The 114,090-nt window shown below is 60.4% G+C and carries 103 protein-coding genes, 9 pseudogenes and 1 other annotated feature (2 of these 113 only partly in view); of the genes and pseudogenes, 60 read left to right on the top strand and 52 right to left on the bottom strand.

The genetic code is table 11. The features are described 5' to 3' along the window. On the bottom strand, positions 1-152 hold the beginning of the coding sequence (locus tag OVA00_RS34380; RefSeq protein ID WP_268090636.1) for a mobile mystery protein A. The gene continues 313 nt to the left of window position 1, outside the view; 152 of the gene's 465 nt are visible here — the first part of the coding sequence; it begins with the start codon at positions 150-152; the stop codon falls past the left edge of the window. Between the two features lie 485 nt (positions 153-637). Here OVA00_RS34380 and OVA00_RS34385 point away from each other — a divergent pair, with 485 nt between their 5' ends. From OVA00_RS34385 to OVA00_RS34400, 4 genes and pseudogenes are all read left to right on the top strand, one after another. Then, entirely contained in the window at positions 638-967 is a 330-nt protein-coding gene (locus OVA00_RS34385) for a hypothetical protein (RefSeq protein WP_268090637.1), read from the top strand. A 421-nt stretch (positions 968-1,388) separates the two neighbouring features. Then, positions 1,389-1,815, top strand: a pseudogene (locus tag OVA00_RS34390) (IS6 family transposase); the annotation flags it as partial. Between the two features lie 714 nt (positions 1,816-2,529). Then, positions 2,530-2,685: a hypothetical protein gene (locus tag OVA00_RS34395; protein ID WP_268090639.1), complete on the top strand. Its 156-nt coding sequence runs from the start codon at positions 2,530-2,532 to the stop codon at positions 2,683-2,685. Positions 2,686-2,704: 19 nt separating this feature from the next. Further along, positions 2,705-2,853: pseudogene (locus tag OVA00_RS34400) on the top strand (ABC transporter substrate-binding protein); the annotation flags it as partial. A 235-nt stretch (positions 2,854-3,088) separates the two neighbouring features. Here OVA00_RS34400 and OVA00_RS34405 read toward each other — a convergent pair. The 3 genes from OVA00_RS34405 to OVA00_RS34415 are packed head-to-tail and all read right to left on the bottom strand — an operon-like array spanning position 3,089 to position 5,292. After that, on the bottom strand, positions 3,089-4,144 hold the full coding sequence (locus OVA00_RS34405) for a LacI family DNA-binding transcriptional regulator (RefSeq protein WP_268090640.1): 1,056 nt from the start codon (positions 4,142-4,144) through the stop codon (positions 3,089-3,091). After that, positions 4,141-4,365, bottom strand: a complete 225-nt coding sequence (locus OVA00_RS34410; protein ID WP_034798561.1) for a tautomerase family protein — start codon at positions 4,363-4,365, stop codon at positions 4,141-4,143. The genes OVA00_RS34405 and OVA00_RS34410 overlap by 4 nt, the downstream gene beginning before the upstream one ends. A 15-nt stretch (positions 4,366-4,380) precedes the next feature. After that, positions 4,381-5,292, bottom strand: a complete 912-nt coding sequence (locus tag OVA00_RS34415) for an SMP-30/gluconolactonase/LRE family protein (protein ID WP_060644216.1) — start codon at positions 5,290-5,292, stop codon at positions 4,381-4,383. A gap of 350 nt (positions 5,293-5,642) precedes the next feature. Here OVA00_RS34415 and OVA00_RS34420 point away from each other — a divergent pair, with 350 nt between their 5' ends. The 7 genes and pseudogenes from OVA00_RS34420 (at position 5,643) to OVA00_RS34450 (ending at position 13,284) form a co-directional block, all read left to right on the top strand. Continuing rightward, on the top strand, positions 5,643-6,767 hold the full coding sequence (locus OVA00_RS34420) for a sugar ABC transporter substrate-binding protein (protein WP_034798635.1): 1,125 nt from the start codon (positions 5,643-5,645) through the stop codon (positions 6,765-6,767). A gap of 71 nt (positions 6,768-6,838) precedes the next feature. After that, positions 6,839-8,379, top strand: a pseudogene (locus OVA00_RS34425) (sugar ABC transporter ATP-binding protein). Beyond that, the gene (locus tag OVA00_RS34430) at positions 8,376-9,356 is read left to right on the top strand and encodes an ABC transporter permease (protein WP_090297744.1); all 981 of its coding nucleotides are present in this window, start codon (positions 8,376-8,378) and stop codon (positions 9,354-9,356) included. Before OVA00_RS34425 ends, OVA00_RS34430 begins: the two are co-directional and overlap by 4 nt. Before the next feature lie 11 nt (positions 9,357-9,367). After that, a complete protein-coding gene (locus tag OVA00_RS34435) occupies positions 9,368-10,339 on the top strand; it encodes an ABC transporter permease (protein ID WP_090297747.1) in 972 nt (323 codons plus the stop codon). 159 nt (positions 10,340-10,498) lie between these two features. Beyond that, on the top strand, positions 10,499-11,500 hold the full coding sequence (locus tag OVA00_RS34440; protein ID WP_090297750.1) for an alpha/beta fold hydrolase: 1,002 nt from the start codon (positions 10,499-10,501) through the stop codon (positions 11,498-11,500). Next, positions 11,487-11,918 carry a DoxX family protein gene (locus OVA00_RS34445; protein ID WP_268090641.1) on the top strand — a complete coding sequence of 144 codons (432 nt, stop codon included), beginning with the start codon at positions 11,487-11,489 and terminating at the stop codon, positions 11,916-11,918. The genes OVA00_RS34440 and OVA00_RS34445 overlap by 14 nt, the downstream gene beginning before the upstream one ends. A gap of 175 nt (positions 11,919-12,093) precedes the next feature. Continuing rightward, positions 12,094-13,284 carry an MFS transporter gene (locus OVA00_RS34450; protein ID WP_268090642.1) on the top strand — a complete coding sequence of 397 codons (1,191 nt, stop codon included), beginning with the start codon at positions 12,094-12,096 and terminating at the stop codon, positions 13,282-13,284. Positions 13,285-13,377: 93 nt separating this feature from the next. Here the strand turns inward: OVA00_RS34450 and OVA00_RS34455 are convergent, their stop codons facing one another. The 11 genes and pseudogenes from OVA00_RS34455 to OVA00_RS34505 all read right to left on the bottom strand — a co-directional run bounded on the left by OVA00_RS34455 (position 13,378) and on the right by OVA00_RS34505 (position 25,292). Beyond that, positions 13,378-14,661: an SGNH/GDSL hydrolase family protein gene (locus OVA00_RS34455; RefSeq protein WP_268090643.1), complete on the bottom strand. Its 1,284-nt coding sequence runs from the start codon at positions 14,659-14,661 to the stop codon at positions 13,378-13,380. 7 nt (positions 14,662-14,668) lie between these two features. Further along, complete coding sequence (locus tag OVA00_RS34460) at positions 14,669-15,418, bottom strand: SDR family NAD(P)-dependent oxidoreductase (RefSeq protein ID WP_192445468.1); 750 nt, start codon at positions 15,416-15,418, stop codon at positions 14,669-14,671. A gap of 16 nt (positions 15,419-15,434) precedes the next feature. Beyond that, entirely contained in the window at positions 15,435-17,759 is a 2,325-nt protein-coding gene (locus OVA00_RS34465) for a DUF4962 domain-containing protein (RefSeq protein ID WP_268090644.1), read from the bottom strand. A 64-nt stretch (positions 17,760-17,823) separates the two neighbouring features. Continuing rightward, positions 17,824-19,392, bottom strand: coding sequence for an extracellular solute-binding protein (locus OVA00_RS34470; RefSeq protein ID WP_268090647.1), 1,569 nt, complete (start codon positions 19,390-19,392; stop codon positions 17,824-17,826). Between the two features lie 39 nt (positions 19,393-19,431). Continuing rightward, complete coding sequence (locus OVA00_RS34475) at positions 19,432-20,313, bottom strand: carbohydrate ABC transporter permease (RefSeq protein WP_268090648.1); 882 nt, start codon at positions 20,311-20,313, stop codon at positions 19,432-19,434. A 5-nt stretch (positions 20,314-20,318) separates the two neighbouring features. Beyond that, a complete protein-coding gene (locus OVA00_RS34480; RefSeq protein ID WP_440658306.1) occupies positions 20,319-21,248 on the bottom strand; it encodes an ABC transporter permease in 930 nt (309 codons plus the stop codon). A 7-nt stretch (positions 21,249-21,255) separates the two neighbouring features. Next, positions 21,256-22,371, bottom strand: coding sequence for an ABC transporter ATP-binding protein (locus OVA00_RS34485; protein ID WP_113188088.1), 1,116 nt, complete (start codon positions 22,369-22,371; stop codon positions 21,256-21,258). A 28-nt stretch (positions 22,372-22,399) separates the two neighbouring features. After that, positions 22,400-23,182 (bottom strand): GntR family transcriptional regulator, encoded by a 783-nt coding sequence (locus OVA00_RS34490; RefSeq protein WP_060529962.1) that lies wholly within the window; start codon positions 23,180-23,182, stop codon positions 22,400-22,402. 1,118 nt (positions 23,183-24,300) lie between these two features. Continuing rightward, a pseudogene (locus tag OVA00_RS34495) lies at positions 24,301-24,450 on the bottom strand (integrase); the annotation flags it as partial. A 201-nt stretch (positions 24,451-24,651) separates the two neighbouring features. Next, complete coding sequence (locus OVA00_RS34500) at positions 24,652-25,038, bottom strand: type II toxin-antitoxin system VapC family toxin (RefSeq protein ID WP_268090649.1); 387 nt, start codon at positions 25,036-25,038, stop codon at positions 24,652-24,654. Next, entirely contained in the window at positions 25,038-25,292 is a 255-nt protein-coding gene (locus tag OVA00_RS34505; protein WP_113188083.1) for a type II toxin-antitoxin system VapB family antitoxin, read from the bottom strand. Before OVA00_RS34505 ends, OVA00_RS34500 begins: the two co-directional genes overlap by 1 nt. A 1,471-nt stretch (positions 25,293-26,763) precedes the next feature. Between OVA00_RS34505 and OVA00_RS34510 the strand changes: the two genes are divergently transcribed. Both OVA00_RS34510 and OVA00_RS34515 read left to right on the top strand, forming a co-directional pair. Next, on the top strand, positions 26,764-27,015 hold the full coding sequence (locus tag OVA00_RS34510; RefSeq protein WP_113188198.1) for a hypothetical protein: 252 nt from the start codon (positions 26,764-26,766) through the stop codon (positions 27,013-27,015). Positions 27,016-27,631: 616 nt separating this feature from the next. Then, complete coding sequence (locus OVA00_RS34515; RefSeq protein WP_113188079.1) at positions 27,632-27,976, top strand: hypothetical protein; 345 nt, start codon at positions 27,632-27,634, stop codon at positions 27,974-27,976. A 168-nt stretch (positions 27,977-28,144) separates the two neighbouring features. Here the strand turns inward: OVA00_RS34515 and OVA00_RS34520 are convergent, their stop codons facing one another. The 7 genes and pseudogenes from OVA00_RS34520 to gcvA form a co-directional block, all read right to left on the bottom strand. Then, positions 28,145-29,797 (bottom strand): bifunctional aspartate transaminase/aspartate 4-decarboxylase, encoded by a 1,653-nt coding sequence (locus OVA00_RS34520; RefSeq protein ID WP_268090650.1) that lies wholly within the window; start codon positions 29,795-29,797, stop codon positions 28,145-28,147. A gap of 281 nt (positions 29,798-30,078) precedes the next feature. After that, positions 30,079-31,307 (bottom strand): IS3 family transposase gene (locus tag OVA00_RS34525; protein ID WP_268088781.1). Its coding sequence is split into 2 segments (ribosomal slippage): positions 30,079-31,013 and positions 31,013-31,307, totalling 1,230 coding nucleotides; the frame shifts between segments, so codons are not numbered across the junction. Continuing rightward, positions 30,910-31,026, bottom strand: a sequence feature (AL1L pseudoknot). (Overlaps the previous gene by 117 nt.) A 395-nt stretch (positions 31,308-31,702) precedes the next feature. Beyond that, positions 31,703-32,086: a type II toxin-antitoxin system VapC family toxin gene (locus OVA00_RS34530; protein ID WP_268090651.1), complete on the bottom strand. Its 384-nt coding sequence runs from the start codon at positions 32,084-32,086 to the stop codon at positions 31,703-31,705. Further along, positions 32,083-32,283: a type II toxin-antitoxin system VapB family antitoxin gene (locus OVA00_RS34535; protein ID WP_112977447.1), complete on the bottom strand. Its 201-nt coding sequence runs from the start codon at positions 32,281-32,283 to the stop codon at positions 32,083-32,085. The genes OVA00_RS34530 and OVA00_RS34535 overlap by 4 nt, the downstream gene beginning before the upstream one ends. A gap of 241 nt (positions 32,284-32,524) precedes the next feature. Beyond that, positions 32,525-32,668 (bottom strand): annotated as a pseudogene (locus tag OVA00_RS40150) (helix-turn-helix domain-containing protein); the annotation flags it as partial. A 79-nt stretch (positions 32,669-32,747) separates the two neighbouring features. Then, positions 32,748-33,092: pseudogene (locus OVA00_RS34540) on the bottom strand (transposase); the annotation flags it as partial. Positions 33,093-33,351: 259 nt separating this feature from the next. Beyond that, positions 33,352-34,260: a transcriptional regulator GcvA gene (gcvA, locus tag OVA00_RS34545; RefSeq protein WP_268090652.1), complete on the bottom strand. Its 909-nt coding sequence runs from the start codon at positions 34,258-34,260 to the stop codon at positions 33,352-33,354. A gap of 136 nt (positions 34,261-34,396) precedes the next feature. Here gcvA and OVA00_RS34550 point away from each other — a divergent pair, with 136 nt between their 5' ends. From OVA00_RS34550 to OVA00_RS34615, 14 genes and pseudogenes are all read left to right on the top strand, one after another. Next, entirely contained in the window at positions 34,397-34,792 is a 396-nt protein-coding gene (locus tag OVA00_RS34550) for a VOC family protein (protein WP_244546793.1), read from the top strand. A gap of 83 nt (positions 34,793-34,875) precedes the next feature. After that, positions 34,876-36,027: a hypothetical protein gene (locus OVA00_RS34555; protein ID WP_268090653.1), complete on the top strand. Its 1,152-nt coding sequence runs from the start codon at positions 34,876-34,878 to the stop codon at positions 36,025-36,027. 3 nt (positions 36,028-36,030) lie between these two features. Next, complete coding sequence (locus tag OVA00_RS34560) at positions 36,031-37,113, top strand: ketopantoate reductase family protein (protein ID WP_268090654.1); 1,083 nt, start codon at positions 36,031-36,033, stop codon at positions 37,111-37,113. Continuing rightward, positions 37,110-38,225 carry a Gfo/Idh/MocA family protein gene (locus tag OVA00_RS34565; RefSeq protein ID WP_268090655.1) on the top strand — a complete coding sequence of 372 codons (1,116 nt, stop codon included), beginning with the start codon at positions 37,110-37,112 and terminating at the stop codon, positions 38,223-38,225. Before OVA00_RS34560 ends, OVA00_RS34565 begins: the two co-directional genes overlap by 4 nt. A gap of 23 nt (positions 38,226-38,248) precedes the next feature. Next, a complete protein-coding gene (locus tag OVA00_RS34570) occupies positions 38,249-39,844 on the top strand; it encodes a DUF885 family protein (RefSeq protein ID WP_268090656.1) in 1,596 nt (531 codons plus the stop codon). Further along, positions 39,841-40,857, top strand: coding sequence for an ABC transporter ATP-binding protein (locus OVA00_RS34575; RefSeq protein ID WP_268091148.1), 1,017 nt, complete (start codon positions 39,841-39,843; stop codon positions 40,855-40,857). Before OVA00_RS34570 ends, OVA00_RS34575 begins: the two co-directional genes overlap by 4 nt. Then, on the top strand, positions 40,850-41,833 hold the full coding sequence (locus OVA00_RS34580) for an ABC transporter ATP-binding protein (RefSeq protein ID WP_090297796.1): 984 nt from the start codon (positions 40,850-40,852) through the stop codon (positions 41,831-41,833). Before OVA00_RS34575 ends, OVA00_RS34580 begins: the two co-directional genes overlap by 8 nt. A 308-nt stretch (positions 41,834-42,141) precedes the next feature. After that, complete coding sequence (locus OVA00_RS34585; RefSeq protein ID WP_268090657.1) at positions 42,142-42,954, top strand: 2-hydroxyacid dehydrogenase; 813 nt, start codon at positions 42,142-42,144, stop codon at positions 42,952-42,954. 75 nt (positions 42,955-43,029) lie between these two features. Next, the gene (locus OVA00_RS34590) at positions 43,030-44,640 is read left to right on the top strand and encodes a peptide ABC transporter substrate-binding protein (protein ID WP_090297802.1); all 1,611 of its coding nucleotides are present in this window, start codon (positions 43,030-43,032) and stop codon (positions 44,638-44,640) included. A 62-nt stretch (positions 44,641-44,702) separates the two neighbouring features. After that, positions 44,703-45,656 carry an ABC transporter permease gene (locus OVA00_RS34595; protein WP_060529949.1) on the top strand — a complete coding sequence of 318 codons (954 nt, stop codon included), beginning with the start codon at positions 44,703-44,705 and terminating at the stop codon, positions 45,654-45,656. Beyond that, positions 45,649-46,530, top strand: coding sequence for an ABC transporter permease (locus tag OVA00_RS34600; protein ID WP_255382003.1), 882 nt, complete (start codon positions 45,649-45,651; stop codon positions 46,528-46,530). Before OVA00_RS34595 ends, OVA00_RS34600 begins: the two co-directional genes overlap by 8 nt. A 131-nt stretch (positions 46,531-46,661) precedes the next feature. Further along, positions 46,662-46,896, top strand: a pseudogene (locus OVA00_RS34605) (type II toxin-antitoxin system RelE/ParE family toxin). 64 nt (positions 46,897-46,960) lie between these two features. Continuing rightward, the gene (locus tag OVA00_RS34610) at positions 46,961-47,215 is read left to right on the top strand and encodes a FitA-like ribbon-helix-helix domain-containing protein (RefSeq protein ID WP_268090658.1); all 255 of its coding nucleotides are present in this window, start codon (positions 46,961-46,963) and stop codon (positions 47,213-47,215) included. Next, complete coding sequence (locus OVA00_RS34615) at positions 47,212-47,631, top strand: type II toxin-antitoxin system VapC family toxin (RefSeq protein ID WP_060529946.1); 420 nt, start codon at positions 47,212-47,214, stop codon at positions 47,629-47,631. Before OVA00_RS34610 ends, OVA00_RS34615 begins: the two co-directional genes overlap by 4 nt. Positions 47,632-47,674: 43 nt before the next feature. Here OVA00_RS34615 and OVA00_RS34620 read toward each other — a convergent pair whose 3' ends face one another. The 6 genes from OVA00_RS34620 to OVA00_RS34645 form a co-directional block, all read right to left on the bottom strand. After that, positions 47,675-48,727 carry an Ldh family oxidoreductase gene (locus tag OVA00_RS34620; protein WP_060581952.1) on the bottom strand — a complete coding sequence of 351 codons (1,053 nt, stop codon included), beginning with the start codon at positions 48,725-48,727 and terminating at the stop codon, positions 47,675-47,677. 21 nt (positions 48,728-48,748) lie between these two features. Further along, positions 48,749-50,254, bottom strand: a complete 1,506-nt coding sequence (locus OVA00_RS34625; RefSeq protein ID WP_060581951.1) for a tripartite tricarboxylate transporter permease — start codon at positions 50,252-50,254, stop codon at positions 48,749-48,751. Beyond that, complete coding sequence (locus OVA00_RS34630) at positions 50,254-50,736, bottom strand: tripartite tricarboxylate transporter TctB family protein (protein ID WP_060581950.1); 483 nt, start codon at positions 50,734-50,736, stop codon at positions 50,254-50,256. The genes OVA00_RS34625 and OVA00_RS34630 overlap by 1 nt, the downstream gene beginning before the upstream one ends. Further along, positions 50,733-51,713 carry a Bug family tripartite tricarboxylate transporter substrate binding protein gene (locus OVA00_RS34635; protein ID WP_268090659.1) on the bottom strand — a complete coding sequence of 327 codons (981 nt, stop codon included), beginning with the start codon at positions 51,711-51,713 and terminating at the stop codon, positions 50,733-50,735. The genes OVA00_RS34630 and OVA00_RS34635 overlap by 4 nt, the downstream gene beginning before the upstream one ends. Before the next feature lie 68 nt (positions 51,714-51,781). After that, positions 51,782-52,495, bottom strand: coding sequence for an RraA family protein (locus tag OVA00_RS34640; RefSeq protein ID WP_268090660.1), 714 nt, complete (start codon positions 52,493-52,495; stop codon positions 51,782-51,784). A 4-nt stretch (positions 52,496-52,499) separates the two neighbouring features. Further along, entirely contained in the window at positions 52,500-53,486 is a 987-nt protein-coding gene (locus OVA00_RS34645) for a hydroxyacid dehydrogenase (RefSeq protein WP_268090661.1), read from the bottom strand. Positions 53,487-53,581: 95 nt separating this feature from the next. Between OVA00_RS34645 and OVA00_RS34650 the strand changes: the two genes are divergently transcribed. Next, positions 53,582-54,499 (top strand): LysR family transcriptional regulator, encoded by a 918-nt coding sequence (locus OVA00_RS34650; protein ID WP_060581947.1) that lies wholly within the window; start codon positions 53,582-53,584, stop codon positions 54,497-54,499. On the opposite strand, the gene OVA00_RS34655 is transcribed toward OVA00_RS34650, so the two are convergent. Then, the gene (locus OVA00_RS34655; RefSeq protein WP_268090662.1) at positions 54,500-55,390 is read right to left on the bottom strand and encodes a LysR family transcriptional regulator; all 891 of its coding nucleotides are present in this window, start codon (positions 55,388-55,390) and stop codon (positions 54,500-54,502) included. Between the two features lie 203 nt (positions 55,391-55,593). Between OVA00_RS34655 and OVA00_RS34660 the strand changes: the two genes are divergently transcribed. The 6 genes from OVA00_RS34660 to OVA00_RS34685 are packed head-to-tail and all read left to right on the top strand — an operon-like array spanning position 55,594 to position 60,759. Further along, complete coding sequence (locus OVA00_RS34660) at positions 55,594-56,598, top strand: ABC transporter substrate-binding protein (protein ID WP_268090663.1); 1,005 nt, start codon at positions 55,594-55,596, stop codon at positions 56,596-56,598. Positions 56,599-56,634: 36 nt separating this feature from the next. After that, entirely contained in the window at positions 56,635-57,459 is an 825-nt protein-coding gene (locus tag OVA00_RS34665; RefSeq protein ID WP_268091149.1) for an ABC transporter ATP-binding protein, read from the top strand. Beyond that, entirely contained in the window at positions 57,452-58,336 is an 885-nt protein-coding gene (locus tag OVA00_RS34670; protein WP_268090664.1) for an ABC transporter permease, read from the top strand. Before OVA00_RS34665 ends, OVA00_RS34670 begins: the two co-directional genes overlap by 8 nt. Before the next feature lie 41 nt (positions 58,337-58,377). Then, a complete protein-coding gene (locus OVA00_RS34675; protein ID WP_268090665.1) occupies positions 58,378-59,262 on the top strand; it encodes a hypothetical protein in 885 nt (294 codons plus the stop codon). A gap of 23 nt (positions 59,263-59,285) precedes the next feature. Next, on the top strand, positions 59,286-59,771 hold the full coding sequence (locus OVA00_RS34680) for a PPC domain-containing DNA-binding protein (RefSeq protein WP_268090667.1): 486 nt from the start codon (positions 59,286-59,288) through the stop codon (positions 59,769-59,771). A gap of 10 nt (positions 59,772-59,781) precedes the next feature. Next, positions 59,782-60,759: a 2-hydroxyacid dehydrogenase gene (locus OVA00_RS34685; protein WP_060581941.1), complete on the top strand. Its 978-nt coding sequence runs from the start codon at positions 59,782-59,784 to the stop codon at positions 60,757-60,759. 418 nt (positions 60,760-61,177) lie between these two features. Here OVA00_RS34685 and OVA00_RS34690 read toward each other — a convergent pair whose 3' ends face one another. Together OVA00_RS34690 and OVA00_RS34695 are read right to left on the bottom strand one after the other, a co-directional pair. Continuing rightward, positions 61,178-62,056, bottom strand: a complete 879-nt coding sequence (locus OVA00_RS34690; RefSeq protein ID WP_113188420.1) for an amino acid ABC transporter substrate-binding protein — start codon at positions 62,054-62,056, stop codon at positions 61,178-61,180. Between the two features lie 306 nt (positions 62,057-62,362). Next, a complete protein-coding gene (locus OVA00_RS34695) occupies positions 62,363-63,049 on the bottom strand; it encodes a prolyl oligopeptidase family serine peptidase (protein WP_060582019.1) in 687 nt (228 codons plus the stop codon). Positions 63,050-63,309: 260 nt separating this feature from the next. Between OVA00_RS34695 and OVA00_RS34700 the strand changes: the two are divergent. Further along, positions 63,310-63,798 (top strand): annotated as a pseudogene (locus tag OVA00_RS34700) (MFS transporter); the annotation flags it as partial. 700 nt (positions 63,799-64,498) lie between these two features. Next, entirely contained in the window at positions 64,499-65,506 is a 1,008-nt protein-coding gene (locus OVA00_RS34705) for a septal ring lytic transglycosylase RlpA family protein (protein ID WP_268090668.1), read from the top strand. Positions 65,507-65,699: 193 nt separating this feature from the next. Here OVA00_RS34705 and OVA00_RS34710 read toward each other — a convergent pair whose 3' ends face one another. Continuing rightward, entirely contained in the window at positions 65,700-65,903 is a 204-nt protein-coding gene (locus tag OVA00_RS34710; RefSeq protein WP_034791723.1) for a cold-shock protein, read from the bottom strand. 235 nt (positions 65,904-66,138) lie between these two features. Continuing rightward, entirely contained in the window at positions 66,139-67,149 is a 1,011-nt protein-coding gene (locus OVA00_RS34715; RefSeq protein WP_034791724.1) for a substrate-binding domain-containing protein, read from the bottom strand. A 136-nt stretch (positions 67,150-67,285) separates the two neighbouring features. On the opposite strand from OVA00_RS34715, the gene OVA00_RS34720 reads away from it, so the two are divergent. The 3 genes from OVA00_RS34720 to OVA00_RS34730 are packed head-to-tail and all read left to right on the top strand — an operon-like array spanning position 67,286 to position 70,754. After that, positions 67,286-68,653 (top strand): uracil-xanthine permease family protein, encoded by a 1,368-nt coding sequence (locus tag OVA00_RS34720; protein WP_268090669.1) that lies wholly within the window; start codon positions 67,286-67,288, stop codon positions 68,651-68,653. Further along, on the top strand, positions 68,650-70,050 hold the full coding sequence (locus OVA00_RS34725; protein WP_162728687.1) for an amidohydrolase: 1,401 nt from the start codon (positions 68,650-68,652) through the stop codon (positions 70,048-70,050). The genes OVA00_RS34720 and OVA00_RS34725 overlap by 4 nt, the downstream gene beginning before the upstream one ends. Continuing rightward, positions 70,047-70,754 (top strand): sulfite exporter TauE/SafE family protein, encoded by a 708-nt coding sequence (locus tag OVA00_RS34730; protein ID WP_268090670.1) that lies wholly within the window; start codon positions 70,047-70,049, stop codon positions 70,752-70,754. Before OVA00_RS34725 ends, OVA00_RS34730 begins: the two co-directional genes overlap by 4 nt. Before the next feature lie 42 nt (positions 70,755-70,796). Here OVA00_RS34730 and OVA00_RS34735 read toward each other — a convergent pair whose 3' ends face one another. The 9 genes from OVA00_RS34735 to OVA00_RS34775 form a co-directional block, all read right to left on the bottom strand. Then, the gene (locus tag OVA00_RS34735) at positions 70,797-72,041 is read right to left on the bottom strand and encodes a DUF2325 domain-containing protein (RefSeq protein ID WP_268090671.1); all 1,245 of its coding nucleotides are present in this window, start codon (positions 72,039-72,041) and stop codon (positions 70,797-70,799) included. A gap of 333 nt (positions 72,042-72,374) precedes the next feature. Beyond that, positions 72,375-73,271 (bottom strand): LysR family transcriptional regulator, encoded by an 897-nt coding sequence (locus OVA00_RS34740; protein ID WP_060582834.1) that lies wholly within the window; start codon positions 73,269-73,271, stop codon positions 72,375-72,377. A gap of 57 nt (positions 73,272-73,328) precedes the next feature. Next, the gene (locus tag OVA00_RS34745; protein ID WP_268090672.1) at positions 73,329-74,861 is read right to left on the bottom strand and encodes an ABC transporter ATP-binding protein; all 1,533 of its coding nucleotides are present in this window, start codon (positions 74,859-74,861) and stop codon (positions 73,329-73,331) included. Between the two features lie 5 nt (positions 74,862-74,866). Further along, entirely contained in the window at positions 74,867-75,799 is a 933-nt protein-coding gene (locus tag OVA00_RS34750; protein ID WP_060521234.1) for an ABC transporter permease, read from the bottom strand. Between the two features lie 79 nt (positions 75,800-75,878). Then, positions 75,879-76,973 carry an ABC transporter permease gene (locus OVA00_RS34755; protein WP_051659225.1) on the bottom strand — a complete coding sequence of 365 codons (1,095 nt, stop codon included), beginning with the start codon at positions 76,971-76,973 and terminating at the stop codon, positions 75,879-75,881. Between the two features lie 67 nt (positions 76,974-77,040). Further along, positions 77,041-78,030, bottom strand: a complete 990-nt coding sequence (locus OVA00_RS34760; protein ID WP_162250988.1) for a BMP family protein — start codon at positions 78,028-78,030, stop codon at positions 77,041-77,043. 54 nt (positions 78,031-78,084) lie between these two features. Further along, positions 78,085-79,380 carry an amidohydrolase family protein gene (locus tag OVA00_RS34765; RefSeq protein ID WP_034791735.1) on the bottom strand — a complete coding sequence of 432 codons (1,296 nt, stop codon included), beginning with the start codon at positions 79,378-79,380 and terminating at the stop codon, positions 78,085-78,087. A 222-nt stretch (positions 79,381-79,602) separates the two neighbouring features. Then, positions 79,603-80,391: an aldolase gene (locus OVA00_RS34770; protein WP_268091150.1), complete on the bottom strand. Its 789-nt coding sequence runs from the start codon at positions 80,389-80,391 to the stop codon at positions 79,603-79,605. Positions 80,392-80,577: 186 nt separating this feature from the next. Continuing rightward, positions 80,578-81,474, bottom strand: a complete 897-nt coding sequence (locus tag OVA00_RS34775) for a LysR family transcriptional regulator (RefSeq protein ID WP_034791737.1) — start codon at positions 81,472-81,474, stop codon at positions 80,578-80,580. 164 nt (positions 81,475-81,638) lie between these two features. Here OVA00_RS34775 and OVA00_RS34780 point away from each other — a divergent pair, with 164 nt between their 5' ends. The 15 genes and pseudogenes from OVA00_RS34780 (at position 81,639) to OVA00_RS34850 (ending at position 97,255) form a co-directional block, all read left to right on the top strand. Beyond that, the gene (locus tag OVA00_RS34780; protein ID WP_060521231.1) at positions 81,639-83,030 is read left to right on the top strand and encodes a nucleobase:cation symporter-2 family protein; all 1,392 of its coding nucleotides are present in this window, start codon (positions 81,639-81,641) and stop codon (positions 83,028-83,030) included. A 61-nt stretch (positions 83,031-83,091) separates the two neighbouring features. After that, entirely contained in the window at positions 83,092-83,955 is an 864-nt protein-coding gene (locus OVA00_RS34785; protein ID WP_268090673.1) for an FAD binding domain-containing protein, read from the top strand. Then, entirely contained in the window at positions 83,952-84,434 is a 483-nt protein-coding gene (locus tag OVA00_RS34790) for a (2Fe-2S)-binding protein (protein WP_089045346.1), read from the top strand. The genes OVA00_RS34785 and OVA00_RS34790 overlap by 4 nt, the downstream gene beginning before the upstream one ends. Beyond that, complete coding sequence (locus OVA00_RS34795) at positions 84,431-86,737, top strand: xanthine dehydrogenase family protein molybdopterin-binding subunit (protein WP_442780583.1); 2,307 nt, start codon at positions 84,431-84,433, stop codon at positions 86,735-86,737. The genes OVA00_RS34790 and OVA00_RS34795 overlap by 4 nt, the downstream gene beginning before the upstream one ends. A gap of 2 nt (positions 86,738-86,739) precedes the next feature. Continuing rightward, the gene (locus OVA00_RS34800; RefSeq protein WP_060604847.1) at positions 86,740-87,870 is read left to right on the top strand and encodes a CobW family GTP-binding protein; all 1,131 of its coding nucleotides are present in this window, start codon (positions 86,740-86,742) and stop codon (positions 87,868-87,870) included. A 401-nt stretch (positions 87,871-88,271) separates the two neighbouring features. Next, positions 88,272-89,195, top strand: coding sequence for an amidohydrolase family protein (locus tag OVA00_RS34805; protein WP_268090675.1), 924 nt, complete (start codon positions 88,272-88,274; stop codon positions 89,193-89,195). Positions 89,196-89,213: 18 nt separating this feature from the next. Then, positions 89,214-90,158: an amidohydrolase family protein gene (locus OVA00_RS34810; protein ID WP_034791749.1), complete on the top strand. Its 945-nt coding sequence runs from the start codon at positions 89,214-89,216 to the stop codon at positions 90,156-90,158. A gap of 58 nt (positions 90,159-90,216) precedes the next feature. Then, complete coding sequence (locus OVA00_RS34815; protein ID WP_268090676.1) at positions 90,217-91,590, top strand: UbiD family decarboxylase; 1,374 nt, start codon at positions 90,217-90,219, stop codon at positions 91,588-91,590. A gap of 4 nt (positions 91,591-91,594) precedes the next feature. Continuing rightward, positions 91,595-92,176 carry a UbiX family flavin prenyltransferase gene (locus OVA00_RS34820; RefSeq protein WP_034791753.1) on the top strand — a complete coding sequence of 194 codons (582 nt, stop codon included), beginning with the start codon at positions 91,595-91,597 and terminating at the stop codon, positions 92,174-92,176. Between the two features lies 1 nt (position 92,177). Then, positions 92,178-93,116: an XdhC family protein gene (locus OVA00_RS34825; protein ID WP_268090677.1), complete on the top strand. Its 939-nt coding sequence runs from the start codon at positions 92,178-92,180 to the stop codon at positions 93,114-93,116. 290 nt (positions 93,117-93,406) lie between these two features. Next, positions 93,407-95,113: an adenylate/guanylate cyclase domain-containing protein gene (locus OVA00_RS34830; RefSeq protein WP_268090678.1), complete on the top strand. Its 1,707-nt coding sequence runs from the start codon at positions 93,407-93,409 to the stop codon at positions 95,111-95,113. Positions 95,114-95,403: 290 nt separating this feature from the next. Continuing rightward, positions 95,404-95,598, top strand: a pseudogene (locus OVA00_RS34835) (alpha/beta hydrolase); the annotation flags it as partial. 197 nt (positions 95,599-95,795) lie between these two features. Further along, positions 95,796-95,933: a hypothetical protein gene (locus OVA00_RS34840; RefSeq protein ID WP_162727226.1), complete on the top strand. Its 138-nt coding sequence runs from the start codon at positions 95,796-95,798 to the stop codon at positions 95,931-95,933. A gap of 368 nt (positions 95,934-96,301) precedes the next feature. Then, the gene (locus OVA00_RS34845) at positions 96,302-96,835 is read left to right on the top strand and encodes an NUDIX hydrolase (RefSeq protein WP_268090679.1); all 534 of its coding nucleotides are present in this window, start codon (positions 96,302-96,304) and stop codon (positions 96,833-96,835) included. A 195-nt stretch (positions 96,836-97,030) separates the two neighbouring features. Then, complete coding sequence (locus OVA00_RS34850; protein WP_060521203.1) at positions 97,031-97,255, top strand: hypothetical protein; 225 nt, start codon at positions 97,031-97,033, stop codon at positions 97,253-97,255. Positions 97,256-97,633: 378 nt separating this feature from the next. Here the strand turns inward: OVA00_RS34850 and OVA00_RS34855 are convergent, their stop codons facing one another. The 6 genes from OVA00_RS34855 to OVA00_RS34880 all read right to left on the bottom strand — a co-directional run bounded on the left by OVA00_RS34855 (position 97,634) and on the right by OVA00_RS34880 (position 103,624). Beyond that, a complete protein-coding gene (locus tag OVA00_RS34855) occupies positions 97,634-98,548 on the bottom strand; it encodes a sugar phosphate isomerase/epimerase family protein (RefSeq protein ID WP_268090680.1) in 915 nt (304 codons plus the stop codon). 27 nt (positions 98,549-98,575) lie between these two features. Continuing rightward, a complete protein-coding gene (locus tag OVA00_RS34860; RefSeq protein ID WP_060521201.1) occupies positions 98,576-99,697 on the bottom strand; it encodes a sn-glycerol-3-phosphate import ATP-binding protein UgpC in 1,122 nt (373 codons plus the stop codon). Positions 99,698-99,739: 42 nt separating this feature from the next. Further along, the gene (locus OVA00_RS34865) at positions 99,740-100,627 is read right to left on the bottom strand and encodes an ABC transporter permease subunit (protein ID WP_268090681.1); all 888 of its coding nucleotides are present in this window, start codon (positions 100,625-100,627) and stop codon (positions 99,740-99,742) included. 7 nt (positions 100,628-100,634) lie between these two features. Further along, on the bottom strand, positions 100,635-101,525 hold the full coding sequence (locus OVA00_RS34870) for a carbohydrate ABC transporter permease (RefSeq protein WP_268090682.1): 891 nt from the start codon (positions 101,523-101,525) through the stop codon (positions 100,635-100,637). A gap of 75 nt (positions 101,526-101,600) precedes the next feature. Then, positions 101,601-102,944, bottom strand: coding sequence for an extracellular solute-binding protein (locus OVA00_RS34875; RefSeq protein WP_442780584.1), 1,344 nt, complete (start codon positions 102,942-102,944; stop codon positions 101,601-101,603). Between the two features lie 431 nt (positions 102,945-103,375). After that, positions 103,376-103,624: a hypothetical protein gene (locus OVA00_RS34880; RefSeq protein ID WP_060521197.1), complete on the bottom strand. Its 249-nt coding sequence runs from the start codon at positions 103,622-103,624 to the stop codon at positions 103,376-103,378. On the opposite strand from OVA00_RS34880, the gene OVA00_RS34885 reads away from it, so the two are divergent. Further along, entirely contained in the window at positions 103,617-103,874 is a 258-nt protein-coding gene (locus tag OVA00_RS34885) for a hypothetical protein (RefSeq protein WP_268090683.1), read from the top strand. The genes OVA00_RS34880 and OVA00_RS34885 overlap by 8 nt on opposite strands. 293 nt (positions 103,875-104,167) lie before the next feature. Here OVA00_RS34885 and OVA00_RS34890 read toward each other — a convergent pair whose 3' ends face one another. Next, positions 104,168-104,359 (bottom strand): hypothetical protein, encoded by a 192-nt coding sequence (locus OVA00_RS34890; protein ID WP_143106271.1) that lies wholly within the window; start codon positions 104,357-104,359, stop codon positions 104,168-104,170. Positions 104,360-105,227: 868 nt separating this feature from the next. On the opposite strand from OVA00_RS34890, the gene OVA00_RS34895 reads away from it, so the two are divergent. The 5 genes from OVA00_RS34895 (at position 105,228) to OVA00_RS34915 (ending at position 111,680) form a co-directional block, all read left to right on the top strand. Continuing rightward, complete coding sequence (locus tag OVA00_RS34895; protein ID WP_112772699.1) at positions 105,228-107,192, top strand: AI-2E family transporter; 1,965 nt, start codon at positions 105,228-105,230, stop codon at positions 107,190-107,192. A gap of 687 nt (positions 107,193-107,879) precedes the next feature. Further along, positions 107,880-108,566 (top strand): caspase family protein, encoded by a 687-nt coding sequence (locus OVA00_RS34900; protein WP_268090685.1) that lies wholly within the window; start codon positions 107,880-107,882, stop codon positions 108,564-108,566. A gap of 97 nt (positions 108,567-108,663) precedes the next feature. Continuing rightward, entirely contained in the window at positions 108,664-109,482 is an 819-nt protein-coding gene (locus tag OVA00_RS34905; RefSeq protein ID WP_268090686.1) for a hypothetical protein, read from the top strand. 325 nt (positions 109,483-109,807) lie between these two features. Then, a complete protein-coding gene (locus tag OVA00_RS34910) occupies positions 109,808-110,419 on the top strand; it encodes a TetR/AcrR family transcriptional regulator (protein ID WP_060521193.1) in 612 nt (203 codons plus the stop codon). A 37-nt stretch (positions 110,420-110,456) separates the two neighbouring features. Then, positions 110,457-111,680, top strand: a complete 1,224-nt coding sequence (locus OVA00_RS34915) for an MFS transporter (protein ID WP_034791853.1) — start codon at positions 110,457-110,459, stop codon at positions 111,678-111,680. 160 nt (positions 111,681-111,840) lie between these two features. Here OVA00_RS34915 and OVA00_RS34920 read toward each other — a convergent pair whose 3' ends face one another. From OVA00_RS34920 to OVA00_RS34930, 3 genes are all read right to left on the bottom strand, one after another. Beyond that, entirely contained in the window at positions 111,841-112,458 is a 618-nt protein-coding gene (locus tag OVA00_RS34920) for a 2'-5' RNA ligase family protein (RefSeq protein ID WP_234852799.1), read from the bottom strand. A 65-nt stretch (positions 112,459-112,523) separates the two neighbouring features. Continuing rightward, positions 112,524-113,273 carry an exonuclease domain-containing protein gene (locus tag OVA00_RS34925; RefSeq protein ID WP_060521192.1) on the bottom strand — a complete coding sequence of 250 codons (750 nt, stop codon included), beginning with the start codon at positions 113,271-113,273 and terminating at the stop codon, positions 112,524-112,526. 287 nt (positions 113,274-113,560) lie between these two features. Further along, positions 113,561-114,090 carry the final stretch of an NAD-dependent succinate-semialdehyde dehydrogenase gene (locus OVA00_RS34930; RefSeq protein ID WP_034805416.1) on the bottom strand. Its footprint extends 910 nt past the window's final position, so the window shows 530 of its 1,440 coding nt (coding positions 911-1,440); its start codon lies beyond the right edge, outside the window; its stop codon occupies positions 113,561-113,563.

The raw sequence follows: 114,090 nt of genomic DNA on the forward strand, positions 1-114,090 counted from the left end.
ATGCGGTGGGCAAGTTGTCGGGTGGTCATACCAAGAGCCTCGCGGATGGCCTTCATCCAACCGCGAGGCGGCGAGATGATTTTGAGTTCTCGCACGGGCGCGAGACGTCTTTCCAATTGTTTTCGCGCGAGCGCGGCCTGCTTCTTGTTCATAAATTTATGTCCACAATGAAGACAATGATCACAAATAAATTAGCAACGTAAGCTTAATTGAACATATAAAGATAATCAGTATGCCCATCTTTGATCATATATCCATGAGCATTGGCGGCAATCTCAACGTGAACTCTCTAGTCGCAGCGAACGAGTGCAGGCTTTCAAACCCGACAACAGCTGCATAGCGCCTTTTACCGCTGATTACTTCTACGCTACGAGCTCCACCGCTCGGCCGGGTCGCGCAGGGATGGTCAGTATGGTTCAGTTTCAAGACTGGTGCGACTACAACGACGGGCTCTGACGTCGCCGAAACCACGATACCCTTCCTGCCGAAGGGCATGCAAAGTTCGATCCCGGATTGCGCTTTGGTCGGTGCTGCTCGTCGCGAAATAGCGGCCACCGACATCACCCCGACCGCCGCGGCCGCATCGGGCCACAACGAGCTCGAAATTTCGCGCTGAATTAGGATTGGCACTGCGGACATGAGCCGTGTCGATGCTGATGACGAACTCCTTGCGTCGGTCACCAGGAAGCTGCACTTCAAGCTAAGCGCGTTCCTCCGTTTGATTATAGACCTTGCGCGCCGTTCTTCCCGGGCAATCTGGTCGTCGAGCCGCTCGCCGATCCTGATGGTCCGCTTGCGCACGGTGGCATGCGTTTCTGTCGGCTCGACGGGCAGGAATTCGGCCAGCACCGTCGCTGCCTGCCGGTACGGCATCCGTATTGCTAATCCCGCTTTCGGGGGCGCTCTCAGACAGGGTTGGAAGACGACCGGTGATCTGGGCAAGCGTGGTGGCAATTCCCGTTTATAGCGCAATTGTCGGTGTGCCAGGTTTTGCTACGATTGTTCTGTTACAAGTCGCTCTTGCCGTTCCTACCGCGCTCGTTGCTGGTGTTGGTCCAGCGCTTATATCGGAACTTTTCGCAACCCGTCACCGCGCCACGCTGGTCGGCGCTTCCTGCAATCGCTATTACGATTTTCGGTGGTTTCGTTCTCCACCATTCTCATTGCTCAAACGGGTTCATCGGTTTCTCCGGCATACTATGTGATGGCGGCAGCACTGTTGACCGGTGCGGCATTACTGACAATCCGTGAGACGGCACACGACCAGCTTCTCTGAAACCTAAATGAGGGCCTGTTTGCATGGTGGGCCCTAACGCTTCTTAGACCATCGCCTATTTCCGGCACTGTAAAATTAACCTGCGAGCGATTGAACTGTGGAAATAAGAGGGATGCCACAAACGGCCCGCGATCCCTTTAGTCATCGTCATCGGTTTCCAGCTGAAGTGATTGCACACGCCGCCTGGCACTATCTTCGTTTCCCACTCAGTTTTCGGTTGGTCGAAGATTTGCTGGCGGCGCGTTGAATCATCGTCTCACACCGGACCGCGGCTATTGCGGAGAAATTCGATCGGCACATTGCCAGCGAAATCCGCAGACGATCGCCGGCCAGCTCGGTGACAAATGGCACCTCGATGAGGCTGTCAGCTCTATTGGGGCCGAGATGCACTGGCTGTAGCGGGATGTCGATCAAGGCGGCTTCGTTCTCGACGTTCTAGCCGCCGCTACACCAATGTCGCTAAACCTTGACGCCAAAGCTCTTGAAAGGACAGGGGCACTCGCCGCGCGTACAAGCTTCGATCCTACGGCGCGGCAAAATGAGACATCGTGCCCAGAGTCGAACATCGATCCCATACCCGAACCGCATCGCGCCAAGCATATGCGTTGTCTCGGTAGGCAAGGGACTCAGGCAGGTGCTAGCATCACGAGAGCTAGAAGCGCTGCTATAACTACGCTGAAACCCAATATGATCTTGATGATGAGGCTTGCATCTTCCAAAACACGCTCCTCTTGGTCGAGCAAAACACGACATACAACCTTTGAAGGCAAAGCCATCTTAACCCAGGATTGTATAGACAAATTTTAATCAGTCTGAGATTGCGGGCGGTGTAGGGTGGTGCGCGGGATTCAGCCGACGGCGACGAGGGCCGAGCCGGTCGGTCGTCCAGGCCGTTTTCTAGATAACAGGCACAGTATCCATCGGGGACAAACCCGGGAAGGCAGGAGAGGTGTGACGCGCAAGCCTGCGGTGACGCCTTTTCGCCAGTGTAGGCTTTCCAAATTTCGAGACGGTTGGGGTTTCGCCTGGTTCATTCCTCACGGAGGTCGGCCGTCCTCGAGAGGATCTTGCACTCGCCGTGATGCTTCTTATCTCAGAATCCATCCTCAACACGGAGCCTCGAGATGGATGAGGTCGCAACGAACATAACCTGTGATCGTGAGAGCGAAATCATTCCACACACGTGCGACAATCGCGACGCGCAAGTGACAGCGACGTGTCTGCGTTGTCGAAAGAAGCAACCGGTCTCACGCATGGACGCCGACGGTTGCGGCATCTATGAGGAATGCCTCGCGCCCGCGAAACAGCAGCCGATGACGGTTGCGATGCCGATGAAGCGGAAGCTGGAATTGCTACATTGGGCGGCCGACCGCGAGACGCTGATCGTCGAGGACGATCTGGGCAGCTAGTTTCGCTATCGGGGAGGTGGGCTACTGCCTCCCGGCGCGCTTCAATGCCATGTTGAAGGCTGGCAAGTTCCCGCAGGAGCTGCTCGACAAGCTGCCGCCTGCTGAAGCCTAAAGACGATCTTCCCAACGGTCGACGAGCTTTCCGCCAACAAGACGGCGATCGTCTAGGGCTGGGAAAAGGTGGCTCGGCGTTGCCGTAGACGTGCTCGGTGAACATTCGGCACATCGGCACTAAAGCTCAGTTCATGGTGGCAATTTGCGGACGCTTCAGTGGGCGGTAGCTAGGCGCCCGACGATACCACCAAGACCTCAGCCTTCGAAGTAGAGGTATTGACGAGGCGATGAGGTGTCTGCGACAAGTTTCCGGATGTTCCGATCCGCTCGGTTCCAGCGCGGTGCTTTGTCATTGCATCGTACTTTCACGTATCTTGAGCTCGAAGCCGAGGTCAACGATTGGCGATGCGATTGGCCGGCCGGCCAGTCGATCAAACACCATCTGTACAGCCTGTCGGCCGATTTCATAGCGCGGCGTGCGGATGCTGGTGAGCGACGGATAGGCGACGTGCATCATGTCGAGGTCGTTGAAGCCGCAAATTGCCATGCGGTGGGGCACGGCGATGCCTGCCCTTTGGCATTCAAACAGCACGCCCATGGCCAAGTCGTCATTGTTGCAGAAGACGGCGTCGAGATCGGCGACCTTTGCCAATGCGTCGGCCAGGAGCTGCCCGCCGAGCGAGACGCGCGACGGCGTCAATGTGGTGGTCACAAGCTTGGGATCAAAGAGCTGTGCGGCCTCGAGCGCCGAGCGGTAGCCGGCGAGGCGGCGCTGCGAGCGTGGATCCATTCGGGCGCCGATGAAGCCGATGCGGCGATATCCCGCCTCGATCAGATGATTGGTGGCCACCTTGCCGCCATCGAAGTGGGAGAAGCCGACCAGCATATCGACCGGATCCTCGCCATATTCCATGATCTGTACGATGGGGCAATCCGCGCTCTCGAGCAGTTTGCGGGTCGTTTCGGTCTGGTCGATACCGGACACGATCAACGCAGATGGCCGCTGGCCCAAAAACATCCGGATCAGCCGTTCCTCTTCCCGTGGAGAGTAGTGGGTGTTGCCCATCTGGATCTGCAGCGGGCCGTCGCCGAGCCCGTCATAGATGCCTCGAAGGGTGTCGGCGAAGACGATGTTTGTCAGCGACGGCACGAGAACGCCGATCACATCGGCTCGCGCGGACGCGAGCGCGCGAGCATTGGGATCGGGCGCATAGCCAAGCTGGATCACCGCCGTATCGATCTCGGCGCGCAGTTCGGCCGAAACGAGCGATGGGTCACGCAGCGCGCGCGAGACGGTGATCGCCGCGACGCCGGCCAATTTGGCGACGTCGGCGATCGTCGGCCTGCCACTGCCGCGCCGGCTTGCCTTGCGGCCCTGGTCTTTGGAGACGATGCCGTCCGTCACGTCGATCCCTGCCGGTTGCGCGCGCGCAAGGTCTCCACATCGGTGTTGCCGACATACCAGTTCCTTGCGTCGACCTCATCGAAGACGACGGAAATTTCACGCTCGGCAAGCCCGGTCGCTTCGGCAATCGCCGTTACGACCTTGCTTGCGATCGCAGCTTTCTTGACCGAAGGATCGTCGCCGAGGACCTCTCGTACGATGGTGATCCGCACGAACGGCATGATTGACCTCCTGCCTCAGTAGAGACGTGCGCCGTTGACCATCAGCCGAACGGCATAAAGCGAACTGGTTGCGCAGATGTAGAGGATGTTTCGCTTGGGCCCGCCGAACACGCAGTTGGCGGTGTTTTCAGGCACTCTGACCTTGCCGAGCAGGGTGCCGTCCGGGTGATAGCAGTGGATGCCGTCGCGGGCACTTGTCCAGATCCGGCCTTCGTCATCCAGACGGAAGCCGTCAAACAGCCCGGCGGTGCAATCGGCAAAGACCTCGCTACCCGACGCGGTACCAGTTTCATCAACATCGAATACACGCATATGCGCTGGAAGATCAGGGCCGTGCGTCCGTCCGGTGTCGACGACGTAGAGCCGTCTTTCGTCAAGGGAGAAGGCAAGGCCGTTCGGCCGCACCATGTCTTTAATGACGGCAGTGACCGCGCCCGTCGCCGGGTCGACGCGATAGACATGGCAGGCGCCGATTTCGCTTTCGGCCTTGTGGCCTTCGTAATCGCTCTCGATGCCGTAGGCAGGATCGGTAAACCAGATCGACCCGTCGGAGCGCACGACGACATCGTTCGGTGAGTTGAGCCGCTTGCCGTTCCAGCGATCGGCGATGGTTGTGATGCTGCCGTCATGGTTCGTGCGGGTCACGCGGCGGCCGCCGTGCTCGCAGGTCACCAGGCGGCCCTGCCGGTCGGTGGTGTTGCCGTTTGAAAAGTTCGACGGCTGCCGGAAGACGCTCACATGCCCATCGGTCTCGTCATAGCGCAGCATCCGGTCGTTGGGGATGTCCGACCAGACGAGATAGCGCCCGGCGGCGAAATAGGCCGGCCCCTCGGCCCAGCGACACCCCGTATAAAGCTGCTCCACGCGGGCGCTGTGGTTGACCAGCCGGGCAAAGCGCGGGTCTACGATCTCGAAATCCTCGGCCATAGGGCTCCCTCATGCGGCAAAGAACGTATTCTTGAGCGTCGCGATATGATAGCGCTATCATTGCGGAAGGAAATAGGCTTCCTTCCGAGACGTCGAAATCACGCTGATTTCGATCTTAAACCGGTGATATTCGGTCCTCCGTAATCCGCAAATGTTACTTTACAATCGCATGTGGTAGCGCTACCTAATTAAGAGACAGCGGTGTTTTCGGGAGGAGACCAGAGCGCCTCGTCAATGGTGAAAGCAGGCATCCAGCGTGCCGGTGCCGCAGGAGTTCGTGCCGCTCGAGGGTGAGTTTCATCCCCGGGCTGGAGAACAAACAAGTGGCGCGCCAATGGGAGGAAATGTCGATGGTGAAGTCACTCGCTGGCGGCATCGTTGCCGCCACTGCCTTTTTCATGCTGGGATCTGCTGCCTATGCAGATCCGGAAATCGTTTCAGGGCCTGCAGCCGAGCCGGAATGTTTCGCGCCGTGGTCGGCGGATACGAAATTCTTCAAGTTCCCGAAAAAGGACGGCCCGTATCGCATAGCACTTGCCAACGGCTACATCGCCAACACCTGGCGTATCCAGATGGTGCAGACCGCCAAGGCCTATGCCGCTCAACCCGACGTCGCAGCCAAACTGAAGGAGTTCAAGGTCGTTTCGACGGGCGAGGATGTGCCGGCCCAGATCTCGGCGATCAACAACTTCATCGACTCCGGCTATGACGCGATCGTCGTCAATGCCCAGAATCCGACGGCGTTTGCGCCGGTCATCAAGCGGGCGAAGGAAGCTGGCGTGGTGCTGGTCGCCTTCGACAACATCCTCGACACCGAGGACGCCATCAACGTCAACGTCGACCAGAAGGGGCTCGGGCAATTGTGGGGCGACTGGCTCGTCAAACATCTGCCTGATGGCGGCAAGGTGCTTGAGGTGCGCGGTGTCGCCGGCACGTCTGTCGATACCGACAGGCACGACGGCATCCATGAGAAGCTCCAGGCGTCGGGCAAGAAGTTCGAGGTCGTCGAGGTCATGGGCAAATGGGACGACGGCGTCGCCCAGAAGGTGACTGCGGACGCAATCGCAACCAGCGGCCCCTTCGACGGCATTACCGGGCAGGGCGGCGACACCGGCATCGTTCAGGCGATGATCGACGCAAAGCACCCCTTCGTGCCTTTCGGCGGCGAAACCGAAAACGGATTTCGCAAGTTCTGTGCGGCACATGCCGCCGACGGCCTGAAATGCTCGTCGGCTGGAACCGGACCCGCGCAAGTGGCCGTCGCCATCAAGACGGCGATTGCCGCGCTCGAGGGTCAGGTGGTGCCGCAGTCGGTCAAATTGCCCTTGGCCATCGTCGAAGATCCGAACTTCAAGGAAGGCCAGGATTATTTCCAGGCGGAGTCCGACAATTTCTTCGTCGGCAATTCGTTCCCCACCTGCGGGATCAATTTCTCCGCCCAGGAGATCATGAAGCAGAGCAAGGATAACCAGTAGTTCGATCAGGATCAGGGCACCGCACAGCTGTGCAGTGACCTGTCGTCAACAACGGTTTTCCGGAGAGCGCAATGGAAAGCGGCGCACCGCTCTTTCGCATGGAAGGCATATCGAAACGCTACGGGGGGGTGCGGGCGCTTGAAAATGCCGAACTGTCCGTCAGGACCGGCGCCATTCACGCCGTTCTTGGCGAGAACGGTGCCGGAAAGTCGACGCTCATCAAGATCATGGCGGGCGTTGTCGCCGCCGACGAGGGGCAGATGACGCTCGATGGACAGCCGGTGACGTTTGCGTCACCGGCCGCCGCCAACGCCGCCGGCATCGCCTGCGTCTTCCAGGAGCTGTCGCTGATCCCGGAACTCAGCGTCGCCGACAACATCGTCATTTTCAATCCGCCGACCCGGTTCGGCATGATCGACCGCAAGGCCCAGCGGCGTCTGGCAGAAGAGGCGCTGGCGCGTGCCGGTGCGGCAGACATCCACCCTCTGGCGCTGGTCAAGGACCTGCCGCTGTCGCGCCAGCAGATCGTCGAGATCGCCAAGGCGCTCGCGCGCAAACCACGCATCCTCATTCTCGACGAGGCAACGTCGGCACTGACGGCGGCCGATGTTTCCAAGGTCTTTGCCGTGTTGAAGCGGCTGCGCTCTGAGGGGCTGGCGCTTGTCTACATCTCGCACCGGATGAACGAGATTGCGGAACTGGCAGACGATTGCACCGTGTTTCGAAACGGCAGCAAGGTTGCAAGCTACCCGGCAGGAACAAGGAGCGACAGCGAGGTCATCGAGATGATGATCGGTCGTGAATATCATAGCGTCTATCCACCCAAGCCGGGCCCGCTTGCACCAGCGGCACCCGTCCTTGAGACGCGAAATCTGTCCTGGGCGAACCGCCTTCACGACATCTCGTTTTCATTGCGTGCAGGCGAAATCGTCGGTCTCGGCGGGCTGGACGGGCAGGGACAGCGCGACCTCCTCCTGGCGCTGTTCGGGGTCTTGCGCGGGCTGCGCGGCACGGTTCTCGTCGACGGCAGAGCGATCAGCATCGGCAGCCCTGCGCAGGCGCGCCGGCACGGCATCGGCATGGCGCTCATTCCCGAGGACCGCAAGACCGAGGGGCTGATGCTGCCGATGACGGTGCGTGACAATCTCTCGCTCGCCTCTCTCGACCGGCTGACGCGTGGCGGGATCATCGATCGCCCCAAAGAAGAGAGCGCTATCGACCGGATGATGACGTTGCTGTCCATCAAGGCGGGCAACATTGACGCGCCGGTCGGGGCGCTTTCGGGCGGCAACCAGCAAAAGGTCGTCATTGCGAAGTGGCTGATGCGGCAGCCGCGCATGTCCTTCTCAACGACCCCACGCGCGGCATTGACGTCGGCACCAAACAGGAGATCTACCAGCTCTTGCGGCGTCTGGCGGACGAAGGGGCGGCTATCCTCTTTTATTCGACCGACTATGCCGAACTCATCGGCTGCTGCGACCGGGTCCTCGTGCTCTATGACGGGGCGGTAAAACGGGAGTTGGCGGGCCCTGAGATAACGGAGCGCGCGCTGATTGCGAGCGCACTCAACATTCCGTCCGCAGACCCAAGCCACCGGGAGCCCATCCAATGAACGACTGGCGGTATCGACTGACGGAACACCGGGGCACGCTGGCGGCGGTTGCGATCTTCGTGGTGATGTTCATCATCTACACAGCGAACCATCCGGCCGGCTTCACCGCCAACGTTATCCAGACGGCCGCCAACAAGGGCGTGCTGCTTGCCTTTGTCGCGATGGCTCAAACCATGGTGGTGATCACCGCCGGCATCGATCTCTCGGTCGGCATGATCTTCCTTCTCACCAACTGCCTGGCCTCGTGGCTGGTCGTTGGCTCGCCGCTTGAGACGGCCTTCGGCGTCTTCGTCGTCCTGAGTGTTGGGGCCTCCTGCGGCGCGATCAATGGCGCCATTGTCATCTATGGGCGGCTGCAGCCGATCGTGGCGACGATCGCAACTGGGGCGGTCTATTTCGGCTTTGCCCTGTTGCTGCGGCCTTTTCCCGGCGGATCCGTCAACGAGGGGCTCGCGGATGCCCTGACCGGCCGGATTTTCGCAGTTGTGCCAGCGAGCCTCGTCGCGCTTGCAGCGGTTGTCGTCGTGATATGGGTGCCCTTCAGCCGGTCGGTCTATGGGCGTGCAGCCTATGCCGTGGGCTCCTCCGAGACGGCCGCCTACATGTCCGGCATGCCGATCCGCCGCGGCAAGTTGCTCGCCTACACGCTTGCGGGCCTGGTCGCCGCACTCGGGGGGCTGTTTCTCACCTTTTTTACCTATACCGGCGACGCAGCACTCGCCAGCGGCAACGCCTACACGCTGTTTTCGATCGCAGCCGTGGTGCTGGGAGGCGTTTCGCTGTTCGGCGGCAAGGGCAGCGCCATCGGCGCGGTCTTCGGTGCGCTGGCATTCCGCACGATCGGCGACCTGTTGTTCGTTTTCGATCTCGATCCACTCTGGCAACCGCTGTTCCAGGGACTGATCCTGATGGCGGCCATCAGTCTCGGGGCCCTTGCGCTCTTCAGGGTGCGCAATAGATTGGAGTGGTTCCTGTGAGCGAGACTGCAATGACTGGCGCAACCGGACGCAAATCGACCTTCATACGCAATCTCGACCCGGCGGTGGTCACTGCGTTCGGCTGCATCCTGCTGCTGCTTGTGCTCGGCAGCCTCTATTCGCGCAGCTTCCTGTCGCCGGAGTATCTGCTGCAGCAATTGAAGGTGGCGTCCTTCCTCGGCATCATCGCCACCGGCATGATGCTCGTCATCCTGCTCGGCCAGATCGATCTTTCGGTGCCGTGGACCGTTGCCACGGGCGCGATGATGGCCTGTGCGGCCGCGGCCTACGGTCCGGTCGGGACAGCGCTTGCCATTCCCTTCGGCGTCCTGTGCGGCATCGGCATCGGGCTCATCAACGGCGTCGGGGTTGCCTATCTGCGCATCCCCTCGATGATCGTGACGCTGGCGACCAATGCCGTCGCCCAAGGGGTGATGGTGGTCTATACGGGCGGGTTCTCGCCACAGGATTCCGCCACTACAGCCATGCGCTATCTCGCCACCGGCGCTCTGGTTCCCGGTATTCCGAACGTGGTTTTCATCTGGGCGCTGATCGGCGCGGCGATGGTCTTTCTTCTGCGTCGGACGGGCTTCGGGCGCGCGGTCTACGGCATCGGCAATCGCGAGCGCGCGGCCTATCTCTCTGGCATCAACACCCGCCGCATCGTCATGATTGCCTTTGCCGCCTCGGGCGGGCTTTCGGCGCTTGGCGGGGTGCTGCTCGCGGGCTATGCCTCGAAGGCAGCGCAATCCATGGGTGATGCCTATCTTCTTCCGGCCATTGCGGCGGTCGTCCTTGGAGGAACGTCAATCCTCGGCGGGAAGGGATCCTATCTCGGCACGGTGGCGGGCGTCATTCTGATCACGCTCCTGCAATCGATCCTTTCTGTTACGCAGATGCCTGAAGCCGGGCGCCAGATCATCTACGGTGTGGTGATTATCCTGATGCTTCTGCTCTATGGTCGCGCGCCGGCGAGCCGGTAGGAATGCGGGCTCGCGACATGTCACTCGGCATCGCACCTGACGCTCCGCATCGCCGAGAACAGTGTTCGACGCTGTCGCGAACGACACCGGACTAGAGACCAAAACCGATTGCGCTTCTCGCACGTATATTCCTGGAGGTCGCTATTCTTCAGGAGCAACATGAAAGCGCGCGCAAGATTTCAGGTAGTCCTAAGCCTGCTGATTTTGATCGGGACCATTTTCGAGCCGCTCAGGGCGATCGCGGACGAGGCGCGCCCGGTTCGCATCGATGTCGGCGGCTTCAGTCTGAACAGCGTACTTCTTAAACCCGGCAAGCAGACGAGCCTGCCGCCGATCGTTTTCATCCACGGTGCCAGCGCCAGTCTTTACGACCCGATGTATGCCTTTCGCGGGAAGCTCGAAGGAAGAGCGACGCTTTTGTTCGTCGATCGGCCGGGACATGGCGGCTCGGATGTCGGCGGACCTGAAAACATACTGCCTGACGGACAGGCGGACGCCATCGCAAGTCTTATGGCAAGGCGCGGGATCCCGAAGGCGATCATTGTCAGCCACTCCTTTGGCGGCGCGATCGCAGCGGCCCTTGCCGTGCGTCATCCCGAAAGGGTTGTCGGTCTCGTCTTCCTGTCGCCAGCCGTCTACCCCTGGAACGGCGGCGTCGCCTGGTATTATGACGCAGCAGCCGTTCCTGTGTCGGGTGCGCTCTTCAGCACTCTGATCGCCCCGCCAATCGGCCTTCTTGCGATCGGCAGCGCGACCCGCGCGACATTTGCGCCGAACAAAATGCCGAAAAACTATCTGCGTGGAGCCCGGACCCTGCAGGCCCTCAGGCCCGCAGCCTTCCGGCACAATGCCCAGGAAGTGGCGGCACTCAACGACTGGACCCGGACGGCAAGTCGGAAATACCGCAAGATCAAGGCGCCGACGGTCATCATCACCGGTGACGTCGACAGGATTGTCTCACCCAATGTGCATGCACGGCACCTAGCCCGGGATATCCGCGGCGCGAGGCTTATGGTCGTGCACAATCTCGGGCACAAGTCGGACTATGTCGCAAGCGATCTGGCCGTCGCGGCGATCGAAAAGATCAGTGGCCGGAAAGTCGATCTGAGCGCCGTAGCAAGGACGATCGAAGAGCGGATCGCGGCAGATGGCGAGCGTTGATCTCTGGCGGTTGAGGTGCAGGGCCGGCATGGTCGCGCTCTATGGAACGGCGGGCGTTCTGCACGTGGCCTTTCCAGCGCCCTTTGTCGCCATCACCCCTTCGTGGGTGCCTGACGCGCCAGAGGTGATCTTGCTGACAGGACTTTGCGAGATCGCAGGAGCGATCGGTCTGCTGATCCCGGCTCTTCGCAAATATGCCGGCATTGCGCTCGCCCTTTATGCGGTGCTCGTCTTTCCGGCCAATATCAAGCATGCACTGGACAGCCTGAGTGCGCCGGAAGTCGCTCCTTGGCAGTGGCTGTATCACGCCGTCAGGCTGCCGCTGCAACCGGTCGTCGTCTGGCTCGCTGTCTTTGCAGGAGATGTCGTGACCTGGCCTCTGCGGTGCAATCGGCCGCGACGGCAAGCGGGTGGCTGACGTCGCAGTGCTCGCATAGGTGGCCGAGAGGGGCTTCCGGCTCGGGCGCCGACGTGCTAGTCAAGCTGCCATAGGGATAACCGAAGCTCTGCCTCGAAACCCGACATGTCCATTCCATGTCGGGGCGATCGCTGGTTCGTGCCCGCATGGGTCATCATGCAGGGAGAACGTGCGCATGAACCCTATCGTTGTCTTGCTCGCATTTGCGACATTTGCCACAGGAACCGCTGAAAACATCATAGTCGGCATCGTCTCCGATGTCGCCGGCGAGCTTGGCGTTTCGATCGCGTTTGCCGGGCAGTTGACGGCCGTTTTTTCGATCGTGTTTGCCTTGACGGCGCCCTTGGCGCTCGTCCTTACGATGAAGATCGAGCGCAGGCGCCTTCTTCTTTGTGCTCTGGGCCTGTTCGTCGTTAGCAATCTCTGTGCGGCAGCGAGCCCCAATTTCGCAACGCTTGTCGTCGCCCGCATCGGCATGGCCATGGCGAGCGCGACCGTCTGCCTTCTGGCAACGATGTTGGCGACCGAGCTGGTCGCGAAAGACATGAAAGGTCGAGCCATCGGCATCATTTTCATGGGGATCAGTGGCTCGCTGGTGCTCGGCGTTCCCGCGGGAATTTTCATCTGCGGACTTATCGGCTGGCGGGGCGTCTTCATCGCACTGTCCCTGCTTGCCGGCTTGGTGTGGTTGGCAAGCTGGCGGCATGTTCCGGTCTCCGCTCGCCGTAAAGCCGCCCTTCCAACGTATCTGGACCACCTGCGAAAGCCGCCTCTCGTTGCGGGCCAGTTTGTCTCCATTCTGATGATTGGCGGGCACTTCGTGCTGTTCGCCTTTCTTGGCCCCTACCTCGTTGAGATTGCCAGCGTTGCCGCGGAAAACATCGCGATAGCCTTTGCGGTGCTTGGTATTGCCGGCGTGAGCGGTGGCTATCTCGGTGGTTGGCTTGCCGACCGGTTTTCGCCGCGCAACGTCCTTTTGCTCACGCCGACGGCCTACCTGCTCGCCCTTGTCACAATACCGTTGGTCGAGGGCAGCTCGTGGGTGATGTTCAGCGTGCTGATGATCTGGGCCTGCATCAGCTGGATGATCTCGCCGGTGGTACAGAGCTTCTTGATCTCAGCCGGGCCGGAGACGGCCGATACCGGCATAAGCCTGAACCTGTCGACAATGCACATCGGTGTAGGGCTCGGGACGGCAGTTGGGGGGATCGCGCTTGCAAACCTCTCAGTCCACGCCCTGCCGTGGGTTGGAGCGATCATTGCAGCGCTTGCCGTGGTCGCGAGTTTCTGCGCGTTCTGGTCGTCGAGGTTGGCAGAAAGACCACGAGAACGCATTCCAGGCCAAGCCAAAAGCCCTGCCGCATAATCGGAACTCATGGGATTTTGGAGTATCGCCTACGGATTTGGTCCTCTGTGGGCCGCGTTCAGCGCGTGTTGAGACGAGCCATGGCCATTCACGTCAAAACAGCTGGCTCTGTGGAGGCATGACCTGACGCAACTCGGGGCTTGAAAACTGCATGCTTGATGGTTGTCTTGACGGACCAACCTGCAGGTTGAGCCCAAGCCGGAGATCTTGCATCGGCGTCTTCAATTTGATCGGAGGTGTCCTCAACACGCCCGACCACGCCTCCCTTGGAAAGGGTGCGAGGTTTCCATCGCCGAGATCGAACGGAGCGAGCGCCTGCGACACCAGGCCCTCCGCCGCACCATCTTCCAGGATCAGCGAAATGTCCCGCCAGTCACCGTGCGCGGGCACTTCCACCTGGACGCTTGCCTGCACCCAGGTGCCCGCCGGCAGCGGACTAACGAAAGCGTCCGGCAGGAGATCCACGCGGCACCTCTCGGTCGCCACACCGATCTCCTGCCAGTTCGCCATGCGGTCGGGCTGGCAGATGATCCGGCTTGCAGTCGTTCGACCGTGAGAAATGGCCAATCCCTCGGCCAACGGTCCGTTCCCGGCAAGAAGGGGATTCGGCAGGATGTTGCCGATCGGGTTGTTGACTGCATCGAAACGGTCGTCCTGCGCCCATGTTCGAGGAGCAGGTGGAGCGAGGAAGCCACTAAGATAGGCTGCCAACGCCTTGCCGACCGCGTAACCGCCCGGAACCGAAAAGTGCGTGCCGTCGTCGGAGAAACCATCGTGTGGCGCCCCATCGGCAGAATAAGGGTCCACCCAGACGGAATTCCAGTCGAAGACGTGGCAGTGCGGTCTCATGGCTGCAAAGGCGAGGCTCTTCTGGTTGATCCAGTGTGCTTTTGCCCGTTCCGATCCGCCGGCGACCCATTTCTGCGTGCCACGCGCCAGGATCGGCAGCAGGATCACCGTCTTTCCAGCCGCTATCAGTCGATCAACGACCGCTTCGCGGATAGACTGGATGACTTCCTTTGTCTCAACCATCATGTCGTTCGTGCCGGCATCGACGACGATCAGGTCAAAATCGAGCTTCAAGACCTCCTCGAGACGCTGTGCGATGTCCCGGGCCTTCTGGCCCGAAACGCCGGCGTTCAGTCCGCCGAAGCCACGGGTGACGCCGATCCTGCCGCTTGGCTCCCAGCCGGGAAATACGCGCGGATCGTGAAACACCGTAATGTCGAGCTGGCCGGCGGAGAGAACCTCCGCCCATGTCGTCCACCCGCGGGCGCAGGAGTGGATGTGCCTGTCGCCTGCGTGGTGGTTCTGCTGGACAAGCGACGTGCCGATGAGGGCGACGCGCTTGCCATGGATCGGAAATCGCACTGTCATGACCATATCAGGAAAACAGCGTGCCGCCGTTTACATCGTAGCAGGCGCCGGTGATGAACGACGCCTCATCGGAGACAAGGAAGGCGACCAGATTGGCGACCTCGTCCGATCGGCCCTCGCGCCTGACCGGGGTTGCGGCAGCGACACGCTCGCGCACTTCCGGCTTGGTGAACGTGTCGTGGAAGGTCGTAGAGATCATGCCCGGGCAAACCGAATTGACGCGGATCCTTGGTCCGAGTTCTTTTGCAAGACCACGCGTGAAGGTCATGACCGCCCCCTTCGAGGTGGCATAGGCCAACGCACCAGGGCCGCCGCCATCGCGGCCGGCCTGTGAGGCAAAGGTGACGATCGCGCCACCGTCGGCCATCGCCGGAACGGCCGCCTTGGATGCATTGAAGAGTGAAGTGAGATTGACGTCGATCACCTGCCGGAAGAACGCCTCGTCCATGTCCTGCAAGGTCTTGCGCGCCAAAAGTCCGCCGGCGACATGCACCAGCCCATCGAGCCGACCGAACGCGGCAACTGCCCCGTCGACGGCCGCTTGTGCATCGGCGGCCACGGTCATGTCCGCCTTGATGGCGATCGCCTTGCCACCGGAAGCCGTTATCGCCCTCACGCACTCCTCGGCGCCAGCCGCCGAGCCAAGGTAGGTGATTGCGACCTTCGCGCCGTCGCGGGCAAGCCTCTCGGCGCAGGCCTTGCCGATGTCGCGGCCGCCGCCAGTTACTAAAATGACCTTGTCCTTCAGTCCGTTCATGACATTTCCTTTCCGATCAGAAGTTCTTGGGGATGATGATGCGCAACTGGTTGTCGTCGACATCGGTGAAATAGAGGTCGGCACTGAAGCCCTGGTCATCGACGAAGTGAAAGACCCGCCGGGGTTCGCTAAGGGCATAGGGAACGAGAAGCGTCACCAGGGTCTGCTTGGTGGACGCTGGAAGCGTTGCCTCGATGTGATATTGGGTGGCCAGGCCCTCGATTTCGGTTGGATCGACGCCTTCGAAACCTTCGATCATGCGTATCTGCGGCGGCCCTGCGGTTGAAAACACGAACTGCCCGTAGAGCCCCGCCCGTTCGCCGGTCAGACGAAAACTGTTGCTGCCCACGTCCATTTGATGGGAGGAGTGAAATAGCCATTTGAGGGGCTGTGGTTCGACGCATTCGACGCGATCGACGATGACGAGAAAGTCGCTGCTGGCGAAATGGATGTCTCGCTCGACCCTGAGGACCAGCGGATTGTTCGCCCGATAGGCCGCCGTGGCATCGCCGCTGATGAAGACATGCGTCGGCTCCTCGCGCACCGCCGTGATCCGACCTCCCGCCTTCTTGCCGATCGCCTTGTCGCCTTCGGCGTATTGCCCGCTGCCGCCTATGAGGACCGCGTTCTTGGATATGGTCTGCCGGCGCCAGTTGCGATGCATGGTCGAGTTGAAGGCGACATAGTAACCGCTCTGGATCGCCAGATCCTCGCCGAAGGCATAGAGCAGGAATGCGTTCTGGTCGCCGTGACTGTGGCTCAAGGAACCAAAGGGGCTGCTCTTGAACAGGAACTGGATGTGGCGATCGGGATCGTCCATGTGTTTCTGGATCGAAACCCAGCCGATCTCCCTGAACCACTTGACCGGCGGCAGGTCGGCAGGCGCCTTTGCCTCGACTTGCGGGTAATCGTGCCGATAGACAAGCTCGTCGAAATTGAGGTCCCACCAGCCGTAGTTATAGAATTCCATGGCGGTACCGGCGGCATCCGCCTTCAGCCGCTCGAAATACCACTGGTAATGGGCGTTGCCGGTGACGCCGGCAAACTGGCGGACATTGTAGCCAACCTTGAGACCAGGCGGATCGCCGAGGGTGGAGTCGTCTCCGAAGCATGCCCGCCTCGTACCCGGCGCCTTCGTGTAGAGCGGAAAATCACCGGTTTTCTGGAAGAACGGCCGCCGATAGAGATCGACCTTGAGGAAGTTTCGGATGAGATTGGCGGCTTCCGTCAGATAGGCGATGCCGGTCATCCAGTAGTGTGGACCCTCCGCCCACCCGCCGTCGCTGTCGCCCCATGGCGAATAGAGGGTGAAAAGAAATTCGACCGTATAGTCCAGCCAGCCCTCGGCTTCCTTTTCCTCACCGGCCAGCGCGATACAAGCCGCCGTGAGGGCCGCCGAAAGCGAGCGCACCGCGTGACTGTCATAGGGGAAAACATGGATGCGCGCACGCCAGATCACGTGGTCTGCGACTTCGCGTGTCCGCGCAAGGAGCACACGACGCACGCGCTCTCGCTCACCGTCATCGAGATGGTCGTATAGCCAATCGTAGCCCCAGGCGAGCGCGGTCACTACGCGGAATGCCGCCTCGTCATTGTAGGAGCGGGCCGTTGCTCCCTGCGGATCCCAGGTCGCGACCGACAGCAGCCAGTCCTTGGCCCGCGCAATCATGTGTGCGTCATCCAGGATGACACCTGCAATCGCCAGGTGCCGGATGGCGTAGATCGCCTCCTGGCAGTCGATGTACATCTGCCGCCAGAGTTTGGCGGTGCGCACATTATCCGGGTAACGTTGCGGTTCGGCGATCAGGCTCCGCGAGAGCCACGGCTCCACCGAGTTCACGTAGAAGGTCTTCCAGCCGCAGCAATCAGGATCCTCCTGCAACCGGCCGCGGAAGTTGGTGATGCCATCCGGATTGAGCCACAGGCGGGGATGGCGAAGATCCATGATGTCGCGCCGCTTTGCCGCGCGCGGCAAGGCCGTCTCGGGAAGGCCCGGCTTGAGCGAAAATTCACGCACGCTGCTCCAATCGGAGGCCGCGCGCTTTTCGGCATCGTTCCAAAGGGCAAATGACCAGCAGTAGGAACCGGGTTCGAGCGCTGTATCCGGGGTGAAGAAGTTCCAGGCGATATTGTCGAAGACCAGCGTCCGCTCGGGCGCAAAGCCTGCATCGCTGGAGATCCGCACCACATACCGCGCATCGTCGTTCAGGGCCGGCAGCCAGCTGAAACGGGGCGGATTTTCGACAGAGCTTTCGCCGGCCGGCTGATAGCCGATCGTCAGGGTCCCCGGTTTTGGCTCATCGAGATATTGCAGGCGGGGTGCTTCAGCGGTTTTGGGCATCGAAATGACGTCCTTTGAATACGTGATAGAGGCGGGCGCGACCCGGTCGCGCCCGATAATCGGGTCAGTTCTTTCCGTATTGGCGGTCATAGGCCGCCTGCATCACCTCGGTGACCTTGGCGTAGCCGAGTTGGTCGAGGCGGGCGACGTAGCCGTCCCAGGAGGCATCGACATCCTGGGCTCCGAGGACCCAGGTCTGCTGCATTTCCATCATGTAGGTGAGAAGGCTCGGCCAGTACTTGTCGTAAACGGCACGCTCGTCGCTGTTCATCGAGACGCCGGTAAACTCAGGCTGCAGAAGCCCTGGTTCCTTCTCGTACATGGCGATCCCGTCGAGAGCCATCTTGTTCGTCCATTGCTCCTCGGAGGCATAGGCGGCCCAATAGCCACGCGGCACGCCGGCGCCGATTTCCCACATCTGGGCGTTCACCGGCTTGGGGTTGTGAAGGACGGTCTGCTTGTAGACGGGCTTGCCGTCGACCATGTCATAGGTCTCGCCCTCGATGCCCCAGTTCGACAGAATCCGGCCCTTTTCGGAGAACCAGAAGTCGAAGTACTTGATCGTCTCGACCGGGTGCTGGTTCGAATAGGAGATCGCCCAGCCTGCCGGCTGAACGGTCGCACGCCGGCTGTCCTCGAAGCGCCTCCCGGACACGGTCTTCGGCGGCAGCATCGGCGCGAAGTCGATGCCTGGAACGCTGTCCTTCAGAGCGTCGGTGTAGTTGGACGTGCTTGCGAACCAGTCGTGCGTCATGCCCCCGATATTGTTGCCGAGCATGTATTCACGCACCCGAGCTCCACGCGTGAACACCTCCGTATCGATCAAGCCCTCCTTGAACCACTGCGCAACTTTGGAAATGCCGGTCCTATAGTTCGGTGTTGTCCAGGGATGCACGACCTTGCCGTCTTCGATCATGAAGTCGCCGTAGCGTTCCGAGCCGGACACGCGGGCATCCCACATGTTGATCAGTCGGACTGCTTCGATCGGCTCGCGTGCGAAGTAGGGAACTTCATCCTTCTTGCCGTTGCCGTTCGGGTCTTTCTCGCGGAAAGCCTTGAGAACGGCATAGAGTTCGTCGACGTTTTCCGGAACCTTCAGGCCCAGTTTGTCGAGCCAGTCCCGGCGGATGAACCAGGCACGCGAGAACTCGCCCTCGGGCACATAGGGGATGAAGTAGATGTGACCGTCAGGTGCGCTGATGGCCTGGCGCACGATCGGATGCTCGTCAAAGAACTTCTTGAGGTTGGGGGCGTTCTCCTCGATCAGGTCATCCAGGGGCATGAAGGCGCCCTCCATGCCATAGCGAATGAAGTCGTCCTTCAGCCCGCCGGTGACGTCGCCGCCAACGATGTCCGGCAGGTTGCCCGAGGCCATCAGCAAGTTGAACGCATCCCGGCTGCTGCTGGTCGCAAGCGAGGCGACATTCTTCACGTGGATCCCGGTCCATTCGGCCGCCTTCCTCTCGACGGGCCAGTCTTCCGTGTAGACGTATTTGTCACGGAAATGGAAATGGATCGTCAGCTCGAGCGGGTCGTCCGTAATCTTCGTCGAAGCGTCTTGCGCATAGACAGGACCCGATTGCAGCAACGCACAGGTGGCAAGCAGCGCCAACGTGTCTCGAATATATCTCATTCCATTCTCCTCCTTAAACAGAACTGACTGAGACGGCCGTTATTCCTTCACGCCGCCAAGGGTGATGCCCTTGTTGAAGTATTTCTGGATGCTTGGATAAATGAGCAGCACTGGAATGATCGAAGCGATCATGATCGCCGCGGTGACGGTCTCGAACGAATAACGAGACGTCAAAAGGCTGCTTGCGAACTCGTCGTTGGCGGTAAGATCGACGATGATCCGCTTGAGGTAGAGCTGAAGCGGGATCTTCTCCTCGCCGCGCAACAGCACCATGGCCCAGAAGTAGCTGTTCCACCTGGAAACGATGCAGAACAGCGCGACCGTGATGATCGCCGGTTTGGACAAGGGGATGAAAACCTTCCAAAGCAGCTGGAACTCGCTGGCGCCATCCATCTTGGCGGCCTCCTCGAAGGATTTCGGCACGGCCTCGAAGAAGTTGCGCAGCAAGATGACGTTGAAGGCGTTGCAGGCGAAACCGATGATGATGCCCAACCGCGAGTCGAGCAGCCCGAGATCCCGCATGTTGAGGAAGAATGGGATCATGCCGGCGTTGAACCACAGGGTGAACGCGACCATCATGTTGAGGATCTTGCGCCCCCTTAGGCGGGCACGCGAAAGCGCATAGGCGCCGGGGATCATGATCGCGAGGCTGACCGCCGTGCCGCCGAAGGTGTAGATGAAGGTATTGCCGTAGGCGATCCAGAAGAGCCGATCCGAAAGAACGAATTCGTAGGCCGCAAGTGTCAGGTCCTTCGGCAACAGCACGACCTGACCCGAGGTGACTGCGGCACCCGACGAGATCGATACCGACAGGATGTAGCCGAACGGGTAGAGCGTGGAAAGGACGAAGAGCCCGATCAGGGTCGCGTTCGCATATCCGAAGATCCGGTCGCCGCGAGAATAGAGATTGAAGCTAGCCATGACGATCACCAGAGCGAGGTTGTCGAAACCTTCCGGCTGATCCGGTTGGCTGCGAAGACGAGAGCGAAGGCGATGACCGCATTGAAGAGGCCGGCGGCGGTGGCAAGGTCGTACTGCGTACCCTGCAGACCCGTCCGGTAGACGTAGGTCGAGACGACGTCGGCGGTGCGGTAGGTTGCCGGCTGGTAGAGCAGGATGATGTATTCGAACCCGACCTCGACGAGGTTGCCGATGCGGATGATCAGCATGATGATGATCGTCGGAAGGATGCACGGAAGCGTGATGCGCCACATCATCTGCCAGCGCGATGCGCCATCGACCCGGGCCGATTCATAGAGCGTCGGGCTGATGCCGGCGATCGCCGCGAGATAGACGATCGATTCGAAGCCTGCTTCCTTCCAGATGTTCGATCCGATGAAAACGGTACGGAACCATTCCGGCTGGGTGAGGAAGTAGACCCGGTCAAGGCCGAGGCTCGACAGGATGAGGTTGACCACGCCTGTCGTGGGAGACAGCAGGTTGATCACAATGCCCGCGACGATCACCACCGAGATGAAGTGGGGCAGATAGACGATGGTCTGGGAAAACCTGCGGCCCAACTCGCTCTGAAGCTCGTTGAACATGATGGCGAGCACGATCGGTACGGGGAAGGCGAAAATCAGCCCGAGGCCGCTGATGGTGATCGTATTGACGAATGCGCGGATGAAGATCTGGTCGCCAAGAAGGGTGCGAAAGTTCTCAAGACCCACCCAGGGACTTCCGGCGATACCGCGGAACGGGCTGAAATCCTTGAACGCAATCTGCAGTCCTTCCATGGGCTTGTAGAGGAAGAGCAAAAACCAAAGGAGCATCGGAAGGATAAGCAGGTAAAGCTGCCAGTCTTTCCGGAGGTCCTCGCCAAGGCGCTTGAAATATCCGGCGATCATCGATGTCATCCTCGCCTCACGCATGACCGTTGACGGCTTTGCCGCTCTCGGCGTCGAAGACATGGAGACGGCTCACCGGTATCTGCAGCTTGCCGATATGCGAGAGTGCCTCGACATCGGCGGGCGTTTCGATCTTGGCGACGATCGGCTGGCCGGAAATCCTGGTGTGCAGAAGAGCCTCGGACCCAAGCGGCTCCACGAGTTCGACTGTCGCGGCGATTTCCTGGACGTCCCCGCTCGCTTGCTTGCCGACCGCGACGTGCTCGGGCCGGAGGCCGACGAGGATACGTTGATCGGCGCGCAGGGATGTAACCATTGCCATCGGTAATCTGAGGAGGGCGGCTTCCGCGTCGGCAGCGTCTATGCGCGCCTGCAGTTCACCGTCCACGGAGACGACTGTTGCGCGCAGGAGGTTCATGGGTGGTGAACCGAGAAAGCTTGCAACGAAGGCATTGGCCGGCTTGAGGAAAAGCTCCATCGGTGTGCCGACCTGTTCGACGCGGCCGCCGTTCATGACGACGATGCGGTCTGCCAACGTCATCGCCTCGATCTGGTCGTGGGTGACGTAGATGCTGGTGACGCCCATGCGTTTGTGAAGCCGCTTGATCTCCGCGCGCATCTGGGTGCGAAGCTTGGCATCGAGGTTCGACAAAGGTTCGTCGAACAGGAAGACTTGCGGCTTGCGGACGATCGCCCGCCCCATGGCAACGCGCTGCCGCTGGCCACCCGACAGGTCCGCGGGCTTGCGTGCAAGGTAGGGCGTGAGGTCGAGGATAGCCGCCGCTTCCTTGACGGCCGCTTCGATTGCGTCCTTCTTTTCACGCCTTACGCGCAGGCCGAAGGCGATGTTTTCAGCGACATTGAGGTGGGGATAAAGCGCGTAGTTCTGGAACACCATCGCTACGTCGCGGTCCTTTGGCGCGACCCGATTGACGAGCCGCCCGCCGATCGAGACCGTTCCGCCGGAAATCTCCTCCAGGCCCGCCACCATCCGCAAGGTCGTTGACTTGCCGCATCCCGACGGCCCGACGAGAACGACGAACTCCCCGCGTTCGACATTCAGGTTTACAGAGTGCACGACTTCGAGTGCGCCGTAGCGTTTCACTACGTCGTTCAATTCCACTGCAGACATTTCAGTTTTCCTCCCGACGGCGCCTACCTCAGGTCAGGCTGCGCCGTGGTTTCCGTTTTTCTGTTGTGGTTGCATTGATCGATTCGATGTAGCTCCACAGTTTCGGATCGCGTGAAAGCTCTGTGATCTTGGCTTCGAGAGAGCCAAGATGCCGGGTCATAGCGGCCACCGCTTCATCCGGAGATGCGGCCCTTATCGCATCGATGATGTCGCGGTGTTCGTGGATGACCTCGCCGGTCCTGCGCACGCCGAACACCATCTTCAGATGGCGCATCCGGTCAATCTCGCCTTTGGCCTGATTGACAAAGGCCCAGACGCCGCTCAGCCGCGCCGTCGAAAAGATCACCCGGTGAAAGTCCTCGTCCAGCTCGAAGAAGCGCGTGTAGTCCTCGTTTGCGACAGCCTCGATCTGCTGGTTGAGAGAGAGCTCCAATCGGCCAAGATCTTCCAGCGTATGCCGCTTGGCGGCCTCTGCCGCTGCGCCCGACTCGAGGCGAAAACGAATGAAGCAGGCCTCGATGTAGCGCTGCACCTCGATCGTCGCGACAAAGGTGCCGCCCTGTGGCACGACCTTGACCAGGCCCTCCTCGGATAGCCGGATAATCGCCTCGCGAACCGGGGTCTTGGAGACGTTGAGGATCGCGGCCACTTCCTTTTCCGGCAACGCCCGTCCGGGCAGAAGCCTGACTTCGACGATCAATTGTCGAAGCAGCCGATAGACCTTGGCCGTGGTGTTGCCCGGTCCCTCCTTCGGAAAGGAGCGAAGCAATTCTTCAAGGGGTAAGGCAGGAATTTCGACAATTTGAGACATATCATTCCGCAAACTGATATCTTAGTTGCGAGAGTGATGTCTCATGGCGCGGTTGTCAAGGTGAAATCCACGTTGACAGTCGAGCGCGTTAAACTTGCAGGCACTGGAACAGATTCAGCTGTGAATAGCGTCGAGACATGCCAAAATATCCAAGGGGAAACCATTGAAATCATTGGCATGTCGCACTTTAAATTAGAATTTACCTACATTTGTCTGAGCGTCATAAGCGTTGGAAGTGAACACCTGCCACGCGTCCGTTCGCAGCGTCGCTCGAATACTCCGCGAATAGCGGACGTTCAAATGTCCCCAACTTGTCTGGACCCGGCATTGCCGAACCGGCTTACTGATTTCGATGGCCGCTCGACCTGATGACCAGCGGCAACGGATCAGGCGGTTTCAGTGCAATCAGGCCGACGGACTTGATCATTCATCGCGGTGGGGCTCCGACCGTTGGGTAGGCCATCCCATATTTAAGTTCGGTCCTGCAATTCCTCTACGACTGGCGCCTCAGCGCGTCAGTCGCAGTGCACGTCATCCTGAATAAGTGGTTTGGCGACAAGGTCCCGAGCTCAAAACCCGGCGAACAAAAGAGTCGTGCTAGTCGGGCAGAGTCTGGGTGGACTAAATGTCCCCGGCCTGTCAAAAGTCCTCGAGGACGCGATCGCCGTTATTTTTAGAACGGGGTCGGGCGACCGATTGACGTCACGTTGCTGCCGCGAGATCACGCTGGCCGTCCTACTATTTATCAGCACCCGAGACTGGTTGAAATCAGCGGCCAATAGCGCGGCGATGGCTTCTTTCGGCCGAAAGCGGCTACTCTGCAGCACTTCGGATTGACGCCCAAGAGAGATCAATCGGGCGAGACCCAAACTAGCATGGACGGCGGACTTCGCTCCTAAGGGCATGGTGAGCCCGGCAGGACTCTAACTTGCGACCCATTGAGCGGGCTCTAACCATCGAGCTACAGGTCCCGCCAGATTACTTCCAAGGGCGGCGGACGAATTAATCAAGCTTGAGGGGCGACGAAGCGCTTCGCAAATCTCCGGCGCTCGGTGGGAGGCCGAGCCGTTCCCGCTCTCCAAAAGTGCAAGAAGCAGGGCTCGAAACGAAATGACTTCGCCCTCGCTGGCCAGATGCTTGAGCGTGGCGACATCGTCGTTGTTTAGGAGGGTCGCAAGCTGGCCGCAACGATCGAAGGGCAGGATGGCGTCGAGCGCGTCGAGTTCTTCAGCGCGTTTGGGGGCGGATTTTAAGGAGGCTTCGCTCATTTCGGCAGGCCGTTGATATAGAGATCGCTGTGTGCCGACATCACGCGGCGCCCCGAACCCGGTATGCCTTCTACGGCGCACAGCCATACCTCGTCGATCAAGCAGGATTTTCCGCTCTGGCTCCGCTTGCCGCTCTGTGTGGTCGCCGACACGTCTGCGGGCGCTTTTGCTGGGCTGCTTCGAGCCGCCATGACTTCGTCCTCACGCCGCCTCGATGTCGGTTTGCGAAAAATCGTTGCCCTTGTAGAGGAGCGGTTCTCCCGAAAGCGCCGCAAGAGCATAGGAAAAGCAGTCGCCGTAGTTGAGGCTGGCCGGATGACGTCCCTTGCCATAGCGCCGCCAGGCGCGCCGCGCACGATCGGCATGTTCGGCTGTAACTGGGACGATTTCGACTTCTGCCTTGTAGAGCCAGAGGTCGAGATCGGCGCCTGCGGCCTCCCCAAGTCGAGTTTCGATCACCATAGCAGTCTCTAGGACGGTCGCGGCGGAGATGAGCCTGACGGGGTCATCTGCAATGCGCTCGCGGAAAGCCGCCGCTTCCGGCTCATTGAAGGCGATGGCAGCGAGGACGGAGGTATCGATGACCATCAGGATGGAAGTCCGTTGTCGTCGTAACCGAGAATTTCGTCGGCAGTGCGGCCGTCGAGAACGGGCCGAGCGTTCCAGCGTCGCTGGATCGCTTCGAGGTCCTCGAGGAGAGCGGCTTTGCGCAAGTCAGAGCCAAGCCGTCGCAGGCGCTCTTCGAGCGCGCGCTTGGTTGCCAGTGTTATGCTTTCGCCGGTCCGTTCGGAAAGGGTGCGGGCCAGCTGTTCAGTGTCGTGGTCTTTGATGCTCAGCGCCATTTTTTCGACCAGGGTTCCTAAATTTCTATATTCTACCTATAGCACAGTCCGCTCTGCACGGGCAATGCGAGGGGTTGGGCTTTAACGGACGTCGGCGAAAATGTTCTTTTCCGACGGCCCTCAAGGTGGCTGTGGATACAGAATTTAGTGATTTGCGCCATCAAATCCATCGCTATCGATACCTGAAACCTCTCGATAGCGATGTAGTGCAAAAATCAGCATCCTGAAGACGGAAGCAGGTAGCCAGTTCGCTTCTGATGAAGAAGTTTAAAACGTATTCAGATGGTGAATGAACCGCGTACCTGAAAACACCGTGGCTTTCGCTTCTCGATTTCAATTGAGGCGCTAATCGGTAATTCCGACGCCGAACCGTGATCTAACGACTTCACGTCAAGCAGGGGGAAGGATCTTTCAAAGCCCGGGTGGCCTGGGAAGATTGCGCCGGAAGCGGCGGCCGACGCCGTGATTTGTGCGGCGCCGGCACGCCCGGGTTTTTGCACGAACACCCGTCGACTACCGGTGGTCGCGAACTGCTGGAGCTGTCCGTTGATGTTCGATCTTGCAATGGCCTGGCAAAAAGTGGCTCACTGAAATCGTTAGCAGAAAATCGTACGGCGTTTATCGTTTAAACCCAACGGCGATAAGACAATCTTCGGTTTGAAGCGTTAAAGCAAAACCCACACCGGGGCAGATTTGGGGGCGGTACTTGTGGCCGACCCTGTGAAACACAACGCGTCCTATCGCGATCTCGAAACGCGGGCTCTGACATCGGGGAACTGCGAGCGCCATCAATGAAAACGGAAACGGCGAATTCACTGGTTCGGGCTCCGAGGATTATGTGGTCGTGCGCCGTCGCTACTCATCAAGGCGAGGGAATCGCGGTCGGCCTGCCACCATGTCCCTTGTGCAGCCGCCGATCGTCTGGAGTGGAAAACTGGATGTCCCCAATCACCCAGCTAAAGGGAAGTCGCGCCAAGTAAGCGGTTATTCGGATCTTCGCCAACCTCATCTCATCGACATCAGGTTTATTATCAGGCCGGCCTTGATGACGAGCTTAGGTCGAAGGGCGTCAGAATGAAGGTGACGTTATTACCGCCGACGGCGCGTTGGCCGATATATGTGGAGTACGAACCGTTGAGCGGGGTCGTTTGCCCAACCATGCAAGCAATGCGATGTCGTGTTTCGAAGATTGCTCTTGAAAAAGTGGGCTCGGCTTAGCACCGTCGGCCTTATACCTCTGAGGTCAGGAAAGATCTCGCATACAATGGAAGCAATAGCGCCCGAGTCCAGATTTAACTGTTACGTACTTCCCCTTTTCTCGTGACGAGCAATGATGTTTGCCGACGTCGCAGAAGATTTCGGGTTCGAGGCGGTGTGTTTGGCGCCATCTGCCTCATGCGGGGCGAGGACTTCCGTCGTTAGCAACGCAATGAGTAATCCTGCGTGGGGCCGCGTGGCCATTGGAGGGCGCATGAGCTTGTTGGAATTGGGGCGGGCTCGGCTGGCTATGGTGTTGCCACATCATCGCGAGCAATTGCGGAATGCTATGGATGATTACAGCCGTGAACTTTTCGAGGCCTACGCCTTGGCGTCGACGACACTCGACAATCTCGAGCGAGAGATGTCGAGGCGTGAGGATTTGATACATGAGTATCATCAAATCTGCCTGGATTTGCAGGCGGAAGTGCTAACGATGCTCACCAAAAAAAAGGATGAGACGTAACCGAAGAAGCGGGGGACCGCTTCCCGCCGTCGTGGCGCGAACGGGCGCGAAGCCCGGCAAGGCAACTGCGAAGATCGAAAGTGAGCGACTTGAAATCTACGTGCATGTCCACTCGCGCTTTCGCTATGCGCCTAGCGACCGCACTCGCTCCAACAATCGTCGTGGCCTCCACCTCAGAAGCGGAACTGGTCGCCAGGCTTCGATCTTGCGCTTCCCGATTGGAAGCAGGCAGTGACTACGGAAGCTATGTCGAAGGGTGTAACGATGCTCAGTTGTGAGGCGCGCGCTCGAGTTCATGCGCGGCCGAGTTGGTCCCAACGCAAATGCCGAAAGCGCCCAGGTTGCGAAGCAGGAGTTCGCTGCAGATCTCAGACAACCCAATGGAGGCTCGGTCGCGGGTCCAGGCGCTTGTAGAGGAGTGCTTGGTGCACGCGGAGGCGACTGAAGCCATCACAATGGCGCGGAGGCAAGTCGCGCCAACGAGCTTGATGCTGCGGCGAGCGCACAGCGTGACCCGGTTGCCCGTGCCGAAAGCGATTCCGAACGGGCGGACCTGGCGGAGCGACGGGCAATCGCAGCAGAAGCGGCGGCAGAACGAGCAAAGGCCGAGATAGCCATGCTCAACGAGGAGCGCCGCAGAGGGGCAGAAGCGAAGTCGTCTTCAAACGAAAACAATGGGCCGACCAACGGCAATGAGAACTCCGTTACACTGAACGTGCGGGAAAACGTGCAGCGTGCGCTTCGAGCAAATGGCTACAATATCTTCGAGAGCGCCGAAGAGATGAAATGCGGCTGGACAGGTTCTGCGCAGCTATGCAAGCGGCCGAGCGGCGGGACGACAGTCAGCATTGCGTCCGATCCATATCGGATCCGCATTCTCAACGCGGACGTTACCATCGATTGTTTGAGGCTCCGCAAAGGCGAAATGGTCGCGCAACGCAGTGCTGACGACTGCCAGTGACTAGCCCACTGCCTTAAGCTGAGGGCAACTGGCCAAAGTAAATCCTTGCCAACAACGCATGCTATGAAGCCTGCAAGATCGACGCGAGAAGCCTTCCGCCACGGCTTTCATACGTTCCGCTCCGGGCTGTAAGCGAGCGGCCGGCATGGCTGCCGGCCGCCCGATCGGCTAGCTGATCTTCAGGCCTTTGGCGGCCTGGTAGGTCTGGACGTAACCGCGCGCCACCGAGCGCACGGCGCGGCCGATCTGCGAATAGGCTTCGTCATTGAGGTTGGCGAAGGAGACGCGTGCCGACCAGCTCGGCGCATCGAAACCCGAGCCGTTGAGCAGCACGATGCCGTGGTCCTCGGCAAGCCGGAAGGGAATGTCGAGCGGGTGGATGTTGTCCTTCACCCAGGTGACGACATCCTCGCCGACATATTTGCGCAGCCAGAACTCGAAGTCGATGATGCCGTAATAGTGGTCGAAATAGATGCCCGGATTGGACTCGACCCCCATGCCCTCGATCAGGTTCCAGAAGCGCTTGGTGCAGATGGCGATGCAGGCCTTCTGGTAAGCCTTCTCGACGTCCATCAGCTCGACCAGGCCGAAGAGCGTCATCATCACCTGCTGGGGCAGCGACAGGCCGGCGGTGTGGTTCAGCGCCACGTCGCGGCTGTCGGCGACGATGCGGTCGATGAACTTCACCTCGCGCGGCTTCGGCGTCATCGCCTTGTAGCGTTTTTCGAGGAGCTTCTGGATCGGTTCGCTATGGGCCTTGATCTTCTCGTCGAAGATGTTGTCCTCGGCGACGGCAATGACGCCGAGGCGCCAGCCGGTGCAGCCGAAGTACTTCGAATAGGAGTAGACGCCGATCGTGTTGCGCGGCAGATGCCCAAGCAGCGACTGGAAGCCCGGAACGAAGGTGCCGTAGACGTCGTCCGTCAGCACGATCAGGTCGGGGCGCTTCTTGTTGACGAGATCGACAAGGCGCTTGATCGAATCCGGATCCATCGCCACGGCGGACGGGTTGCCGGGGTTGACCAGGAACAACGCCTTCACCTTGGGGTTCTCCAGCGCCTTGATGTCTTCGTCGGTGAACTGGAACCGGTCCTCCTGCTCGGCGCTGACGTTGATGGTCTTGAGATCGTAGTCCTCCAGCTCCGGCATTTCGAGATAGGGCGTGAAGATCGGCGTTCCGAGCGCGATCGTGTCGCCGGCGTTAAGTAGGCGGGCGTTCTTCAGTGCCTTGAAGATGTAGCACATGGCGGCGGTGCCGCCTTCGACCGGGTAAAGGTCGAACTTTGCCTTCGGTCGGTGGCCGGCGCACATCGCCCACATCAGGTATTCGTGGGTGATGATCTCGTTGTGGTGCAGCGCCCGATCGGGAACCGGATAGTTGTCGCCGATGATCGAGTCCGTGAGCTCGTGCACGAAGGCGTCCGCATCGAAGCGGAAGGTGGTGATGGCGTAGTTGACGGCGTCGGAAAGCGTCTTTGCCGGCGGGATGCCTTCATCCTCTTCGTCCCAGTCGGCCGTGTTTTGCAGCAGCTTCTTCGTCCACTTTTCGAACCGCGCGTGGGCGCCGTCCTTCGGCGGCATGCCGGCCACACCGGCCTTCGGGTCGTAATAGGCGCGCTTGGCTTCCGTCAGCGCAAACTGGCCGAGCAGGAAGAAGGCCTCGCGAGCGCGTGTCGCCGTCCAGTTCGGGTTGCCGCGGCCGGCATTGAGGAAAGCCTTGGCGGATTTCTGTGAGCTCGACTTGGCGAGCTTGATCAGTTCGTCCTTGATTTCGAACGGGCTGAGATCGGATAGGCTGTCGTAGAAATTTCTGTCCAACATGGTCCACACTCCCTGTGATCTATGCATTTTGAACGATGGTCGGCTTCGCCCGTTCGCCTCAGGCGAGCATGATGACGATGACGAGGCCGAAGATGGTCAGCAGCGTGTTTCCGATGGCGTAGGGCATGCCGTCGTAGCCGAGGGCGGATTGCGGTGGTGACGTTTCGAAGTACTGACGTCAAATCTTCAGTCCGCGACAACGTCCCATTTGTCATCGGGATCGAAACGATCGATGAAGGGCATGAACCGCGCCGGGTTTGCCGGAGGCCGTTTGGTTTAAGTTATGCAGCCATGGCTGGTTCGTCCAGCATGGCGTAATACTGCTCCTCGGCTTCGGCTGGCGGAATGTTGCCGATGGGCTCCAGAAGCCGTCGATGGTTGAACCAGTCGACCCATTCTAGGGTGGCGAATTCAACCGCTTCGAAGGTGCGCCATGGTCCGCGCCGATGAATGACCTCGGCCTTGTAGAGACCGTTGATCGTTTCGGCGAGCGCATTGTCGTAGCTGTCGCCGACGCTTCCGACGGAAGGCTCGATTCCCGCCTCGGCCAGTCGCTCCGAATACTTGATCGACACGTATTGGACACCGCGATCGCTGTGATGGACGAGGCCGCCGCCATGAACGGGACGCCGCTCATGAAGCGCCTGCTCCAGGGCATCGAGGACAAACCTGGCATGCGCCGTCCGGCTCACCCGCCAGCCGACAATGCGGCGGGCGAAGGCGTCGATGACGAACGCCACGTAGACGAAACCCTGCCAGGTGGCGACATAGGTGAAATCCGACACCCAGAGCCTGTTCGGCGCAGGAGCCTTGAACTGGCGGTTCACCCGATCAAGCGGGCTGGGAGCCGTCTTGTCCGGGATCGTCGTGCGGATCGGCTTGCCCCGGATGATACCCTGAAGTCCCATCGATCGCATGAGCCGGGCGACGGTGCAGCGGGCTATATCGAAGCCTTCCCGCTTCAATTGCCGCCAGACCTTGCGCACGCCGTAGACGCGGAAGTTCGCCTCGAACACACGGCGTATCTCGATCTTCAATGCAATGTCGCTGCGGGCGCGGACCGACAACCGGTCCACGTCCAGGCGTTTGGCAACGTTCTCGTAGTAGGTTGATGGGGCAATCGGCAGCAGTCTGCAGATCGGCTCGACCCCGAATACCGACCGGTGTTCGTCGATGAAGGAGATCATCGCTTCAATGGGCGGTCGAGCTCCGCCATCGCGAAATAAGCGGACGCTTTGCGCAGTATCTCATTGGCCTGCCGAAGCTCGCGGTTCTCCCGCTCCAGAGCCTTCATCTTCTCGGCCACTTCGCTGGGGAGTCCGGGCCGGGAACCATCGTCCACTTCCGCCTTCTTCACCCATTCATTGAGCGTCTGCGCCGTGCAGCCGATCTTGGCGGCGATCGAGGAAACCGCTGCCCATCGCGAGGAATATTCGCCTTGGTGATCCAAAACCATCCGCACTGCTCGGGCGCGGACTTCCGGTGAAAATTTGTTGGTTGTCTTGCTCATATCGGCTCCACTTTCTCAGAAGTTGGAGCCTCCGACAAACCCGGCGCGGTTCAGGCACGATCTCTCCGGTGCTCTGCAGCTTCATCTGATTGGTTTGCCTGTTGCTCGTAGGAGCAGCGCGATGTTACCACGACTTCAAATCAGTTGAAGCGGGGAATTTCAATCCTAGGCCGAAATTCGGTTCCTTCGCGAACGCCACCTGAACGAACGGCGGTTATCAAGAACAAGCAGTGTAGGTGTGACGGGTCTGATGAGACGCGATGTTGCCGTTAACAGCGCTAAGCGTCGACGTCACTTTTGGGCTGACAGAACAGTGATCAACGAGCTCGCTCCCTGTTTTGTTCACGTTCTGGGCTGCCAAGACCGCATAACGTATCGAGCGGAACTCTCAGCATTTAGTTCCGCGCATCGGCAGGGGTATGCAGTAAAGCCCCCGCCTTTTCTGCCGCTGCCCTCAGACGCTTGTCTCTGGTCCACAAGGCCGCTCGCGGATCAAGGAGAATTGAGGCCAACAAGTGGGCATCCGTGTAGCCAATGCTCATACTGAAAATGGCGTGGCGACCAATCATCGTCATGACTTCGTCGTGCGTTGCGACGAGCGCTTCGCGTTGAGCCGCCAGGAAAGCTATCACGCCACCCCGGTCGCGAAGGCTACCCAGTGCCAATTCACCAATCACGGCCGGATGGCAGAGGAGACGATCGTCCTCAATAATCCCACGCAACTCCGCATCGCCATGTCGAAAATGATCAATCCAGATGGAGGTGTCAGCAAGTATCACTTGGCCGCTGCTCTCCGGCGGCGAGGGGCTGCCTCCGCATCCGGCATAGTTCCTCCGAGCGCGATGAGGCGTTTTCCCGACTCAACACGAACAAGCGTCTCCAACGCTTGGCGGACCAGAGCGGCGGTTTCTTTCGTGCCGGTTAGGGATCTAGCCCTTTCCATGAGCGTGTCGTCTAGGTTGATAGTCGATCGCATCGTCTGGTTTTCTGATTCTGGTACTTACAAATAGCACCAATTGGTGATGAAATCTACGCCCAGCCCCCACTCTGATACCGCGTAGGACGTGCAAAGCCGGCAACGTGGGACATGTTTGTCGCGTGATGAGTGAGTGCCATCGTGCGTATAGCGATTGCGCACCCTAGCCCCCAAAACTGCAAGGGCCGCGGGTTCGCCCATCAAGGCGACATATTCCGGTCCAAAATTGTACTGTCATCAAACGGTAAATCGTCGATCGATCACGACCAAGTTCGCGCGCCATTTCTTTGATCGGCAGTTTTCGTTCGACGAAGTGGAAGAAGCGGGGTCGATCGGCCGGATTGAATAGGGTCGGTACATGCCAAAACCTCCAAGGGGAAACCATTGAAACCATTGGCATGTTGCATTTCAAATTAGAATGTACCTTCTGGGCTCGTAGGATCGCATAATGTATCGGGCCCTTATCAACCAAAGACAGCAACGGCTGATTTGACGATGATCCCACCATCCAGACTTCTGCGCAGCTGACGGCCGGTGGCGACGCGAAAGATTTGCAGCAATTGCGGCGCCGGCGGCACTCGCGACCACATGGTTTTCATCCGTACCCTGCCATTTCGGGTTTTCCGAACAGCCTGGCCCGTCACAATGCGCTGTGACCAGCGGAAACCGATGTCGTGGAAATACAGGTCGGCGTGCTGCGGGCTGATATGATGAAAGACACCGGCAATGGTGCGGCGGACGCGGGCATTGAAACCTTCGACCGAATTGACATGATCGGCGTCACGAGCATATTCGCGGACAGATGAACGCGACGCGCCTCCACCGTAAAATTCACTCGTGTTCTGCCCATCAGGTCAATGGTTTTCATGGTTATACCCTTTCAGTGAAAAGGTATAACGCCATTGGGGGCTTTCGGAACATTGGTTCTCCAGCCTATGGCGTTAACGCCAGGGCGATAAGCCAAGCTGTCAAGGCGATCAGAAGCCAAATCCTAGCGTGCCTAAACCGTTGCCGTCTGATCTCCTAAGTCGTCTATTTCGCACGAGAATGTCAGGCTGGCAGCGGAATCTATGCCAGTTGGCTCAGCAACCAGCTTCGGAACGTTTTAACGCGCGGGAGTTCGCTCTTGGCTGCGGACGTGACGAGATAGTAGGCTCCTGGTCCAGAAATTCGGTCACTGAATGGCGCAATCAGGTTGCCGGTGCGAATATCCTCTTCAATCAAAAAGGTTGGCAAGAGAGCGACGCCGAGACCCGCGATAGCTGCCTGAATGATCATGAAGAAATGCTCGATGCTTGGCCCCCACTGCAGGTCCTCGCGATGTGCGCCGACCGAGCGAAACCAGTGCTCCCAGCTGTTGGGTCGCGTCGAGTGACGGATCAGGCGATGAAAGCGCAGTGCCTCATAGCTGGTGATAGGATGTTTGCCGGCCATGAGCTTGGGACTGCAGACGACCTGTATCTCCTCGCTCATCAAAGGATCGATAATTGCGTCCGTCCAATTGCCGTGGCCGAAGCGGATAGCGACATCGATCCGCTCCTTTGTGAAATCCAGTTCGCCATCACTGGAGACGATGTTCAGGTCTATCTCTGGATGCTGTTCCTGGAAGGTAGGTAGGCGTGGCAACAGCCAACGGGTGCCGAAGGTCGGCAACATGCCGATCGACAGGGTCCCCTTGCCCTCCTTCGACGAGATCAGCTCGACAGTGCCCGCCTCGATCAGATCGAGCGCGTCGCGCAGCAGTGTATTGTAGAAGCGCCCCTGATCAGTCAGTTCGATCCGGCGGCTTTGGCGCGTGAACAGCGCCACCTGCAGATATTCTTCAAGACTGCGAACGAGCCGGCTGGCGGCGCTCTGGGTGACGTTCAACTCCTCCGCGGCGCGGGTGAAGCTATTGTGTCGGGCGACGGCTTCAAACGTTCTTATAGCGTTGAGTGAAGGCAAAAGGCGGCCACGCACGATTTTACATTCCTTCAAGTCATGGAATTGCGATCTTTATGCGCCTTGCGGACTCCGGTCAAGAAGATAGCTTTTCTGCCAGAGCCGCCCGCAAGAGCATCGGCTACCCCATAGGCCAATCACCGAAAAGGTGTTCAGCATGATCCCTTTCCATATGGCATTCGCCATCGACGACAAGGAAGCCGCCCGTCGCTTTTACGGCGAAATCATTGGCTGCAAGGTCGGCCGCGAAGCTGAAAACTGGATCGATTTCGATTTTTTCGGGCACCAGATTTCAGCGCATCTCAACAGAGATCCCAAGTCGACGGCAACGTCCAAGGTCGGCAATGACATGGTGCCGTTGCATCATTTTGGCGCGGTGCTTCCCTGGAACACCTGGAATGGTCTGATCGCGCGTTTACGCACGGACGGCTACCCCTTTGTCATGGAGCCTAAAGTGCGCTTCCAGGACGAACCGGGCGAGCAGGGAACATTCTTTCTGAAGGACCCGGCTGGCAACGCCCTGGAGTTCAAGTCCTTCAAGAACCCCGACGCCATCTTTGAACACTGATATTCCCGGCCGCGGCGGCTGTGACTGAGATTGAGATACAAATGAATTCTTTTGAAATCGGCAGAGAGCTGACCGCGATCACGATGGGTATCGATGCGCTTGAACGTAGCATGCCCGCTCAGGGCAGCCTGCTCGGCGGCGACGGCCTTGTTCCTATCTATCTGGGCGATGGCCTAGTTGACGCCCGACACTACGATGACCGCGAAGCCATTCGCGCCGACCTCGCCCGGCTCGACCCGGAGGTCGCCGCCTTGCCCGCTGGACCACGCAGGGTCTTTCTGCAGGGCATGCTCAAGTCGGTGCGGGTTGCCGTAAAGATGCTGTCAGGCGCGAGCCCATCCTTCGAGGAAAAGGTTACCGATCTGGTCGGCGCGCCCGCCGGACGCGAGGACGCGGCGTTGATCGAGGATGCCCGTGCCAGGGCCGATGCGCTGCTGCGCAAGGCGGGATTCGTCCGGGGTTCGCTGGCTGCGCGGGTCCAGAGTTGGGAGGAGGCGCGCGCCGTACCGACAGATCAGATCGAAACGGTGTTTCGGGATCTGATGGCCGAAGCGAAAGCGCGAACCGATAGCCTGGTCTTCGACACTGGGGACTACGACATGGTGCTCAATCCCGTGCGCGGCATGTTCTACACGGCGCGTTGTTCTTTCAACGAAGGGAAGATGGATCTCAATTTCGATTTGAGCTTCACGCGGGCCGCCCTCAAGCATCTTGTCTGCCATGAGGTCTATCCGGGCCATTCGACCCAATTGCTGTCCACCAAGGCAGCGTTCGATGCCGGCAAAGCGCCGGCCGATGCGCTGCTGATCACAACCGATGCGATCACCGGCTGCGTGCAGGAAGGCATCGGCGATCAGGGTATCCACCTCATCGATTTCATCGAGGACGAGGATGACGAAATTCATATGGAGCTTCGTCGCGTCCGCTCCGCCGCCCAGACGAATGCAGCCTGGATGCTGATGGTCGAGGGGCTGCCGCGTGAGTACGTGGCGGGTTATCTGCGTAGTACCGCCATGGGGCAGGAAGCCTGGGTTCAAGGAAGGCTGCGCATGGCGGCCCACCCGTTCCGTGGACCGTTCATCGCATCCTATTGGGCCGGCAACGAAAGTGTTCGCCGCGTGCGCGAACGGGTCAGCAAGGACCAGTGGCCGTTGTTCCTGGAGGCGCTTTATAGCCATGCCAACAGCCCACAGAGCCTCGAAATGTTTCCGCAAACCGTAATTGAAAAGGGTTGATCCATGAAGATCACCATTCTCGGATCCGGCGCCATCGGCGGTCTTGCCGGAGCGTATATGACAAAGGCCGGGCACGAGGTGCTTCTGGTCGATCGTTGGGTCGAACATGTTGCTGCACTCGATGAGAAGGGCCTGTTCATCGACGGCGTACGCGGCGAGATGACCGTTCCCGTCAAGGCTGCGACGCCGGACCAACTGACGGGCGAACTCGGAACAGTGTTGATTGCGACCAAGTCGCAGCACGCTGTTGAGGCGCTGAAGCAGATCATTCCTCTACTCAACGCCGACAGCTGCGTTGTCTCCTTCCAGAACGGCTTCAACGAGCCGGACATGATCGCCGCGCTCAACGAGGCGGGATTGCCCGGGGAGAGGATCGTCATGGGATCGATCCCGAACTATGGCGGCGCGCTGGTCGATCCCGGTTATGTGGAATTCGTGCATGAGGGCCCTATCCAGCTCGGTGAGCTGAATGGCGAGATGACACCGCGCCTCAAGGCTCTTGGCAAAGCGTTGAGTGCTTTGACCGAGGTGCAATATTCAACCCGCATCTGGGGTCAGATCTGGGCCAAGGAAGTCTATGCCTCGCAGGTGGTGTTCTCCGCCCTTGCTGACGCGAAAATCCGGGACACACTCGGCGTCGAGCGCTATGCGCGCATTGCCGGCGCAGTCGTCAAGGAAGCGCTGGAGATTGCCGATGCCAACGGCATCGATGTACAGGCCTTCGATTTCTTCGATCCGTCAAACTATCGGGTGAAGACGGCCGCGGATACCCAGAGGCTTCTGGCCAACATCAATCATGCCATCTGGCTGTTGAAGAAGGATCAGGACACCAAGCCCGCACACAACTTCAAGAAGAAGGGTTCGGGCATCTGGTGGGACATTGTCTATCGCAAACGCCCTTCGGAAACCCGCTCGTCCAGCGGCAAGCTCATCGACTTCGGCAAGAAGACGGGCGCCGACACAAGGCTGAATGAGAAACTGTTTTCGATGATCTACGAGATCGAGGACGGCAAGCGAGACCTTGGTTTCCACAATTTCGATGAACTCGAAGCTTATATTGCCTCAATCGGAAAGACCCTCCCATGACCACCAAGCTCGGCGTCGGACTGATCGGCGCACATACCTGGGCCGACAAGGCCCATCTCCCCGGTTACAATGCGCATGAGCGCGTCGACCTGATCGCGGTGTGCGACATGGATGGCGACCGCGCCAAGGCGATGGCCGAAAAATACGGGGCGCGGAAAATCTATACCGACCCTGAAAAGCTCATCGCCGATCCGGACGTGCAGATGGTGGACGTCTGCACACCGACGCATACGCATCTGCCGCTGAGCCTCGCTGCCATCGCAGGCGGCAAGCATGTGCTCTCGGAAAAGCCGCTCCATACGCTTGCTGCTCCAGCGTTCGAGGCTGCTGCCAAGGCCGATGCGGCTGGTGTGCGCACCAAGCTCGGCTTTACCTTCCGCTATTCGCCGGCGATTCGCCAGATCAAGGCATGGATCGACGACGGCACGCTGGGCGAGATTTTTCATATCCACGGTTTCGAGCAGAACAGCCAATGGCTGGATCCCCACGAGCCACTGCGTCAGATCACGCCGGGTATCGATCGCAACTCGCTCATTCCGGCCTCTATCGTCGGATACGGTTCCCATCTTATCGATCTGATGCGTTGGTTGGGAGGCGAGTTCGCCTCAGTGGCCTCCACCATGAAGAATTTCATTCCCGAACGTATCGTACGGGGAGAAGAGGGGCTGCAGAAGATCAAGGTTGAAGACGGTGCTGTCGCACTTGTCGAATATGCGAGCGGTGCGCAGGGTCTGTTGCAGACGAGCTATGTCGCGGTCGGCAATTATCCCGGCGTGGAACTGCGCGTCTATGGTTCGAAAGGGGCGGCCGTCGCCCGGTTGATCTCCGAGTTCGGCACGGCGGAGACACTGAAGTTGGCTAAGGCAGAAGCCGTCGAGTTCATTCCCTACGATGTCGGCGCCTCGGCCCTACCGCCCGGCACCACGCTCAGTACGCCGTGGCCCGAGCTTTACTATCGCAACCTCGTGCGTTTCTTCGTCGATGAAATCCTCGAAGATCGGCCTCAGGAATGCACATTCTATGATGGCGCCAAGAGCCAGGAAATCGTGGACGCGATCATTCAGGCCCATTTTGAACGCCGCTGGGTTGATCTGCCGGGCAACGGCGCATGACGCAGTGTCGTTACGATCCGTCGGTGGTCGACGCCTTCCTTAGGCACCACTGGACCTATCACCCTGTGGATGCGACGTTCATGGGCAATAGGGACCATGACGACCGTATGCCGCCCTGTGGGCCGGAAACGCTGACTGAGGAATTGGCGGGTATCGCCGCTCTTGAGCGCCGGCTTGCCGACACGGCCGAACCTGAGGCCTTGGGCGATCGTCTGGACCGCAAAATGATCCTGGCGGAGCTCGCCTTGCAGAAGGCAGCCGCGACATCTCGTCCACGTTTTTCCAATCCGGCGTGGTTTTCCGGCGAGGCAGCTTTCGCGATTGTTTCCCTGCTACTTCCCCAGTCGGCGCCGGTCCGGCAGGATGGACTGATTGCCCGCCTCAATTCTCTGCCGGCATTCCTGACGTCAGCCCTGGAACGGCTGAAGGGAAAAACTGCTCCATTTGGGTGGACGGCGCGCGCGCGGCGCGAGGCGCACGCGATGGCGGAATTCCTGCGTATTGAGATTCGACTGCACGACGAATTTTCCGCACAATGGGCCGCGCCCGCTGATACCGCAGCAGCCGCGTTCGACACCTTCGCATCTGGCCTCACGGATATTGTCGATGACGATCCGGCTTGCGGCGGAGACTATCTGTCGCTTTTGATGAATACGGTCCATGGCCTCGATTTCGGTCCGCGCGAAGCGGTGAAAAGGGCCGAAGAGGCCTTCGATCGGATCGGCGACGAACTGGTTGAAATGGCAAAGTCCATCGATCCGGAAAAAAGCTGGCAGGAATTGATTGCCGGCCTGTCCGACGATCATCCAGCCGACGCTGAAGCCGTAATCGAAAGCTATCGGCACCACGACGCCGCCGCGCGAAAAGATGGCGCAGCGCTGGTGACGCCGGCCCAGGAGTATGGGCTCGAGTACCGTTGGATGGCGCCGTGCTTCCGCAAGATCAATCAGTCCCTCTATTTCCTATTCTACAGATCTCCGCCCGGCCTCAACCCCGGTCAGGGCAGCGTCTATTGGGTGACGCCTCCAGGTGACGATGTCGACACCTTTCTGCGCGGAAGCAACACGGCCATGGTCAAGACGATCCACTCCGTGCATCATGGCAGCGTCGGCCACCACACGCAGAACACCCGCGCCCGCTCCGCCCAGTCGCACCTCGCACGCATTGCCGGTACCGATTGCGCTCTGGGGCTTGCGTTTCTCGGTTCCGGTACGCTGATTGAAGGATGGGCATGCTACGTTGAAGACCTTTTGATGGAAGCGCCGGACTTTTATGAACCGGCCGAAATCTTGCTCCTCAAGCAGTACGAGCGCAGAAACGCGGCGAGCGTCCTTGTCGATGTCAAATTGCATCTCGGGGACTGGAGCATGGCGGAGGCCATGGCCTTCTACCGCGACAAGGCGGGCTTCGCACCGGCTCGTGTCGAGGGCGAGGTGGTTCGTAATTCCATGCTGCCTGGCTCGCGGCTGATGTACTGGATCGGCGTCGAAGGCATCAAAACGCTGCGCGGCCGATGGAAAGGGGATACGATTGGCTTTCATGATGCGCTGCTGAGCTACGGCCATGTGCCGCTTGCGTGGATCGCTGAAGAGATGCAACGCGCGGGGCAATTGAACTGATGGCTGAACCCCTGCTGGAGATACGCAACCTCGTTACCGAATTTCGCACGGAGAGCGGCATCGTGCAGGCGGTCAAGGGCGTCGACCTGAAGATTGAGCAGGGGCAGACCGTTGCCGTCGTGGGCGAAAGCGGGTCGGGAAAATCCGTGACCAGCCTCTCTGTCATGCGGCTGATCCCGCCTGCGATCGGCGGCATCGCGTCTGGCGAAATCCTGTTCCGCGGGCGCGACGGCGTGGTGCGCGATCTGGCCCAACTGCCGGAAAAAAACATGCGCGGCGTTCGCGGCAACGAAATTTCGATGATCTTTCAGGAGCCGATGACCAGCCTCAACCCGACCCAAAAAGTCGGAACGCAGGTCGCTGAGGCGGCGCTACTGCATCAAGGACTGACCCGTTCGCAGGCATGGAAGCTGGCGATAGAGATGCTGATGCTGGTGGAAATTCCCGAACCGGCGCGACGGGCCGACATCTATCCGCACCAGATGTCCGGTGGCATGCGCCAGCGTGTGATGATCGCGATGGCGCTAGCTTGCAATCCGGCGCTGCTGATTGCGGACGAGCCCACCACGGCGCTGGATGTCACCGTTCAACTGCAGATTCTGGAGCTGATGCGCCGCCTGCAGCGAGAGATTGGCATGGGTATCCTGTTCATCACCCACAATCTGGGCGTCGTCGCCGAAATCGCCGATCGCGTCGCTGTCATGTATGGCGGACGCATTGTCGAAAGCGCCGACGTCAACGAATTGTTCGACCGGCCGAGCCACCCTTACACCAAAGGCCTGCTGGCCAGCATGCCGCAGGTCGATCACGCGGCACGCGCGGCAGGGCAGGTTGCCCGCTTGAAAGCCATTCCCGGCAGTGTCGTCGACCCGCGCAATCCACCAACCGGCTGCGATTTCAATCCGCGCTGTCACTGGGCGCTCGATGCGTGCCGAGCCGCGGTCCCTCCGGTTTTCATGGTGAGCCCGGATCACGGCGCGCGCTGTCTGAGATGGAGCGAAATGAATGGCTGAAGCCCTGCTCCAGGTTTCCGATCTGAAAGTGCATTTCGAGATCGGCAAGTCGATGTTCAAACCGGGCGTCGTCATCCGCGCCGTCGATGGCGTCAGCTTCGAGGTCGCCAAAGGAGAGGTTGTCGGGCTGGTCGGAGAGTCTGGCTCCGGAAAGTCAACGCTCGGCCGTTCGATCCTGCGACTGGTCGAGCCGACCGGCGGTTCTGTCAGCTTCGATGGTGGCAACGTGACGGGTCTTGCGCCCGCACAGCTCAAAGCGCTGCGCAGTCAGATGCAGATCATTTTCCAGGACCCCTATGCCAGTCTCAATCCGCGCATGAGCGTGGGCCAGATCATTGGCGAGGCGCTTCTGCTCCACAACATCGGCACCCGGAAGGAGCGTCCGGACCGGGTCGGCGACCTGCTGGAAAAAGTCGGCTTGCCTCGTTCGGCGGCAGCACGGTTTCCGCATGAGTTTTCCGGAGGGCAACGTCAGCGTATCGGCATTGCGCGCGCGCTTGCCGTCAATCCGCAATTCATCGTCGCCGATGAACCGGTTTCCGCGCTTGACGTTTCGATCCAGGCGCAGATCATCAACCTGCTGCAGGATCTGAGGCAAGAGCTTGGGCTGTCGATCCTGTTTATCGGCCACGATCTGTCCGTCATCGAGTTTCTCTGCGATCGCGTCATCGTCATGTACCTCGGCAAGATCATGGAAACTGCGACGGCCGCAGATCTCTATGCTAAACCCCTCCACCCCTATACGCGTGCGTTGCTGGATGCGGCGCCGGTGCCGGACCCGCGCGTGCGCCGAAGCCGCATCACGCTGAAAGGTGACTTGCCCAGTCCGATCAACCCACCCTCCGGCTGCGTGTTTCGCACCCGATGTCCTTTCGCCATCGAAAAATGCGCTGGGGCCGTGCCGGCTCTGGAGGCGCGCGGTGATCGCCACTCGGTGGCCTGCCTTCGAGCGGACGAACTTAACTTGAGAGAATAGATCAGCCTTATTTTTCGCGCCGATCCTCCGGCTATTTTTAGCCAGCCTACCCCGTAATTGCTCAGGAAATTGGCAATTCGGGGTATTTTTTTGCCCATTGTCGCCCAAATTCATGCATGAGTTAAAATGCGGTCAAAGTGGATTTTTTCGGGCATTGCACGATGCCTTCATGACGCACCATGCTGTGGCCCATGAAACGGATATTTATCGCCTCTCGCGGCAACCCTGAGCACATGGCAACCCTGTTTCGGAAAGAGCTTCCGAGCCACGTCGTCACGACCGAACAACCCAAGACGGACGACGGTCCCGTGCCCTATATCGTCGTCGGACGACCCCTGCCGGGCGTCATTGCTGCGGTGCCGGGGCTTGAGCTGGTGTTAAGCCTCAATGCCGGGATCGAACACCTGCTGGCCAGCGGCGAAGTGCCCGGGCATCTGCCAATCGTTCGCCTGGTCGATGATGGCCTTGCCGAGGGCATGTGCGAATGGGTTTTGGCGCAGGCGCTGGCATGGCATCGCAATTTGTTGGTCTACAAGGATCTTCAGGCAAAGGGCGAATGGGCACCCTGCGCGGAGAAACTGGCCCGCGAGCGCACGGTGACGATCCTGGGCGCGGGCGCACTTGGTTCCGAGGTTGCCCGGCATTTCGTTCGTTTCGGCTTCAAGACCCGTAGCTGGAGCCGGTCCGGCCGGGCGATCGAGGGAGCGCAGAGCTTCGCCGGCCGCGAAAAACTCATGGATGCGGTCAGCGGCGCCGATATTCTCGTCAATCTCCTGCCGATGACCGCTGAAACCGCCGATGTTGTGGATGCAAAGGTGCTGGCGGCGTTGGCCAAGGGCGCGTTCTTCATCAACGGTGCCCGTGGTGGCCACGTCGTGGATGCGGACCTGATCGGAGCCCTTGACGGGGGACATATCAGCGGCGCGGCTCTCGATGTTTTCCGCATCGAGCCGCTGCCAGCTGAAGACACGCTGTGGCGGCATCCGAAAGTCCTGCTCTCGCCGCACGTCGCCGCTCCCACGCATGCAGATGCTGCCGTGAAGGAGATGGCCGAAAACATCCGACGCTTCGAACGCGGTGAAAAATTGCCACACATTGTCGATCGCACGCTGGGCTACTGAAAACTTAACGACCGGCCGATCTAACACGGCCGGCGAATAGGGAACGCCCGCAAGGGCAAAAGAGAGGACGATGCCATGACATTTGAACTGACCCGACGCGCAGCACTTCAGGCGATACTTGCTGGTACTGCGACCCTTGCCACGATGCATGCGTTTCCGGCCTTCGCGCAGCAGAAGGGCGGTACGTTGACGGTGGGCCTGACCTACGAGATCGACACGATGAACGTGTACTCGACCGGCTTTCTGGGGGATGCACAGGCGGCCGTCGTCGAGGGACTTCTCGCGCCGGATCAGCATGCGAAATATGTGCCGGTGCTCGCAACCGAAGTGCCGACCATCGAGAATGGCGGCATTGTCGTGGCGGCCGACGGCAAGACGATGACGGTGACCTACAAGCTCCGTCCCGGTGTGAAGTGGCACGACGGCAAACCCTTTACGTCAGCCGACGTGAAATACACCTGGGAAGCGGTCAAGGACCCGGCGTTCAAAGCTGAATCCAAGGACGGTTCCGCCGAGGTGGCCAGCATCGAAACCCCGGACGACCTGACCGTCGTGGTTCACTACAACTCCATACTGCCGACCTTTGCCTCCACTCTCTTCACCTTCGGCATCTTCCCCAAGCACCTGCTGGAAGGCACCGATCTCAACACGTCCTCCTACAACGAAACTCCTGTGGGCACCGGCCCGTTCAAGGTGACGGAGTTCGTGCGCGGCCAGTACGTGGTGACCGAGCGTTTCGATGACTATTGGGCAAAGAGCGAGAAGGGTGATGCGCTGCCTTATCTCGACAAGATCATTTTCAAGATGATCCCGGACACCAACACGCTGATTACCCAGCTGAAATCCGGCGAAGTCAACCTGGTCGTATCGACACCCTACAGCCAGGCCAAGCAGGTCGAGGGCATTTCCGGCATCGAAATGGTCAAGGGGCCGCTCTTGTCCTGGCAGCATCTCGATTTCAATTTCAAGCGCCCGTCGCTGGCCGACATCAATGTTCGCAAGGCCATCGCGGCTGCTATCGACCGCACCGTGCTAAGCAAGGCGCAGGGCGGCTTCCCGGAACCGATCAAATCGCCGGTGGTGCCGGTGTTCGAATTCTATGATCCGAACACGCCGGAAATTGCCTACAATGTCGCAGCCGCCAACAAGATCCTCGATGAGGCGGGCTATGCTCCGGGCTCCGACGGCGTGCGCGAAAAGAACGGCGAGCGATTGTCCTATGCCTTCATGGTCCAGGCGGGCCGGGCGGACGACGAGCTGGCCCAACAGGTGATCATCGCCCAGCTCAAGGCGATTGGCATTGAAGCCGTTGCCAACAACCAGACCGGCGTCGCCTATCGCGAAGCGCGCTACAAAGGTGGCTACGACCTGATCTACGGTCGCTGGATCACCTCTGCCGATCCGGTCTACTCGGTGTTCTGGGGCACCGGCGGTGCCAACAACGGCCAGTCCTATTCCAACCCCGCTCTCGATGCGGCCCTGTCGAAATTCGAAACGACGCTGGACCCCGCCGCCCGCAAGCAGGCTGCGGCGGAATTCCAGAAAATTCTGGCCGAGGACCTGCCTTCGATCCCCTTGACCACCAACGTCGCCTTGATTGCCAAGACCGCGGCGCTCAAGAACTTCGTGCCGAACCCGACGAACATGACCAATTTCGTGCATACGGCCGAATGGTACATGGGCTAACGTGAACGGAGGCGCCCGGTCTCAATGGCCGGACGCCTCGTTCCTTTTGACCAGGAGACGGCATGAATTTCGGTTACATTTTACGCCGTCTGCTCGGCGCCATCCCGCTGCTCCTCGGCATTTCGCTGATTTTGTTTGCTATCGTGCATCTGGCCCCCGGCGGCCCGCTCGACATGTACGCCGAGAATCCCGCTGTCAGCAAAGAGGCGCTGCAACAGATCGCGGTCGCCTACGGCCTCGACAAGCCCGCGCCTGTGCAATACGTCATGTGGCTGAAATCGATGCTGGTTGGCGACTGGGGCTACTCCATCCGCACCGGACGTCCCGTCCTGACCGAAATTGTCCTGCGGCTGGGGCCAACCCTCGAACTTGGCGGTCTCGCCCTTCTGATTTCGCTGTTGCTCGCCGTCCCTCTTGGAATCATCAGTGCTGCCCGGCGCGGCTCGAAGCTCGACAGCGGGCTGACGATGCTGTCGTTTGCCGGCATTTCCACCCCGGTCTTCTGGTTGGCGCTGCTGCTTCAGCTTCTCTTCTCCGTGCAACTCGGCTGGCTCCCGTCTGCCGGCTACAAGTCAATCGGTGATGGCTCGTTCCTCGATCGGCTCGCCCATATCATTATGCCGGCCACCGTGCTGTCGCTTGCGACCATCGCCAGTTGGAGCCGGTTCATCCGCTCCGGCATGATCGACGTGCTCAACCAGGATTACATCCGCACCGCCTATGCGAAGGGGCGTTCCGAGCGAGGCGTCATCATCCTGCACGCATTGCGCAACGCGATGATCCCGGCCGTCACCGTCATCGCGGTGGACTTCGCCACCGTCATTTCAGGCGCCGTCATCACCGAAACAGTGTTTGCATGGCCGGGCATCGGACGTCTGTTCATGGAAAGCATGGATGGTCGCGACTATCCCATGCTGATGGGCCTAATGATGATGGGGTCTGTCGGCATTGTCGTGGCCAATATCATCGCCGATGTGACCTATGCCGCTCTCGACCCAAGGATTCGCTATGGTTGACGCAACGATGCAACTGGCTCACTTGGCGCCGCCGCAGAGCTACAGCCGCCGGGTTGTCAGGCGCTTTCTGAAACGTCGGCTGGCGGTCGCCAGTCTCGCCTTTCTGTTGTTGATGACAATTGTTATTGTCATTGGGCCATTCCTGTCGCCCTACAGTTTTGATGGTCAGGATTTCACCTTGATCGGTTCACCCGGCCCGATGACTGCAGAGCACTGGCTTGGAACCGATGAACTCGGTCGCGATGTCATGACCCGCTTAATATACGGAGGGCGGGTTTCCCTTGCTGTCGGCCTTGCTGGCGCGATTATTGCAACCATCGCAGGCACGCTGGTTGGTGCACTATCGGGCTTCTATCGCGGTTTGTCCGATATGCTGCTAATGCGGTTTACGGATGTGATGCTGTCGATCCCGACGCTGCCGCTTGTCCTGCTGCTCTCAGGGCTTTTCCGCCCGAACCCGCCTCTGCTTGTGGCTATCGTCGGCATGCTGATCTGGATGGGAACTGCACGACTGGTGCGCAGCCAGTTCCTCGCGTTGCGCGAACGCGAATTCGTAGAGGCCGCCCGCGCACTTGGGGCAGGGGGTGCACGGCTGATGTTCCGGCATATCTTGCCCAATGCCATCGGCCCGATCACCGTGGCGGCAACGCTTGCCGTTGGAAGCGCCATCATGCTTGAATCGGCGCTCTCGTTTCTGGGCTTTGGCATTCAGCCACCAGTTCCCACATGGGGAAACTTGCTGAACAGTGCATCACCCTGGCTCAGTGTTGCGCCATGGCTTGCTATACCGCCCGGCCTGCTAATTCTCTGCACCGTGCTGGCCGTCAATTTCCTTGGCGACGGTTTGCGCGACGCAATGGAACCGAAAGAGTGATTTCCCAGCTGATTTCTGTTTGACGTTTTCTCCAACAAACATTTGCTGGCGGGTATTGGGCAGCCCCGGCCAGAAGGGTCGGTAGACGCCCTTCCCGACCGAGAAGGCTTCAAGGCCGCGGCTGGCGACCGATGAGTCTTGTCTGGGCGCACTATGCGCTTGACGATCGAGACGCGATCTTCAGCTACATTGAAAGTGAAAACCCGAAAGCGTCAGTGTACGTCTACGAGGAGATTGCGCGTTCAGTTCGGCGTCTCCTCGACTTTCCCGGAAAGCGGCCGCCCGGATCGAATTGAGGGAACGCGGGAGTTGGTAATTCCGCGCACACCCTGCATCGCCGTATACACGTTGACTCGACCGCGGTAAACTTGCGGAATGACTGCATCGGAACTATATTGCAGTCAATGAAGGCGCCTGCGAGGGTCTGACTATGGCTATCCTGACAGTACGAAATGTACCTGATGAAGTGCACCGCGCTTTGCGCGTCCGGGCGGCAAATCACGGCCGTAGCACAGAGGCGGAAGTCCGCGAGATTCTGGAACGTGCGGTAAAGCCCGAACAGCGTATTCGCATCGGGGATGCCTTGGCTGAGTTGAGCGGGCGGATTGGCTTGACCAATGATGATTTTGAAGTGTTCGACCAGATGCGAGACAAAGCGCCGGCAGAGCCAATGGGGTTTGAATGATCGTCCTGGACACGAATGTCGTCTCGGAGGCGATGAAGCCCGCCCCGGATTTGGCTGTGCGCAATTGGTTGAATGACCAGGTAGCCGAAACCTTGTATCTGTCCAGTGTAACGCTGGCGGAACTGCTGTTTGGCATCGCTGCGCTCCCGGAGGGCCGGCGCAAAAAAGCGTTGGCCGACACGCTTGATGGCCTGCTCGAACTGTTCGACGATCGCGTGTTGTCATTCGACACTGCGGCGGCTCGGCACTATGCCGGCCTTGCGGCCACCGCGCGAGCAGGGGGGAAGGGATTCCCGACACCTGATGGATATATTGCGGCTATTGCAGCCTCCAAGGGATTTACAATCGCGACACGCGATACAAGCCCCTTTGAGGCGGCAGGAGTCCCTGTCGTCAATCCTTGGAACCACCTATAGACTCGCCATGGGGCGGGTCTCGGGTTCAAATAGGTTCAAGGCGCTATATGGACGTCAGCGGCGGCAGCCCATTTAAACTCGAAAGTTGGTTTAGGGTTTTCACGATGTCGTTAGGCAGTTTTATGCCCTCGTTCTGGCGCGATAGCTGGCTGTGCACCTCGATTTCGCCGGGCAGATAAACATCGCCGCCGTCGGCGGAGGGCATTGCCTTGATGCCGCCGATGACGCTGTCCACCCGCGCCTTGAACTGATCGATCGGCATGAAGCGGGTGACGTCGATCGCCACGAACAAATGGCCGGTCTTCGAAGGCCCTGAAATGTCGGTGATGTTCTTCACTTCTCCCGTCAAGCCTGTTCCCGTCAGAACACCGGTCAGTAGGTCGATGATCAGTGACAGGCCTGCACCCTTGACGCCGCCGATAGGCGCGAGGCTGCCCTTGAGCGCCGCGTGTGGATCTTCCGTGGGAAGGCCGTTTTCATCGACGGCCCAGCCGAGCGGAATTTTCTGCCCGGTAAGCGAGGCGAGCCTTATCTTGCCGCGCGCGACGACCGAGGTCGACATGTCGAGAATGATGGGCAGTTCCCGGCCGGCCGGAACCCCGAAGGCTATCGGATTGGTGCCGACCAGCGGTATGCGGGTGTTATACGGAGTCATCGCCGGGGATGAGTTGGTCAGGACTATGCTGAGCATGTCCGCGGCGATCGCGCGTTCGGCAAAATAGGCGGCGACGCCGAAGTGATTGGAGTTGCGCACGCCGACGACGGCGCTGCCGCTTGCCTTGGCTTTCTCGATGGCAAGATCGATCGCTCGTACGCCCGCCAGTTGGCCAAAACCATTGCCGGCGTCGATGAGCGCCGATGCAGAGCTGTCGCTGACGACCGGCATGTCGGGATCGAGTTCCATGACGTTTGCCCTGATCCTGTCGAGATAGGATGACAACCGGGCGACGCCATGGGAGCCAACGCCGCGCAGATCGGCATAGATCAATGTTTCGGCGACCACCGCAGCCGGTTCGCTGCGCATACCGGCAGCCTGCAGGATTTCCTGGACGAACGAACGCAATGCATCCGCTTTCACGACGACATGATCTGTCATTGTTCGGTTCACTTTCGAGACTTAGGAAGCGGCGGCGCTTGCTTGATGATTTTTGCGGAGGCTGAACGCTATCGGCAGAACGAGAGCCAGAACCGCGATCGTCAAAAGGGTGGCGGAGATCGGCCGTGTCAGGAAAACCGACAGATCGCCCTGCGACATCGTCATAGCTCTTCGAAACTGCTGTTCCGCGAGCGGGCCGAGGATCATGCCGATGATGACCGGGCTTGTCGGGAAATCGTAACGGCGCATGAAGAAGCCGGCGATCCCGATGCCATAGAGCATCACGAGATCGAAGACAGAACGGCTGATGCCGTAGGTTCCGACGGTGGCAAAGAGCAGGATGCCGCCGTAGAGATAAGGTGTCGGAATGCGCAGGATCTGCACCCAGAGTCCGACCAGCGGCAGGTTGAGGATCAGCAGCATGACATTGCCGATGTAGAGGCTGGCGATCAGCGTCCAGACGAGGTCTGCATGACTGGTTAAAAGCTGCGGGCCGGGATTGATGCCGTAACTCTGGAAGGCTGACAGCATGACGGCTGCGGTCGCAGAGGTCGGGATGCCGAGAGTCAACAGCGGTACGAACACGCCGGCACCAGCGGCATTGTTGGCGGCTTCCGGTCCGGCCACGCCTTCGATGGCGCCGTGGCCAAATTCCTCGGGATGCTTCGACAGCTTCTTTTCGACGAAGTAGGACAGGAAGGTCGGGATTTCCGCGCCGCCGGCCGGCATGGCGCCGATTGGGAAGCCGATCAGAGCGCCACGGATCCAAGCTTTCCATGACCGTGCCCAGTCCTGCGCTGTCATCCAGAGTGAGCCTTTGACGGGCGTTATCTCTTCCGGGGTCGAGCGATGACGCGAGGCGAGGTGCAGGGTTTCGCCAACGGCAAAGAGGCCGACGACGACGATGATGACATCGATGCCGTCGAGAAGCTCCAGCGAGCCGAAGGTGAAACGGGCTTGCCCCGATTGCAGATCGACGCCGACGAGGCCGAGAAGCAGACCGAGGCTGAGGCTCGTCAGGCCGCGAACCACCGAATTTCCAAGCACGGCCGCAACGGTAATGAAAGACAGGACCATTAGTGCGAAATAATCGGCCGGAGCGAAGGCAAGCGCGAGCTTGACGACGACGGGAGCCAGCAGGCTGAGGCAGACGACGCCGATGGTGCCGGCCACGAAGGAGCCGATGGCAGCTGTTGCCAGTGCCGGTCCGCCGCGCCCGTTACGGGCCATCTTGTTGCCTTCCAGCGCCGTGACGATGGAGGCGCTTTCACCGGGCGTGTTGATCAGGATCGAGGTTGTCGAGCCGCCGAACTGCGAGCCGAAATAGATGCCGCCGAAGACGATGAAGGCGGCAGCCGGATCGACCTGGAACGTGATTGGCAGGAGAAGCGCGATGGTGAGCGCCGGTCCGAGGCCCGGCAGTACACCGATGAAGGTGCCAAGTGTTACGCCGAAGAACGCCCAGAGAAGGTTCATCGGCGAAAGTGCGGCCGCAAAACCGTCGAGGAGGCCGGAAAGGCTACCCATCAGAACAAATCCTCAACAAGGCCGCCGCCGATGCGAAGATCAAGCATCTGGGCAAAGCCGTAATAGGTAACAATCGCCAGCACGAAGCCGAGGACCAGCGACAACCAAAGACGTCGCGCGCCAAAAGCCTTGGCAGTGAAGGCGAACATGAGGGTCGAGGCGATGATGAAGCCGGCGGATTTGATCAGCGCGACATTCACCACCATGCCACACGAGAGGATCGCCATCGGCATCAGATCGAGTGCCGGTGTGCGCGCATCCGTCGCTTCACAATCCCAGGGGGCTTTTACAGCCTCGAGCAGCAGCAACAGTCCGCAGGCCAGGAGCAGAAGGCCGATGCCGAAGGGGAATGTCTGGGGGCCGACGATGGCGACCCCCGGCCCGATTGCGATCATGGTCGACAGCATTGTGACGGCCGCCCCCATCGCAACGACGATCAGGGAGACGATAACAAGCTGCGGCCGTGCGGCGAGCGCTTTCATTTTGCGAGCCCGAGATCGGCCAGAACCGTGCGGGTCGCTGCCGTGTCCTTTTCGAGGTAGGCGGCGAATTCAGGGCCTGCCAGGAACTGATCCGACCAGCCGCGCGTGACGAGTTGATCTTTCCAGTCCTTGGTCTGCACCATGGCCGTGGTCAGGTCGATCAGTGCCTTGACCTCTTCGTCGCCGATGTTCGGTGCGCCGAAGACGCCGCGCCAGTTAGAGATCGTGACGTCCACGCCCTGTTCCACCAACGTCGGCACGTCGATGCCGGCGACCCGTTCGGGTGCGGAGATTGCAATGGCGCGCAGGTTGCCAGCCTTGATCTGCTCGGAGAACTCGCCGTAGCCGGAGATGCCACAGGTTACCTGGTTGCCGAGCAGCGTTGCCATCGCTTCGCCGCCGCCTCCGGTATAGGCGACATAGGAGAGATCCCCGAGGCCGACGCCGGCCGATTTTGCGATCATGCAGGCAAAGATGTGGTCCGTGCCACCCGGAGCGCCGCCGGCCCAGGTGACGGCCTTCGGGTCCTTCTTCAGGAGGTCCACGAACTCGCCAAGCGTTTTGATCGGCGAGGCAGCGGGCACGACGAGAACCTGATATTCGCCGGTAAGACGGGCGACAGGCTTCAGCATCGTCAGGTTGACGGGGGTGTTGTTGGTGATGATGGTGCCGACCATGATCGCGCCGGCGATGAAGAGCGCACTGGCCTCGCCTTCATACTGGTTGATGAACTGCGGCAGGCCGATCGTGCCGCCGGCGCCGCCGACATTGGTGATGCGCGAATTACCGATCAGCTCATTCTTCTTCATCACTTCGTCGATGACGCGGCCTGTCAGGTCCCAGCCGCCGCCCGGCGCGCCGGGAATGAAGATGTCGAGCGAGCCGAAGCTTTCGGCTTGAGCGATCCGCGGCAGTGCCATGCCGGCGGCCAGAAGGCCGGCGGAACCGGCCAGGAAACTACGTCTGCTGATAATCATGTCATTCTCCTCCGTTCAGTCCGGCCTTCCCGGGGCCGGATGTCAATTAAATTGCTTCGGTTCGATGCTCAGACCGGGCATCCTTTTTGTCGCATCAGCGCGTTGAAGCGCTCCCAGTCGGGCTGGCCGGTCTTGTTCTTCTCGTTGATCACACGCTCGCGCTCGGCATGGGCGCGGCATTTGACCAGCAGCGCCTCTGCATCGGAGGCGGCAACTGACACAACGCCATCGGCGTCGCAAAGGATCAGGTCGCCCGGCATGACCGAGAGGCCGGCGCAGGCGATCGGTACGTTCAGTTCGCCCGGACCGTCCTTGCTTGGGCCGCGATGGATATTGCCGCGGGCGAACGCACCGACGCCGCCTTCCTTCCATTCCGCAACGTCGCGCAGGGCGCCGTCGAGCACGAAGGCGCGAATGCCACGGGCGAGTGCGCTGGTGCGCATCAGGCCACCGATCACGGCTGTCGAGAGATCACCACCACCATCAATGACGATGATGTCACCCGGCTCGGCCGTCATGATCGCCAGATGGATCATCAGGTTGTCGCCGGGGCGAATGCGCACGGTCACGGCCGGCCCGCAGATCGTCTCGCTCTGGTCGCCGTGATAGGCAATCAGGCCCCGCGCGCCGGTGTGGCGGCCCATGCTGTCGCTGGCGTGCGGAACAGGAACGTTGCGAAAACCGTCGATCAAGTCTTTGGAAAGGTTAGAGACACGCGGGTTGACCGTGAAACCGGTCGGCCATGCGGCCTTGATGTCATTTGCTGCAACTGGAGTGTTCATCGTCTCACTTTGCTCCGATGGTGCGCCGTTCTAGAACGGCAGGATTGACGAGAAGCCGGCGATCCACCCTGCCGTCGATCAGCGCGTCCAGCACATTCTGCGCGGCGCTGATGGCGACGTTGTCGAGGGCGGCGTCCGTGCTGCCGCCCATATGCGGCGTCATGACGATCGTCGGTATCGACAGGAAAGGATGGTCTGCGGACAGGGGTTCGTCGGCGAAGGTATCAAGGCCGGCACCGGCCAGGTGCCCGGCGGTAACCGATTGCGCCAGCGCCATTTCGTCGATCAACCCGCCCCGGGCAGTGTTGATAAGAATGGCGCCTTTCTTCATGGCTGCGAGCTGGGGAGCGGCAATCATATTGCGCGTCTCTGGTGTCAGGGGGCAATGCAGCGAAACGAGATCGCTTCGCTCGAGAAGCTCGCCCAGCGTATCCACCCAAGTCACGTTATGAGTACCGCGGTCGCGGATGTGCGGATCGAAGGCAACGATGCTCATGCCCATGGCCTGCAGCATTGTTGCGACGCGCTGGCCGATGGCGCCGAAGGCGACGATGCCGGCGGTGCGCCCGGAAAGCTGGATGCCTGAGCCCGACCTGTCCCAGTCGCTGGCACGGATGCGGGCGTCGAGATGTGAAATCTTGCGAGCGACGGCGAGCGCAAGACCCACGGTCAGCTCGGCCACGGACTGGCCATTGGCGCCATTGGCGATCATCACGGGGATGCCGCGTTCCGTGGCACTGTCGAGATCGACATTGTTGTAGCCGACACCGTGGCGGGAAATGACCCGCAACGCCGGTGAATGCTCGATGAGATCACGCGACAAGGCGAGGGTGCGGGAAATCACGGCATCGTAGGCAGTGCCGCGCAGCGCTTCGGCAAGCTCGGCGTCGGTTCCCCTGGGCAGAAAGGAGACGGAGCAGCCGGCCTTTTCAAGCAGGGCAACGCCCGGCGCGGCCAGTGTCTTTGCCGTCATCAGTACCTTCAGGCCCATCGTATCCTCCCATTCGCGACCATGCGTCTATTGACACCGGCTGTTACCGCTGGTCAAATTCATAAAATTCCTGAATTGATAGCTGTGAGGAATGTATGGAGCTTCGCGACCTGCAATATTTCGAGGTCATCGCCACCATCGGCCATATCGGGCGCGCCGCGGAAAAGCTGGGGCGGACACAGCCTGCCTTGAGCAAATCCGTGCGCCGTATTGAAACCGAGATCGGCACCCGTCTGCTGATGAAATCGGGCAGGGGCGTACAGCTGACGACGGCGGGGCGCGTGATGCTGGAGCGGGCACGCAGCCTGCGCATGTCGGTCGAGCAGAACCTTCGCGAGATGGCGGACATCGCCAAGGGCGCCATCGGTAATATCCGCGTCGGCTCGGGTGCAACGACGGCAGAATACTTGCTGCCCCAGGTCTGCAGCCGGCTGCTGACGGAAACGCCCGGTATCCGCTTCGACATTTCCATCGGCATGAACGACGTGCTGCGGGCAATGCTGAACGACGGCAAGGTCGATGTGATCGTCGGGCCGGTCGCCAAGGGCGACGACGAGACCTATACGGTTCACCGCCTCGGCGACGATTCCGTCGTGGTGGCTGCAGCGAGGGGACACGCCTTGACGCATGGCCCGGTGACCATCGCCGATCTGCAGGATTACGGGTGGGTGCTGCCGGCACGGTCGGTGGTGACGCGGCAGTGGATCGATGCGGCGTTTGCCTCGCGCGGGCTGAGCGAGCCGCGGGTCGATATCCAGACCAACAACATCTCGCTGTCGCCGCGCCTGATCGCGCCCACCGATCTGCTGACCTTCATTTCGCGCCGCAATCTTGGCCGCGGCCGCGTCGGAGAGCCCTTGGTGGAAATCCGTTTGGCGGAAACGACGATGCAGCGCGAGGTCGCGGTCGTGCATCTGAAGTCGAGCTATGTTTCTCCCGTCGTGGAGCGCTTCATCGCCGTGCTCAGGGACGAAGCAGGCCCGGCCCTTGCCGACTTGCCGACCCGCGACTGACTATTCGATTTCGGCGGTCGCCTGGACGATCCGGTCGACAAGCACCTGGCTTGCCGTCGGGATATAGCCGCCCTTGCGGGTGAAGATGCCGAATTGCCGCTCCCAGGTTATCTCGGGGAAGGGCAGTTCCACGAGGTTTTCGCCGCCATTGGTGCGTGTCAGGTTCTGGCGGGAGGTGAAGCTCAGGAGTTCGGTGCGGGCAATCAGCTTCGGCATCAGCGGCAGCGAGCTGATCTCCACCTGTACCTGCGGCGGCGGCATGGCCAGCCGCTCGAAGGCGCGCTCCAGCCAGACGCGCAAGCCGACGCTCGATTGCGGCAGTATCCACTTGTACTGCTTCAGTTCATCAAGCGCGACCGCCCCGCCCGCCAGCGGGTGGTCCCGGCTCGCGACGATGACCACCTGATCCTTCATGATCGGCAGGCAGTCAAACTCGTCGCTTTCGTAGACGGGGCTGATGACGACATCGAGTTCGTCGCGCCGCAGATTGTCCAGCAGGAAGTCGGTCATGCCGATCGTCAGTTTCAGCGTCACATTGGGACTGGTGCGCGTCAGGTTCTGCAGGATATCCGGCATCAGGAATTCGGTGATGGTCGCCACCACGCCGAGCCGCGCATGGCCGCGTGAGCCGTTAACGTAATCATGAATTTCACGCTGCGTCTCGTCAATCGACTGGATGATATGTTTGGCACGGCGGATCAGAACATTGCCGACCGGCGTCGGCACGATGAGCCGGCCCTTTCGTTGGAAGAGCTTGGTGCTGGCCTCTTCCTCCATGCGCATGATGCACTTCGTCAGCGCCGGCTGGGTGATGTTCATTCGCGCCGAAGCGAGCCGCAGATTGCCGCATTCGCTGATCGCCACAAGGTATCGAAGATCCCGCTCGTTCATTCAACTCATTCCCATCGGTTATCGAATTTGGAATATTATCCATTGGACGTCATCGATGGCTCCGCGATACTCCGACTACAGTGAGATTTCAAGCGAAGAGCCAAGACCGTCGGGACAGGATGTGCCCGAGGTCGCCTGACGGAGGAGTCGGGAAGGTTCGCCAAGGGTCTCGCAACTGTTCAGGCAAAGGGTTGGAGGACCATATGAACGCTTTCAAGAAATTTCTCGTTTCCACGGCCATGGCCGTTTCTGTCTCCGTCGGCCTTGGCGGGTTGGTGCAGGCTGCCGAACTGCGCATCGCCGGCGGCGTCGGCATCCTGTTCGCACCGATCCATGTGATGAAACAGGCCCAGCTTCTTGAAAAACATGCCAAGGACATGGGCCAGGACCTCACCCTTGAGATGCTGAGCTTCCCGAGCGGCAGCGCCGTCACCGATGCGCTTCTCTCCGGCAACGTCGATATCGTGGCGGCCGGGGTTTCCAACGCCCTGCTTCTGTGGTCGCGCACCAACGGCGACGTCAAGGCGGTTGCCGCCGTCAGCGGTACCAAGAGCGTGCTCGTCAGCAAGGACCCCGATGTCAAGACGCTGAAGGACTTCAAGGAAACCAGCCGTATCTCGGTGACGTCGCTCAAGGTTTCCAACCAGGCAATCTACCTGCAGATGGCGCTCGACAAAGAATTCGGCGACGCGACGAAGTTCGACCCGATGATGGTGCAGCTGGGTTTTGCCGATGGCGTGCAGTCGATGATGAACCCGCAGGGACCGACCGATGCCATGTTTGCCGGCCCACCCTATTACCAGAAGCTTCTGAAAGAGCCGAACATGCATGCTGTGCTGACGACACTGGATATCGCAGGCCCCACGACCAACCTGCTCGCCTTCACCACGATGGCCTATCACGATGCCAATCCTGAGGCGATCAAGGTCTTCCTTGCAGCCTTGAAGGAAGCGCAGGAGATGATCAACCGGGAGCCGAAGAAGGCGGCTGAGCTCTATCTGGCCTCGACCAAGGAAAAGTTCACCGTCGATGAGCTTGCCTCCATGTTTGCCGAAGAAGGCAATGTCTTCCAGTCGATGCCGCTCGGCGTGCACCAGACGGCCGCGTTTATGGCGAAAACCGGTCTGATCAAGGATAGCCCGGCCAGCTGGCGCGACTTCTTCTTCCCGGACCTGCAGTCGCTCGAAGGCGCTGCCGCCGCGAACTGAGCGTTGCGCAACAATGAGGAGGGTACCATGAACGTCATGTTGTCATCGCCACGGGTTCTGACGGAGGATGTCGCGAAAGCCGAGCCAATTCTCGACATCTCCGACGTCACCCTGCAATACACCGCCGGCCATCTGTCGATCCTTGCGACCTACAAGGTAAGCGCCCAGGTGTTCGAGGCCGATCGCTTCGTGCTTCTTGGCCCCTCCGGTTGCGGCAAGTCCACGCTGCTGAAGGCTATCGGCGGGTTCCACAAGCCGAGCGAAGGCGAGATCAGGCTCCGCGGTCGAAAGGTCACGAACCCCGGCCCGGACCGCATGATGGTGTTCCAGGAGTTCGACCAGCTCCTGCCCTGGAAGACCGTCGTCCAGAACGTGATGTTCCCGCTGATCGAATCCGGCAAGGTGAAGAACCGCAAGGAAGCCGAACAGCGCGCCCGGCACTATCTCGACAAGGTCAATCTCACCAAGTTTGCGGAAAATTATCCGCACATGCTCTCGGGCGGCATGAAGCAGCGGGTGGCGATCGCCCGCGGCATGGCAATGGAGCCGGACATTCTCTTGATGGACGAGCCCTTCGCGGCCCTTGATGCGTTGACCCGCGTCAAGATGCAGGACGAACTGCTGGAGCTCTGGGACGATACGCATTTCACCGTGCTCTTCGTCACTCATTCCATCGCCGAGGCTGTCAAGATCGGCAACCGTATCCTGCTTTTGTCGCCGCACCCCGGGCAGGTAAAAGCCGAACTCAACGGCCTTTGCCGCGAAGACGCACTGGGGCCGAAAGGCCGCGCCTTGGAGCGCGATATCCACGACATGCTGTTTGCCGACAAGGCGAGCCAGGAGGTTCAACACCATGGCTGACGCTACCGCATCCCCGCTTCACAACTACCGTCCCGAAATTCGGCGCGAACCGGCAAGTGCCGATGCCTTCGGCGTTGTCGAACGTCGCCTGACCATCTGGAAGCAGATCTATGCCTCCGGCCCGGCGCGCAAGGCCCTGATCCTCTTGCTTCTGGCGCTTGTCTGGGAAATCTACGGCCGCAGCGTCGGCAATTCCCTGCTGTTCCCGACCTTTTCGGAAACGGTCTCGGCCCTCTCGACCGGGCTTGCCTCGGGCGAGCTCTTCCAGCGCATATGGGCCTCGCTGCAGGTCTTGCTGACGGGCTATGCCATCGGCATCCTTGCGGCTGCGGCGTTGACGATGATCGCCATCAGCACCCGTATCGGTGAAGACCTGATGGTGACGCTGACGGCCATGTTCAGCCCGCTTCCGGCAATCGCGCTTCTGCCACTGGCGCTGATCTGGTTCGGCCTCGGTTCAGGCAGCCTTGTGTTCGTGCTCGTGCATTCGGTGCTGTGGGCGGTTGCGCTCAATACCTTCACGGGATTCCAGTCCACCTCGCACACCCTCCGTATGGTCGGCCGCAATTACGGGCTGAAGGGCTGGCGCTTCGTTAGCCGCATCCTGATCCCCGCCGCACTGCCGAGCATTGTCACCGGCCTCAAGATCGGCTGGGCCTTTGCCTGGCGCACGCTGATCGCCGCCGAAATGGTTTTCGGCGTCTCGTCCGGCCAGGGCGGTCTCGGCTGGTTCATCTTTCAAAGCAAGAACATGCTCGACATTCCCGCGGTCTTCGCCGGCCTGTTGAGCGTCATCCTGATCGGTCTTTTCGTCGAAGGCGTCCTCTTCAAGCTGCTTGAAGACCGCACCGTTCGTCGCTGGGCCATGCAGAACTGATGCCTGCCCGGGCAGGCTCCCATCATCTGGAGGAAATGAACATGAATACCAATGTTGCACCCAAGGACATCGCCCTCGACAACGGCGACCTCGTTGAGACCATCGCGGCCTATTTCCGCTCCGAGCACTGGAAGAGGGTCATCGAGGTTCTGAGCATTACCGAAGAGCCGGTCTACCACGCCCACGCCTATGTCGAGACGCAGATCCACCCGATGAGCCTCGAGGAAATCGTAAAGGGCTATTTCGAAAAGACTGGCCGCCCGGTGCATCGCAAGATCGAAATCTTCACCTCCGGCCAAGTGGCCGATTCCGGCTCCATCCACGGTATCGAGCCGCACGGCATGCCGCATTTCGACCTGCTCTGGAAATATTCGCCGACCGCCATCCTGGCGCCCGCGAAACGAGAGCACAATGTCGAATACTGGGGTCGAAGCTACATGGACGAGTTCTACAAGAAGTACCCGTTCAAGACCGAGCTGAATGCCGAGGAGCAGGCGGAACTGGAAGGCTACTTTGAAACCGCGGCCTTCAAAAAATACTGCGAGCTGAATGAACATCCAGACGTCGTTCATATCCACGCCAATGTCGAGACATCGGCGCATCCCGACCTCATCCGCGCGGCGGCCCTCAAGGCCATGGCAAAACGCGGCTGGGATGTCGTGGAGGCCGTTCCGGTGGCCTTCCAGATGCGCGGGCAGATGCATGGCAAGGTCGTGTTCATCGGCAACACGCCGGAAAAGATCTTCGACATCGCCTGGGCCTTTAACCCGGCTGCGACCCTGATCCCAAGCACTCGTTACTGGCTGACGACGGAAAATCCGACCTACGACGCCCGTACAATGCATGAGCTGCCGCTGCTTCTGAAGCGCGACCCGTATCGCCTGCTCTCCCTCAAGGAGATCGAGGCCGTCGTCGCCGCCATCTGACATCTCATTCCAAGGACATGACAATGACCTCGAACTATTTTTCTTCCGCTACCGGTCAGGGTGGCCGGGTCCTTGCGGCTCGCATTCATCCGGATCGTGACGTTCTCCAGTCTATCGAGGAAGTGTGCCTCGCCCACGGCATCACCTGCGGCCAGATCACAACGACTATCGGCAGCCTGAAGCGGGTGGCGCTGCATTATGTCAGCCGTGTCGAACCTGATCCGAAGCTCGGATATACGACGCAGCTCATCATGGAAGGTCCGTTCAGCCTGTTGACGGGGCAGGGGCTGGTTTCGCCCGGCGAAGAGCCCGGACGACTCAATATCCATTATCATGCCGTGATCAGCGGCGAGAAGGATGTGATCTACGGCGGCCATATCGAGCCGGGCACGATCACGCTGACGACGCTCGATCTGTTCATCAGCGAGGTTCATGGCGTCGATATCGTCCGGGGCCGCGATCCCGAAACTGGCGTTATCGTCACCACCATTCAGGCTGCCGCTGCGTAAGGATAAGTCCATGAAAGTTTTCATCACCCAGCCTCTGGAGCAGGAGGCCATCACCATGCTCGAAAACGCCGGCATCGAGGTTGTCTGCAGCGGTGTCAGCCGTCCGTTGACCCGCAAGGAGTTCCTCGACGGTATCCACGATGCCGACGGGGTGATCTTCGTCTGGCATACCGAGGAGCTTGACAAGGAGGCCTTCGATCACGCTCCGAAGTTGAAAATCGCGGCACGTCGCGGCGTGGGCTACGACAACATCAATATCGAAGAAGCCGAGCGCCGCGGCGTCGAAGTAACTGTGACACCAGTCCATACCCACACCATCGCCGATCTGACATTCGGTCTGATGATCAATGCCGCCCGCAAGCTCCACCACGCCGACGCGTTTGTGCGCGGTGGAAACTGGACGGAAGCCGGAACCTGGGTGGCGCAGCGGTTCATGGGCTTCGATGTATCCTACAAGACCATCGGCATCATCGGCTTCGGCAAGATCGGCAAGCACATGGCCAAGCGCGCCCGCGGCTTCGACATGGAGGTTCTCTATAGCGACGTCATCCGCCAACCGGAGGCGGAAAAGGAATTGGGCGCAACCTTTGTTTCGCTCGACGAAATCTATGCCCGCGCCGACTTCATCTCGGTCAACTGCGCGCTGACCGAGAAGACCCGGCGGATGATTGACGCCCAGGCGATTGCCAAGATGAAGGACACCGCCGTCATCGTACTCTCGGCCCGTGGCGGCATCGTCGACGAACAGGCGCTATACGAGGCACTGTCAACCGGTAAGCTCGGTGCCGCCGGTCTCGATGTTTTCGAGGAAGAGCCCGTCTCGTTCGATAACCCGCTGCTGAAGCTGGAAAATACAGCCTTCTCGCCGCATCTCGGGACAAGCGTCATGGAAACCCGCATCCGCATGGCGACAACGGCGGCAGAGGATGTAATCCGCGTCCTGAATGCCGAGCAACCGCTCTATTCGTTAATTCGCAAGGCTGGATAGTTCAGCTCCGTCTTGCCGAGTGTAAAGGGAGCCGAAATTTTGCTGGTTGCGATCAATTTATGCGCCGCGGCCAGCCACTAACCGATTTGGTCCAACAAAGCTTGACAATCGAATTTTACGCCGCTGGTGGCGAGAAACGCACGGAAAAAATTATGTTCGTCTGAAGGACAGCGGTTCGATTCCCTTCAAGGCGAGGGATAGCCCGTGTGCTGCCGACTTACGGTCGTCGAGTGGAGAGTTTGCGTCGCTTCCAATGATCTGAACGTCCGAGGAGCCAAGGCGCGCACCTCGGCCAGAGTGACCCGAGCGTCTCAATTGCGGCCGGAAGCTGACTGTCAGCTACCGAGGCGCGGAGGCCTGGGATCAGCCCATGCCCAACGCTCTCGGAATGCTGTTATGACCGCGCGCCGCACACGACCTATGGCACGTGTTGCATTATGATTTGCGTGTGCAGCATCGGCGCCTCGCTGCCGAAATAGGTCTCCAGCAGCGGCAGGAAATCCTCCGAAAGGTAGAAGTCTGTCAGCGCGCGGTCTGCCAGCAGGCGGAAGTCGGCGTCGTTGCGACGCAACGCGATCGCATAGGGTTCATGCGTGATCAGGCGATCGCCGACCTCGAGCGAGGATGGATCGCGCGCCCGCTTGGCCAGGTTGATGAGCAGCACCTGATCGGCGATGTAGGCATCGATCCTGTGGTCCTCCAGCGCCTTGAGCCCGTCCTCATGCGTGTTGAAATCGGCAAGCTTTGTCTTCGATTCTTGGATTGCGAGTGCCTCGCGAAGCGTCCCTGCCGTCGTCGTGTTTGCGCGCATACCGATGACGTTTGTGGCAACGCGCTCGCTGACGGCGTGAACGGCCGGCCCGTTGAGAAAGAGCGCCTGCAGGTAGCTGGGCGAATCCTTGCGCAGCAGCGCGCTCGCCCCGGTGAGGAAGATCGGTTGTGAGAAATCGACGATTTCCCGCCTCTTCAAATTCACAGTGATGGAACCGCAAAGCAAGTCGATATCTTCATTCTCTACTGCATCGAAGCCGCCGGCGAGCGTCACCTCAACAAATTCTCGTTTTAGTTGCGGAATTTGATCTTCGATCTCGTCAGCAATCTTGCGGCACAGGTCGATGGCATATCCCACCGGTTCGGCCCCTGGCTGGCGGGTGGAAAATGGTGCTTGATCGGAGATGTAACCGATACGCACGGTTCCGCTCTCCATAATGGAGTTTAGCGTTGCGGCGGCGGACGCCAAAGCCGAAAAGCAAAGGGCGAGGCTCACGAACAGAAACCGCCTCATGCGCTTGGCCATACTTGTCTGAGGGGCACCTGCATGATCCCTATCTCCGGAAAACGGTGTCGATCTCAAAGGCGTTGACCCAGCTTATGGGCTGCCCCTCATATGTCAACCAACGACGCACGGCGTCGCTCGGCCGCATTGTCACAATGGCAAGGTCGACCGGCCTCACGTCGGTCTTTTTTGCGCATCATGCCGCCGCGCCCGATCCACCATATATCTGCTATCGGAGATCGGCTAGCGGATGCCCAACGGCCGGGATTAAGGCGCCAAGCAGACCCTTATCGTTTCCATTTCGCGGTAGGCGGAAGGGTAGCATGCCTATTTAGGCGCGACCTCGAGGCGCTGTTTTAGGAGCCAACTCCAAAGCTCCGGATCATTTAAGGCCGCCCACTCAACGCCCGAATGGTCAACGCCTTCCAAGACACTTAAACGGGCATTTCGCTTTAGACCGACAAGTCGTTCGTAAAGCACGACCGAATCCGACAAAGGAATGGTGTCGTCGCTGGTGCCGTGGAACACCCAAAAGGCTGCCTTTTCATTTGTCCTACTCAGGTAGTGACGATTCCCACCGCCAGCGATTGGAACGAAAGCCGCAAATTTATCGGGAAACTGTTCTGCCATGGCCCAAGTACCGAAACCGCCGCGGCTGAAGCCCACGACATAGACCCGCGTGCGATCGACACGATACTTCAACATGACCTCCTCAAGAGCTGCCTCCACTTTCTCGATCGGGTAAAGGAGTTCGTCACTTGGATTCTGAGGCGAAAATACCAGGAACGGGAATGTCTTGCCCTCCTCGATCAACTTCGGAATTCCGCTCGATCTAACTTTCTCTATATCAGTCCCACCCTGATCGCCGCCGTGAAGCCACACGACGAGTGGGTACGTTTTGTCGGAAGACGCATAGTCGTCTGGCGTGTACATCAGATAGTTGAGGTCATTCTTTATGTTGCTACGCGATGTCGCGGCCAACTGTTCGGCGTGGGTTACTCCCGCGCTGCACATTCCGCATACGGCCGCAAATACCAGCGCTATGTTGTATCGCGTCATTCGATCACCTCCTCCATGATGTTCAGCGTGTAGCCAAATCAACATGGAACCGAGGTAGCGAAACTCAAGCTTTGGCTGCCAAAATGTGTTCGATAAGAGGTTTGACCTCAATGCGATGAAGACGCCTTCCAGCGCCTTGCCCAGCGCGACGCATGGCAATCCGTTCGAATGGCACCATTGCTAAAATCCACCCGCACCATCGTCGAGCGGCTCGCAACCTTTTGATGAAGAGCGTCACCACACCGGCTCTGCGTCTTTTCGGCTTCCGCAGCCTTCTTGTCGTAAATGGCATGATCGCCGCCACGACGATCGGTGCCTTCGCATTCGTCGACGGAGAAACGCCGCGCATTGTCATGTGGGTGCTGCTGATTGCCTGCGGCCTTTCCCGCTCGATGCAGTTTACGGCGCTGACGACGATCGCCTTCGCGGATGTGCCGCCTGCTCAGCGAAGCGCGGCGACGACGATTTCGGCGATGCTGCAGCAACTCTCCCAACTGCTTGGCATCGCCGTTGCCGCAGCCGTCATTCGCTTCGCATCCTATCTGGGCGGGGGAGGAGGCGATAATAATATGCTTCCGGATATTCGCGCCGCCTTCCTCTTTATCGCCGCCATAGGCTTCGTGTCGGCGCTTCGCTTTCTCGCACTGTCGTCCGACGCGGGTGCTGAGGTTTCCGGCCACCGTGGTCGCCCTGTCGTCGGATAAGGCGGCGTAACAGAAACCGCGGTTCGCGCAGCCTTTGGAAACGGCCAGCGATCAGACATATGGCGTATTCCTCAAGAGAGCAGACAGGTTTCGGTGCGACCTGCCGGCGGTAACGACCTTGGGCTTCGAAGACAGAGAAGAAGAGCCACTGGCGACTTTTGAGCGGAGATCGCCAAAGAGCCGGGGAAAGACCGGCGGAGGCGCCGGGCGAAAACTTCCTTCCCATTTTCAAGGCTAGAAGTTTCGCCTGACCTCCCGGTCTGCGGTTCGTAAGCAGGGTACGGCACAAATCGGCGGCCGGGGCGAAGCGCCGGCTTTGTTCGTCTGCGAGGGTAAGTTCGCCTTCGATGCGTTTCAGCCATCGTTTCGCTTCCGCCGGCTGACACCCAAATAGACGGTGCTCTTTCATCGGTGCGACACAGTCGACGAACTCGACTTTTTATTTCCGCCTCTGATCGCAACGGTCGGGCAGATATGCCCTGGGTCGGGAGGGCGGAACCATTCGCTCGTAGCCTCATTTTACCGAGGTATCATAGATGGAGCGGACCAACGGCACGCCCCAGATTGCGCCTGGTGTCGACCAGCCCCTCACTGCTGCGTCGCCTGTCTCGCGTCTCCACTCCGCATTGCGATCGCGTGTGTCGAGTCGCAGTCGATGGTGAACGGGATGGGAGATGGAATAGCAGCGACCGTTAAAGTCATGCGCTGGTTGGCAATTACGATGTTCTGTGCGTTCGGTGGAGCCTGCACCACGACATTTACGCCCGACATGACCAGCCTGAAGGCGCATTCTCCCGCCACGCTGCACCGTGTCTATGTCAAAATGCCAGATGCTTCCGGCAAAAGAACCTCGCAGCGTGCCGGCCATTATACTGTCGGCAAGCCTTACGTGGTCAAAGGCAAGCGTTACTATCCGAAGGAGGAACCGGGCTACGATCGAAGCGGCATTGCCTCCTGGTACGCTCGGGGGTTTCAAGGGCGGCGGACCGCAAATGGCGAGACTTACGATCCGGGCCGCCTCTCCGCCGCGCATCCGACACTTCCCTTGCCCAGCTACGTGCGGGTGACAAATCTCACAAACGGCTCGTCGGTCGTTGTGCGCGTCAATGATCGTGGCCCTTTCCACAAAGGACGTTTGATCGATATTTCCAGCAAGGCAGCAGAGATGCTGGATATGACGCGCCGCGGGACAGCGTACGTCCGGGTACAATATGTGGGGCGCGCCGCTCTAAACGGAGATGACATGGCGTTTCTCATGGCGTCACAAAGGAAGCGCCAGGGTCCCCTTGGCGTCAATCGGCCAATCGGCGCGCAGGTCGCCGGCAAACCGCTTACCAGCTACGGTGAGCGCAGCACCCTGTTCGTCGGCTCGAAATCTGCCGGTAACTTTCTGGCTGCCTCTCGTTTGGGGGGACGGGAGGCTGCGTATGCGCTCTGGGCTTCCCAGGCACACCACTTGGCACCCCTCGGCAAGGCAAGTATTGCAAGGGAAACCGCGATTTTTGCCGAATGCTGTTTGAACAAGGAGCGGGTGGGCGAGAAATCTGTGTTGCAGGCGTTTCTCCCGGCAGCTTTCGATCGCAAAAGCCACCGGACTGGAATGACTGGCCGACGATCGCCAGCAAGGCGACGACGGGGAGACCCGGAAACCGGCCATATCCGGTGGTGTGAACGTTGCCAGAGCGCGTGGCGTGCGTGTCGAGGGTGAGCCGGAAGCTTCAGAGAAGTTAGCCGGACCAGAATTATGCGCTCAGTTTCCGTTTTGTGCGTTGGGATCGCCTGCAAAAAAGGAGGACCCGACGGCCTCGCGAGACGACATCATAATATTTCCCGGCCGCTGGCGCGGCCGGGAAAGTGAGGGAATGCAATCAAGCGAATTCCCGAAGCTTGGTATCCGAAGTTCAGGCTGACCTGACGTTTTCGGCCTTCGATTTTCCGGTCTTGCGGTCCTGGCCAAGTTCATAGCTGACCTTTTGACCGTCGCGCAGTGACGTTGCGCCCTCAAGCGCCGACACATGGACAAAAACGTCCGGTCCGCCATTGTCAGGCGTGATGAAGCCAAAACCCTTGTCCTGGTTGAAAAACTTTACGGTACCGGTTGCCATAGTCATCCTCGTCAGCTGAGTGCTCTGCGTTTTGCCGGAGCACCATATCCAGCGCCTGCCTTAGCGGCAATCGCGCATGTTGGCAAAACTTAATTTGCTGAGCCGGACCTTCTTCCTTCATACCAGGGGCCGTTTAGACCCTGGATAAAGGCGGCAATGGCGACGGCGCGACAGTCACGACGTTAAACGCGGCCGCGCGGCTGTCCGGCCATCGCGCTCTCGGCTTGAGCGTTCCTCAGATGGTATCACACGAAATCATCGAAGAGGGTCGCAGGATCAGACCTGGTGGCGAGAGATCACTTGGTTCGACGTTCACCTGCTCCAATCGCGCCAAGAGCAGGTTGACTGCGGCTCCTGCCACCTCACCAAGGTGCAGATCAACTGCGGTCAGCGGAGGGGTGGCGAGTTTGGCGCGCATGCCGTCATAGCGGGTCGCGATCCGAAGGTCGTGGGGGATCTGGCGACCGGTGGCGCGGGCCGCGTTGAGAACGCCTGTCGCAAAGGCGTCGACCGGCACGCAAAGGGCCGAGATCGAGGGATTGGCGCGCAGCAAGCTTTCAGCAGCGATTGCTGCCGCTTCTTCGCCCCCCTGTTCGTCGATGCGGATGGCGCGTGGCGTAAAGCCGCTTCCGGCCATGCGCTGCGCATACACAGCCTCCATCTCGATATAGGAATTGCGCCTTTGTTCACCCGTTATCAAGCCGACCTGACCGTCGCCCGCAAGCAGGTGATCGAGCAGCAGATGCGCCGTTGCGGCGCTCTGCAAATCCACGAACGGAAGATCGTCTCGGCCGGGCGCACGCCCGATGCACACGACCTCGGTCCCGCGGGACGAAAAGAAATCCAGCACCGGGTCGTCTCGTTCCGGCTCCACGACGATGGCGCCGTCCACCTCAAGCGCGTCGAGGCGGTCGCGGGGCCCGAGTGGAGGAACGAGGCAAAGGGAAATACCCCTGGCAAAAGCCGTCACGGCGGCGGCAGCAGCAATTTCCATGAGGAAGCCCAGCCTCGACGGTCCGGCGGCCACCGCAAAGGGCATCGATGAAACCAGTGCGATAGATCCGGCTCTGCCGGTGCGCAAACGCTGCGCACGGTGATTGGGACGATAGCCCATTTCCTGCGCCAGCGTTTCGATGCGCTTGCGCGTTTCCGGCTCGACGTAACGTCGGCCGCTGAACGCGTGCGAAACAGTTGTGACCGAGACTCCAGCCGCCTTGGCAAGGTCCGCGATAGTAGGTTTTCCCATCAGCCCTCCGATGACCGTCTTCTATCACGCCGATCGAACCGAAGCAAAACGATTTGCAAAGGCGCGATTGTGTGTTAGTGGATGCGCATACAAAACGATTTGCATAACGGCTTGAGGAGGCCGGGAGGAGGAAAACATGCAGAGTGAATTGAATGGAGTGGTCGAACCGGTCGATGAGGGGCTGCCGCTTCGCAGCCTGTTCCTGTTTGGCCTTCAACACGTGCTGGTGATGGCCGCGTCTCCCATCACCGCCGTCTTTCTTGTCAGCAAGGCCCTTGGGTTTTCGGACGCGGTGACAGTCTCGCTCATCAGCGCAACCTTTTTCGTCTGTGGCCTTGGCTCGATGCTCCAGAGTTTCGGGCCAAAGGGGTTTGGTGCACGCCTGCCCTTCGTGATGGTGCCGGGAGGCGCGCCAATTGCCATCTTTCTGGCGATCGCCCAGCAGACGGACATCCAGACAGCCGTCGGTGCCGTGATCATAACGGCTCTCTTTTACTTTCTGGCGCTGCCGGTCTTCCGCAGGCTGCTGCGTTACTTTCCGCCGATCGTCGTTGGAACGATGCTGTTGCTGGTCTCCGTCAATCTTGTGCGCATCTATGGCGTGACCATCACCGGAAAGCCTGGCAGCGAGGGCTTCGCGGCGCCCGGCGAGGTCGGACTGGCACTGATCACCATCATCCTTACAGTCGCTGCCGCGCGGGTCTTTTCCGGAACGCTCCAGCGGCTCGCCGTCATGCTCGGACTGGTCGGCGGTGCGCTCGTCGCGCTCGCCATCGGCCACATGGATCTGTCGGGTGTGTTCACCGGGCCGGTCATCGCCGTTCCGCAATTATTTCCCTTCGGCATGCCGAAGTTCGACCTCGTCGCAGCCATCCCGCTGATCGTGTTCTCGATCATTTCCATGGCGGAGGCGACCGGTCAGACGATCGCGACGGCTGAAATCGTCGGCCGCCGGGGAGATGCCCATGCGATCGTGCCTTCGACCATCCGCGGCGATGCACTGATGTCGCTCGTCGGTGGCCTGTTCGGCACATCGCTGATCATCACCAGCGGCGAGAACGTCGGTATCGTGCGCGCGACCGGCGTCAAGTCTCGCTATGTGACCGCGATGGCGGGCGTCATCCTCGTTCTCATCGCGCTCTTCGCCCCGATTGGCCGGATGGCCACGGCTTTGCCTGAGGCCGTCGTCGGCGGCACGGCAGTCATCGTCTTTTCGATTATTGGCGTCATCGGGATCGACCTCCTGCGTCGCGTCGATCTGCGCCAACATGGCCCCATGTTCACCCTCGCGGCCGCCCTCTCGATGGGTCTGCTGCCGATCCTGGTGCCCGGTGTCTACAGCCAGTTTCCGCAATGGACGCAGATGATCCTCGGCAACGGACTTGCCGCAGGCACGATCACCGCCGTCGTCGTCAACGCCATCTTTTCACATTGGGGCCAAGCCGGACGATCCGAAATTGCGGCGGCGCCCCTGCAATCCACCACTCAAGGAGCAAGCGAGTGAGCGCAATCCGCCAACAACTATCGACCGCCGGCGACCTCATGCTGCGCCCAGGACAAGTTCTTCTGCCGGATGGCCCGCGCACCGGAAAAGCCATCGTCGTGCGCGATGGCGTCTTTCAGCGGATCGATACCGTGGAAGCGATCGCCCGGGACTTCCCCGAGATTGTTCCGATCGACCTGCCCAACCATCTCCTGATGCCCGGTTTCGTCGATACCCATACGCACCTGACCCAGTCGCTTGGCAAGGCCCTCGTCTTTGGAGAACCGTCGGAAATCTTCCGGCGGATCTGGGTGCCGCTGGAAGGCAGTCTCAACGAGCGCATGGTCTATCTCTCGGCAAAGCTTGCCGCATTGGAAGCGCTGCGTGGGGGGTTCACGACCGCCGTCGATGCCGGCACCCGCTCAAAGGGTCATGTCGGCGCTCTGGTGCGGGCTGCAGGGGAGGTGGGGCTTCGCAGCGTCGTCGGCTTTATCTGCAACGATCTTTCGGGAAGTGCGCAGATCGCCGAACCCGGCGTCATCCTGCGCCAGGCGGAAGAGCACGTCTCCACCTACAGGCAGGACCCGCTGATCCATCCCTCGCTGGCGATTTCGATCCCGGAGGCCGCAACTGACGGAATGCTCAAAGCGGTTTCCGAATTGGCAGCCGCGTCCGGGGTGGTGTTCCAGACCCATGTCAACGAACACCTTGTTGCCGTCGAACGCTCGTTGGCAGCGAAAGGATTGCGACCGATCGAGCACCTGGCGCATCTGGGCGTTCTTGGCCCTCAGGTCCTCCTCGCGCACGCGACGCTCGTCACGCCGCATGAACTCAATCTTTTGCGCGAGACAGGAACGGCTGTCGCTTACAATCCCGTCGCCACCCTGTGGAAGGGGAATGCCGTCGCACCAGCCCTGCAAATGGCAGCGCTCGGCATGCGGTTCGGGCTCGGAACGGACGGAACCCGCGCCGACGCGTTCCGTCTGATGGACGCGGCCGAGGGCCTCCAGCGCGCGGGGTTTGGTCTTGCAACGGGGGATTCTTCCTGCGGCGGTGGCTGGCTGTGGCTCGACCGGGCAACATCCGGCGCCGCAGACGCCGCAGGCCTGTCTCATGTGACCGGCTCGATCACCGAAGGTCTTGCCGCCGACTTCCTGCTCGTCGACCTCGATCGGCCCGAGTTCACGCCCTCGCACGATCTGACGTGGGAGCTTGTCCGCTACGGCAATCGCGATCAGATCGACGCGGTCTTTACCAGCGGCCAGCTTCGGCTTTGGCAAGGCTGGCCGATTGATTGGGACGCCCGGGCACTGCTCGAAGAGGTGAGAGGCGAAACGACGACCGCCATTGCCGAAGCGCCGATCCAGCGCATTCATCCGCTCTCCGAAGCACATCGCCGCCTTGGACAATACCGATGAGTTTTGGTCTTCTTGCCGTTCTGGCTGCCGTGACATTCGTTTCGGCCTTCATTCAAGGGGCGGTCGGCATTGGCTTCGCCCTGATCGTCGCGCCGATCGTCGGTATGCTGAAGCCCGATCTTCTGCCGGTGACCCTGCTTTTGCTGATGCTGCCGCTCAATCTACATGTGGCAGCGCGAGAGCGTGCCCATGTCGACTGGTCAGGCGCGACCTGGATCACGATCGGACGCTTCGCGGGAACGTTTGCTGGCCTTTGGCTGCTGGCAGCGCTTTCGATCGAACAACTGGATCTTGCCGTCGGTGTGTTCACGGTGGTCGCAGCCGTCACCGCGCTCATAGCCCCGCCGTTCACGCCGAACAGGCCGAGTGCGCTCGGGGTCGGATTGTTTACGGGCGTCACCGAAACTGCCACGGGTATCGGCGGCCCGCCGCTTGCGCTGCTCTACCAGCATGCCAAGGCGCCGGTGCTAAGGGCAACGGTGGCCCTTTGCTTCTTCGTCGGCGAGGTCATGTCCCTCGTCGTGCTGGCCATATCCGGGCGCGTTGGGTCAGAGCAACTGCTCGTCGCCCTCTACCTGACGCCGGCGGTTCTGCTCGGAAGTGCGGTCTCAAAGCACGTGCATGGCCGCATCGGCGGCCGCGGTCTTCGGATCGCCGTTCTGGGCTTTGCCATCGTCAGCGGGTTGTTCCTTATCGTCCGGTGAACGACGCTCTCTCGTTAACCGGCCGTTGGCAGACCACCGGAGCTAGAAACGTCCATAGGCGCCGCCGGCGCCGCTGATGGCCGTGAGGAAACTGGCAAGTCCGGCAGAGCGAAGCGGCAGGTATTGTTTTTGCTGCTCGCGGCAAAGGCGTTTGACCAGGCCCACCGCCGTGTGACTGATGTGATCGACCGGAAAGAGGATCGTCGCTGCCTGCCCGACGAGGGCGGGCAAGAGCGTCGTGCTGTCTTCCATGCCTCCGTCGTGGAGGAGGAGGTCGATGTTGCGCACTCTTGCGTAGGCTCGAAGATGATCAAACAGATTGCGTCGGCCGCCGACATAGAGCACGGGGCCGCTGAGCTGTGCGGGCGGCGCGCTGCCGTCGTCTCTGAGCTGAGCTGTGATTGCCGTCTCGAGGGCTTCGTTTTCGCGTAGGACCGCATAACGCAGATCCTGCATCTGCTCCAGTTCCCGCTGAAGAGCATCGGATTTCTCCTCAGACGCGGCAAGGCGCTGGGCGAAGGCCTCGTTGCGCGTCACGTCCGCTTCGTTGCTTGCGGATAGACCCCTCGTGCTTTTTGCAATGCGCGCCAAGGGTGCGACCGACGCGGCGATTGCTTCGGCGTGGATCGCTCTCTCCTCCAATTGCCGGAGGCGCTGTTGCAGGGCGATACGCTCATCGGCGGCCGCCTTCAGACGCGTCTCCTGCCGGGCGGTTCGTTCGCGTTCCTGTTCGAGTTCCCTTTCCAGCTCTGTCAGCCGTGCGATGTCGAGCCGACTTGCGCTGCCGACAAGGTGCGACAGCATATGCACTTCTCCGAAGATTTCGCGCATTAGTGCTGGCGATGTTCCCGGATGGCTCATCAGTGCCCAATACGGGCCGGCGATGTCGCCGCGCTCGAAGGAATTGCGCCAGATGTTTCGGAGTTCGTCTTGATCGGCCTGCCGGGGAATGCGATTGATGCTGCTCTCGTGGCGCTTGTCGAGCGCCTTGTTGAGCAACTTTGCCGCCTGATCCCGTTGACCAGCAAGCCACACGCCTCGACCGTGCAGGGTATGGCCCGTCGCAGTGCGCACATCGTCTTGTCCGGTCCTGATCAGGACCTGGCGCAATTCTCCCGCCGTCAGGCAGGTGCCGATGATCGAGCAATGAAATGTCGAGGCAATGTCCCAGGTCCGCAAGCGATGGGCACTGATCTTGGGTGTGTGGCCATCCGGGGATGCAGCGAAGGACAAGGCTGCGGCAGGCAGGGGGACACCGTGGGATTTGAGACGGGGCAACGTGGGCATGGGCGTTCCGGAGCTAGGGCAGTTGCTGGCACTTCGCGACGCGGCCGTCCGCATTGCACATCCGCGAACGGGCCTTTCATCACAGGTAAACCCAATTATCGTTATATTTCAAGAAATATAACGATGAGGGAAAACGCGCGCCCGAACGGGAACCACAGAATTCCCGCGCAGTTTTCGTCATTGCGTCGTTCAGCGAACAAACGTGCATGTCTGAAACGGAGCGCTGCCAAGGGGTTTCCCACACAGCAATCGGTGTGAGTTCAAGCCTTTGCGGGTAGGAGAAAAGTGCCCGGACGGCGCTGGGCAGCGAGACGACCGGCCGTTTCCCAGGCCTCAGACCTGTTTCGCAACGCTGGCGATGAAGGCCGCTTTCAGATGCTCGGCGGCAGGCGAAAGGCTGTGGTGGCGCCGTTGAAGCAAAGAGACGTCACGCATGACGATGGGGTCAATGAGATCGACTGTCGTTACACCGACGGCCGAGGCGAGCTGTCCGGAGTTTTCCGGTAGCACCGAAACGCCCATTCCGGCGGCAATCATGCTGATCGCCGTTGTCGAAAAGCGTACCTCGTACTTTGGCCGGTAGTTCGGCGCGACGCGAATGAGGTTGTGCTCGACGATGTTGCGCAAAGGGTTGGAGGCGGCAAGCGTGATTAGCGTTTCGTCCTTGAGCTCGGCCCAGCGCACGGATTTGCGCTTGGCAAACCGGTGATCCTCGCGGCAGACGAGCATCAGTTTGTCGCGCAGCAGCGGGGTGGCGGCGATTTCGGGGTCTTCCTCCGAAAGGGTGCCGACGGCGATATCGACCTCGTGGCGCTTGAGCGCCGGGGTTATCTGCTCTTCCGGCATGTCGCGAATGTTGACGGAGATCTCCGGATATTTGTTCAGGAATCTGGCGATGATCGGCGGTACGACCGTTGCTGCAAGCACGATCGCCGCGGCGATCGTCACTTGCCCACGCTTCAGCGAAGCGTTGTCGCGCACGTCGCCAACGGCAAGCTCGAGGTCCTTCATGATCTTGCGCGCCTGGGGCAGGAATTCCTGGCCGACCAGGGTGAGGGAGACCATGCGCGTGTGCCGGTCGAACAGGCGCACGCCGATCTCCCGTTCCAGATCCCGGATGAGGATGCTGACCGCGGACTGGGTGAGATGGAGGTTGCGTGCGGCGATGTTGAACTGGCCGAGCTCGGCCACAGCAATGAAGGCCCTGAGTTGCCGCAGGGTTATGTTCATATACGCGCGGCCTCCCGTTACATCGCTCCCATCAAAGCCTGCCAGACCTCGGCTTGTCTACCCCGCAAGTGCGGCTTGCTCTTTGTTGCCGGCCATGAGCAGGCCGAGTTCGTCGAGACGGGCGCGGTCGGGCGGCAATTCGCCAAGGATTTCGCCGTGGAACATGACGACGATGCGGTCGCAGATTGCAAACAGCTCCTCCAGTTCCGTGGAGATCAGCAGAATAGCGCGGCCGCTGTCGCGCTGGCGCAGCATCTCCTCCATCACGAACTCCATCGCGCCGATATCGATGCCGCGCGCGAGCTGATTGACGAGGATGAAATCGGGATCGCGCGCCAGCTCCCGCGCGACGACGAGCTTTTGCTGGTTGCCGCCTGAAAGTGCTGCGATCGGCTGGTTCTCATCCCGGCTCTTCACGCGAAACCGCTTGATCAGGTCGCGGGTGTGCTCGCCGATGACCTTGCGGTTGAGCATGCCCCCCGTCGCGAACGGTTTTTGGTCGTAACGCTGCAGAATGGTGTTTTCGCTGAGCGACAGCGGCAAGACGATGCCGTGCTTGTGGCGGTCTTCCGGAATGTGGGAAAAACGCCTGGCATTGATTTCTGCCGGGTCGAGCCCGGTTATATCATTTCCGTTGAGAACGACGCGCCCGGAATCGACCGGCAGCAGACCGGAGAGCGCGAGCGAAAGCTCCGTCTGGCCGTTGCCGGATACGCCGGCGATGCCCACGATTTCGCCGGCGCGTACGTCGAGGCTCACGCCGCGCACGGCCGGAAGGCCGGTCTCGGCGCGGCAGTTGAGGTTTTCCACCGAGAGCACGATGCGACCTGGCGGTTTGGGGCTGCGCGGGAGCTCCATGCGCACCTCACGACCGACCATCATGCGCGCGAGCTCACGCGCATTCGTCTCCCCGACCTTGACCGTATTGACGACGCGCCCGTCCCGCATGACGCTGATGCGATTGCTGACCCGCATCACCTCGTCCAGCTTGTGCGAAATGAAGACGACGGTCTTTCCATCCTTCACCAGATCACCCATCAGCGAAAGCAGGCGGTCGGTCTCTTGCGGGGTGAGAACGGCGGTCGGTTCGTCAAGGATGAGCAGGTCGATACCGTGGAATAGCACCTTCAGGATTTCCACCCGCTGCTGCTCGCCGACCGAGAGGTCTTCGACGATTGCGTCGGGACGCACGTCGAGGGCGTAGCGCTCGGAAAGCGCGCGGATCTTTCGGTGGACCTTGTCGATATCGGATATGACGCTGAGCGCCGAACCCTGGCCGAGGATGTAGTTTTCTGCCACGGTCAGGTTCGGTACCAGCATGAAGTGCTGGTGCACCATGCCGATCCGCTGGCGGATCGCGTCGCGTGGGCTTGTAAAGCGCACCGATTGTCCCTTGTAGACGATCTCGCCTTCATCCGGCCGGACCATGCCGCAGATCATGCTCATCAGCACGCTCTTGCCGGCGCCGTTTTCGCCGAGCAGCGAATGGATCTCGCCTTCCTCGATTTCGAGCGAAACGCCGTCGCTGGCGATGATAGGGCCGAAACGTTTGCGGATATTGTCGATGCGCAGGAACGGTTTTGCCGACATGTCGATCACCTCATCTCGTAGGGCTGGCCAAGCTTGCTGGGTGCGGCACCCTTGCCGCGGAAGGCGACGAGCGTGACGATCGTCATGATGTAGGGAAGCGCCTGCAGCACTTGGTAGGGCACGACGATCGATGCCTGCGCCTGGAGCATGAGCTGCAGGGCGTAAAAGAGGCCGAAGAGCAGCGAGACGAAGAAGGCGCCGATCGGCGACCAGCGAGCAAAGACCACGACGGCAAGGGCGATGAAGCCGCGGCCGGAGGTGATGCCTTCGACGAACTGGTTGGAATGGCCAAGCGTGAGGAACGCGCCACCGAGCCCTGCAAGCCCTGTACCGACGAGGACGGCGGCATAGCGGTAGCCAACGACACTGCGACCGGCGACGTCGACGGCCTTCGGGTGCTCGCCGACGGCGCGAAGCGTCAGGCCGAAGGAGGTGCGATAAAGCACCAGGGTGGCGAGTATGGCGACCAGCACGGTGGAATAGACGATGAGGTTCTGGCGGAAGAACGCTTCTCCGAGAAAGGGCAGGTCGCTCAGCCAGGGTATGTGGACCGGCTGGGCGATCTCGATGCCCTTGCCGGTCGAAACGTAATAGGTGCGAAAGAGGAAGGCCGTCAGGCCCATGCCGAGCAGGTTGAGGGCCGCCCCCACCACGATCTGGTCCGCCTTGATGGTGATCGTGAAGACGGCGAAGACGAGCCCGAACAGCATGCCGCCGGCAACGCCGGCCAATAGCCCGAGCGGAATGTTGCCGGTGGCTGCGGCCGCAGCGAAGCCGCAGAAGGCGCCGACGAGCATCGTGCCTTCGAGCCCGATGTTGAGCACGCCTGCGCGCTCGGAAAAGACCTCGCCGATCGAGGCGAAGATCAGGGGGGTGGCAAGCCTCCAGGCGGCGCCGACGAGCGCTGCGAGAAAGGTGAGAGAAATCATGTCGTCCATGGGTTCGACCCTCCAGGAATATCGCCAAAGTTTTGTTTTCCCGCGGGCGGTCTACGGCGACGCGGGAGTTTCCATGCTTTCAAGCCACAGTCCTGAGGATGTCGCGCAGCTTTGCGAAGGCGACGACCGAGAGGATGACGATGCCCTGAATGACCAACACCAGGACCTGCGGGACCTGTGAGGTGATCTGGAGGACTTCCGAGCCGGAGCGAAGCGTCGCAAAAAGCCCGCCCGACAGGATTGCCGCCAACGGATTGTTGCCGGCCAAGAGCGCCACCGCGATGCCCTCGAAACCATAACCCGGCGAAATGTTCTGGTAGAGCCGACGTGTGACGCCCGCCACCTCGAAGGCGCCGGCAAGGCCTGCCATCGCGCCGCTGATGCACATCGCGATCATGACGTTCCTGGCGACGTTCATGCCGGCATAACGGGCGGCATGCGGGTTGAGACCGACGACGCGCAGCGCAAAGCCGCGGCTGCTTCTTCGCAGGAAGATGTACAGCGCAACCGCCAGAACCACCGCAACGAGGATGCCGATGTGAAGCCTAAGGTCGGTTACCAGGCGTGGCGTCCAGGCCTCGCGCACCAGCCTTGCCGATTGCGGATAGGCGGCACTCGCATCGCGCATCGGACCGGTGACGAGATAGCTCGTGAGGATGAGGGCGATGTAGTTGAGCATGATCGTGGTGACGATCTCGCTTGCCTGAAAGCGCACCTTCAGATAGCCGGCTATGCCAGCCCAGGCGGCGCCCGCAAGCGCCCCCGCCAACATCACAAGCGGCGCATGCACCCAGACGGATAGGCCGTCGATGCTGGTGCCGACAAGGGTTGCGGCGATCGCTCCGACATAGAGCTGGCCTTCGGCGCCGATGTTCCAGATCGAGCAGCGAAACGCGACGCACAGCCCTGCACCGATCAGGATCAGCGGCGTCGCCTTCAGGAGAATTTCTCCGACCGAGCGTATGTCCTGGAACGAGCCGAAGACCATGACGGTGACGACGTCGCTGCCGTTGAAGCCGTTGAGCCAGAGCAGCAGGGCGCCGAAGGCGAGTGCGACGAGAACTGCCGCGATGGGTGTCAGGGCGCTGATCGCAGCCTGCGAGAGTGTCCTGTAGAAAGCTTGGGCTGCTTGAGAATTCACGGTCTCACGCACTCCCTGGTTTATCTCAGCCATGGGTGTGTCCATTGGTGTGATGCGGGAAGTGGCTGCGGCTGGATATCCCGCCGCAGCATGGAGGCAGCTATTCTGCGCCGGTCTTGATCTCGCCGGCGGCGATCTTGGCGCTGATTGCCTTGACCTCGGCGCGGATATCCTCCGGCACGGAGACCGGACCGTCGTCGCGGAAGGTAAACGAGATGACCTTCGGGTCCTTCAGGCCGAAAACCACGTTCTCCGTTGGCGGGTGGCCTTCCTTGATCGCGCGAACCACTTCGACCACGCCTTGAGCATAGTCGGCGACGTAGAGCCCGAGAATGTTGTTAGGGGCAACCTCGGTAAAGTCGCTGAAGATCGAGAAGGAGCGCACGTCCGGGCCGGATTCGGCAATCGCCTGGTAGCCGCCGACGGTGGCGCCGGAAGCGTTCGGTACGACGAAGTCAGCGCCTTGCGAGATCATGCTGAGCGCCGCTTCCTTGGCGGCGGTCGTATCGGTGAAGTTGCCGATATAGGCTTCGCTGATCGGGAAGTCCGGATTGATGCTTTTTGCGCCGTTCTTGAAGCCGGCGAATGCCTGCTGGATCGGCGGGATTTCCATGCCGCCGACAAGGCCGGCCTTGCCGCCCATTTTCGCAGCGATCACACCCATGAGGTAAAAGGGCTGGCTGGTATCGGTATTGAGCCCGATGACGTTGCCTTCGTGGATCGCGCTCGACGAGATCAGGAAATAGGTGTCCGGATAATCGAGCGCGACATCGCGCGCGGCGTCCTGGAACTCAAAACCGTGGCCAAGGATGACCTTGTAGCCCTGGCTCGCATAATCTCGAAACGCCTTTTCGAAGGAGGCCGGGTTCTGCTGCAGCTCGACATAGCTGATCTTGGCGCCAAGCTGTTGCTCAACGCCCTTGAGCGCGTTGTAGCCGATCCGGTTCCATCCTTCTTCGGAAACGCTGCCGGGCACGAGAAGGCCCATCTTGAAGTCTTCGGCGTGCGCGAGGTCCTGCCAGAGTATTCCGGTCAGGGCCATTCCGAGAGTGGACGCAAGCAGCAAACGACGTGAAATTTCAGTTATCATTTCATTCCTCCCATTAGATTGAAGTCCCAATCCCCCCGGAGCAGCCGTTCCCTTTTATGCGTTCTCCTTCAGGCGGATGTTTTCAGTAGTGCTCTGCGAGACCAGGCGCCCGTTCGAAAAGACGAAAGCCCGATCTGGCCCGCCGGCAATCAGCGTGTCGGTATCGATGCAGTCGGTAATGACGAAGTCGGCGCGCGCGCCGGGTCTGAAACCGTAGTCCTTGCCAAGCCCCATCAGTCGGGCAGGGGCCGTCGTGATCATGCTGTGCGCGGCTGAGAGCTCGTCCCCGCGCAGATGGCCTGCAAGCAGTGTCCAGCGGGCGATTTCCAGCATGTCGCCCGAGCCGGTCGGAACGAACGGATCCTGGATATTGTCCGAGGCGGTGGCGATGGTGATGCCGGCGCGATGGAGTTCGGCGACACGCGTCAACCCGCGCGGCGGCAGCATCTCGTAATCGCGGCCCTGTAGATAGAGATTTGCGGCCGGCAGTGTCACCACGCCGACATTCAGTTTGTCCAGGCGCTCTGCTATCCGCTGGAACTCCCGGCGCGGCAAGGCGCTCAACACCGAGACGTGGCTGAAGACGGTGCGCCCCTGCATGCCGAAGCGCTCGACGCGTTCGAGTGCGGCGTCGATGAGATGCACGCCGGCATTGAGGTGTTCGTCGAGGTGCAGGTCGATAGGCTTGCCGGATTTCACAGCGGCCGAAAACAGGATGTCGAGGTAGCGCGGCGGGTCCTCGGAAACGGCGGGCGTTCCGCCGACGGCATCGGCGAGCGCAACGGCGCCGTCGATGTTGTTGCCGAGCCACTCGAAGTCTTGGCCTGGATGCGGCGTCATGAAGGCGACGAGCTGAAGCGTGATGCGGTGCTTTTCGGCATCGCGAATGGCGGCCAGCGTCTCGATGCCATGGAAACCGGCATCCTTGTCGACGTTGATGTGGCTGCGGATCGCGGTCGTGCCGCGCGAAAGACATCGCCCGATTGTGCGCGTCGCGCGCTTGTGAATGTCGTCGGGGCCGGCGGTGCGGGCGTATTTCGCAAAGGCTTCGCGGGCGCCTTGGAGCGTGCCGGAGGGATTTGGCGTAAACCGCAGCACCCCCGTCTTGTCGAGATGCTGGTGCGCGTCGACGAAGCCCGGCGAAACGAGCATGCCGGAAATGTCTATGCAGGCGCCGCACGAACCGGTGTCGAGAAAGGGCTCGACGACCGTGATGCGCCCGTCGGCGCCGACGATAATGTCGCTTGCCGACTGCGAGCCGTCATCGTTTATGACGGTACCGCCCGTGAGGGCAAAGGACTGACCGGGGATCAGTCTTGCGAGCAACGCAGCTGGATTTTCACGTACCATGTCGTCCCCACCTTGTTGTTATGGCGGGAAACTAAGCACGCGCTTTTAATTCAAACAAATTCATTATTTCAATTATTTGATAAATGGATCGTATTAATTGCCGATCGCCAGGCACCGATCGAGCATGGCCAACGTCACGGAAAGAGACGCCTGATCAACCGGTTGACCGGCAATCTGGAACGGGCCGATGCGATTGCTTTTGGCATCGGCCCTGGTTCGCATTCAGTGCCTGTATTGCGGTTCCTCGGCGTCGAGTTGCCGGCGGATGGCGGCAAGATGGGCCCGTGCCGACTCCGGGTCACCCTCGCGCATCTGCCGGTAAGCGGCCTCAGCGATCTGTGGGGCGACGGGCAGGACTTCCCGTCCGGTGGACATCGCAAGCACCTGCACTTCGGCCGCCCGTTCCAGATAGTAGAGATCGTCCCAGGCTTCAGCGATTGTCGGCGCCAGGACCAGCACGCCGTGGTGTTTCAGGAAGACGATATCGGCGTCGCCCGCTGCAGTAGCAATGCGAGCGCCTTCCCGATGGTCGAGGGCAAGGCCGTTGTAGTTTTCGTCGACAGCGGTGCGTCCGTAGAATTTCAGCGCTGTCTGGCCGGCCCAGATCAAGGGGGCGCCCTCGGTCATGGATAAGGCGGTCGCATAGGGCATGTGCGTGTGGAAGGCGACTTTTGCGCGCGGCAGCCGGCGGTGGATTTCGGCATGGATGTAAAAAGCGGTTGCCTCCGGCTCACCGTCACCGTCGATGACGGTGCCGTTGAAATCGCACACCAGCAGCTTTGATGCCGTCAGCTCGCGAAAGGCATAGCCGTAGGGATTGACGATGAAGAGATCGTCATGGCCGGGTACGACAGCCGAAAAATGGTTGCAGATGCCCTCTTCGAAGCCGTTGCGCGCCGCCATGCGGAAGCAGCCCGCCAGATCTTCCTTGGTGCTGCGGATGGCATCTGTGGAAAGGTTGGGCCGGTTCGACCGTGCCGCTTCGGTGCTGCTTTTCAGGGAGTGCGCCATGAGTTGCTCCTGGTTTGGCTTGAGCTGGGAGCGGCGGCCGGCCGAAAGCCCGCCGCGCGCAGCGAAGGCTGCGCCCTGCCTGCCCGCCGTTTTGCGGTCCAGCAGCGCGCCCAGATAACGCCGGAAATTGCGCGTGGTCAAACGCAAGGTCGCGTCTGAATGCAAGACGTCTTTCCATGGAAACGTCTAGTGCACGGATTTCAGCAGGAAGTCGCGAAACCGCCGGGCGGCGGGAGAGAGGGAGCGCGTGCGTTTCTGGATCAGGCTGACTTCGCGCTTGATGTGCGGCTCGGTCGGCGTGCGCACGACGAGGCCCATGGAGGTCGCAAGCCGTGTGACCGCCGATGTCATGATCGCGACGCCGAGCCCGCCTTCGACCATGCCGATAATCGTCAGCGGCAAGGCCACCTCCTGCATCGCCTTGTCGAAGGGCAGCACGATACCGTTGCGTGCCAGCTCGTTTTCGAGGCGGTCCCTGATCGGATTGCCGCGGTGCGGACCGATCAGCTTGCGGTCAACCAGGTCGGTCCAACGAATTTCACGCAGCCTGACCAGCGGGTCGTCCGGGTGAAGGACGATGAGGAATTCGTCGGTCGTCAGCCGGGTACCCATCAATTCGGTATCGTCCTCCGGCACGGTTCCGATCCCGAGGTCGACCGAGCTATTGGTCACCTGCTCCAGGACGGCGATCTCCGCCACGTCATGAAGAGCGACGGTGATATCGGGGTAGAGCCGGGTGAAGGCGTTGACGAGCTGCGGCAGCATCAAAGCTGCCTGCACGGTGCCCGCTGCAATCGAAACCTTGCCACGTCTCAGCGCATTCAACTCGCGCGAGCTCTCCACCATGCCATCGATGTCGGCGACGGCACGTGCGGCAACCGGCAAGATGTCCATGCCTGCCTGCGTAAGCCGTAGAAGACGCGTATGCCTGTCGAAGAGACGCAGTTTCAAATTCTGCTCCAGCTGCCGAACCAGCGTGCTCACCGCCGACTGCGAGGAGCCGAGCCTGTCGGCGGCGAGGGTGAACTGCCCCAGATTGGCTACGGTGACGAAGGCTCGAAGCTGTTTCAGCGTGATGTCCATGCCGGCCCATTCATTCAATTACTATATGAATAAATATGATTGTGCCGATTGTTTGCTGATTTGGCCAGCCGCATGATCCGCTTTGTACGGCGTGCGGTGACCACATCATGAGGCCGAAGTTGCCCTCCCACCGCGCCGGAAGCTGTTCGCTGGGAGGAAAGCGAATGCATAAATCCGATACGACTGATCCTGTCGAAAAAACCTACCCGATCCCAAGTTTGATGGCCCTTGGCCTACAGCATGTTCTCGTCATGTATGCCGGAGCGGTCGCCGTGCCGCTCATTGTCGGCAGCGCACTTCAATTGCCCAAGGAACAGATTGCGATGCTCGTCAGCGCGGATCTCTTCTGTTGTGGCATCGTCACCCTCATCCAGGCGCTCGGCATCTGGAACATCGGCATTCGCCTGCCGATCATGATGGGGATTTCGTTCACCGCCGTACCCTCGATTATCGCGACGGGCACCAATCCCGATCTCGGCATGCCGGGCGTCATCGGCGCGGTCATCGGCTCCGGGGTGTTCACGATCCTGGTCGCGCCGTTCTTCGGCCGCTGGGTACGGTTCTTCCCGCCTGTTGTCACCGGCACGGTGATGCTGGTCATCGGCCTTTCGCTGATGCGCGTCGGGGTAAACTGGGCGGCAGGCGGCCAGCCGATGATCAAGGGTCCGGACGGCATGATCCCGAACCCGGCCTACGGCGCGCCGTTCGCGCTCGCCGTGGCTGCCATCGTGCTCATGTCGATCCTGCTCCTCACCCGCGTTCTCAAGGGCTTCATGGCCAATCTTGCGGTCCTGATCGGGATCGGGATCGGCTTCGTGGTCGCGATCGCTGCCGGCAAGGTGGATTTCCACGGCGTTGCCGAGGCCGACTGGGTGCGCATCATTCACCCGCTCGCCTTCGGATGGCCGATCTTCGAGTTCTGGTCGATCCTGTCGCTCTGTGCGGTCATGACGGTCATGATGATCGAATCGACCGGCCAGTTCCTGGCTGTCGGCGACATGGCCGGACGCAAGATCACCGAGGCAGAACTGACCCGGGGTTTGAGAACCGACGGTGTCGGTAACATCATCGGCGGCCTGCTCAACACCTTCACCTATACGACCTATGCGCAGAACGTCGGACTGCTGCAGATCACCGGCGTGCTCAGCCGCTTCGTGGTGGCAGCGGGCGGCGCCATCCTGATCCTGCTCGGCTCGCTGCCGAAGGTTGCCTTCGTCAGCGCATCGATCCCAAGCTATGTCGTCGGCGGTGCGGCAATCGTGATGTTCGGCATGGTGTCGGCGACGGGGGTGAAGATCCTGTCGAAGGTGGATTTCGTGGCCAATCGCCGCAATCTCTACATCGTCGCCGTCAGCGTCGGCCTCGCCATGGTGCCGGTCGTTGCCGAAAACATCTTCGATCAGCTGCCGGCGGCGATCGAGAAGTTCCTGCACAGCGGCGTGCTCGTCGGCACCTTTGCGGCGGCACTGCTCAACATTCTCTTCAACGGCGTTCCGGCGAAAGAGCCGGAGGAGGCCGAACTCGCGGACGGAGCGCCGGCTGCCGACCCTGCCTAGAGAACAACACCATTAGTCCGGCGGCCGCGCGCCGCCGGAGCCCCAACCCCAAGAGGATTCCATGAGACGCTTCGACTATCATCGGGCGGAAACGCTGGAGCATGCCTCCCGTCTTCTCACCGAGCTCGGCGACGACACATTCCTGTTCAACGGAGGCACGGACCTTTTGGTCGAGATCCGCGAACGGCTGCGCCGCGTGCGCAACGTCGTCGACATCAAGCAGATCCCTGGTTTGTCCGACATCACCTATGACGAGACGCGCGGACTGACCTTCGGTGCGCTGGTGACCGTCGGACGGCTGGAGAACCTGTCGCTGGTGCGCAAGCGATATCCGAACCTGCGTTCAGCACTCGCCTCGCTCGGCTCCATCCAGGTGCGCAACCGCGCGACCGTCGTCGGCAATATCTGTCGCGCCTCGCCGTCGGCCGATACCATTCCGCCCTTGGTGGCGGACGGCGCCTTCGTGCACATCTACAGCCGCACCAACATGCGTGTGGTGCCGATCTGCGAGTTCTTCACCGGCCCCGGCAGGACCGTTCTCGCCAAGGGCGAAATCGTTACCGGCATCACCGTGCCGCCGGCGGGTGACAATACCGGCAAGGCCTATCTCAAGCACGGCCGTCGAAAGGCGATGGAGCTGTCCACCGTCGGCGTCGCCGTCAGCCTGGCGATGGACGATGGCGTCTGCAGCGACATCCGCATCGCGCTCGGTGCGGTCGGCGCCACTGTGCTGCGCGCGCCGCAAGCCGAAGCCATGCTGCGTGGCACGAGGCTCGATGCTGAGACGGTCAGGAGTGCTGCCGACACGGCGATGGAGGAATGCACGCCGATCAGCAACGTGCGCGCCAGCGCAGACTACCGTCGCGACATGGTCGGCGTCCTGACCGGTCGCGCCATCAAACAGGCATTGGAGACTTTCGCATGAAACGGATGGTCGAATTCACCGTGAATGGCGAGGCGCGCGAGATGGCCGTTGATGGCTGCTGCTCCCTGCTCGATGCGCTGCGAGACGAGGTCGGCCTCACCGGCACCAAGAAGGGCTGCGATGTCGGCGACTGCGGCGCCTGCACCGTGCTCGTCGATGGCGAGCCGGTCAACGCCTGCCTGATGCTTGCCGTGGAAGCCGAATGCCGTGCGGTCGAGACGGTCGAAGGGCTCCAGCCGGGTGTCGATCGACTGCATCCGCTGCAGGATGCCTTCATGCGGCACGGCGCCTCGCAATGCGGCTTCTGCACGCCCGGCATCCTGATGATGGCGAAGAAGCTCATCGACGACAATCCGCACCCGACTGACGAAGACATCCGCTTCGGGCTCTCCGGCAACATCTGCCGCTGCACGGGATACACCAAGATATTCGACGCGATCAAATCGGCCGCGCGCGAGATGGAGGCTGCAAGACCATGAACATGACCACCCCCATTGAACAGCGCGAGTTCAAGATCGTCGGCAAGAGCGTCAAGCGCGACGACGTGCTCGAAAAGGTCACGGGCGAGGCGCAGTATACCGGCGATATCAAGCTGCCCGGAATGCTGCACGGCAAGATCAAGCGCGCGGCGATCGCCCATGCGCGCATCAAGTCGATCGACGTCAGCAAGGCGCTCGCCTATCCGGGCGTCAAGGCTGTGCTGACCCACGAGACCGTGCCACGCGTGCTGCACTATGGGTCGCCGCATCCACGCTCGGCCTCCTGCACCAAGGACCAGTACATTCTCGACGACAAGGTGCGGTTCTGGGGCGAGGGCGTCGCCGCCGTCGCCGCCATCAGCGAAGAGATCGCCGACGAGGCGCTCGACCTGATCGAGGTGGAATACGAACCTTTGCCGGCCGTCTTCGAGCCGGAGGACGCCGCGCAGCCAGGCGCACCACTGGTCCACGACGTTGGGCCGGGCGGCAATCTTGTGCTCGACCCGGTGCGCGTCAACCGCGGTGACATCGATAAGGGTTTTGCCGAGGCGGACTTCGTTCTCGAGGGCACATTTGCCGGCGGGCGGCCACACCCGGCCTACATGGAGCCGAACGTCTGCATCGCCGACTGGGACGGTTCCAACAAACTGACCTTCTGGACCTCGACCCAGACCTCTTTCATGGTGCGCGGCATCCTTGCAGAAGTGCTCGGCCTGCCGCTCACCAAGGTGCGCGTGCTCGTCGACCATATGGGCGGCGGCTTTGGGGCCAAGCAGGACCTGTTCCAGCACGAGTTTCTCTGTGCGCTTTTGGCGAAGGAAACCCGCCGGCCGGTGAAAATGGAGTTCACCCGCCATGAGACATTCGTGGCCGGTCGTTCCCGTCACCCTTGCCGGATCTGGCTGAAGCAGGGCTTCAAGAACGACGGCACGCTCGTCGCCCGCGACATGAAGCTGGTCTACGATTCCGGCGCCTACGGGTCCCATGGCCCGGGCGTGACCATCGTTGGAACCACCGCCGCTACCTCGCTCTATCGCTGCGAGAACGTGCGGCTGGAGGGGCGGTGCGTCTACACCAACACCCCGATCAACGGCGCCTTCCGCGGCTACGGCGTGGTGCAGAGCTACTATGCGCTCGACATCCAGATGGACGAAGCGGCCGAACGGCTCGGCATGGATCCGGCCGAACTCAAGCTGAAGAACGTGGTGCGTGCGGGCGACATCGCGCCATCCGGCCATCCGATCCTCGGTCACGGGCTTGAAATCTGCCTCAAGCACGGCATCGACGTGCTCGACTGGAAGGCGCTTTGGAACCGCGACCGGGCTCCAGATCCGAAGCACCCGCACATCCGTAAAGGGTGGGGCATCGGCTGCGAAATGCACGGCTCGTCCGCCTATCCCGGCATCAAGGAACAGGGCAATGCCACGGTGAAGGTCAACGAGGACGGCACGGTGACGCTGCTGACTGGCGCTGCTGGACTTGGCACCGGAGCCCATACGGCGCTGGCGCAGATCGTTGCCGAAGAGCTCGGGGTCCGCTTCGAGGACGTCGGCGTCATCCATGGCGACACGGACGTGGTTCCATGGGACATTGGGGCCTTTGCCAGCCACACGACCTACCTGGTCGGCACGGCCGCCAAGATGGCGGCCGGCAAGGTCCGCGCCGCCGTGCTCGCCAGGGCAGCGATGAAACTGCAGGTCTCGCCCGACGAGATCGACCTTTCCGAAGGCAAGGTCTTCCTCATTGCCGAGCCAGATCGCTCTATGACGGTGTCGGAGGCCATGGGGCCCTCACGTGGCATTCCTGCCGCCAATATCGTTGCCAACGGCACTTACGAGCCGACGAAATCCTACTCCTTCGCCGCACATTTCACCGAGGTGGACGTCGACACGGAAACGGGCATCGTCGAGGTTAAGCGCGTCGTGCCGGTGCACGACGTTGGACGCGTCATTCACCCGATCGCGGCGCAAGGCCAGATCGAGGGCGGCATCCAGCAGGGCATCGGCCACACGCTGACCGAGGACTACGTCATCGACAAGAAGACCGGGCGCTCACTCAATGCGGGCCTGGTCGACTACAAGATGCCGCTGTCGATGGACATGCCCGACATCGAGACGATCATCCTCGAGGCGGCGCCCGACCCGGGTGGTCCCTGGGGCGCCAAGGGTGTGGGCGAAGATCCGATCATCGCCATCGGCCCTTCCATCGCCAATGCCATCCACGACGCCATCGGCGTTCGCTTCCACCACTATCCGATCACACCGGAAGACATCCTGAAAGCCTTGAGGGAGAAGGGCGCATGAACATGCATATCGAACCTGCGAGCCAGCAGAAACTCCCGATCACGATCCTCACCGGTTTCCTCGGATCAGGAAAGACGACACTGCTCAACTACATTCTCACCGAGCGTCACGGTCACCGTATAGCGGTGATCGAGAACGAATACGGCGAAGTGGATGTCGACAGCGACCTGGTGCTGGCCTCGGACGAGGAAATCTTCCAGATGCAGAACGGCTGCATCTGCTGCTTCGTCGACGTGCGCAACGACCTGATCGACGTGATGAAGAAGCTCTTGAGCCACAAGGACAAGTTCGACCACATCATCGTCGAGACCTCGGGTCTTGCCGACCCGACGCCGGTCGCCACCGCCTTCTTCGTCGACCGTAGCGTGGCCGACGAGGTGGAACTCGACGCCGTCGTCACGCTGGTGGACGCAATGCACATCGACCAGCATCTCTACGATCCGGTGCTCGACGGCAGCGACAACCAGGCGGTCAACCAGATCGTCGCGGCCGACCGCATCCTCGTCAACAAGATAGACCTTGCCGGGGAGGATGCCCTCGGTTCGCTGGAAACATCTCTGCGCAGGCTAAACCAGACAGCACCCATCCTGAGGTCGAGCTACGGCAAGGTGGATCTTTCCAACATCCTCGGTGTCAAGGGCTTCCGGCCGTCCTATGTGCGAGAGCGGGCGGAAATTCTCGACATCGACATGGATGACGATCGCGACGCCGAGCACCATCATCACCATGATTGCAAGGAGCCGTGTTGCGACCATGCGCATCACGACCATGGGCACCACCATCATCATGACCATGGACGCGCGCACGCGACCCCCCTTCGGCCGCACCAGCATGACGCGACGGTGAAATCCCACTCCTTCGTCTATCCCGAAGCCTTCGACGGCGAGAAGCTTGCAGGTTTCCTCAAGGGCTACCTCGGCGAGCACGGCGACGACATATTCCGCACAAAGGGCATCGTTTCCGTTGCCGGCGACGACCGCTTCTTCGTGCTTCAGGCCGTGCACAAGCTCGTCGATTTCCGCCCGGACCACGCCTGGGGCGAAGACAAACGGAAGTCGAAGTTCGTGTTCATCGGCCGCAATCTCGACCGCGAAAGTATCGACAGAAACTTGCGTGCATGCCTGGTGCCTTAGCAGCGAATCTCCACGCCGGACGGCGCTTGCGTAAGCCATTCTGTCTGAGCCGCCCGCGCCCCTCCAGCGCGGGCGGTTGCTGCTGCTTTCAACGACAAAAATAACTTCAAAAACAATTGGTTAGCTCATTTTTTGAGTTGACAAGAATCGCGCGAAGTGGTTCCTTTGAAGGCGAGTAGAAGCACCGACAATTGCTCACCGTCTGTTGGAAGATGAGGCTGCGATGTCGATGCTGATCACCATAGGAACACCCGGTTGCCCCGCCCTGGGAGCTTATGCGCCGGCCTGTTCCCTCCGTCTTCGGCATTTCCTGAGATCGCGGATCCAGGCCTGGCTTTGGCCGGCATGGCGTTCATCGCGCGGCCCCGCATCGACCGGACCCTCTACGACAGGAGAAACCTATGATTATTGACCTGAGCTGCTATCCCACCGATCTGGTGGACCTGGCTTGGCGACACGACGGACCGCCGTTCACCGGCGACAAGCTGCTGAAGATGATGGATGGCCCCTACTATGTGAACGGCAAGCCGCGCCGGATCGACAAGGCCTTCATTCAGCCGCCGCAAGGCAACACCATCTACACCCACGAGGTGATGGATCTCGAGGGCAAGGCCGCCATCCGCCAGTACATGGCCTACACGGAAAAGATGGTGACCGAGCACCCCGACCGCTTCCTCGGCTGCTTCGTCTACAACCCGCGCTACGGCGCCCAGAACGGCGCCGAAGAGATCGAACGCTACGCCAAGGAGTTCGATTTCAAGATGGTGCAGCTGCAGGCGAACATGCACGCCTACCGCCCGGACCGCGCGCTCGACTGGCTGCGACCGGCACTGAAGAAGTGCGCGGATCTCGGCCTGATGGTGAAGGTGCATACCGGTGACGGACCGTACTCGATCCCGACGGAGTTCTACCCGATCATCCGCGAGTTTCCGGAGGTCAACTTCATCCTGGCGCATTTCGGCGTTCAGACCGGCGGCGTCTACGTGTTTGAGCCGATGCAGATGGCACTCGACACACCGAGTGTCTACGTGGAATCCGGCTGGTGCCTGCAGTCGCGCATCGTCGAATTCGCCAAGGTTCTGCCCAAGCACAAGATCCTCTTCGGCTCGGATACGCCGCCGAACGAACCGGGCATGTGGATCAACCTCCTGGAGGTTCTCTGCCACGAGCCGCCGCAGGGCCTGAACCTCGATGAGAATACGCTCGAAGATTACCTCGGCAACAACGTCGCCCGGATGATCGGGCTGGAAGCGACGAAGCCACCGGCCACCGTCGAGGAAGCCGAGGCGTATCTGCGCCAGCACGGCGTCGCCCTTGCCGCGTAAATTTGAACGGAGTGAACAATGATCATTGATACCCATCTTCACCCGACCAACCTCGTCGACGAGGCATGGCGTCACACGGGCGAGCCCTTCACCGGCGAGCGCATGCTCAAGCTGATGGACGGTCCCTACATGATCAACGGCAAGCCGCGCCGGATCGACATGGGCTTCATCCAGCCGCCGCCGGGCAACACCGGCTACCGCGACGGCAACCGCAAGGGTCGCGACGGCATTCGCGACTACATGGCCTATTGCGCCGAGCTTTGCCAGAAGTACCCGGACCGCTTTATCGGCAACTTCAACTACAACCCGCGCTGGGGACCTGAAAACGGCGCTGCGGAGCTGGAATTCCACGTCAAGGAATACGGTTTCAAGATGTTGAAGCTGCACGCCAACATGCACGGTTATCGCCCCGACCGCGCGCTTGATTGGCTGCGTCCGGCGATGAAGAAGTGTGCCGAACTCGGCGTCGTCGTGCTCATCCACACGGGCGACGGCCCGTACACCATCCCGACGATGTTTTATCCGATCATTCGCGAGTTCCCGATGGTGAACTTCATCATCGGTCACTTCGGCATCCAGACCGGCGGCAACTATTCGTTCGAGTCCTTCTGGATGGCGATGGATACCCCGAACGTCTATTGCGAGTCCGGCTGGTGCTTCCAGTCGCGCATCGTGGAGTTCGCCCAGCAGTTGCCGAAGAACAAGATCGTCTTCGGCACGGACAGCCCGCCGAACGATCCGGGCATGTGGCTGCGCGAACTGGAAGTGCTCTGCAAGGATCCGCCGCACGGCATCAACCTCTCCGAGGACGATCTCGAAGGCTATCTCGGCAACAACATCGCCAAGCTCGTCGGCATCGATCCGTCGCCGCCGCCGCGCGACCTGAGGGACGCTCAGGCGCGTCTGAAGGATAGCTATGCCGGTGTCGACCGGGCCACGGGCAAGCACAAGGAATTTGCCTGAGTAAAGACGACGGCGCCCATTCCGGGCGCCGTCACCCCAGTCGCGTCGAGGCTAAGATATGACCCAGTACCACAAGCAAGATGTCCGCAGCTTCCTCGCCGACTACAGGGCGGAGCACCCCGAAGATGTCATCACCATCGACCAGCCGGCCTTAGACGATCAGGATGCGACAGCGCTGATCTGGAACCTGGCTGAGCGGGGGCGACATCCCATGCTGCACCTGAAGGATGTCAGTGGCGTCGGCAGCGAGGTCCTCTGCAACATCTTTGCCTCACGCGATCGTATCGCCCGTCTGCTCGGTTCGACCGCTGACAGGTTGCACGAGGCCTACCAGGCGCGCGCCAACCGGCCGTTCACGCCGGAGGTCCTGAAGGAAGGTCCGATCACCGAGGAGATCGTCTCGGGCGATGCCGTCGATCTCAACGCGCTGCCGATGCTCAAGCACTTCGACACGGACCGGGCGAAATACATCACCAGCGGCATCATCATCGGCGAGCATCCCGAAACCGGCGCCGGCAATCTCAGCTACCACCGCGCGATGATCCATTCGAAGAATTCGCTCGCCACCTCGCTGCATTCGCGTGGCCATCTCTGGCGGCTGATGAACATGGCCAAGGAGAAGGGCAGGCCGATGCCGGTCGCGATGGTCATCGGCGGCCATCCGCTCTTCATGATCGCAGCCTCTGCCCGACTTGCCTTCGGTGAAGACGAACGTGATGTTGCCGGCGGCTTGATGGGCGAGCCGCTTCAGGTGGTGCGGACACCAAAGTACGGCATTCGGGTTCCCGCCCATGCCGAGATCGTGCTCGAAGGTGTGCTGGATCCCGAGGCGCATGTGGAGGAGGGGCCGTTCGGCGAGTTCACAGGCTATTCCTCCGACCGCTCGACCAACAACCTTTTCACCGTCGAAACCGTCATGCGCCGGCGCAATGCCATCCTCGTCAGCGTCGCCGGCGGCAATTCGGCCGAACACCTCAATCTCGGCCGCGTGCCGCGCGAGGCCGAGGTGGTGGAGAAGCTGAAGGCGCGCTTTCCCTCCATCACCGCGGTACACTACCCCTCGTCGGGCACGCATTTTCACGCCTACATCGCCATGAACCAGACGCGTGAGGGGGAGGCGCGGCAGGTCATGCTCGGGCTTCTTGGCTGGGACCAGTACCTGAAGACCGTGGTCGTGGTGGACGCGGATGTTGATATTACCCGCGACAGTGAGGTGCTCTGGGCGCTAGCCACTCATTTCCAGCCGCACAAGGACGTCGTGATCATCGAAGGCCTGCCAGGCAATGCGCTCGACCCCTCCGCCAGCGGCATCGGCACGACCTCGCGGATGGGGCTCGATGCGACGCGCGGCCCGAATTTCCATGGCGTGCGCGCCCGCATCAGCGACGAGGCCTGCGCGCGCGCCGCAGCACTCCTGAAAAGCGCGGGATAGGGCGATGACGCATCCAAGACGCATGATCGTTGGCATTTCGGGCGCGTCGGGCGTGGTCTACGGCAAGCGCATCCTCGAACTGCTGCGTGACCTCGAGATCGAGACACATCTGATCATGTCGCGCGCGGCCTGCATCACGCTTGCGGCCGAGGCGACGTTTTCCAGACAGGACCTCGAAGCGTTGGCGACGACCACCCATTCCAACAAGGATATCGGCGCCGTCTGTTCCTCTGGCTCCTACAAGACGCTCGGCATGATCGTCGCCCCCTGTTCGGTCAAGACGCTGGCCGAGATCGCCACGGGCACGACGGACAACCTCATTTCCCGTGCGGCCGACGTGGTGCTGAAAGAACGTCGTCGCCTCGTCCTGATGCTCAGAGAAACGCCGCTTCATCTCGGCCATATCCGTAACATGGCGCATGTGACCGAGATGGGCGGCATCATCTATCCGCCTGTCCCAGCCTTTTACGCGAAACCTCAGAGCATCGAAGACATGGTCGACCACACCGTCGGCCGCGTGCTCGATCTCTTTGATCTCGATCCGGGTATCGTGCGCCGCTGGCGGGGAACGCAAGGAGTGGAGTGAGATGACGATCCGCATCGCCGCCGATCCGGAAACGAACGCGCCAGAACCGCGCGCTGCCTTCCTGTCGGACGATGCAATCGAAATACTGTCTTTCGCCGCTCGATCGCTCGAAGAGGGGCAGTCAACGGCCCTCATCACGCTCGTCGAAATTCGTGGCGGCGCTGCGCGCGCCCTCGGCGCGCAAATGGTCGTGCGCAGTGACGGTCTCTATTGCGGTTTCGTCTCCGGTGGTTGCACCGAAGCGGCCGTGGCCGCCGAAACCATCACCGCTCTTGGAAAAGGCCTTGATCGCACGCTTCGACTTGGCGAAGGGTCCCCGTTTTTTGATATTGTCCTGCCCTGTGGCGGCGGCATTACCCTTGCGATCCATGTATTGGCGGACGCGGCCGTCTTGCGCCAGGCGCTTTCCACCCTCCAACGTCGCTCGCCGGTGGGGCTACGCTATCATCCTGGCAAGCGCGCCCTTTCGCTGCAGCACGGCAGCGAGGCAAGCGGCTGGTACGGCGAGAGTTTTGTGCGCGCCTACCGGCCCAGGCCGCGGGTGATCCTCGCCGGCACTCCGCTCGAGATCGATGCGGTTGCCCGCGTTGCTGTTGCGGCCGGCTACGAGACAGTCGTGCTCGAGCGCGGGCAAGTGCCTTCGCCTGACGAACTAGACGGCGACACCGCCGTCGCGCTCCTCTTCCACGATGTTGATCGCGAGTTGCCGCTGCTTGATGTGGCGCTGACGTCGAATGCGTTCTACATCGGCGCCCTTGGCAGCCGCCGGACCCATGCGAAACGCTGCCAGCTCCTGCGTGACTACGGGGGAGATGAGCGTCTGCTTTCTCGCATCAAGGCGCCGATCGGCCTGTTCGACAAAGCAAGGGATGCACGTTCACTCGCAGTTTCGGTTGTGGCCGATATCGCACACGCGCGCCTGAGGCTCGACTGGACGTAGGTCTCCCCATCCGAGGATAAAGGGTGCCGATAACGTCGCTCAATATGTCCATCTAGGCGCGATCGACGAACCCGGCCAAGCGCTCAAGACCGAACATCATGGCGTCGACGATGCTCCTCGACTGGGGAACCGCATGACCAGCGGCGCGGCGATTGGGATACTTGTCTCCGCGTCACGACCATGACGCTCGATGGAGTTGGAGGTCGCCGGGGCGTTACCTCTTACCACTTGTTGACTCACTCGCGGTTGAACAATACCTTGCGAGTTCGGTCGTTAGGCTTGTCCTCTACATGACGGATCAATCTCTTCAGCGTCGCCTTGCCGCCATCGTCGTTGCCGATGTGGTGGGATATTCACGCCTGATGGAGGCTGATGAAGTCGCAACGCTGGCGGACCTTAGGAAACTGCGTTCTGGCGTTATCGAGCCGGCTGCGATGCGTCACAAGGGTCGCATCTTCAAGGTCATGGGCGACGGATTCCTGATCGAATTCGGTAGCGCGGTGGACGCGGTCGCAGCAGCGTTGGAAATGCAACGGGCCACCACTCTTGTTGAAGCTTCCGCAGACCGGCGCCTGCTTTTGCGTGTAGGGGTCAATCTGGGAGATGTCATTGACGACGGTTCAGACGTTCTCGGCGACGGTGTTAATGTCGCGGCGCGCCTAGAGACGCTGGCCGCACCGGGAGGTATCTGCATTTCAGCCAAAGTTCACGGCGAGATCGTCGGCAAGATCGGCGACCGTTTCTTTGATGCAGGCGAACGCTACCTAAAGAACCTGGCTCGCCCGGTCCACGTGTGGCATTGGCCGGATGCGCTGCAGAGCATATTGCCGCTGCCCGAATGTCCCTCGATCGCTGTATTGCCGTTCACGAATACGAGTGGGGATGAAGCGGACGCGCCTTTCGTCGACGGCTTGACCGAAGACCTGATCACCGACCTTTCCCGAACAGCTGGCCTGTTCGTCATCGCGCGCAATTCCGTGTACGGCTACAAGGGCAAGCCGGTTGACGTACGGCTTGTCGCCCAGGATCTCGGCGTGCGCTACGTCCTCGAGGGGAGCGCCAGACGCGCAATGGGTCGTGTCCGCATCAATGCACAATTGATCGACGCGCTTGGCGGCCAGCACTTGTGGGCCGACCGGTTTGACAGGACGGTGGAAGACGTTTTCGAATTACAGGATGAAGTTAACGCCAAGATTGTTGAAGCCCTCATCGGCCGACTGACCATCCCGACGCAGCGCAATCGGCCGAAGAATTTTGAGGCGTACGATCTGTGTGTGCGCGCCCGCCTGCTGACGGAAGAGTCGCCGCAAACTGCGCGTGAGGCTTATGTGTTGCTTCAGCGCGCGGTTGAGCTGGAGCCATCATATGCCGAGGCGCTCGGTCTGCTCGCCTATAATCGTTGGCTGGCCTGGACTCACTTCGGCGAGCCCGAAGATCCTAACCGTCAGATGGCGGTGACGTTCGCGCAGAAGGCCGTCGACCTGGACCCCAACGATGCCGGCTGCCGTTACGTTCTGGGAACTATTTTGGCTTATGAGCGGCGATGGGAGGAATCAGAAGCCGCCTTCGCCAAGGCCCTGGAGCTAGACCCCAACCACGCCGACACCTGGGCCGCCATGTCGGACATGTCCGTGCTGGACGGCAGGGTTGCCGACGGACTGGCACAGATTGAAAAAGCTCTGCGGCTCAATCCCTATCCAGCCTGCTGGTATCTTTGTCATCTTGGGCAGGCGCAATACGCCGCGCGTGACTATGAGGCGGCAACGGCTACACTGCGCAGGAAAGACACGTATCGTACCAACTCACGCAAATTCCTGGCTGCTACGCTTGCGCAATTGGGCCACCTTGAGGAGGCGCGGCGAGAAGCAGAATTGTTCCTGATCGCCCACCCTCATTTCACGATCGGCCATTGGCTCAACTCCCAGCCGCTGCGCGATGCATCTGTCCGGGACCACTTTGCAAACGGCTTCCGAAAGGCTGGCCTACCGGAGATGTGACGGCGGGGAGGATGGGCAATCAGCCTGCGGGCAACCTCATCTTTTTGACTAGAGACGTTACCGATGCGCCCATCGCGCACGGCGGCGTGTCGACCAGGACACGACGGTCGCCTTGGCGGCTACTGGCCTTGTGCGGACAGCGGACGCCTTACCGCTACTGGAATTGCATGCGAACGCTATCGGCTGGCGGTGGTGAAGACCATAGCGTGCGCCATACGCGACCGAGAGCGTTTGCAGGTGGTCCTGGCGGCAATCGTCATGCTGTTAGGTTGGATTCAATCGGCAGTGTGCTGGTTGATTCCGTCGAATTTTCGGGCGGCGGCGGCTTCATCGGGCACAGCTACTTCTTGTCCGACGCCACCATCAAGACAGACTTGGTTGCGCTCATTCGCGATAGAGCCAAAGCCGGCGATCCCCGACGCCAGCTGGTCGAAATCAAGCGCCCCTTCTGGCGAACGTCGGACGCCTCACAGGCGACGCCATAATTGTCTCAGGAGTTTGGCGGGTCGGTTTCCGTCAAGCAGCGTTCAAGCAGCGTTGCATCGCTCCTTTGCCAACCCCGAAGGCACTGGGTACCTTGTGCTACCGCTGATGCATTCATTCAGCCGTCGCCGAAGATTAGCCTGTGGTGCGGATTCTGGCCGGGTGAGCGGCGCCCGAGCGATCTTGGGGCAAGGGGCTCATGTCCGACTTCGTCAAAAGATTGAGCCGTGTTCTGAAAACCAGTTATCCGAAACTGAGCCTTTACCGCCGCTTACCTGAACGCGCGATTTCTATGGCGCTCTTGCGTTGGGTATGGCGCGACAAAATTGCCCATTGATGTGCTCGCACGAAAGGGCGATGTGAGGGGTATGCATACGGAAACTTTCATCAGGATATCGCGGCTCATCGAGCAAGCACGCTCCCTTACCCGGAGCCGGCTACCCTGATCCTGTAACGCCGCCATAGCCCCCGCCGCTCCGGGAATCCACTGACCAACAGTGCGGTTCATTATTGACGGAGTGTATCCATGCCCGCGTCTCCAGCCCGCCCCGTTTGCATCGCTTGCAACCGGCATCTTCCCCTTTCTGCTCGCCGTTGCCCGTGGTGCAAGACGCACTGCGCTGCCGCCCGCCGCAACGCGTGCGCCGTGCGCGAACGGAGCGCGCATCCGCCAGTTCTCTGCGCGTTTGGCAGGGGGAGCGGAAAATGAAGGACACCAATAAGAACTGTTGCGCCGCTGAGGAGGCTGCCCCGGAAGAGATGCAGCAGGTCGGAGCTCTTCCCTGGCGCATCGCCAAGAATGGCGAGGCAAGGATTTTGCTCGTTACGTCGCGGAGCAGCGGGCGGTGGATCGTGCCCAAGGGATGGCCAATGAAGGGTTTTGCGCCCCGCCAGACCGCGTCGCGGGAAGCGTTGGAGGAGGGCGGTGTCATTGGCGTCCTCTCTAAGGCGCCGGTGACGATCTATCGCTACATGAAACGCCTGGATAACGGCGCAAACGTTACCTGCCGCGTGGCTGTGTTTGGGCTGAACGTGCGCGGGACACTGGTTGATTGGCGGGAAAAAGCACAAAGGCAGCGGCGTTGGTTTTCGCTCGCCGCGGCGGCGGACAAGCTTGATGACCGCGAACTTTCGGAGTTCGTGCGCACCCTGGATGCCGCGTCTGAATGTTTGGAGCCACCGACCGGCGCAACCGGGAAAAAATCGGCGCTCGACGAGATCCTCATGTTGAGGCGCTAGACAAGTGTCGACGTTCCCGCACCGCGAAAAGTATCGGCGGCCAGTTAAGTCCGTCTGCAGCCATAGGGTCAGTCGCGCACGATGAATGCCTGGCGCCACTACCTGCGACGGCAAGAGCGGCGCCAGGAGCCTCCCGGGGTTGATCCCTCAAATGCCGACCTGTCCGGCCAAATCCGCATACAGAGAGAATAAGCAATGAGCTTCAGATACAGTCATACTTTGCCGATCAGCGGCGCAAACAAGCTGCCCCGATTCAAGCAGTGGGCCGCCGAGAACATCCCAGGTATCGCCTTGTCCCTGCCTCCGCAGGTCCCGGTCAAGAGTACCGCCTTGACCGTCCGCCTCAGGTCAGTCGAGGATCGCGCTACACTGATGGCGAGGCTTGAAGGCGTGGATCTCGATGACAGGAAGACCCGCTAGTATCCCCTGTTGTCCACCGCGCGACCGGTGAGACGGTCGAACCGGCGATTGGGACACTGATCGCCGGTTCTGTTCGTTGCATGAAAGTGCTAGCGGTGGTCGACCGCGAAAACACTGCTGTGCAAACAAAGCCGAAGGAAAAAGCTTCGGTCCCCGCTCACGTCATCGCCAGGAGACGACGTCATCGATATGGCCGGTCTCTGGCGACGCCCGGCAGCTGAGAGGCGCAGACCAGATGCGCTTGCGCGCAGGTTTGGCACGTTGAGGCGCACTTCTCGTCGATTGGCGCGCCTCGGTAACACTCGATCCTGCCGGTGTCCTTGCTTGCGACAAGCCGGAAGCACCATTCAGCTGTCCGCCAGGGCCGTCGGTGGCACGTTAAGCAGCGCGCCTAAGCCCCACGCCTGCCGCCAGTCGCCTGGCTTGCTCCAGGCACGCCAGCTGCTGATCGGCAAAGCGCTCGGCGCTGATTTCCATGATCAGCGTCGTATCGGGAAGGAAGGTCAGCTCTGAGAAGATGTCATCCCAAGCAATGTCGCCCCAGCCGATCGGCAGATGCAGGTCCCCGATGCCGAGCGCGGTTGCTTCCGCCGGATGATAGAAGCGGTTCATGGTATAGGGCTGGCCGAAACTGTCGTGAACATGAAGGTGACCGGTCACCGGGGCCATGGCCCTGAGTTCATCACGGAAATCGAGCCCTCGATGCGTGGCCTCGATATAGGCATGCGAGAAGTCGATGAGTGCGACCACGTTGTCGGAACCGATCGCCCGCACCGTTTCGGCAACCTGGCTCGGGGATTGGCGGTACTGGCCGCTTTCCGTCGTGAAGATGTTCTCAAGTGCGATGCGAACGCCGTAGCCTTTGGCAATCTCGGCCATTTCTGCGAGCGCGTCACGTTCCATCTTGTCGAGGTCAGCGGCGCTCTCGCCGGCGGCAAGCTGTGCTGCACCGGAGTGATGGACGAGGATCCCCGCGCCAAGCCGGTCGCACAACTCGAGCATCGCTCTTACGACCTTCTTCTGCAGATGATGGTGCTGGCGATCCATGAAGTTGGAGACGATCTGGCCGTGCAGCGATAGCTTGTTGAAAGTGTACCCCTTCGTGATCTCGGCGACGCGCTGGACGCGGTCTTCGATGATGCGGCCGCCGCTGACGATCTCTTCGCCATAGATCCCGATCTCGCAGGCGTCAGCGCCCGTCTCTGCAATCTCACGCAGGGAAGCATCAAGGGTCGAAAGGTCACCCTTGCCCGTCCGGTTGCAGAATCCTACGGCGGAAATGATATCGTTCATCACGGTTCTCCTGATTTATGAAAGTGATCAGACTGCTTGGAGTGTCGGTTGGCTAGCGGAATTGCGGATGGCACGCGGCTCCAGATCGACCTCGATCCTTCGGCCGGTCTCCTTGTCGAAGAGATGCAGGTGCGCGAGCGGCAGTTCCAGTGTGATCCTCTCGCCCGGCCGCACGCGCGTGTGCTCGTCGACTGTGGCCGCGAAGGGATAGCCGTTCAGTTCCGAGTGGATGACGCGGCCGGAGCCGAGCTCCTCGATGAAATCCACCTTGATCGAGACGCCTTCAGGCGCAACGACACATTGTTCGGGGCGGATGCCGACCGTGATCTGCCTTGCGCCCAGTCGGGTGGCCAGACCTCTTTCGATCGGCATCTTCGTACCGCCGAATGTGAGGCAGGCGTTGTCGACGTCGACCACGGCATCGAAAAGGTTCATTGCCGGAGAGCCGATGAAGGATGCGACGAAGATGCTTGCCGGACGGTGATAGATGTCGAGCGGCTGGCCCACCTGTTCGACCACACCCCTGTTCATCACGACCAGCTTGTCGGCCAGCGTCATTGCTTCGACCTGGTCATGCGTGACGAAGATGGACGTTGCCTGGAGGCGCTGATGCAGTTTGCGGATCTCGGCCCGCATGGTGACGCGGAGCTTGGCGTCCAGGTTCGAAAGCGGTTCGTCGAACAGGAACACGTTCGGCTCGCGAATGATCGCGCGTGCCATTGCGACGCGCTGCCGCTGACCGCCGGAAAGCGCCGCCGGTTTGCGATCGAGATAATCGGAAAGCCCCACGATCTTTGCGGTCTCCTCAATCCGGCGCAGGCGCTCCGCCTTTGCGACGCCCGCCACCTTCAAGGCGTAGCCAATGTTTCCCGCAACGGTCATGTGCGGATAGAGAGCGTAGTTCTGGAACACCATGGCGCAGCCGCGTTCGCGCGGTTCGAGCCGGTTCACGACTTTCCCGTTGATCGCGATCTCGCCTGAGGTGATCTCCTCCAGCCCGGCGATCATCCGCAGAAGCGTCGATTTCCCGCAGCCGGACGGGCCGAGGATCACGACGAATTCTCCCGACGCAAAGGCGAGGTCGATGCCATGCAGGGTGGGGTTCTTGCCGTAGGATTTACGCACGGCGCGGATTGCGATGTCAGCCATGAGCGCGGACCTCTCTGTTTCTTCTGTTTGGGGAAAGCGGGGTCATTTTTCCGTGGCCACGAGGCCGCGCACGAACCAACGCTGCAGCACGGCGACGACGATGAGCGGTGGCAGCATGATGATCAGCGATCCGGCAAGCGTCACGTTCCAGTCCGGCGTGCCGTTGTCAGCTGGCAGGAGTGCAACCAGCGACATCATCGTGGTCTTGTATTGCGGGTCCGTCACCATCAGGAGGGGCCAGAGATACTGGTTCCAACCGTAGACGAACATGATCGTGGTCAGTGCGAGCATGTTGGTGCGCGACAGCGGCAGCAGCATATCGATGAAGAAGCGGATTGCGCCTGATCCGTCCATGCGCGCAGCCTCCGCCAGTTCGTCCGGCAGGGTCAGATAGAACTGGCGGTAGAGGAAGGTCCCAGTCGCCGTGGCGATCAGCGGCAATGTGAGGCCGGCATAGGAATTGAGAAGGTTCCAGTCGACGGAGACCTCGAAGCCGGTGACGGCGGAAATCAGCAAGCGGATCGGCTGGAACAGGTCGGCGGCGACGGCATAGGTTGGCACCACGCGCACTTCGAGCGGCAGCATCAGGGTGATGAACACCATCCAGAAGAAAAAGCCTTTCAGAGGTGTTCGGAAGAACACGATGGCAAAGGCCGTCAGCGCCGACAGCGCTACCTTGCCGACCGTGACCAGGCTCGCCATGACGAAGCTGTTCAGCATCGCCGTGCCGAGGCTGGCGCGCGACCAGGCAGCACCCATATTCTCGAAGAGGCGATCCTGCGGCACGAAACTGAAGGGTATGGCGTTGACCTGCTGCAAGGTCTGGCTGGCGCCCGACAAAATGACGATGAAGGGGCCGATCAAAAGCAGGAAGCCGAAGATCATCACACCATAGGTCAGCGCGTTGGCAAAGGGTGTCCGCTGGATCATGGAAGCCTCACTTGTAATGGACCTGGCGCTCGATGAAGCGAAACTGGATGAAGGTGAAAATCATGATGAGGCCGATGAGCACGAGGCTCTGGGCCGAGGCACCCGAGTAGTTCAGGCCTCGGAACGCCTCCTCGACGATGCGGTAGACCATCACGTCGGTGCCGTGGTTCGGACCCCCATCGGTCGTGCGTGCGACGATGCCATAGGTATCGGCCCCGACGAAACCCTCGGTCATCATGATCACCAGCAGGAAGAAGAGCGTTGGCGCCAGCAACGGGATCTGGATATCGACCGCGCGGCGGATCGGGCCGCAGCCGTCCATCGCGGCTGCCTCGATCAGGGAGCGCGGGACCGACTGCAGGCCGGCGAGCAGGAAGATGAAGGTGTAGCCCGCCCACTTCCAGGCAAAGACGACGATGACGAGGATGAGCGCGTGGCTGCCGTATTTGGCCGGGTTCCAGAAGTCCGGCAAGGCCGCGTTGACCGAGGCCATCAGCCCGCGCTCGGGCGACAGGATGAAACGGAAGGCCATACCGGCCGCCGGTCCCGCAATCGCATAGGGCAGAATGTAGAGGAACCGGAATGGCGCGGAGCCCGGCAATTGCCGGTCGACAGCAAGGGCAAGAACAAGACCGATGAAAATGGTGGCAAGCGTTCCACAAAGCGCGAATGCCAGGCTGACGCCAACGGAATTCCAATAGAGCGGATCGGCAAAGACTTCCTGGAAGTTGGCAAGGCCGACGAACTCGGCAGCACCGCCGAATGGGGGCTCCAACGTGAAGGCCCATCGCAAAACGGCGACAGCGGGCCAATAAAAAAAGAGCAGGATCAAAATGATCTGCGGCAGGGCGAATAGGCTGGGCAGCCACCAGCTGCGAAAGGCCGCGCGCTTGTCCATATGTCGAAATTCCAATGCGCAAGAAGAGCGATCGGAGCCCACCGATATTGTGGCAGGCTCCGGGCGGATCAGATTTTAGTTCAGCGTCTGACCGGCGTAGGTCTTTTCGAAGCGGCGCAGAACTGCGTTGCCGCGTTCCACCGTCTTGTCGAGTTCGCCCTGTACGTCTGCGTTCTGCATGAAGATTGCTTCAAGGGCGGTTGCGAACTCCTTGCGGATCTGCGTGAAGCCGCCTAGCCGAATACCGCGGGTGTTTTCCGAGGTCGGGGTGAAGGACAGGCTCTGGATGGCGAGTTCGCGGCCCTTATAGGGAGCCTTGTCGTAGAAGCCATTGGCCTTCATGGCGTCGAAGCCGGTCTTGGTCACCGGGATGTAGCCCGTCACCGTCGACCACCACTCGGCCATTTCCGGAGTTGCAAGATAGTTGAGGAAGGCGGCTGCACCCTTGTATTCGGCTTCCGGACGACCGGCGAGCACCCAGAGCGATGCGCCGCCGACCAGCGAGTTCTGACGCTCGGTGCCCTTCCAGACCGGCAACATGGCGACTTCCCATTTCACATTCTCAGGAAGGGTCTTGCCGATCGTGCCGTGGTCGGCGACCGAGGTCTGGATCATCTGGCAGGTCTGGGACGTGAAGGCTGGGACGATGTCCATGCCGAGCTGCTTGGTTTTGACCACGAAGAGCTTCTCGTCAGCCATCTTCTTGAAGAACTTCACGTGGTCGACGAACTTGGTCTTGTTGACGACAAGCTCGGCGTCCAGTCCGTTATAGCCGTTCGCCTTGGTTGCGATCGGCTGGTTGTGGATCGCCGAGAACTGCTCCATCAGCGGCCAAGTGTCGAAGTTGAATGCGAGCGGGCATTCGAAGCCGGCCGTCTTCAGCTTGCGGGCTGCTTCCTCGACCTGCTCCCAGGTGTCCGGCTTGAAGTCGATGCCGGCCTTCTGGAAGGCGTCGACGTTGTAGTAGAACATCGCGGTCGAGGAGTTGAACGGGAAGGAGTTCAGCTCGCCCTTCGCCGTTGCGTAGTAGTTGGCGATGCCGCCGAAATAGTTGTTCCAGTCGATGGTGTAGCCATTGTCGGCCATCAGCTTCTTTGCAGGCACGAAGGCGCCGGACAGCATCATGTCGAGCGTGCCGGCATCATAGATCTGGGTGATCGCCGGCTGCTTCTTGGCGCGGTAGGCGGCAATCGTGTTTTGCAGGGTGGTGTCGTAACCGTTTTGCGAGGTGCAGACGATCTCGAATTCTGACTGGCTCTCGTTGAACTTCTTGCAGGCATCCTGGACGCGTTCGCCAAGATCGCCCGAAAGGCCGTACCAGAACTCGAATTTCGTCTTTTCGGCGGCTGCGGCCGGCGCGCCAAACACGACGCTAGCCATCAGGCCGAGGAATACGGAGGTAGTGACGGAGACTCTCATTTGCAAAACGCTCCTTGCAGGATGGCGGACACCAGGATCGGTGGCACGATGAAGCCGGGGCGCTTGCTAACAGTTGCGTGTGACAGTCCGTGACAATCTGCATGATGATAAAATGAAAGTTTCGTAACGCAGGCGACCAATCTCCCCGTTTTGCCCTTGATGGTGCAAAGTTGGGCAACCTCAGGAAGTGCGTGCGCCTCCGACGAGCCCCATTGTGGTCCCCAGGAGCGAAAATGCACCCCCGAATTGAGGGCCATGAAACGGAATGGCCCCGTCGGGCGGCGACGAGGCCATTGGCTTATCGGGGCTTCACTTCCGGAGGGATGGTGAAGGCGTCACCCTGATCGGGGGCTCAGGGTTCCACAAAGCGAAAACGCAGATGCCTCGAACAGGTTCCATCTTCTCTTCCGAAAAGTTGGACCAGACCATTGCTATCCCGGAGGAGGAAAGTCGTCGTCGGGATCGTATCTGTCCGGATCAAAGATGCTTTCGAGCTCTATTTCCTCGATCTCGTCGAGATCGTCTTCGTCATCGGGTTCGTCAAATTCCGGCACTGGCTCGCGCGGTTCGCGCAAATCGCCCTTGCCGAGCGGGCTATCGTCGGGGAAATCGGTCGGTTCGCGTCCGTGTGCTGTCAGCCTATTCGCGAGGCTCTCGCTATTACCGCCTGTGTTGGGCATCACCGTTCTCCTTGCGTATGCTTTCGCCGATCGTCGAAAGTCCGTTGCTTCGAGGACAACCGACGCGCACGAGGACCCGGTCAGCCCCGGCAATATCCTCGGCGATACGGCGGACAAAATCGTCACCACCGCTATGGCTGACCTGACCCTCGATGACGACGGATGTTCCGAGCACTCTGAAGCAGAGATTTTGCGTATCGAAGGGCGCTTCGGAAGCCAGAGCGTATTTGATCGAGGCGATCAGCCCTGAGACGTCAGCCCCTCCGCCGCCCCGGCAATCGAATTCAGGTCGTATAAAAATCATAAGCAAACTCCTTCTCGGAGTCTCAACTCACCGATGCAGACCTTGTTCCTTGTCGGGTTGCTAATTTATTGATGCCAAAAGAAATCGCCCCGAAAGGCGCCTGAGGGCGATGAGAGTGCGTTGTCTGCGTGGGCCGGCAGGATGGAATACAGCGGCCCCGCCCTAGAAACCGCCCGCGATGAAATCGGTCCCGTTCCCGCTTAATTTTCTCCTCGTCGCCAAGATGGAGGCCGAGTAGCTCAGTGGAGTGGGGAGGTCCTATCCTTGCGAATGATGACGCCGGCCCCTTCCTCGAACATCTTCTCCTTGGCATCCAGCATGAACCACCGGTTGTGCGCCAGTTCAATCAACGCGTCGGCGACCTCGCGCTCGCTCCAGCCGGCCGCCTCGCCATATTCGGCGACCGATTGGAAAACATCTTCCATTGCCATCTGACAGTCCAGATCTCGATCCGGGTACAAGCCCGTCTGTTTCGGCGATACGTATCTTGGATGCTTTGCCATAACGGACCTCCTTGGATCCGCAGTAGAGCGCATCAAGCTATCCTCAAGCTTTCGCTAAAACGCGTGCGACTTTCCTGTTGTTCCCGGCTCCGCGCCATCATCGTTGAAGGGTGCGCGCGAGACGGCTGGGCCATCCGACGCGTTTGAAATCACGGGAGCCTTCAAAGCGCGAAGGGACGCAGTCCCATCTACGACTTTCCTCGGGGCCTCCGGCGGGCAGCGGGAGAGCTTTGCCTGAACTTGGCGAGCGAGCGCCTGAGTTTCGCGATGTTCTTAGTGACGTGCTCGATGATGAGCAAATGTTTCCGTCGGCCCAGCGCGATGGCGCTTCCGCACCTTTCACAGGGGACGTGCTCGTCGTCCCTCACTCGGTCGACCGGTGTCCCGTTTTCGTGGCCGCACTCGGGGCACTCGATTTCGATCTCATCGTCAAACATAACGCTCCCTCGATTGAGAGCGGATACCAACACGTCTGAAATTGGTGATCAATGCTTAGGCGCTTACTCAAATGGGGCTACAATTCCACCGCGACCCGCGCATCATCACCCCGACCATTGCCACTCGGGTGAGCCGGTGTCGACAAGTCCTGCAACGTTCCAGGCCAGGTTGGCCTTTGGCATCGGGACCTCGCCGTCTGGCTTATTTGTGCGTCCGTTCTAATATTATCAGTTTGGTTGGTGCTGATCGGCAGTGCCTATGGATGGATGACGCCTGCCCGTAGCTTGAGAACCACCGGGCCGGAGGGTTCGCAATTGGAGACCAGAAGGGGTACGCCTGGAAGGTCCCGGGAGGTTCGATGCTGAGATTTTCGCGCAAGAGTGGGAAAGAACCGGTCAATATGGCCGTCGAATTGCATCCGCTGACCTTGTCGCGGGCCGCTGCAGAGACTTCGAAACTGCCAACGCTTGCAGCAATTGCTGCAACGGTGGCGGTGCTCTACATTGCCAGGGATGTCTTCCTTCCTTTGGCGATTGCCATCCTTTTGACGTTTGCTCTTGCACCCGTTGTCTCAAGGCTGCGCCGCGCCGGCTGCCCTCGCTCGGTCGCGGTTATCGGAACAGTGACGATGGCTTTCCTGTTCCTCAGCGCATTTGGCGCCCTGGTGGCGCTGCAAATCAGCGAGGTCGCGCGGGATGTGCCGAGATACCAGTCAAATATTGTCGAGAAGGTCCGATCTCTAAAAGAGGCTGGATCGGACAGCCAGATACTCGATCGACTGAGTCGGGTGATGGAGCGGATCAGCGTCGAGCTCAGCCGACCTGAAAAAGATGTGGCTGTGTCGCCCGCGACCGCGCCTGAACCGAAGCCGCTTCTGGTAGAGATATTTTCGCCGCAGCGCCCGATCGAAATCCTGATGAGCGTCATCAATCCGCTCCTAGGTCCCTTGGCAACCGCTGGCCTCGTCATCGTTGTCGTCATCTTCATGCTGTTCGAGCGAGAGGATCTGCGTGACCGATTCATTCGGCTTGTCGGGTATGGCGATCTTCATCGAACGACCGAGGCACTCCAAGATGCGGGCGCTCGTGTGGGCCAGTATTTGCTCATGCAACTTGTCGTCAACATCACCTATGGGGTGCCGCTCGCGATTGGCCTTTGGTTTTTAGGGATTCCAAACGCACTTTTGTGGGGGATGCTCGCGATCATGCTGCGCTTCGTGCCCTATATCGGCCCGGTGATTGCTGCTGCGTTGCCCCTGTTTCTCGCGTTCGCAGCAGCTCCGGGCTGGAGCTTGGTGGTTCTGACGCTTGGGCTCTTCATTGCTCTTGAACTGTTAAGCAACAACGTTGTCGAGCCCTTGCTATATGGGTCTCGCACAGGACTGTCTCCCCTTGCGATCATTGTTGCTGCCATCTTCTGGGCCTGGCTCTGGGGCCCGGTTGGACTGATACTGTCGACCCCGCTCACCGTCTGCCTGGTTGTGCTTGGCCGTCACGTCCGGCAGTTCGAATTCCTCGAAATTCTGTTGGGCAATGAGCCCGTCCTCAATCCGAAAGAGCGCCTTTACCAACGGTTGCTGGCGGGAGACCCGGACGAAGCAACGGATAATGCAGAGGAGATGCTTGAGGAAATGTACCTCGTCGAATTTTACAACACGGTTGCCATTCCCGCGCTGCTTCTGGCCGAAAGTGACCGTATGCGTGGTGCCTTGACGGAAGAGCAAGGAGCACGGGTTGCCGAAAGTGCAGGCACACTGGTTGCCAACCTCGAGGAGATCGCGGTTGAAGAGGAAGACGAAGACAAAAGCGAAGATCCCGACCGCGACACCGATGAAAAAGAGAACGATTATGAACTCCCTCCTGGTGAAGGGCGATCCGTGCTTTGCCTAGGAGGGCGAAGTGCGCTCGATGATGTCACGGCGATGATGCTCCTGCAGGTTCTGCGGGTACAAGGCGCGGACGTCAATTACTTCAGCCATGAAGCTCTCAGGCCGCAAAAAATCAAGGAGCTGCCGACAGAAGGTCGGCATGCCATCGTTCTCACTGTTCTCGATCGAGAATCCATGCGCCACGCCAAATTCCTTGTCCGTCGCCTGAAGCGACTGGCTCCTGGAGCGCGGGTCGGCATCGTCCTATGGCAGGACGTGGACGAACACGAAGCCGGGAAGTTCCTCGTTGAGGAAACGCAGGCGGACTTTGTCGTTTCTGCGATCACGGACGCCATCCGGGAGGCGCTGTCGACGGAACCACCGCAACCCTTCAAGTCGGCACATCCGGGGAGCGCCGGTCGTGCGGCGGTGCGAGGGCCGGCCCATGGCGGATAGGGCAGCCCTGGTGAGCCAATTCGTCGGACGGATCCAAGTCGAGTGCTATTTGTCTGGAAATGCTTCCCCCGAAAGGCGACGAAGCACGTGGACGTGCTAAACAGATTGTTCAGCCGACACCTTGAGAGACACTAGGCAGCCAAAGTCCTTCAGCCCCTGGCCACCCGACTGCTGGAATGTCGCATTTTCTATCGAACTCGCCCACGGGCGCCTTTCGTACGCACTTCTTCAGCGCGCGGAATTGTAATCCACCGGCCTGTGCACGGTCAGTTTCATCATCAGCGATTGCGACCAACGGGACGGCCAGCGCTGTAAGCAGGAGAAAGATCCTCACCATGTTCGCTCCTTCGAAATTAAGTAGATTCTAAATCTACAGTAGTGGGAGCCACTCGGTCTTTAGTCATTCTGAACTAGTACGGATGGATATTTACGAGCAGTCAGGATTATCCATTTTTCCATGTGGGCAGTTTGGAGTAATCATACGATCAGGAGGCTCTTTTTTAGACCAGCAACCGTCGATTGTTGATCTCATCTGCTTTCCGACGTCGATTGACTACATCTTCCGGCAGGATCATTCTTGATGTTCCCGTCGCGGCCTTTTTGGGCCGCTCCGATGAAGTGACGGCAACGGTTGCGCGCTGTGGCTGTCAAACGCTCGGCTCGGGATCGGAGTGGTGGAGCTGCTTCATGAATTCCCTTCGTGCCGCTGTCTTGCTCTTGCTCTTTTTTGTGGGCTCCCCCGTCTGGGCCGAAAAGCGCGTCGCGCTGGTCATTGGGAACTCCGCCTATAGACACGCACCTCAGCTCGCGAACCCGCAAAATGATGCCGGCGACATGGCGTCGAAATTGACAGCACTGGGCTTCGTGGTGGTAACGGGTCGGGACCTCGATCTGACGGGAATGCGGGGAGTGATCCGAGAGTTCGTCGGCAAGGTCGAAGGCGCAGACGTGGCGCTTTTTTTCTATGCCGGTCACGGGCTGCAGGTGAACGGTGGCAATTATATCATCCCGATCGACGCGCAGCTGAAATCGAACAATGATCTAGACTTCGAGGCGCTACCGATAGAACTCGTGCTTGCTGCCATGGAGCGCAACGCCAAGGTCAATCTGGTTTTCCTCGACGCTTGCCGTGACAATCCGCTCGCTACGACTTTGGCCCGGTCGCTCGGAACACGGTCCGTGGTCGTCGGTCGAGGCCTGGCCAAGCTCGATACTGGTGTGGGGTCGCTGATTGCGTTCGCCACGCAGCCGGGAAACGTCGCCCTTGACGGCGCCGGGCAAAACTCCCCTTTTACGTCGGCCTTGCTTCAACACCTCGCGCCGTTTTGCAGGTCACCGGCGGTAAGCAGATTCCCTGGGATAGTTCCTCACTGACGGGCCCGGTTGTGCTGAACCCGGCGAAAATCTCCGAGACGCCAACGAACTCGGCGGTGGTCATATCGGACACCGACAGAAGTGTGGAGCTGTCTTTTTGGAATTCCATCAAGGACGCGACCGAGAGGAACTTTTTGAAGCCTACCTTCAGCAATACCCAAGCGGCGCCTTCGTCACGCTTGCGAAACTGAAAATCGCAGCGATTGAAGCGCGGGATAAGGAACGGGAGACGGCTGAACTGGGGCAGGGCGACCTCAAGCGTGCCGCCCTGCCGAAGGTCACCGGCGTGCCACCCGAACTTGCTAAACTTGAGCAGACCACACCAGGCTTGAAGGGATCAAGCGATCCGACCAGCCAAATGAGTGCCGGTGAGCTCACACTGATCACCCAAAGGGAACTGGTGCGTGTCGGATGCCTTGAGCAGGTGGACGGCAAATGGGGTAGCGGCAGTCAGAAGGCGCTGCAAGCCTATGCCGAACGCAAGGGGATCAAGCTTGCCTCGCTCACCCCCACCGAGGAGCTCGTGAATAGTCTGAAGGCGGCCGGTGGCCGTGTCTGCCCCCTCGTCTGTGGCAACGGACTGGAAGTCCGCCGAAATCGTTGCGTGGCGGCTGGTTTGAGCGTGTTCAATGGCGTGTGGAAGCTAACGAGGCACGCGACGACGGACTGCGGTGATTGGCGTGAGCTTTCAACGTCCATCCTGGTAAATGACGGCGTTGTATCCTCCAGCTCGGGGCTTGCGGGGAAAGTCGCGAGGAATGGGACTATTAATATGACCCTCACATTCGTCCATAAAGGCCGCAAGGGCGGCAACATCCTCACCGGCATGATAAAGAACGACAAAGGGAAAGGCAGGTTCAAGGGGACCGGGGCGGGCAGCGGTTGCTCAGGAACTGTCACGATGAGCAGGATGTAGTCTGAAACTCCCCGGCATGGGCTCTTGCGATCGATCGCCCTCAGGTGCTTCCGTCGACGCCGTGGACATGAATGCCTGGAGATCGACGGCTTGCTTATTCACGGTGGAATGCCCACAGACAACTTGTCTGCGCTCTGAACCAGCGCTGCAGCTCCTGTCAGCCAATGTGCTCGATACCAAGCGTAATATGGGGCATCATCAACTGCAACGGGTTCGATCTAAGCTCGCGCCACTCGTCTTTCCAATAGATGCCGATAGATAAGCGGCTTGACCAAATCTCCTTGACGGCCTATTAGGGAACGATCGTTTCCTAATAGGCCGTCAGATGAATTCCGAAAGAAACTCCCATCGCTCCGTCGGGCGCCCCCGCGAGTTCGACATGACCCAAGCTCTGGATGCGGCGATCCGCATATTTTCGGAGAGGGGCTATCACGGAACCTCCATCGCAGAACTGAAAGCCGAAATGGGACTGACTGCCGGCAGCCTATACAAGGCGTTTCAGGACAAGCGTGACGTCTTCGTCGCTGCCTACGACCGCTATAAGCAGGTCCGAGCTGACCTTCTGGAACAGGCATTGTCTTCAGCCTCCACCGGTCGCGAAAAGGTTGCCTGCGTCGTCAGTTTCTATGCCATGTCCGCCTGTGGTGAGACCGGCAGGCGTGGTTGCCTGGCCATCGGTGCCGCCGTGGAACTGGTTCTGTCCGATGCCGAGATCGCCGCCAGGGTCGCAGGACACAATCGCAAGCTCGTCACGCGGCTCGAAGGTTTCATTCGCGATGGCCAGTTAGATGGTTCAATTCGCCATGACGCCGATCCCGCGAGTACCGCGCTTGCGCTATTTTCCTATCTGCAGGGCGTGCGTATCGCCGGCAAGACCGGAGAGCTGGAGAACCAGCTGCTCCCTTCCGGTGAAGCAATCTTGCGCATTCTCGACTGATCAACCCGCCCGCCTCCTTTCTCCCAAGGCACATTCCATGACAACTCCAGCTTCCCTCGCCCAGTCGCAGCGCCCGGCCGGTCTCTCCGCCGGCATGACTTTTCTGATGGCCGCCGCGTGCGGCCTGATTGCCGCCAACCTCTATTATACCCAGCCACTCGCCGGGCCGATCGCACTCGATATCGGCCTACCGGCTGAGGCAACAGGCTTGATCGTAACCGTGACCCAGATCGGCTACGGCCTTGGGTTGCTGCTCCTCGTGCCACTGGGTGATCTCCTGGAAAATCGTCGGTTGATTGTGACCATGATCAGCCTGGTTACTCTTGCCCTGATCGCGGCCGGGCTCTCCACCACACCTGGACCCTTTCTCACCGCTTCGCTCGCCATCGGGCTTGGCTCGGTTGCTGTCCAGATGATCGTGCCGTTCGCTGCCAACCTTGCACCGGATGCCGTTCGGGGTCGCGTCGTTGGCAATATCATGAGCGGTTTGATGGTTGGGATCATGATGGCGCGGCCGATTGCCGGATTAATTGCCGGCGTCAGCTCCTGGCATACCGTGTTTTATGTTTCCGCGATCGTTATGGTCGGGCTTGGAGCCCTTCTATGGACGCAATTGCCGACCCGCATGCCTGCGGCGGGTCGATTGAGCTACGGCCAGCTGCTCAAGTCGATGGCCCAGCTTCTCGCGACGCAGCCGGTCCTGCAGCGGCGCGCCGCCTATCAGGCCTGTCAGTTCGCCGCATTTAGCCTCTTCTGGACCGTGACGCCGCTTTATCTTGCCGGGCCCAGCTTTGGGTTGGGTCATAATGGCATTGCGCTTTTCGCCCTGGCCGGTGTTGCGGGCGCAATTGCTTCGCCCATCGCTGGGCGCCTTTCTGACAAGGGATTGGTGCGGCCGGCAACGGCATTCGGCCTTGTCAGTGTCGCGGCCGCTTTTCTGATGACGCAAATCTCTGAAGGTTCGACCTTTGCGCTCACATTTTTAACGCTTGCTGCAATCCTGCTCGACTTCGGCGTCACCATGACGTTGGTGACGGGGCAGCGCTCGATTTACGAACTCGGCGCGGACTTGCGCAGCCGGCTCAACGGCTTGTTCATGGCAATCTTCTTCACCGGCGGCGCCATTGGCTCTGCCCTGGGTGCCTGGGCATTTGCCTCTGGTGGATGGTGGCTCGCCTCCATGATCGGCCTCGCACTGCCCGCCACAGCGTTCGCCATCTTCCTGACCGAGACCCGGTCAGAACGATGCTCGGAGAGTTGAGCGAGTTCGGCATCGCATCCGTCATCGATGTACGCCTCCGCGCGATGTGACGGGTAGGCGGTCTCTTCCTGGTGCGACCCACAGTCTTCTTTCGAGGTCTCTGTGCCCCGACCCTGTTGGTCATAAGCGCGCGGATAAAGCATCTGTCCGCCCATGTGGCTCAGCGATGATCGTCAACGATCGCCGCTGAGCCGGCCAATGGCGCTGTACGGAGAGCGGAGATCTCGAAACAGACCGCTCGTTCGAGCTGCCAAGGTCCGCCTAGATATCTCCACAGATCCAGGCCCTCCAGCGTCAACGATCGTGGTTTGAAATCGTGTGTCAGTTGCCGGTGCAAGGTGTCTGCGGCTGACCGCGAAACCCTGTTCTGGACGGTGATATGCGGCTGCCACCTCTGCATGTCCTGACCGCCCAGCCATGGCATGAAAGCGCGCTTTAGTTCTGCATAAAGGTCTTCAAGCTCAAGACTTCTGATCGTGAACGCCACACCCGCGCCGAGATGGCGAACACTGGCTGCCTGCGCGCGGATCTGGTCACGCTTGGTGGCCGCGGCCTGCAATTCTCCAACGATCCGCTCGAGGTGTTCGCCCGGTAAACGATGAAACATCGTGAGGTGAGCGCGGAGGAAGTTTCGCTCCGACGGGAAATGCGCGTTTCGAAGGCGATCGAAGATCTCAAGATCGATCTCCGCGATCCGGGCTGTGAGGATAAGCGGTTTGCGTGTCTTCAAGGCAATTCCTGTCGATGCTGAGTAGAGTACTTCACCAAGGCAGATCACCGCGTTCGCCGAGCGCCACCCTGGTGCCGCCCTTCATTCGGCGCATGCGCGACGCACAGTTCCAGTCATAGCAAGGTTTGCTGCACTGGCTCGTCGGCAGCGGTAGGTTCGAATTCACCGCGCCTTTGCAACTCGGTCTGGGCGCTGAAGCGGATGTCGCTATCTCTATCGCGAAGAAATTCGGTGAGCGTCTCCGTACTAAGGCGATCCCAGCCCTTCCCACGATCAGGCCCGGAGGGCACGCGCGGCAACAAGCCCGGCTCGGCACTCCACGCCAGCAACTGATCGAGCGATGCAGCGTTCAACAGATCGCGCAGATGATGGGCCGTCACGTAGGCATCCGGCATGCCTCGATGGGCCGGAAGACCTATCTCGTGAACGAGCCCTTCCGGCATACGCTGGTAGCGGAGCATCTGGTTGGAAAATCGTGGCAGATCGGGCCAAATCCGTAGGGCGCACTTCCAGGTACAGATCCAGGGCAAGCCGCCGGTGAGACGAGGCGTGCAATACCGTTGTTCGAAGGCTGCACGATGTGCGGCCAACGCGTCGATCCCGCCGTGCGGATGCAACACTTCTGGCGCCACATTTTTCCAGTAGGGCGCGCCGGCGACTTGCTCGTCGAGAATATGATGGATGGCCATCGTGTCGGGCGAAATCGGCCGCCCCGGATTGACCATCAATGCGCCGCGTTCGTCGTTGACGACCCACCGTCCATTGTCTTCAAGGACCACGTCCTGCCACCCGATTTCGCAGACGTCGTTCGGTCCGTTGCCGGCCGTTTCCAGATCGATGACGCGAACGCGGGATGTCGACAATGCCTGCTGTCCTTCGTCCTACTGCGGCCACCATGCTTTCGATGCGAGCCGGCCACTACGGCTTTCTCTCCTCCACCATCAAGGCAGCGATGCTCAATTATCTAGTGCCGCAAGGTCATGCCTGCCACTTCGAATGACGTTGTGCAAAGTCGAACTTCTATCCCTCACGAGCCATACCTCGTTGTCCAAGGACTGAAACCGTCAGGGTTGTGGAAAATTCGCCACTGTATCCACGGAAGACCGCAAGAGGACGTCGCTCCTCAGACCACGTTTCACCTGCTGCGGCGTCAGACGCTCTTTCGCGTGACGAAGCGTGTTTCCAGATAGGCCTCGATCGCTTCGGAGCCGCCCTCGGTGCCGTAGCCGGAATCCTTGATGCCGCCGAAGGGGACTTCGGGGAGCGCCAGACCCAGATGGTTGATCGAAATCATTCCGCTTTCGACCTCGCTTGCCAGGCGGTGGGCGCTGCGCTCCGATCCGGTGAAGGCATAGGCCGCAAGACCGAAGGGCAGACGATTGGCCTCGTTGATCGCCTCGTCGAGATCATGGAAGCGATTGATGATCGAGACCGGACCGAACGGCTCGTCGTTCATGATCCGGGCGGAAAGCGGCACGTCCGCCAGAACCGTCGGCTCGAAGAAGTAGCCGCGGTTGCCGATGCGATGGCCGCCGGTCGCCAATCGGGCACCATGCTCGAGCGCGTCGGCAACCAGGCTTTCGATCGCCGGGATGCGCCGCTCGTTGGCAAGCGGCCCCATGTCGACGCCGGCTTCGAGACCGTTGCCGACCTTGATCGTCTTCGAGGCGGCGACGAAGC

The organism is Ensifer sp. SL37, assembly GCF_026672675.1.
GTDB classification, from domain to species: Bacteria; Pseudomonadota; Alphaproteobacteria; order Rhizobiales; family Rhizobiaceae; genus Ensifer; species Ensifer adhaerens.

Excerpts from the sequence above, each read along its gene's own strand:
- OVA00_RS34385 (WP_268090637.1), top strand. The coding sequence starts at position 638 with ATGAGCCGTGTCGATGCTGATGACGAACTCCTTGCGTCGGTCACCAGG.
- OVA00_RS34395 (WP_268090639.1), top strand. The coding sequence starts at position 2,530 with ATGGACGCCGACGGTTGCGGCATCTATGAGGAATGCCTCGCGCCCGCG.
- OVA00_RS34410 (WP_034798561.1), bottom strand. The coding sequence starts at position 4,365 with ATGCCGTTCGTGCGGATCACCATCGTACGAGAGGTCCTCGGCGACGAT.
- OVA00_RS34415 (WP_060644216.1), bottom strand. The coding sequence starts at position 5,292 with ATGGCCGAGGATTTCGAGATCGTAGACCCGCGCTTTGCCCGGCTGGTC.
- OVA00_RS34420 (WP_034798635.1), top strand. The coding sequence starts at position 5,643 with ATGGTGAAGTCACTCGCTGGCGGCATCGTTGCCGCCACTGCCTTTTTC.
- OVA00_RS34430 (WP_090297744.1), top strand. The coding sequence starts at position 8,376 with ATGAACGACTGGCGGTATCGACTGACGGAACACCGGGGCACGCTGGCG.
- OVA00_RS34435 (WP_090297747.1), top strand. The coding sequence starts at position 9,368 with ATGACTGGCGCAACCGGACGCAAATCGACCTTCATACGCAATCTCGAC.
- OVA00_RS34440 (WP_090297750.1), top strand. The coding sequence starts at position 10,499 with ATGAAAGCGCGCGCAAGATTTCAGGTAGTCCTAAGCCTGCTGATTTTG.
- OVA00_RS34445 (WP_268090641.1), top strand. The coding sequence starts at position 11,487 with ATGGCGAGCGTTGATCTCTGGCGGTTGAGGTGCAGGGCCGGCATGGTC.
- OVA00_RS34450 (WP_268090642.1), top strand. The coding sequence starts at position 12,094 with ATGAACCCTATCGTTGTCTTGCTCGCATTTGCGACATTTGCCACAGGA.
- OVA00_RS34455 (WP_268090643.1), bottom strand. The coding sequence starts at position 14,661 with ATGACAGTGCGATTTCCGATCCATGGCAAGCGCGTCGCCCTCATCGGC.
- OVA00_RS34460 (WP_192445468.1), bottom strand. The coding sequence starts at position 15,418 with ATGAACGGACTGAAGGACAAGGTCATTTTAGTAACTGGCGGCGGCCGC.
- OVA00_RS34465 (WP_268090644.1), bottom strand. The coding sequence starts at position 17,759 with ATGCCCAAAACCGCTGAAGCACCCCGCCTGCAATATCTCGATGAGCCA.
- OVA00_RS34470 (WP_268090647.1), bottom strand. The coding sequence starts at position 19,392 with ATGAGATATATTCGAGACACGTTGGCGCTGCTTGCCACCTGTGCGTTG.
- OVA00_RS34475 (WP_268090648.1), bottom strand. The coding sequence starts at position 20,313 with ATGGCTAGCTTCAATCTCTATTCTCGCGGCGACCGGATCTTCGGATAT.
- OVA00_RS34480 (WP_440658306.1), bottom strand. The coding sequence starts at position 21,248 with ATGACATCGATGATCGCCGGATATTTCAAGCGCCTTGGCGAGGACCTC.
- OVA00_RS34485 (WP_113188088.1), bottom strand. The coding sequence starts at position 22,371 with ATGTCTGCAGTGGAATTGAACGACGTAGTGAAACGCTACGGCGCACTC.
- OVA00_RS34490 (WP_060529962.1), bottom strand. The coding sequence starts at position 23,182 with ATGTCTCAAATTGTCGAAATTCCTGCCTTACCCCTTGAAGAATTGCTT.
- OVA00_RS34500 (WP_268090649.1), bottom strand. The coding sequence starts at position 25,038 with ATGGTCATCGATACCTCCGTCCTCGCTGCCATCGCCTTCAATGAGCCG.
- OVA00_RS34505 (WP_113188083.1), bottom strand. The coding sequence starts at position 25,292 with ATGGCGCTGAGCATCAAAGACCACGACACTGAACAGCTGGCCCGCACC.
- OVA00_RS34510 (WP_113188198.1), top strand. The coding sequence starts at position 26,764 with ATGAGCTTGTTGGAATTGGGGCGGGCTCGGCTGGCTATGGTGTTGCCA.
- OVA00_RS34515 (WP_113188079.1), top strand. The coding sequence starts at position 27,632 with ATGCTCAACGAGGAGCGCCGCAGAGGGGCAGAAGCGAAGTCGTCTTCA.
- OVA00_RS34520 (WP_268090650.1), bottom strand. The coding sequence starts at position 29,797 with ATGTTGGACAGAAATTTCTACGACAGCCTATCCGATCTCAGCCCGTTC.
- OVA00_RS34535 (WP_112977447.1), bottom strand. The coding sequence starts at position 32,283 with ATGCGATCGACTATCAACCTAGACGACACGCTCATGGAAAGGGCTAGA.
- OVA00_RS34550 (WP_244546793.1), top strand. The coding sequence starts at position 34,397 with ATGGCATTCGCCATCGACGACAAGGAAGCCGCCCGTCGCTTTTACGGC.
- OVA00_RS34555 (WP_268090653.1), top strand. The coding sequence starts at position 34,876 with ATGGGTATCGATGCGCTTGAACGTAGCATGCCCGCTCAGGGCAGCCTG.
- OVA00_RS34560 (WP_268090654.1), top strand. The coding sequence starts at position 36,031 with ATGAAGATCACCATTCTCGGATCCGGCGCCATCGGCGGTCTTGCCGGA.
- OVA00_RS34565 (WP_268090655.1), top strand. The coding sequence starts at position 37,110 with ATGACCACCAAGCTCGGCGTCGGACTGATCGGCGCACATACCTGGGCC.
- OVA00_RS34580 (WP_090297796.1), top strand. The coding sequence starts at position 40,850 with ATGGCTGAAGCCCTGCTCCAGGTTTCCGATCTGAAAGTGCATTTCGAG.
- OVA00_RS34590 (WP_090297802.1), top strand. The coding sequence starts at position 43,030 with ATGACATTTGAACTGACCCGACGCGCAGCACTTCAGGCGATACTTGCT.
- OVA00_RS34595 (WP_060529949.1), top strand. The coding sequence starts at position 44,703 with ATGAATTTCGGTTACATTTTACGCCGTCTGCTCGGCGCCATCCCGCTG.
- OVA00_RS34600 (WP_255382003.1), top strand. The coding sequence starts at position 45,649 with ATGGTTGACGCAACGATGCAACTGGCTCACTTGGCGCCGCCGCAGAGC.
- OVA00_RS34610 (WP_268090658.1), top strand. The coding sequence starts at position 46,961 with ATGGCTATCCTGACAGTACGAAATGTACCTGATGAAGTGCACCGCGCT.
- OVA00_RS34615 (WP_060529946.1), top strand. The coding sequence starts at position 47,212 with ATGATCGTCCTGGACACGAATGTCGTCTCGGAGGCGATGAAGCCCGCC.
- OVA00_RS34620 (WP_060581952.1), bottom strand. The coding sequence starts at position 48,727 with ATGACAGATCATGTCGTCGTGAAAGCGGATGCATTGCGTTCGTTCGTC.
- OVA00_RS34625 (WP_060581951.1), bottom strand. The coding sequence starts at position 50,254 with ATGGGTAGCCTTTCCGGCCTCCTCGACGGTTTTGCGGCCGCACTTTCG.
- OVA00_RS34630 (WP_060581950.1), bottom strand. The coding sequence starts at position 50,736 with ATGAAAGCGCTCGCCGCACGGCCGCAGCTTGTTATCGTCTCCCTGATC.
- OVA00_RS34635 (WP_268090659.1), bottom strand. The coding sequence starts at position 51,713 with ATGATTATCAGCAGACGTAGTTTCCTGGCCGGTTCCGCCGGCCTTCTG.
- OVA00_RS34640 (WP_268090660.1), bottom strand. The coding sequence starts at position 52,495 with ATGAACACTCCAGTTGCAGCAAATGACATCAAGGCCGCATGGCCGACC.
- OVA00_RS34645 (WP_268090661.1), bottom strand. The coding sequence starts at position 53,486 with ATGGGCCTGAAGGTACTGATGACGGCAAAGACACTGGCCGCGCCGGGC.
- OVA00_RS34650 (WP_060581947.1), top strand. The coding sequence starts at position 53,582 with ATGGAGCTTCGCGACCTGCAATATTTCGAGGTCATCGCCACCATCGGC.
- OVA00_RS34655 (WP_268090662.1), bottom strand. The coding sequence starts at position 55,390 with ATGAACGAGCGGGATCTTCGATACCTTGTGGCGATCAGCGAATGCGGC.
- OVA00_RS34660 (WP_268090663.1), top strand. The coding sequence starts at position 55,594 with ATGAACGCTTTCAAGAAATTTCTCGTTTCCACGGCCATGGCCGTTTCT.
- OVA00_RS34665 (WP_268091149.1), top strand. The coding sequence starts at position 56,635 with ATGTTGTCATCGCCACGGGTTCTGACGGAGGATGTCGCGAAAGCCGAG.
- OVA00_RS34670 (WP_268090664.1), top strand. The coding sequence starts at position 57,452 with ATGGCTGACGCTACCGCATCCCCGCTTCACAACTACCGTCCCGAAATT.
- OVA00_RS34675 (WP_268090665.1), top strand. The coding sequence starts at position 58,378 with ATGAATACCAATGTTGCACCCAAGGACATCGCCCTCGACAACGGCGAC.
- OVA00_RS34680 (WP_268090667.1), top strand. The coding sequence starts at position 59,286 with ATGACCTCGAACTATTTTTCTTCCGCTACCGGTCAGGGTGGCCGGGTC.
- OVA00_RS34685 (WP_060581941.1), top strand. The coding sequence starts at position 59,782 with ATGAAAGTTTTCATCACCCAGCCTCTGGAGCAGGAGGCCATCACCATG.
- OVA00_RS34690 (WP_113188420.1), bottom strand. The coding sequence starts at position 62,056 with ATGGCCAAGCGCATGAGGCGGTTTCTGTTCGTGAGCCTCGCCCTTTGC.
- OVA00_RS34695 (WP_060582019.1), bottom strand. The coding sequence starts at position 63,049 with ATGTGCAGCGCGGGAGTAACCCACGCCGAACAGTTGGCCGCGACATCG.
- OVA00_RS34705 (WP_268090668.1), top strand. The coding sequence starts at position 64,499 with ATGCGCTGGTTGGCAATTACGATGTTCTGTGCGTTCGGTGGAGCCTGC.
- OVA00_RS34710 (WP_034791723.1), bottom strand. The coding sequence starts at position 65,903 with ATGGCAACCGGTACCGTAAAGTTTTTCAACCAGGACAAGGGTTTTGGC.
- OVA00_RS34715 (WP_034791724.1), bottom strand. The coding sequence starts at position 67,149 with ATGGGAAAACCTACTATCGCGGACCTTGCCAAGGCGGCTGGAGTCTCG.
- OVA00_RS34720 (WP_268090669.1), top strand. The coding sequence starts at position 67,286 with ATGCAGAGTGAATTGAATGGAGTGGTCGAACCGGTCGATGAGGGGCTG.
- OVA00_RS34730 (WP_268090670.1), top strand. The coding sequence starts at position 70,047 with ATGAGTTTTGGTCTTCTTGCCGTTCTGGCTGCCGTGACATTCGTTTCG.
- OVA00_RS34735 (WP_268090671.1), bottom strand. The coding sequence starts at position 72,041 with ATGCCCACGTTGCCCCGTCTCAAATCCCACGGTGTCCCCCTGCCTGCC.
- OVA00_RS34740 (WP_060582834.1), bottom strand. The coding sequence starts at position 73,271 with ATGAACATAACCCTGCGGCAACTCAGGGCCTTCATTGCTGTGGCCGAG.
- OVA00_RS34745 (WP_268090672.1), bottom strand. The coding sequence starts at position 74,861 with ATGTCGGCAAAACCGTTCCTGCGCATCGACAATATCCGCAAACGTTTC.
- OVA00_RS34750 (WP_060521234.1), bottom strand. The coding sequence starts at position 75,799 with ATGGACGACATGATTTCTCTCACCTTTCTCGCAGCGCTCGTCGGCGCC.
- OVA00_RS34755 (WP_051659225.1), bottom strand. The coding sequence starts at position 76,973 with ATGGCTGAGATAAACCAGGGAGTGCGTGAGACCGTGAATTCTCAAGCA.
- OVA00_RS34760 (WP_162250988.1), bottom strand. The coding sequence starts at position 78,030 with ATGATAACTGAAATTTCACGTCGTTTGCTGCTTGCGTCCACTCTCGGA.
- OVA00_RS34765 (WP_034791735.1), bottom strand. The coding sequence starts at position 79,380 with ATGGTACGTGAAAATCCAGCTGCGTTGCTCGCAAGACTGATCCCCGGT.
- OVA00_RS34770 (WP_268091150.1), bottom strand. The coding sequence starts at position 80,391 with ATGGCGCACTCCCTGAAAAGCAGCACCGAAGCGGCACGGTCGAACCGG.
- OVA00_RS34775 (WP_034791737.1), bottom strand. The coding sequence starts at position 81,474 with ATGGACATCACGCTGAAACAGCTTCGAGCCTTCGTCACCGTAGCCAAT.
- OVA00_RS34780 (WP_060521231.1), top strand. The coding sequence starts at position 81,639 with ATGCATAAATCCGATACGACTGATCCTGTCGAAAAAACCTACCCGATC.
- OVA00_RS34785 (WP_268090673.1), top strand. The coding sequence starts at position 83,092 with ATGAGACGCTTCGACTATCATCGGGCGGAAACGCTGGAGCATGCCTCC.
- OVA00_RS34790 (WP_089045346.1), top strand. The coding sequence starts at position 83,952 with ATGAAACGGATGGTCGAATTCACCGTGAATGGCGAGGCGCGCGAGATG.
- OVA00_RS34795 (WP_442780583.1), top strand. The coding sequence starts at position 84,431 with ATGAACATGACCACCCCCATTGAACAGCGCGAGTTCAAGATCGTCGGC.
- OVA00_RS34800 (WP_060604847.1), top strand. The coding sequence starts at position 86,740 with ATGCATATCGAACCTGCGAGCCAGCAGAAACTCCCGATCACGATCCTC.
- OVA00_RS34805 (WP_268090675.1), top strand. The coding sequence starts at position 88,272 with ATGATTATTGACCTGAGCTGCTATCCCACCGATCTGGTGGACCTGGCT.
- OVA00_RS34810 (WP_034791749.1), top strand. The coding sequence starts at position 89,214 with ATGATCATTGATACCCATCTTCACCCGACCAACCTCGTCGACGAGGCA.
- OVA00_RS34815 (WP_268090676.1), top strand. The coding sequence starts at position 90,217 with ATGACCCAGTACCACAAGCAAGATGTCCGCAGCTTCCTCGCCGACTAC.
- OVA00_RS34820 (WP_034791753.1), top strand. The coding sequence starts at position 91,595 with ATGACGCATCCAAGACGCATGATCGTTGGCATTTCGGGCGCGTCGGGC.
- OVA00_RS34825 (WP_268090677.1), top strand. The coding sequence starts at position 92,178 with ATGACGATCCGCATCGCCGCCGATCCGGAAACGAACGCGCCAGAACCG.
- OVA00_RS34830 (WP_268090678.1), top strand. The coding sequence starts at position 93,407 with ATGACGGATCAATCTCTTCAGCGTCGCCTTGCCGCCATCGTCGTTGCC.
- OVA00_RS34840 (WP_162727226.1), top strand. The coding sequence starts at position 95,796 with ATGTCCGACTTCGTCAAAAGATTGAGCCGTGTTCTGAAAACCAGTTAT.
- OVA00_RS34845 (WP_268090679.1), top strand. The coding sequence starts at position 96,302 with ATGAAGGACACCAATAAGAACTGTTGCGCCGCTGAGGAGGCTGCCCCG.
- OVA00_RS34850 (WP_060521203.1), top strand. The coding sequence starts at position 97,031 with ATGAGCTTCAGATACAGTCATACTTTGCCGATCAGCGGCGCAAACAAG.
- OVA00_RS34855 (WP_268090680.1), bottom strand. The coding sequence starts at position 98,548 with ATGAACGATATCATTTCCGCCGTAGGATTCTGCAACCGGACGGGCAAG.
- OVA00_RS34860 (WP_060521201.1), bottom strand. The coding sequence starts at position 99,697 with ATGGCTGACATCGCAATCCGCGCCGTGCGTAAATCCTACGGCAAGAAC.
- OVA00_RS34865 (WP_268090681.1), bottom strand. The coding sequence starts at position 100,627 with ATGATCCAGCGGACACCCTTTGCCAACGCGCTGACCTATGGTGTGATG.
- OVA00_RS34870 (WP_268090682.1), bottom strand. The coding sequence starts at position 101,525 with ATGGACAAGCGCGCGGCCTTTCGCAGCTGGTGGCTGCCCAGCCTATTC.
- OVA00_RS34875 (WP_442780584.1), bottom strand. The coding sequence starts at position 102,944 with ATGAGAGTCTCCGTCACTACCTCCGTATTCCTCGGCCTGATGGCTAGC.
- OVA00_RS34880 (WP_060521197.1), bottom strand. The coding sequence starts at position 103,624 with ATGCCCAACACAGGCGGTAATAGCGAGAGCCTCGCGAATAGGCTGACA.
- OVA00_RS34890 (WP_143106271.1), bottom strand. The coding sequence starts at position 104,359 with ATGGCAATGGAAGATGTTTTCCAATCGGTCGCCGAATATGGCGAGGCG.
- OVA00_RS34895 (WP_112772699.1), top strand. The coding sequence starts at position 105,228 with ATGCTGAGATTTTCGCGCAAGAGTGGGAAAGAACCGGTCAATATGGCC.
- OVA00_RS34900 (WP_268090685.1), top strand. The coding sequence starts at position 107,880 with ATGAATTCCCTTCGTGCCGCTGTCTTGCTCTTGCTCTTTTTTGTGGGC.
- OVA00_RS34910 (WP_060521193.1), top strand. The coding sequence starts at position 109,808 with ATGAATTCCGAAAGAAACTCCCATCGCTCCGTCGGGCGCCCCCGCGAG.
- OVA00_RS34915 (WP_034791853.1), top strand. The coding sequence starts at position 110,457 with ATGACAACTCCAGCTTCCCTCGCCCAGTCGCAGCGCCCGGCCGGTCTC.